Annotated in this window: 99 protein-coding genes and 1 pseudogene (1 of these 100 running past the window's edge); 65 read left to right on the top strand and 35 right to left on the bottom strand. The window is 66.8% G+C overall.

The annotated features are described in order from the left end of the window. The 13 genes from KK141_RS07125 to KK141_RS07065 all read left to right on the top strand — a co-directional run. Positions 1–614, top strand: partial view of an aldo/keto reductase gene (locus tag KK141_RS07125; RefSeq protein ID WP_214569080.1) — the 3' portion only. 355 nt of this gene lie to the left of the window's left edge; only the last 614 of its 969 coding nucleotides appear in the window; its start codon lies off the left edge, out of view; the stop codon is at positions 612–614. 115 nt (positions 615–729) lie between these two features. Then, a complete protein-coding gene (locus KK141_RS07120) occupies positions 730–948 on the top strand; it encodes a hemin uptake protein HemP (RefSeq protein ID WP_243867809.1) in 219 nt (72 codons plus the stop codon). A gap of 107 nt (positions 949–1,055) precedes the next feature. Continuing rightward, complete coding sequence (locus tag KK141_RS07115; protein ID WP_214569079.1) at positions 1,056–1,610, top strand: hypothetical protein; 555 nt, start codon at positions 1,056–1,058, stop codon at positions 1,608–1,610. A 182-nt stretch (positions 1,611–1,792) separates the two neighbouring features. Next, positions 1,793–3,064, top strand: coding sequence for an HlyD family efflux transporter periplasmic adaptor subunit (locus KK141_RS07110; RefSeq protein ID WP_214569078.1), 1,272 nt, complete (start codon positions 1,793–1,795; stop codon positions 3,062–3,064). 41 nt (positions 3,065–3,105) lie between these two features. Continuing rightward, on the top strand, positions 3,106–3,822 hold the full coding sequence (locus tag KK141_RS07105; RefSeq protein ID WP_168648139.1) for an ABC transporter ATP-binding protein: 717 nt from the start codon (positions 3,106–3,108) through the stop codon (positions 3,820–3,822). A 201-nt stretch (positions 3,823–4,023) separates the two neighbouring features. Further along, on the top strand, positions 4,024–5,337 hold the full coding sequence (locus tag KK141_RS07100; RefSeq protein ID WP_214569077.1) for an ABC transporter permease: 1,314 nt from the start codon (positions 4,024–4,026) through the stop codon (positions 5,335–5,337). A gap of 15 nt (positions 5,338–5,352) precedes the next feature. After that, positions 5,353–6,591 carry an FtsX-like permease family protein gene (locus KK141_RS07095; RefSeq protein WP_214569076.1) on the top strand — a complete coding sequence of 413 codons (1,239 nt, stop codon included), beginning with the start codon at positions 5,353–5,355 and terminating at the stop codon, positions 6,589–6,591. A gap of 46 nt (positions 6,592–6,637) precedes the next feature. Further along, positions 6,638–7,951, top strand: a complete 1,314-nt coding sequence (locus KK141_RS07090) for an ABC transporter permease (RefSeq protein WP_214569439.1) — start codon at positions 6,638–6,640, stop codon at positions 7,949–7,951. Positions 7,952–7,968: 17 nt separating this feature from the next. Further along, on the top strand, positions 7,969–9,198 hold the full coding sequence (locus tag KK141_RS07085) for an FtsX-like permease family protein (RefSeq protein ID WP_214569075.1): 1,230 nt from the start codon (positions 7,969–7,971) through the stop codon (positions 9,196–9,198). A 37-nt stretch (positions 9,199–9,235) separates the two neighbouring features. Further along, positions 9,236–10,543: an ABC transporter permease gene (locus KK141_RS07080; protein WP_214569074.1), complete on the top strand. Its 1,308-nt coding sequence runs from the start codon at positions 9,236–9,238 to the stop codon at positions 10,541–10,543. A 9-nt stretch (positions 10,544–10,552) separates the two neighbouring features. Next, positions 10,553–11,776: an FtsX-like permease family protein gene (locus KK141_RS07075; protein WP_214569073.1), complete on the top strand. Its 1,224-nt coding sequence runs from the start codon at positions 10,553–10,555 to the stop codon at positions 11,774–11,776. A gap of 19 nt (positions 11,777–11,795) precedes the next feature. Next, entirely contained in the window at positions 11,796–13,118 is a 1,323-nt protein-coding gene (locus tag KK141_RS07070; RefSeq protein ID WP_214569072.1) for an ABC transporter permease, read from the top strand. A 7-nt stretch (positions 13,119–13,125) separates the two neighbouring features. Further along, entirely contained in the window at positions 13,126–14,340 is a 1,215-nt protein-coding gene (locus KK141_RS07065; RefSeq protein WP_214569071.1) for an FtsX-like permease family protein, read from the top strand. Positions 14,341–14,383: 43 nt separating this feature from the next. Here KK141_RS07065 and KK141_RS07060 read toward each other — a convergent pair whose 3' ends face one another. Then, a complete protein-coding gene (locus tag KK141_RS07060; protein ID WP_214569070.1) occupies positions 14,384–16,249 on the bottom strand; it encodes a DUF3857 domain-containing protein in 1,866 nt (621 codons plus the stop codon). 100 nt (positions 16,250–16,349) lie between these two features. Between KK141_RS07060 and KK141_RS07055 the strand changes: the two genes are divergently transcribed. Beyond that, positions 16,350–16,670 carry a hypothetical protein gene (locus KK141_RS07055; RefSeq protein WP_214569468.1) on the top strand — a complete coding sequence of 107 codons (321 nt, stop codon included), beginning with the start codon at positions 16,350–16,352 and terminating at the stop codon, positions 16,668–16,670. A 45-nt stretch (positions 16,671–16,715) separates the two neighbouring features. Here KK141_RS07055 and KK141_RS07050 read toward each other — a convergent pair whose 3' ends face one another. Further along, on the bottom strand, positions 16,716–18,587 hold the full coding sequence (locus KK141_RS07050; RefSeq protein ID WP_214569069.1) for a DUF3857 domain-containing protein: 1,872 nt from the start codon (positions 18,585–18,587) through the stop codon (positions 16,716–16,718). 284 nt (positions 18,588–18,871) lie between these two features. On the opposite strand from KK141_RS07050, the gene KK141_RS07045 reads away from it, so the two are divergent. The 7 genes from KK141_RS07045 (at position 18,872) to KK141_RS07015 (ending at position 26,937) form a co-directional block, all read left to right on the top strand. Beyond that, positions 18,872–20,683, top strand: coding sequence for a DUF885 domain-containing protein (locus tag KK141_RS07045; RefSeq protein ID WP_214569068.1), 1,812 nt, complete (start codon positions 18,872–18,874; stop codon positions 20,681–20,683). Between the two features lie 74 nt (positions 20,684–20,757). Then, positions 20,758–22,101, top strand: a complete 1,344-nt coding sequence (locus tag KK141_RS07040; RefSeq protein WP_214569067.1) for a sigma-54 dependent transcriptional regulator — start codon at positions 20,758–20,760, stop codon at positions 22,099–22,101. A gap of 267 nt (positions 22,102–22,368) precedes the next feature. Next, entirely contained in the window at positions 22,369–22,677 is a 309-nt protein-coding gene (locus KK141_RS07035) for a hypothetical protein (RefSeq protein ID WP_214569066.1), read from the top strand. Continuing rightward, positions 22,678–24,060: an ATP-binding protein gene (locus KK141_RS07030; RefSeq protein ID WP_214569065.1), complete on the top strand. Its 1,383-nt coding sequence runs from the start codon at positions 22,678–22,680 to the stop codon at positions 24,058–24,060. It begins immediately after the preceding gene. Positions 24,061–24,152: 92 nt separating this feature from the next. After that, entirely contained in the window at positions 24,153–25,103 is a 951-nt protein-coding gene (locus KK141_RS07025; RefSeq protein ID WP_168648146.1) for an SPFH domain-containing protein, read from the top strand. A gap of 28 nt (positions 25,104–25,131) precedes the next feature. Then, complete coding sequence (locus tag KK141_RS07020) at positions 25,132–25,578, top strand: NfeD family protein (protein ID WP_214569064.1); 447 nt, start codon at positions 25,132–25,134, stop codon at positions 25,576–25,578. Between the two features lie 60 nt (positions 25,579–25,638). Further along, complete coding sequence (locus KK141_RS07015; RefSeq protein WP_214569063.1) at positions 25,639–26,937, top strand: threonine/serine exporter family protein; 1,299 nt, start codon at positions 25,639–25,641, stop codon at positions 26,935–26,937. 149 nt (positions 26,938–27,086) lie between these two features. Here KK141_RS07015 and KK141_RS07010 read toward each other — a convergent pair whose 3' ends face one another. From KK141_RS07010 to KK141_RS07000, 3 genes are all read right to left on the bottom strand, one after another. Beyond that, on the bottom strand, positions 27,087–27,416 hold the full coding sequence (locus tag KK141_RS07010) for an H-NS histone family protein (protein WP_214569062.1): 330 nt from the start codon (positions 27,414–27,416) through the stop codon (positions 27,087–27,089). A gap of 310 nt (positions 27,417–27,726) precedes the next feature. Continuing rightward, a complete protein-coding gene (locus KK141_RS07005) occupies positions 27,727–29,424 on the bottom strand; it encodes a proline--tRNA ligase (protein WP_214569061.1) in 1,698 nt (565 codons plus the stop codon). A 228-nt stretch (positions 29,425–29,652) separates the two neighbouring features. After that, positions 29,653–30,108 (bottom strand): DUF4124 domain-containing protein, encoded by a 456-nt coding sequence (locus tag KK141_RS07000; protein WP_214569060.1) that lies wholly within the window; start codon positions 30,106–30,108, stop codon positions 29,653–29,655. A 125-nt stretch (positions 30,109–30,233) separates the two neighbouring features. Between KK141_RS07000 and KK141_RS06995 the strand changes: the two genes are divergently transcribed. Genes KK141_RS06995 through rimI form a run of 3 tightly spaced genes read left to right on the top strand, consistent with a single transcriptional unit; the run spans position 30,234 to position 31,955 of the window. After that, positions 30,234–31,007: a phosphatidylcholine/phosphatidylserine synthase gene (locus KK141_RS06995; RefSeq protein WP_167252322.1), complete on the top strand. Its 774-nt coding sequence runs from the start codon at positions 30,234–30,236 to the stop codon at positions 31,005–31,007. Further along, a complete protein-coding gene (locus KK141_RS06990; protein ID WP_214569059.1) occupies positions 31,004–31,480 on the top strand; it encodes a hypothetical protein in 477 nt (158 codons plus the stop codon). The genes KK141_RS06995 and KK141_RS06990 overlap by 4 nt, the downstream gene beginning before the upstream one ends. 4 nt (positions 31,481–31,484) lie before the next feature. After that, positions 31,485–31,955, top strand: coding sequence for a ribosomal protein S18-alanine N-acetyltransferase (rimI, locus tag KK141_RS06985; RefSeq protein ID WP_214569058.1), 471 nt, complete (start codon positions 31,485–31,487; stop codon positions 31,953–31,955). Positions 31,956–32,053: 98 nt separating this feature from the next. Here the strand turns inward: rimI and KK141_RS06980 are convergent, their stop codons facing one another. From KK141_RS06980 to KK141_RS06960, 5 genes are all read right to left on the bottom strand, one after another. Continuing rightward, on the bottom strand, positions 32,054–34,876 hold the full coding sequence (locus KK141_RS06980; protein ID WP_214569057.1) for a valine--tRNA ligase: 2,823 nt from the start codon (positions 34,874–34,876) through the stop codon (positions 32,054–32,056). A 283-nt stretch (positions 34,877–35,159) separates the two neighbouring features. Next, positions 35,160–36,233 (bottom strand): uroporphyrinogen decarboxylase, encoded by a 1,074-nt coding sequence (gene hemE / locus KK141_RS06975; RefSeq protein WP_214569056.1) that lies wholly within the window; start codon positions 36,231–36,233, stop codon positions 35,160–35,162. Position 36,234: 1 nt separating this feature from the next. After that, entirely contained in the window at positions 36,235–36,495 is a 261-nt protein-coding gene (locus KK141_RS06970) for a WGR domain-containing protein (RefSeq protein WP_167252317.1), read from the bottom strand. Positions 36,496–36,560: 65 nt separating this feature from the next. Beyond that, positions 36,561–37,670 (bottom strand): 3-dehydroquinate synthase, encoded by a 1,110-nt coding sequence (aroB, locus tag KK141_RS06965; RefSeq protein WP_250901609.1) that lies wholly within the window; start codon positions 37,668–37,670, stop codon positions 36,561–36,563. Further along, the gene (locus KK141_RS06960) at positions 37,667–38,206 is read right to left on the bottom strand and encodes a shikimate kinase (protein ID WP_214569055.1); all 540 of its coding nucleotides are present in this window, start codon (positions 38,204–38,206) and stop codon (positions 37,667–37,669) included. The genes aroB and KK141_RS06960 overlap by 4 nt, the downstream gene beginning before the upstream one ends. A gap of 26 nt (positions 38,207–38,232) precedes the next feature. Between KK141_RS06960 and KK141_RS06955 the strand changes: the two genes are divergently transcribed. From KK141_RS06955 to KK141_RS06945, 3 genes are all read left to right on the top strand, one after another. Next, entirely contained in the window at positions 38,233–39,060 is an 828-nt protein-coding gene (locus KK141_RS06955; RefSeq protein WP_214569054.1) for an SDR family oxidoreductase, read from the top strand. Between the two features lie 198 nt (positions 39,061–39,258). Beyond that, positions 39,259–40,512: a M12 family metallo-peptidase gene (locus KK141_RS06950; RefSeq protein ID WP_214569053.1), complete on the top strand. Its 1,254-nt coding sequence runs from the start codon at positions 39,259–39,261 to the stop codon at positions 40,510–40,512. A 282-nt stretch (positions 40,513–40,794) separates the two neighbouring features. Further along, positions 40,795–41,136, top strand: a complete 342-nt coding sequence (locus KK141_RS06945; protein ID WP_214569052.1) for a heavy metal-binding domain-containing protein — start codon at positions 40,795–40,797, stop codon at positions 41,134–41,136. 18 nt (positions 41,137–41,154) lie between these two features. On the opposite strand, the gene KK141_RS06940 is transcribed toward KK141_RS06945, so the two are convergent. Beyond that, positions 41,155–41,985, bottom strand: a complete 831-nt coding sequence (locus KK141_RS06940; RefSeq protein WP_214569051.1) for a kinase — start codon at positions 41,983–41,985, stop codon at positions 41,155–41,157. Between the two features lie 39 nt (positions 41,986–42,024). On the opposite strand from KK141_RS06940, the gene pdxH reads away from it, so the two are divergent. Genes pdxH through KK141_RS06925 form a run of 3 tightly spaced genes read left to right on the top strand, consistent with a single transcriptional unit; the run spans position 42,025 to position 43,894 of the window. Continuing rightward, entirely contained in the window at positions 42,025–42,612 is a 588-nt protein-coding gene (gene pdxH, locus KK141_RS06935; RefSeq protein WP_214569050.1) for a pyridoxamine 5'-phosphate oxidase, read from the top strand. A gap of 12 nt (positions 42,613–42,624) precedes the next feature. Then, positions 42,625–43,065 carry a secondary thiamine-phosphate synthase enzyme YjbQ gene (locus KK141_RS06930; protein ID WP_214569049.1) on the top strand — a complete coding sequence of 147 codons (441 nt, stop codon included), beginning with the start codon at positions 42,625–42,627 and terminating at the stop codon, positions 43,063–43,065. A 28-nt stretch (positions 43,066–43,093) separates the two neighbouring features. Further along, on the top strand, positions 43,094–43,894 hold the full coding sequence (locus KK141_RS06925) for a cobalamin-binding protein (protein WP_214569048.1): 801 nt from the start codon (positions 43,094–43,096) through the stop codon (positions 43,892–43,894). Positions 43,895–43,941: 47 nt separating this feature from the next. On the opposite strand, the gene KK141_RS06920 is transcribed toward KK141_RS06925, so the two are convergent. Both KK141_RS06920 and proC read right to left on the bottom strand, forming a co-directional pair. Further along, the gene (locus tag KK141_RS06920) at positions 43,942–44,517 is read right to left on the bottom strand and encodes a YggT family protein (RefSeq protein WP_167252308.1); all 576 of its coding nucleotides are present in this window, start codon (positions 44,515–44,517) and stop codon (positions 43,942–43,944) included. Next, positions 44,514–45,335 (bottom strand): pyrroline-5-carboxylate reductase, encoded by an 822-nt coding sequence (gene proC, locus KK141_RS06915; protein WP_214569047.1) that lies wholly within the window; start codon positions 45,333–45,335, stop codon positions 44,514–44,516. The genes KK141_RS06920 and proC overlap by 4 nt, the downstream gene beginning before the upstream one ends. Positions 45,336–45,730: 395 nt before the next feature. On the opposite strand from proC, the gene KK141_RS06910 reads away from it, so the two are divergent. Together KK141_RS06910 and KK141_RS06905 are read left to right on the top strand one after the other, a co-directional pair. Then, positions 45,731–46,768, top strand: coding sequence for a type IV pilus twitching motility protein PilT (locus KK141_RS06910; RefSeq protein WP_167252306.1), 1,038 nt, complete (start codon positions 45,731–45,733; stop codon positions 46,766–46,768). Positions 46,769–46,799: 31 nt separating this feature from the next. Then, on the top strand, positions 46,800–47,966 hold the full coding sequence (locus KK141_RS06905; protein WP_214569046.1) for a PilT/PilU family type 4a pilus ATPase: 1,167 nt from the start codon (positions 46,800–46,802) through the stop codon (positions 47,964–47,966). 96 nt (positions 47,967–48,062) lie between these two features. Here the strand turns inward: KK141_RS06905 and KK141_RS06900 are convergent, their stop codons facing one another. Then, positions 48,063–48,431 (bottom strand): BON domain-containing protein, encoded by a 369-nt coding sequence (locus KK141_RS06900; protein WP_214569045.1) that lies wholly within the window; start codon positions 48,429–48,431, stop codon positions 48,063–48,065. A gap of 526 nt (positions 48,432–48,957) precedes the next feature. Between KK141_RS06900 and KK141_RS06895 the strand changes: the two genes are divergently transcribed. Next, a complete protein-coding gene (locus KK141_RS06895) occupies positions 48,958–52,020 on the top strand; it encodes a TonB-dependent receptor (RefSeq protein WP_345777532.1) in 3,063 nt (1,020 codons plus the stop codon). Positions 52,021–52,109: 89 nt separating this feature from the next. On the opposite strand, the gene KK141_RS06890 is transcribed toward KK141_RS06895, so the two are convergent. The 7 genes from KK141_RS06890 to gshB all read right to left on the bottom strand — a co-directional run bounded on the left by KK141_RS06890 (position 52,110) and on the right by gshB (position 64,741). After that, positions 52,110–58,529, bottom strand: a complete 6,420-nt coding sequence (locus tag KK141_RS06890; RefSeq protein WP_214569043.1) for an autotransporter-associated beta strand repeat-containing protein — start codon at positions 58,527–58,529, stop codon at positions 52,110–52,112. 444 nt (positions 58,530–58,973) lie between these two features. Then, positions 58,974–60,746 carry a hypothetical protein gene (locus KK141_RS06885; RefSeq protein WP_214569042.1) on the bottom strand — a complete coding sequence of 591 codons (1,773 nt, stop codon included), beginning with the start codon at positions 60,744–60,746 and terminating at the stop codon, positions 58,974–58,976. A 126-nt stretch (positions 60,747–60,872) separates the two neighbouring features. Further along, entirely contained in the window at positions 60,873–61,802 is a 930-nt protein-coding gene (locus KK141_RS06880; protein ID WP_214569041.1) for an aspartate carbamoyltransferase catalytic subunit, read from the bottom strand. Further along, positions 61,799–62,257, bottom strand: coding sequence for a Holliday junction resolvase RuvX (gene ruvX / locus KK141_RS06875; RefSeq protein ID WP_167252298.1), 459 nt, complete (start codon positions 62,255–62,257; stop codon positions 61,799–61,801). Before ruvX ends, KK141_RS06880 begins: the two co-directional genes overlap by 4 nt. Beyond that, complete coding sequence (locus KK141_RS06870) at positions 62,254–62,823, bottom strand: YqgE/AlgH family protein (protein WP_167252297.1); 570 nt, start codon at positions 62,821–62,823, stop codon at positions 62,254–62,256. The genes ruvX and KK141_RS06870 overlap by 4 nt, the downstream gene beginning before the upstream one ends. A gap of 83 nt (positions 62,824–62,906) precedes the next feature. Further along, entirely contained in the window at positions 62,907–63,767 is an 861-nt protein-coding gene (locus KK141_RS06865; RefSeq protein ID WP_214569040.1) for an energy transducer TonB, read from the bottom strand. Beyond that, the gene (gene gshB / locus KK141_RS06860; protein WP_214569039.1) at positions 63,764–64,741 is read right to left on the bottom strand and encodes a glutathione synthase; all 978 of its coding nucleotides are present in this window, start codon (positions 64,739–64,741) and stop codon (positions 63,764–63,766) included. The genes KK141_RS06865 and gshB overlap by 4 nt, the downstream gene beginning before the upstream one ends. A 330-nt stretch (positions 64,742–65,071) precedes the next feature. Between gshB and KK141_RS06855 the strand changes: the two genes are divergently transcribed. From KK141_RS06855 to KK141_RS06815, 9 genes are all read left to right on the top strand, one after another. Further along, positions 65,072–65,470 (top strand): response regulator, encoded by a 399-nt coding sequence (locus KK141_RS06855; RefSeq protein ID WP_269320406.1) that lies wholly within the window; start codon positions 65,072–65,074, stop codon positions 65,468–65,470. Between the two features lie 34 nt (positions 65,471–65,504). Next, positions 65,505–65,876 (top strand): response regulator, encoded by a 372-nt coding sequence (locus KK141_RS06850; RefSeq protein WP_214569038.1) that lies wholly within the window; start codon positions 65,505–65,507, stop codon positions 65,874–65,876. Between the two features lie 10 nt (positions 65,877–65,886). Next, positions 65,887–66,420, top strand: a complete 534-nt coding sequence (locus KK141_RS06845) for a chemotaxis protein CheW (RefSeq protein WP_214569037.1) — start codon at positions 65,887–65,889, stop codon at positions 66,418–66,420. 114 nt (positions 66,421–66,534) lie between these two features. Next, positions 66,535–68,565 carry a methyl-accepting chemotaxis protein gene (locus KK141_RS06840; protein WP_214569036.1) on the top strand — a complete coding sequence of 677 codons (2,031 nt, stop codon included), beginning with the start codon at positions 66,535–66,537 and terminating at the stop codon, positions 68,563–68,565. 108 nt (positions 68,566–68,673) lie between these two features. Continuing rightward, entirely contained in the window at positions 68,674–74,982 is a 6,309-nt protein-coding gene (locus KK141_RS06835) for an Hpt domain-containing protein (protein WP_214569035.1), read from the top strand. Further along, positions 74,975–76,744 carry a chemotaxis protein CheB gene (locus KK141_RS06830; RefSeq protein WP_214569034.1) on the top strand — a complete coding sequence of 590 codons (1,770 nt, stop codon included), beginning with the start codon at positions 74,975–74,977 and terminating at the stop codon, positions 76,742–76,744. The genes KK141_RS06835 and KK141_RS06830 overlap by 8 nt, the downstream gene beginning before the upstream one ends. Beyond that, positions 76,741–77,217 carry a chemotaxis protein CheW gene (locus tag KK141_RS06825; protein WP_214569033.1) on the top strand — a complete coding sequence of 159 codons (477 nt, stop codon included), beginning with the start codon at positions 76,741–76,743 and terminating at the stop codon, positions 77,215–77,217. The genes KK141_RS06830 and KK141_RS06825 overlap by 4 nt, the downstream gene beginning before the upstream one ends. A gap of 283 nt (positions 77,218–77,500) precedes the next feature. After that, on the top strand, positions 77,501–77,656 hold the full coding sequence (locus KK141_RS06820) for a hypothetical protein (RefSeq protein WP_214569032.1): 156 nt from the start codon (positions 77,501–77,503) through the stop codon (positions 77,654–77,656). A 74-nt stretch (positions 77,657–77,730) separates the two neighbouring features. Next, positions 77,731–82,392 carry a DUF6531 domain-containing protein gene (locus tag KK141_RS06815; protein ID WP_345777542.1) on the top strand — a complete coding sequence of 1,554 codons (4,662 nt, stop codon included), beginning with the start codon at positions 77,731–77,733 and terminating at the stop codon, positions 82,390–82,392. A gap of 390 nt (positions 82,393–82,782) precedes the next feature. Here KK141_RS06815 and KK141_RS06810 read toward each other — a convergent pair whose 3' ends face one another. Beyond that, on the bottom strand, positions 82,783–83,217 hold the full coding sequence (locus tag KK141_RS06810) for a hypothetical protein (protein WP_250901626.1): 435 nt from the start codon (positions 83,215–83,217) through the stop codon (positions 82,783–82,785). A gap of 193 nt (positions 83,218–83,410) precedes the next feature. Between KK141_RS06810 and KK141_RS06805 the strand changes: the two genes are divergently transcribed. The 6 genes from KK141_RS06805 (at position 83,411) to KK141_RS06785 (ending at position 86,241) form a co-directional block, all read left to right on the top strand. Continuing rightward, the gene (locus KK141_RS06805) at positions 83,411–83,662 is read left to right on the top strand and encodes a hypothetical protein (RefSeq protein WP_214569030.1); all 252 of its coding nucleotides are present in this window, start codon (positions 83,411–83,413) and stop codon (positions 83,660–83,662) included. A gap of 75 nt (positions 83,663–83,737) precedes the next feature. Continuing rightward, positions 83,738–84,256, top strand: a complete 519-nt coding sequence (locus KK141_RS06800; RefSeq protein WP_214569027.1) for a hypothetical protein — start codon at positions 83,738–83,740, stop codon at positions 84,254–84,256. 399 nt (positions 84,257–84,655) lie between these two features. After that, positions 84,656–85,063, top strand: coding sequence for a hypothetical protein (locus KK141_RS06795; protein ID WP_214569025.1), 408 nt, complete (start codon positions 84,656–84,658; stop codon positions 85,061–85,063). A gap of 37 nt (positions 85,064–85,100) precedes the next feature. Next, entirely contained in the window at positions 85,101–85,235 is a 135-nt protein-coding gene (locus tag KK141_RS23070) for a hypothetical protein (protein ID WP_284733858.1), read from the top strand. A 107-nt stretch (positions 85,236–85,342) separates the two neighbouring features. Continuing rightward, entirely contained in the window at positions 85,343–85,774 is a 432-nt protein-coding gene (locus KK141_RS06790) for a hypothetical protein (RefSeq protein WP_214569436.1), read from the top strand. A 92-nt stretch (positions 85,775–85,866) separates the two neighbouring features. Next, positions 85,867–86,241 (top strand): tetratricopeptide repeat protein, encoded by a 375-nt coding sequence (locus KK141_RS06785; RefSeq protein ID WP_214569023.1) that lies wholly within the window; start codon positions 85,867–85,869, stop codon positions 86,239–86,241. Positions 86,242–86,247: 6 nt separating this feature from the next. Here KK141_RS06785 and KK141_RS06780 read toward each other — a convergent pair whose 3' ends face one another. Beyond that, positions 86,248–86,985 carry a 16S rRNA (uracil(1498)-N(3))-methyltransferase gene (locus KK141_RS06780; protein ID WP_214569435.1) on the bottom strand — a complete coding sequence of 246 codons (738 nt, stop codon included), beginning with the start codon at positions 86,983–86,985 and terminating at the stop codon, positions 86,248–86,250. A 140-nt stretch (positions 86,986–87,125) separates the two neighbouring features. Between KK141_RS06780 and KK141_RS06775 the strand changes: the two genes are divergently transcribed. After that, positions 87,126–87,467 carry a hypothetical protein gene (locus KK141_RS06775; RefSeq protein WP_250901608.1) on the top strand — a complete coding sequence of 114 codons (342 nt, stop codon included), beginning with the start codon at positions 87,126–87,128 and terminating at the stop codon, positions 87,465–87,467. Here the strand turns inward: KK141_RS06775 and KK141_RS06770 are convergent. Next, positions 87,464–88,834, bottom strand: coding sequence for an adenosylmethionine--8-amino-7-oxononanoate transaminase (locus tag KK141_RS06770; protein ID WP_214569021.1), 1,371 nt, complete (start codon positions 88,832–88,834; stop codon positions 87,464–87,466). The two genes, KK141_RS06775 and KK141_RS06770, sit on opposite strands and share 4 nt — an antisense overlap. 64 nt (positions 88,835–88,898) lie before the next feature. Between KK141_RS06770 and KK141_RS06765 the strand changes: the two genes are divergently transcribed. The 5 genes from KK141_RS06765 to mazG are packed head-to-tail and all read left to right on the top strand — an operon-like array spanning position 88,899 to position 92,688. Beyond that, on the top strand, positions 88,899–89,678 hold the full coding sequence (locus KK141_RS06765; protein WP_214569019.1) for a type II secretion system protein N: 780 nt from the start codon (positions 88,899–88,901) through the stop codon (positions 89,676–89,678). Further along, the gene (locus KK141_RS06760; RefSeq protein ID WP_214569017.1) at positions 89,675–90,475 is read left to right on the top strand and encodes an inositol monophosphatase family protein; all 801 of its coding nucleotides are present in this window, start codon (positions 89,675–89,677) and stop codon (positions 90,473–90,475) included. Before KK141_RS06765 ends, KK141_RS06760 begins: the two co-directional genes overlap by 4 nt. Before the next feature lie 9 nt (positions 90,476–90,484). After that, the gene (gene nudE, locus KK141_RS06755; protein ID WP_167252277.1) at positions 90,485–91,042 is read left to right on the top strand and encodes an ADP compounds hydrolase NudE; all 558 of its coding nucleotides are present in this window, start codon (positions 90,485–90,487) and stop codon (positions 91,040–91,042) included. Between the two features lie 10 nt (positions 91,043–91,052). Then, entirely contained in the window at positions 91,053–91,871 is an 819-nt protein-coding gene (gene cysQ, locus KK141_RS06750) for a 3'(2'),5'-bisphosphate nucleotidase CysQ (RefSeq protein ID WP_214569015.1), read from the top strand. Positions 91,872–91,875: 4 nt separating this feature from the next. Next, the gene (gene mazG, locus KK141_RS06745) at positions 91,876–92,688 is read left to right on the top strand and encodes a nucleoside triphosphate pyrophosphohydrolase (protein WP_214569013.1); all 813 of its coding nucleotides are present in this window, start codon (positions 91,876–91,878) and stop codon (positions 92,686–92,688) included. A gap of 205 nt (positions 92,689–92,893) precedes the next feature. On the opposite strand, the gene KK141_RS06740 is transcribed toward mazG, so the two are convergent. Continuing rightward, positions 92,894–93,400 (bottom strand): hypothetical protein, encoded by a 507-nt coding sequence (locus KK141_RS06740; protein ID WP_214569011.1) that lies wholly within the window; start codon positions 93,398–93,400, stop codon positions 92,894–92,896. 134 nt (positions 93,401–93,534) lie between these two features. On the opposite strand from KK141_RS06740, the gene KK141_RS06735 reads away from it, so the two are divergent. Continuing rightward, complete coding sequence (locus KK141_RS06735) at positions 93,535–94,305, top strand: hypothetical protein (RefSeq protein ID WP_214569009.1); 771 nt, start codon at positions 93,535–93,537, stop codon at positions 94,303–94,305. On the opposite strand, the gene KK141_RS06730 is transcribed toward KK141_RS06735, so the two are convergent. From KK141_RS06730 to KK141_RS06715, 4 genes are all read right to left on the bottom strand, one after another. After that, on the bottom strand, positions 94,306–95,433 hold the full coding sequence (locus KK141_RS06730; protein WP_345777531.1) for an SLC13 family permease: 1,128 nt from the start codon (positions 95,431–95,433) through the stop codon (positions 94,306–94,308). It abuts the gene before it with no gap. Next, on the bottom strand, positions 95,424–96,056 hold the full coding sequence (locus tag KK141_RS06725) for a glutathione S-transferase family protein (protein WP_214569005.1): 633 nt from the start codon (positions 96,054–96,056) through the stop codon (positions 95,424–95,426). The genes KK141_RS06730 and KK141_RS06725 overlap by 10 nt, the downstream gene beginning before the upstream one ends. Positions 96,057–96,209: 153 nt before the next feature. Beyond that, positions 96,210–98,690 (bottom strand): FtsX-like permease family protein, encoded by a 2,481-nt coding sequence (locus KK141_RS06720; RefSeq protein WP_214569003.1) that lies wholly within the window; start codon positions 98,688–98,690, stop codon positions 96,210–96,212. Beyond that, positions 98,687–99,391 carry an ATP-binding cassette domain-containing protein gene (locus KK141_RS06715; RefSeq protein WP_214569001.1) on the bottom strand — a complete coding sequence of 235 codons (705 nt, stop codon included), beginning with the start codon at positions 99,389–99,391 and terminating at the stop codon, positions 98,687–98,689. The genes KK141_RS06720 and KK141_RS06715 overlap by 4 nt, the downstream gene beginning before the upstream one ends. Here KK141_RS06715 and KK141_RS06710 point away from each other — a divergent pair. From KK141_RS06710 to KK141_RS06700, 3 genes and pseudogenes are all read left to right on the top strand, one after another. Continuing rightward, positions 99,390–100,022: an arylesterase gene (locus KK141_RS06710; RefSeq protein ID WP_214568999.1), complete on the top strand. Its 633-nt coding sequence runs from the start codon at positions 99,390–99,392 to the stop codon at positions 100,020–100,022. The two genes, KK141_RS06715 and KK141_RS06710, sit on opposite strands and share 2 nt — an antisense overlap. 109 nt (positions 100,023–100,131) lie before the next feature. Next, positions 100,132–100,830, top strand: a pseudogene (locus KK141_RS06705) (response regulator transcription factor); the annotation flags it as partial. A 166-nt stretch (positions 100,831–100,996) separates the two neighbouring features. Continuing rightward, positions 100,997–101,917, top strand: a complete 921-nt coding sequence (locus KK141_RS06700) for a HAMP domain-containing sensor histidine kinase (RefSeq protein ID WP_250901607.1) — start codon at positions 100,997–100,999, stop codon at positions 101,915–101,917. A gap of 100 nt (positions 101,918–102,017) precedes the next feature. Here KK141_RS06700 and KK141_RS23105 read toward each other — a convergent pair whose 3' ends face one another. Further along, positions 102,018–103,373 (bottom strand): 3-oxoacid CoA-transferase, encoded by a 1,356-nt coding sequence (locus KK141_RS23105; RefSeq protein WP_214568995.1) that lies wholly within the window; start codon positions 103,371–103,373, stop codon positions 102,018–102,020. Positions 103,374–103,522: 149 nt separating this feature from the next. Here KK141_RS23105 and KK141_RS06690 point away from each other — a divergent pair, with 149 nt between their 5' ends. From KK141_RS06690 to KK141_RS06680, 3 genes are all read left to right on the top strand, one after another. Then, positions 103,523–103,894, top strand: a complete 372-nt coding sequence (locus KK141_RS06690; RefSeq protein ID WP_214568993.1) for a BlaI/MecI/CopY family transcriptional regulator — start codon at positions 103,523–103,525, stop codon at positions 103,892–103,894. Further along, positions 103,881–105,158, top strand: a complete 1,278-nt coding sequence (locus tag KK141_RS06685; protein WP_214568991.1) for a M56 family metallopeptidase — start codon at positions 103,881–103,883, stop codon at positions 105,156–105,158. Before KK141_RS06690 ends, KK141_RS06685 begins: the two co-directional genes overlap by 14 nt. Positions 105,159–105,288: 130 nt before the next feature. Further along, entirely contained in the window at positions 105,289–106,278 is a 990-nt protein-coding gene (locus tag KK141_RS06680; protein ID WP_214569433.1) for an isoaspartyl peptidase/L-asparaginase, read from the top strand. Positions 106,279–106,381: 103 nt separating this feature from the next. Here the strand turns inward: KK141_RS06680 and KK141_RS06675 are convergent, their stop codons facing one another. From KK141_RS06675 to KK141_RS06655, 5 genes are all read right to left on the bottom strand, one after another. Then, positions 106,382–106,843, bottom strand: a complete 462-nt coding sequence (locus KK141_RS06675) for a hypothetical protein (RefSeq protein ID WP_345777530.1) — start codon at positions 106,841–106,843, stop codon at positions 106,382–106,384. Beyond that, a complete protein-coding gene (locus tag KK141_RS06670) occupies positions 106,840–108,009 on the bottom strand; it encodes a sialidase family protein (RefSeq protein ID WP_214568989.1) in 1,170 nt (389 codons plus the stop codon). Before KK141_RS06670 ends, KK141_RS06675 begins: the two co-directional genes overlap by 4 nt. 15 nt (positions 108,010–108,024) lie before the next feature. Further along, a complete protein-coding gene (locus tag KK141_RS06665; protein ID WP_214568987.1) occupies positions 108,025–110,265 on the bottom strand; it encodes a TonB-dependent receptor in 2,241 nt (746 codons plus the stop codon). A gap of 111 nt (positions 110,266–110,376) precedes the next feature. Next, positions 110,377–110,940: a response regulator transcription factor gene (locus KK141_RS06660; RefSeq protein WP_214568985.1), complete on the bottom strand. Its 564-nt coding sequence runs from the start codon at positions 110,938–110,940 to the stop codon at positions 110,377–110,379. Positions 110,941–111,022: 82 nt separating this feature from the next. After that, the gene (locus tag KK141_RS06655) at positions 111,023–112,318 is read right to left on the bottom strand and encodes an ATP-binding protein (RefSeq protein ID WP_214568983.1); all 1,296 of its coding nucleotides are present in this window, start codon (positions 112,316–112,318) and stop codon (positions 111,023–111,025) included. A 112-nt stretch (positions 112,319–112,430) separates the two neighbouring features. Here KK141_RS06655 and KK141_RS06650 point away from each other — a divergent pair, with 112 nt between their 5' ends. From KK141_RS06650 to KK141_RS06635, 4 genes are all read left to right on the top strand, one after another. After that, on the top strand, positions 112,431–112,805 hold the full coding sequence (locus KK141_RS06650; RefSeq protein ID WP_214569431.1) for a diacylglycerol kinase: 375 nt from the start codon (positions 112,431–112,433) through the stop codon (positions 112,803–112,805). 70 nt (positions 112,806–112,875) lie between these two features. Continuing rightward, on the top strand, positions 112,876–113,499 hold the full coding sequence (locus KK141_RS06645; RefSeq protein WP_214568981.1) for a LemA family protein: 624 nt from the start codon (positions 112,876–112,878) through the stop codon (positions 113,497–113,499). 7 nt (positions 113,500–113,506) lie between these two features. Next, the gene (locus KK141_RS06640) at positions 113,507–114,409 is read left to right on the top strand and encodes a TPM domain-containing protein (protein ID WP_214568979.1); all 903 of its coding nucleotides are present in this window, start codon (positions 113,507–113,509) and stop codon (positions 114,407–114,409) included. Continuing rightward, positions 114,409–114,912 (top strand): TPM domain-containing protein, encoded by a 504-nt coding sequence (locus tag KK141_RS06635; protein WP_214568977.1) that lies wholly within the window; start codon positions 114,409–114,411, stop codon positions 114,910–114,912. The genes KK141_RS06640 and KK141_RS06635 overlap by 1 nt, the downstream gene beginning before the upstream one ends. The last annotated feature ends 431 nt before the right edge of the window (positions 114,913–115,343 follow it).

Raw genomic sequence — 115,343 nt, 5'->3', positions numbered from 1 at the left:
TGGACCTGTACTTCTGCCATCGCCCCGATCCGGATACGCCGGTGGAGGAAACCGTCGCCGCGATGGACACCCTGGTGCGCCAGGGCAAGGTGCTCTACTGGGGCACCAGCGAATGGCCGGCGGCGCTGATCGCCGAGGCGCACCGCGTGGCGCGCGAGAACCACATGTACGCGCCCAGCATGGAGCAGCCCGAATACAACCTGCTGCACCGCGAGCGGGTGGAGCAGGAATACGCGCCGCTGTACCGCGACTTCGGCATGGGCACCACGATCTGGTCGCCGCTGGCCTCGGGCCTGCTCACCGGCAAATACAACGACGGCGTGCCGAACGACGCGCGCCTGGCCCAGCCCGGCTACGAATGGCTGCGCCAGGCAGTGCTGGAACAGGGCGGCGGGCGCATCGCCAAGGTGCGGCGGCTGGCGCCGATCGCCACCGAGCTCGGCGTGAGCCAGGCGCAGCTGGCGATCGGCTGGTGCCTGGTCAATCCGCATGTGTCCACAGTGATGCTGGGCGCCAGCCGGCTGGAACAGCTGGAGCACAACCTCGACGTGCTGCGCCTGCTGCCGCGGCTGACGCCGGATGTGCTGGCGCGGATCGAGCAGGCGGTGGCCTGAGCGGCGCGGGGCAGGGCGCGGCGTTCTGCCCCGGCCGTGTTCACACTTCGGCCGTTGACAGGTAAATGAGAACGATTATCATCAACTCCGCCTCTGACCAACACGGAGCCTGCTCATGTCCACCACTGCCGTACTGCCCACACCCGCCGACCTGCTGTCGCGCCCGCTCGGCCTGCTGCGCCTGAAGCCCCAGGCGGTGACGCCGGAACCCGGCGCGCGGCGCATCTCCAGCCAGAACCTGCTGGCCGGCGAGCGCGAACTGGTGATCACCCACCAGGGCAGCGAGTACCACCTGCGCCTCACCCGCAACGACAAGCTGATCCTCACCAAGTAAGCCCGCACGTCCGGCGCCCCGCCGGTTTTCCCTTCAGGCCTATCGCCAGCGCCGCGTTGCCCTCCCCGCAGCGCGCCAGCCGGGTCTCCTCTTTCCAGGAGCGCGCCATGTTCGGCTGGCTGGCCCATACCCTTGCCGCAGTCTGTCCGCATTCGCAGGCACCGTCCTGCCAGCCGCGCTGGCTGCACGTGGCGCCCGCCGCGCTGGCCGCGCGCCTGCCGTTGCTCGGCACCGTGCTGTATCTGCCGATGCGCGGCGAAGCTTCGCCCGACCACCCCGCGCGCGGCTGGCTGGCCGAAGGCGAAGACCTCGCCCCGTTGCTGCACACCCAATGGCTGCTCGCTTCCTGCGTGATCGGCGCCGACGGCCCGCGCGAATGGCTGGAATGCGTGGACGCCGCCGGCCGCCTGCGCGCCCGCCTGCACCTGCTGCCGGACACCGACTACCTGGCCTGGGACGTGCTGCTTTCCGCCGCCGTGCCGGCCGGTGCTCCCGCGTTCCGCCGCGTGCAGCGGCCGTTCCGCGCCGCGGGTGCGCGCCTGCTGCATTTCACGCAGCGGCGCCTGGGCAATATGGACGTGCTCGGCGGCAGGGACGCCGCGCAACTCTCCGCGCTCGGCCACGACATCGCCCAGGAAGTGCTGCGCGCCGAGGCGCTGTAGCCCGTCCGCGGCGTCCGGACACTTGTCCGCCTGTCCGTCGATCTGTCCGCGGACAGCCTGCCTTCCGCGGACGCCATCTCCAACCCACTGATAAACAACCTTAATCGATCGCCTGAGCAGTTGGCATAGCGCTTGCTGATACAGGTCCAGGGGCCACTCATGTCCGTGGCCAGGGACCGATCATGATTCGCGATACCTCCGCTCAAGACCGCCTGGTCGAGGTCAAGCCGAGCCGCAAGCGCCGGCTCATCTTCATCGGTGCCGGCGTGGCCGCAGTGGCCGTGCTGGCCCTGGTGCTGCCGCAGGCCAGCCGCCTGTTCTCCGCCGACGCCTCGGTCAGCGGCTCGCGCCTTGCCTTCGGCACGGTCGAGCGCGGGCTGTTCGTGCGCGACATCGCTGCCGAGGGCAAGGTGGTGGCGGCGGTCAGCCCGACGCTGTACGCCACTTCTGGCGGCGCGGTCACCTTGAAGGTGCACGCCGGCGACGTGGTGAAGCAGGGCCAGGTGCTGGCCACCATCGTCAGTCCCGAACTCACCAACAAGCTGGCGCAGGAACAGAGCGCGGCCGACGCGATGGAAGTCGACTTCCTGCGTTCGCAGATCGACGCCAAGAAGAAGCGCGGCGAACTGCAGAAGGCCTTCGACAACGCGCAGATCGACCAGACCAGCGCGCAGCGCGACCTGCAGCGCTACCAGAAAGCCTTCGCCCAGGGCGCCGTGCCCAGCATGAACGTGGACAAGGCCAAGGACGACGTCGAAAAGGCGCGCATCACCGTCGAGCACGCCAAGGCCGACCTCTCCAACGATGGCGCCAGCCTGGACTTCGACATCAAGTCCAAGAAGCTCGCCCACGACCGCCAGGTGCTGCTGGTGAAGGACCTGCAGCGCCAAGTCGACGAACTCAACGTGAAGTCGCCGGTGGACGGCCAGGTGGGCCAGCTGTTCATCGCCGAACGCGCCACCGTGGCCAAGGACGCGCAGCTGCTCAGCGTGATCGACCTGAGCCGGCTGGAAGTGGAAATGAAGGTGCCGGAAAGCTTCGCCCGCGACCTGGGGATCGGCATGGGCGGCGAGATCAGCGGCAACGGCAATACCTGGAAGGGCCTGGTCAGCGCCATTTCGCCCGAAGTGGTGAACGGCGAAGTGGCCGCCCGCCTGCGCTTCGACGGCGACACGCCCAAGCAGCTGCGCCAGAACCAGCGCCTGTCCGTGCGCATCCTGCTGGACCGCCGCGACAACGTGCTGGCTGTGCAGCGCGGCTCCTTCGTCGACGAATCCGGCGGCGCCTACGCCTACATCGTGCGCGACGGCATCGCCGAGAAGCACCCGATCCGCGTCGGCGCCAGCAGCATCGACAAGGTGGAGATCCTGGACGGCCTGAAGGAAGGCGACCGCATCGTGATCTCCGGTACCGACAGCTTCAAGAACGCGGCGCGCGTCGCCATCAGCCGTTGATCTGACCCTCTACTGCTCCATCACCGAAGGACGAAACAACCATGCTCAAGATGACCCACCTGTCCAAGGTCTACCGCACCGAAGTGGTGGAGACCTACGCGCTGCGCGACTTCAACATCGACGTGAAGGAAGGCGAGTTTGTCGCGGTGACCGGCCCGTCCGGCTCCGGCAAGACCACCTTCCTCACCATCGCGGGCCTGCTGGAAACCTTCACCGGCGGCGAATACCACCTGGACGGCGTGGAGGTGAGCAACCTCAATGACAACGCGCGCTCCAAGATCCGCAACGAGAAGATCGGCTTCATCTTCCAGGCCTTCAACCTGATCCCCGACCTCAACGTGTTCGACAACGTCGAAGTGCCGCTGCGCTACCGCGGGATGAAGGCGCCGGAACGCAAGCAGCGCATCATGGACGCGCTGGAGCGCGTGGGCCTGGCCTCGCGCGCCAAGCACTACCCGGCCGAACTGTCCGGCGGCCAGCAGCAGCGCGTGGCGATCGCGCGCGCCCTGGCCGGCTCGCCGCGCCTGCTGCTCGCCGACGAACCGACCGGCAACCTCGATACGCAGATGGCCCGCGGCGTGATGGAGCTGCTGGAAGAAATCCACCGCGAGGGCGCCACCATCGTGATGGTCACCCACGATCCGGAACTGGCCACGCGCGCCCAGCGCAACGTGCACGTGATCGACGGCCAGGTGGTGGATCTGGCGGAAGACCCGCGCTTCCACCAGCACCAGTCGCGCGCCGGCGCGCCGGCGTAAAGCTTTTGAAGCCCCTCTCCCCGCCGGGGAGAGGGGTTGGGGTGAGGGGACGGGCGGAGCGGTGAAGCGGCTACCTGAAGCGTGTCGCGCCCTGTAGTGCCTTTCCCGCAAGCCCCGGCCCCTCATCCGCCTGCCGGCACCTTCTCCCCGGAGGGGAGAAGGATTCGGAATCGGAAACTGAGTCACTCATCGGACGCCTCCATGTTCGCCTATTACTTCCAGCTCGGCCTGCGCAGTCTCCGCAAGAATCCGTTGCTCACCGCCCTGATGGTGATGGCGATCGGTTTCGGCGTGGCGGCGTCGATGACCACCTACTCGGTGTTCCGCGCCACCTCCAACAACCCCATTCCGCAGAAGTCCTCGCAGCTCTATGTGCCGCAGATCGACAACTGGGGTCCGGAAGACGCGCAGCAGAACCAGGGCGAACCGCCGCGCGCGATGAGCTACACCGACGCCATCGGCCTGATGCGCGACCACAAGGCCGCGCGCCAGACCGCGCTGTATCCGGCGGGCCTGTCCATTGTGCCGGCCGACGCCAGCCAGCTGCCGTTCCGCGAGAACACTTACGGCGTGTATGCCGATGCGTTCCCGATGTTCGACATTCCGTTCAAGTACGGCCGCGGCTGGAGCCAGGCCGACGACGACGCGCACGCCCAGGTCGCGGTGATCGGCCAGCAGCTCAACGAGAAGCTGTTCCGCGGCGAAAACAGCGTCGGCCGCGAGATCAACCTCGACGGCCGCAGCTACCGCATCGTCGGCGTGATGGACCACTGGGACCCGCAGCCGCTGTTCTTCGACGCGGTCAACACCGGCGGCTTCGACGACCCGACCCAGCTGTTCGTGCCGTTCACCCGCATGATCGAGCTGAAGGTCAGCACCAACGGCAACAACAACTGCAACAAGGATCCCGGCGTCGGCTGGGACAACTGGCTGCATTCCGAATGCGTGTGGCTGGGTTTCTGGGCCGAGCTGCCAACCAAGGCCGACGCCGACGCTTACCGCAGCTATCTCAACGGCTACTCCGCCGAGCAGCAGCGCGCCGGCCGCTTCAAGTGGGGCCCGAACACGCGCCTGCGCAACGTGGTGGAGTGGCTGGACTTCCAGAAGGTGGTGCCGCCGGAAGCGAAGATCTCGCTGCTGGTCGCGCTGGGCTTCCTGGTGATCTGCCTGGTCAACACCATCGGCCTGCTGCTGGCGAAGTTCCTGCGCCGCTCCTCCGAGATCGGTGTGCGCCGCGCCCTGGGCGCCTCGCGCAAGGAGATCTACGCGCAGTTCCTGATGGAGGCGGGCGCGGTCGGCCTGGCCGGCGGCTTGCTCGGCCTGCTGCTCACCGGCGTCGGCGTGTACGGCATCTCGCTGATCTTCGATCCGCAGGTGGCGCGCCTGGCCAAGCTCGACATCCCGCTGGTGCTGCTGACCTTGCTGGTGGCGATCCTGGCCACGGTGATCGCGGCCTTCTATCCGACCTGGCGCGCCGCTCAGGTGCAGCCGGCCTGGCAGCTCAAGTCCAACTAACACAAGGCGACGACCATGCTGCAGATCAAGCCCATCCTCGCCGCCCTGAAGCGCCACAAGGCCGGCACCATCCTGATCGCGATGCAGATCGCGCTCACCCTGGCCATCGTGTGCAACGCGCTGTTCATCATCCAGCAGCGCGTGGAGCGCGTCTCGCGGCCCACCGGCATGGACGAGAACAGCGTGCTGGCGATCCAGAACCGCTGGGTCTCGGTAGAAGGCAAGGACACCGCGCCGCTGATCAAGGCCGACGTGCTGGCGCTGCGCCAGACCCCGGGCGTGCAGGACGCCATGGCCACCAACTCCTTCCCGCTGCGCGGTGGCGGCTGGTCGACCGGCATCAACCTGGCACCGAAGAACGAAGGCAAGCCGGCTGCGCAGACCACGCTGTACTTCGTCGACGACCATGCGTTGGCGGTGTACGGCGCCCAGCTGATCGCCGGCCGCAACTTCACGCCCGACGAAGTGATCAGCGCCGATCCGAAGGACATCAAGTCCACCGCGCAAGTGATCCTCACCAAGGCGCTGGCCGACAAGTTGTTCCCGAAGGGCGACGCGCTGGGCAAGCAGGTGTATCTCAACGGCAAGGACGTTCCGCCCAGCACCATCATCGGCATCGTGGCGCGCCTGCAGGTGCCGTGGAACGGCACCTGGGCCGACGACTTCAACGACAACGCCACGCTGTTGCCGGTGCAGCTCACCAGCAACTACACCATCTACCTGATCCGCGCCAAGCCGGGCCAGCTGGCCGATGTGGTGAAGAGCGCGCCGGCCACCCTGCTCAAGACCAACCGCATGCGCGTGATCTCCGGCGACCGCGCCGTGCGCACCTTCGAGCAGGTGCGCGGCGATGCCTACAAGAACGACCGCGGCATGGCGATCCTGATGGGCGTGATCTGCGTGATCCTGCTGGCCATCACCGCCGCCGGCATCGTCGGCCTGACCAGCTTCTGGGTCGGCCAGCGCCGCAAGCAGATCGGCGTGCGCCGCGCGCTGGGCGCGACCAAGCGCGACATCCTCAGCTACTTCCTCACCGAGAACCTGATGATCGGCGCGGCCGGCGTGGTGATCGGCATCGGCCTGGCGATCGGCATGAACCTGTGGATGGTCTCGCAGTTCGAGATGGCGCGCTTGTCGATCGCCTACGTGGCGGTGGGCGTGGTGGCGCTGCTGCTGCTCGGCCAGGCCGCGGTGCTGGCGCCGGCCATGCGCGCGGCCAAGGTGCCGCCGGTGGAGGCCACGCGCTCCGTGTGAGCGCGTGGTTCCTGAAGCTTCCCCTGCAGAGAGAACCATGAGCGGAATGTTTGCCCACAACCTGCGGCTCGGTACGCGCAGCCTGCGCAAGAACCCGGTGCTCACCGCACTGATGGTGATGGCGATCGGCTTCGGCGTGGCGGCTTCGATGATCACCTACGCGGTGTTCCGCGCCGTGTCGGGCGATCCGATCCCGCAGAAGTCCTCGCGGCTGTTCGTGCCGCTGATCGACAACCGCGGGCCGCAGTACAACAACGAGGGCGAGCCGCCGAACGCGCTCACCTACACCGACGCGGTGGCGCTGATGAAGGCGCACCGCGCCACGCACCAGACCGTGCTGTACCAGGTCGGCCTGTCGGTGATGGCGCAGCAGGAGAACCACCTGCCGTTCAAGGCGATCGGCTATGCCACGCTGGCGGATTTCTTCCCGATGTTCGACGTGCCGTTCGTATACGGCGGCGCCTGGAGCGCGGCGGACGACGACGCGCGCTCGGCGGTGGTGGTGATCGGCCGCAAGCTCAATCAGAAGCTGTTCGGCGGCGCCAACAGCGTGGGCCGCGAGATCGTGCTGGACGACCAGGCCTACCGCATCGTCGGCGTGGCCGACGACTGGGACCCCAAGCCGCGCTTCTTCGACATGTTCAGCGGCAATGCCTACGCCGATCCCTCGCAGATCTACATCCCGTTCCACTATGCGGTGGAGCACGGTATCGACACCTACGGCAACAACAACTGCGGCAGCGACGGCAAGCGCGGTATCGGCCGCGACGGCTGGCTGCGCGGCGAGTGCGTGTGGATCAGCCCCTGGGTGCAGCTGGACAGCGCGGCCGAGGTGGCGGCGTATCGCCAGTTCCTCACCTCGTATGCCCAAGACATGCGCCGCGCCGGCCGCTTCGACTGGGCGCCGAACGTGCGCCTGCGCGACGTGAACGACTGGCTGGACTACCAGCACGCCGTGCCGCCGGAAAGCCGTATCTCGCTGGTGATCGCGCTCGGTTTCTTCGCCATCTGCCTGGTCAACACCATCGGCCTGCTGCTGGCGAAGTTCATGCGGCGCTCCTCCGAGATCGGCGTGCGCCGCGCGCTCGGCGCCTCGCGCGGCGACATCTACCGGCAGTTCCTGGCCGAGGCCGGCATGGTCGGCCTGACCGGCGGTGCGCTCGGCGTGCTGCTGACCGGCGTGGGCATGCTGGGTGTGGGGCTGGTGTTCCAGCCGCAGATCGCGCGCCTGGCGCACCTGGATCTCTCGCTGGTGGCGCTGTCGCTGCTGGTGGCGGTGTTCGCCACGGTGGTGGCGGCGTTCTATCCGACCTGGCGGGCGGCGCAAGTGCAGCCGGCCTGGCAGCTCAAGTCCAACTGACGGCGCGGAGGAGAGCCATGGAAATCAAGCCTATCCTCACCGCACTGCGCCGCCACAAGGCGGGCACCGTGCTGATCGCGATGCAGATCGCGCTCACCCTGGCGATCGTGTGCAACGCGCTGTTCATCATCCAGCAGCGCGTGTCGCACCTGTCCGAGCCCACCGGCATCGACGAAGCCAATATCTACGTGGTGAACAACGAGTGGGCCGGCAAGGCCGGCACCGAGCAGATCGACGCCAATACCCGCGCCGACCTCGCCGCGCTGCGCCAGATCCCCGGCGTGCAGGACGTCACGCCCAGCAATTCGTATCCGCTGCGCGGCGGCGGCTGGGACGACGGCATTCGCCTGCGCGCCGACCAGCAGGCCGACATCACCGGCTCGACCATCTATTTCGGCGACGAACACTTCATCGACACGCTCGGCCTGCGGCTGATCGCCGGCCGCAATTTCCGCAGCGAAGAAGTCGGCAGCATGGACGTGCGCGACCGCCTCTCCGCTCCGGTAGTGGTGGTGACGCGCGGGCTGGCAGAGAAGCTGTTCGGCGATGGCCAGGCAGTCGGCAAGAGCATCTATATCGCCGGCAACCAGACCACCATCGTCGGCGTGGTCGACCTGCTGCAGGCGCAAAGCGTGGCCCGCTGGGCTTCGAAGTTCGCCTACCGCGCGGTGATCCTGCCCAAGCGCCTGATCAGCATGGCCGGCGGCTTCTACATCGTGCGCACCAGGCCGGGCCAGCTCGACGCGGCGATGCGCGCCACGCCGGAGGCGCTGAACCGGATCAACCCGCGCCGCGTGCTGGACGAGCACGACGGCGTGCTGAGCTTCGCCGAGGTGCGTGCGCGCGCCTACGAAGGCGACCGCGGCATGGCCGTGCTGATGGGTGTGATCTCGCTGGTGCTGCTGGCGATCACCGCCGCCGGCATCGTCGGCCTGACCAGCTTCTGGGTCGGCCAGCGCCGCCGCCAGATCGGCGTGCGCCGCGCGCTCGGCGCCACGCGGCAGGACATCCTGCAGTACTTCATGACCGAGAACCTGCTGATCAGCGTCGGCGGCGTGGGCCTGGGCGTGGTGCTGGCGATCGCCATGAACCTGTGGCTGGTCACCCGCTTCGAGATGCACCGGCTGTCGATGGACTACGTGTTGAGCGGCGTGTTGCTGCTGCTGTTGCTGGGACAAGGGGCGGTACTGGCGCCGGCTATCCGCGCGTCCAAGGTATCGCCGGTAGAGGCCACGCGCTCGGTCTGAGCGCGCGGTTCCTTAAAGGAAGCAAAGGGGAGAGGGCATGTTCACGTATTACCTGGAGCTGGCGCTGCGCAGTCTCCGGCGTAACAAGGTGCTTACCGCGCTGATGGTGGTCGCCATCGCGCTGGGCATCGGCGCCTGCATGACCACGCTGACCGTGCTGCACGTGCTGTCGGGCGACCCGATCCCGTCCAAGAGCGCGCGGCTGTTCTATCCGCAGCTCGACCCGCAGGACATGGACGGCTACCGCGAAGGCGAGGAGCCCCCGGAGCAGCTCACCTGGGTGGACGGCATGAACCTGCTCAAGGCCAAGCGCGCCAAGCGCCAGGCCCTGATGACCGGCGGCGCCGTGCCGGTGCAGCCGGCGCAGGCCGACGTCGAGCCGTTCTTCAGCGACTCGCGCTACACCACGGCGGATTTCTTCGCCATGTTCGACGCGCCCTTCCTGTACGGCCAGGGCTGGAACGAGGCCGACGACGACAGCAAGGCGCGCGTGGCGGTGATCACGCGCAAGCTCAACGAGAAACTGTTCGGCGGCAAGGACAGCCGCGGCCAGGTAGTGCGCCTGAAGGACACGCCGTTCCGCGTGGTCGGCGTGCTCGACGACTGGCGCCTGAACCCGCACTTCTACGACCTCAACATGGGCAACTACACCGAGTCGGAAGAAGTGTTCGTGCCGCTGTCCACCTCGCGCGACCTCACCTTGCCGCGCAACGGCAGCACCGACTGCTGGGGCCGCGGCGGCGGCAACGACGGCGACCATATGGAAAACGCCACCTGCGTGTGGATGCAGTTCTGGGTGGAGCTGGCCAGCGCCTCCGATGCGCCGGCGTACAAGGCCTTCCTGGAGAACTACTCGCGCGAGCAGAAGACCCTGGGCCGTTTCCAGCGTCCGGTGAACGTGCGCCTGCGCAACGTCATGGAATGGCTGGACCAGGAGAAAGTGGTGCCCAGCGACGTGCGCCTGCAGAGCTGGCTGGCGATCGGCTTCCTGGTCGTGTGCCTGGTCAATACGGTGGGCCTGATGCTGGCCAAGTTCCTGCGCCGTGCCGGCGAACTCGGCGTGCGCCGCGCGCTGGGCGCATCCAAGCGCGAGATTTTCAAGCAGTTGCTGATCGAAGCCGGCGTGGTCGGCCTGGCCGGCGGCGTGTGTGGACTGGTGCTGGCCTTCCTCGGCCTGTGGCTGGTGCGCCAGCAGCCGGCCGACTACGCCTCGCTGGCCCGGCTGGACCTGGCCATGCTCGGGGCAACCTTTGCGCTCGCGGTCGGCTCCAGCGTCGCGGCGGGCCTGCTGCCCGCATTGCGCGCCTGCCAGGTCGCGCCCGCCCTGCAACTGAAGAGCCAGTAAGGAGACGCCATGGCCATCCGACCCATTCTGTCGACCCTGCGCCGGCACAAGACCACGGCCCTGCTGGTAGTGCTGGAGATCGCGCTGACCTGCGCCATCGTGTGCAACGCGGTGTTCCTGGTGAGCCAGCGCATCGAGCGCATCCACATGCCCAGCGGCGTGGCCGAGAACGAGCTGATCCAGGTCGCCCTGGCCGAGATCGGCGCCAAGCCCGACGAACACGCGCGCACGCTCACCGACCTGGCCGCGCTGCGCGCGATTCCCGGCGTGACCGAAGTGTCCTCGGTCAACCAGATTCCGTTCGGCCGCTCGTCCAACAACAGCGGCATCAAGCTGGATCCGAAGCAGAACAAGCCCACGCTCAACGCCACCAATTACTTCGGCGAGAACATCGGCCAGACCCTCGGCGTGCAGCTGGTGGCCGGCCGCCTGCTGCAACCGGAGGACTACGTCAGCATCAAGGAGGCCTCCAAGGCCTTCAAGGAAGGCAAGCTCGAAGGCCTGCCGCGCCTGGTGGTGATCACCGAACCGATGGCGCAGCGTCTGTTCCCGGGCCAGTCGGCGCTGGGCAAGACGATCTGGCTGGGTTCGGAAGTGCCGCTGCAGATCGTCGGCGTGGTGAAGAACCTGGTGCGCCCATCGATCTGGAACGACGCCGAGGCGCAGTACAGCATGATGGTGCCGATGCAGGTGGAAGATAACCAATACCTGATCCGCACCGCGCCGGGCGAGCGCGAACGCGTGCTGGCCGCGGCGATCGCAGCGATGAAGAAAAACAACCCGCACCGCATCTTCTGGCAGAAGCGCACTTGGGACGAAGTGCGCCAGCATTTCTTCGACGGCGACCGCTCCATGACCGGCCTGCTGATCGGCGTGTGCATCGCGCTGCTGGTGGTGACCGCGCTGGGCATCGTCGGCCTGGGCAGCTTCTGGGTGGCGCAGCGGCGCCGGCAGATCGGCGTGCGCCGTGCGCTCGGCGCCACGCGCGGGCACATCCTGCGCTACTTCCAGACCGAGAACTTCCTGCTCGCCACCATCGGCATCGCGCTGGGCATGGTGCTGGCCTACGGCATCAACCTGTTCCTGATGGTGCATTACGAATTGCCGCGCTTGCCGGCGGTGTATTTCCCCATCGGCGCGCTGGCGCTGTGGCTGATCGGGCAGGCCGCGGTGCTGGGGCCGGCGATGCGCGCCGCGGCGGTGCCGCCGGTGGTGGCGACACGTTCGGTCTGACGCTTTCCAGGAGAGAAGGATGTTCGCTTACTACCTCGATCTCGCCCTGCGCAGTCTCAAGCGCAACAAGGTGCTGACCGCGCTGATGGTGCTGGCGATCGCCGTCGGCATCGGCGCCAGCATGACCACGCTGACGGTGATGCACCTGCTGTCCGGCGATCCGCTGCCGGGGCGCAGCGACAAGCTGTTCTACGCCCAGGTCGACGACAACCCGCAGCCCGGCAAGCAGACCGAGCCGATGGACGTGATGACGTACCAGTCGGCGATGGACCTGTGGAGCGCCCACCAGGGCGACCGCCAGACCATCATCGTGGACAGCCCGGTGAAGCTGCGCGCGCCCGACAGCACCTTGCCGGCGCTGATGCCGTCGATGCTGTCGACCACCACGGATTTCTTCGCCATGTTCGACGTGCCGTTCCGCTACGGCGGCCCCTGGCGCGCGGAGGACGATGCGGCGCGCTCGCGGGTGGCGATTATTTCGTCCGACCTCAACGACAAGCTGTTCGGCGGCGCCAACAGCGTCGGGCGCACCTTGCGCCTGCGCGACACCGACGTGCGCATCGTCGGCGTGCTGGCGCCGTGGCGGCCGTCGCCGCGCTTCTACAATATCGCCGGCGGGCGCTTCTCCGGCGGCAAGACCGCGGACTACTACGGCAAGCCGCAGGATGTGTTCACCCCGTTCAGCAGCGCGCTGGAGATCAACGACGGCAACTTCTACCAGTACAGCTGCTGGCAGCTGCCGCCGTCGCCGGGGCATCTGCAGAACGCGCCCTGCGTGTGGCTGGCCGTGTGGGTGCAGCTGGACAGCCCCGCCAAGGTCGCCTCGTTCCGCCGCTTCCTCGATGGCTACACGGCGCAGCAGCAGGCGCTGGGGCGCATCGTCCGTCCGCAGAACACGCGGCTGCGCAGCCTGGTCGAATGGCTGGATTTCCAGGGCGTGGTGCCCAGCGATGTGCGCCTGCAGGCCTGGCTGGCCTTCGGTTTCCTGGCGATCTGCCTGTTCAACACCATCGGCCTGCTGCTGGCCAAGTTCCTGCGCCGCGGCGGCGAGATCGGCGTGCGCCGCGCGCTGGGCGCAAGCCGCGGCGCGATCTTCCAGCAGTGCCTGGTCGAGGCCGGGATGATCGGCCTGATCGGCGGCCTGGGCGGCCTGCTGCTCACCTTGCTGGGCCTGAGCCTGGTGCGGCGCCAGCCGGTGGCGTTCGCCGATATGGTGCATCTGGATGCGCGCATGTTCGCGCTGACCTTCGCGCTGGCGATCGCCACCAGCCTGCTGGCCGGCTTCCTGCCGGCGCTGCGGGCGAGCCGGGTGGCGCCCGGCCTCCAACTGAAGACGCGCTGAGGTGCGCATGGAGATCCAACCCATCCTGGCCGCGCTGCGCAAGCACCGTCTCGCCACCCTGCTGATCGCGCTGGAGATCGCACTGGCCTGTGCGGTGCTGTGCAATGCCTGCTTCCTGATCGCCAACCGCATGGACGCGATGCGGGTGAACAGCGGCGTGGAAGAGGCGTCCTTGGCCACGCTGCAGATCAGCGGCTTCGACGAGAAGCAGGCCAGCGACGTCAACGCACGCATGCTTGCCGGCTTGGGCGCCATTCCCGGCGTGCAGTCGGCCACCGTGCTCAATTCGATTCCGTTCGGCGAACACCGCGGCCGCGTCGGCATCACCATCGATCCGGAAGGCAAGCAGTTCGGCGGCGTGATCGAGCTGTATCTCGGCGGCCCCGGCAGCGCGGAGGCGATGGGCCTGAAGCTGGTGGCTGGCCGCGCCCTGCAGGCGGATGACTACCAGCCGTTCACCGGCGTGTTTCCCAGCTCCGCGCCGGTGCTGATGGCGCGCGAACTGGCCGAGCATCTGTGGCCGGGCGCCGATCCGCTGGGCAAGGTGTTCTGGGTGGACAAGTGGTCGTACCGCGTGGTCGGCATCGTCGACCACCTGATCACGCCCGCGCCGGGCTGGGCCGGGCGCAGCGCGCCGGGCTGGTCGGCCTTTGTGCCGGCGCAGCCGGGGCCGAGCCTGGCCGGCAGCTATCTGATCAAGGCGCCGCCGGCGGACATCGACCGCGTGCTGCGCGATGCGCGCGCGCTGGTCGCCAAGGTGGCGCCGGACGCGGTGCTCGACCAGGAAGGCTCGCAGACCATCGGCGACCTGCGCGCGCAGTTCTTCCAGCAGGACCGCATCATGGCCTTCATGCTGGTCGGCGTGATCGTCGCCCTGCTGCTGGTCACCGCGCTGGGCATCGTCGGCCTGGCCAGTTTCTGGGTGCAGCAGCGGCGCAAGCAGATCGGCATCCGCCGCGCGATCGGCGCCACCCGCGGCGACATCCTGCGCTACTTCCAGACCGAGAACTTCCTGATCGTCAGCGGCGGCATCGGCTTGGGCATGGTCATGGCCTTCGGCCTCAACCTCGCGCTGATGAAGTTCTACGAACTGCCGCACCTGCCGCTGTATTACCTGCCGATCGGCGCCGCCGCGCTGTGGGCGCTGGGCCAGCTCGCGGTGCTGGGTCCGGCCATGCGCGCGGCGGCGGTGCCGCCGGTGGTGGCGACGCGGTCGGGCTGAGGGGGGAGCGAAGAGCCTGCGCGAGGCAGGCTCTTCGGGGCGGTTACTTGCCGGATGGCTCGGTGGTGTACGAGAAGGTCAGGCCTTCGTAGCAAGCCTCGGCCTGTTCCAGGAACTTGCCGAATTCATCGCTCATCAGATCGTCATGGGGAATCCAGGCGACTTTATCGAAGGCGCGAAGTTTGTATGCCACGACACCGTTCGCCTCCTGGCGGAACTCGGCGTCATAGTCACCCCAGCGGGAGCGCACATGGCAGGCGTTCGGGGTTCGGCTGAGCTTGATGCCGCTGATCCTCCTCGACACCTCGCGAATCATCGGGCCGCTGACGTTGAGGTCGCCGATGCCGCCTGTTGCGCGATAGCTTTTCAGTTCATTCAAGGCGAACTCGAAATAGTCGCCCAGGCTCATGCTGTACTTTCCTTCATGCTTGCTGTCCGCAGGCTGTTCGGGTGAATGGATCTTCACCTGGTAAGGCGGTGTGACCTTGGCAGGCCGGGTCACGATGCATTTCTTGTTGTCAGTGCAGAAGGCTTGATCGACGGCATTCGCACCCTGGTCGTGTTCCATCGACATCAGCGCCAGAAGCTGCGCGCCATTGAACAGGGTGCTGGTGTCGCTGTCCGACGTCCCGTCCGGATGGAATTGCGTTTCCTCGGTGGTGCTGGCCTCCACCGTGGCCTCCGCAAGGGGAATGGTGTCCAGCCTCGGCTTGCCGTCCTTGCCCAGCACGATGGCCCAGCGATCCTGCAACTGCGTGGGCGTATATCCGGGCAACAGCACGGGCGATGTCGCATCGACCCACCATGCCTTGCCATCGACAGCCACGCGGACTATCACGTGATTGGAGTTATTGGTGCCGGGAATGAGCAGCGTTGGCGCACTGTCGCCCAACCAGACAAGGGCCGGTTCCGCATCGATGCCCAGGCTGCGCAGCATGGCGGTGAGCAGGGTGGTCAGATCCTTGCAGTCGCCGTAGCCGTTCTTTTCAATCGTGGCGAGACTCAACGGTGTATGGCCCCGGTCATCCAGGCGATAATCGGCAAGATAACGATAATGCTTGCCGATAAAGTCGACTGACGATCGGATCTGCTCTTCCCGCGTCATGTTCTTCAGCCGGAGGACTTCCGCCGCCGCCTGAGGTGGCAGTGGCGCGGACAGGATCCGGTTGTAGTTGGCGACCAGCTTGTCGAAATGGTCTTCCAGCTTGTCGCTGGAGGACAGATCGATGCGCGGGTGCTTGCGCACCGTGAAGTTGGTTTCGTTGACGGTACCGAAATAAAACGGCTTGATCAGATCGATCACGATCTTTTTGCCGCCTTCCGAAGCCTTTACCTCAAACGCGGTTGGCCCTTCGCTACGCCAGACGAAGGGTTTTTCCGCTGTGTATTCAGCATGAAGGCTGTCGTAGCGCTGCCGCGAGTCGTCGAGTTCGACCGAGTCAAGGAATTCGGAGATACCTTTCTCTGGCCTGCCGTGCCGCTTGGTGGTGTATTCGATGGCGCTGCCCACGGTGATGCCCTGGAAGAGCAGCGTCGTCGTTGTACTGTTGTCGACGCCTTGATCGGGACCCTGGCCGGATGTGCGCACGATCTGGCCTTTCGGCAGACGTACGCGTGTGCCGTCGCGCTCGATGACATAGGCATCGACGAGGGATTGTGTTGCTCGACTCGATGAGGGAATTTCTACCTTGGACAGTACGTCCCTGGCGGACGCCGTCAGAATGTCGTAGTGCATCGTGGTGAGGCAGTCGGTGCTTGCATCGACATTGACACGGCAGGAAGACTTTATTTTCGTCGCTACCGGCGCGTCGCCCGGAGACTGCAGCGATGCGAGGCAGGGTCCTGCTGCCAGCATCGCCAATACGCAGGCCGCTCGCCGGGTGGCGGGGATCAATGGGGATTTCATCATTGAGGTAAATCCTTGGTTTTCCTGATCGTTATTAGGGCGCACCGGCGGGGGAGTGCGGGGACGATGAAGCACGTGTAAGGGCGCGTTGCCGCGAGGCGGCATGGACCACCGCAGCGTGGTTGCGGACGGTACGAAGTACAGCCAGGACGGAAAACCGGAACTTTCCAGACCTTGCGTTCCCGCCATGGGCGCAGTGCTGGCCAGCGAGAGCTGCCCAGGAGTGCGCAAGCCCGCTGCAGTGCGTGGATCGCTTTGCCAGCCAAACTTCGCGCTGATGAAGTTCTACGAACTGCCGCACCTGCCGTTGCGCTACCTGCCGATCGGTGCCATCGCGCTATGGGCGCTCGGCCGGATCGCGATGCTGGGCCCGGCCCTGCGCGCGGCGGCGGTGCCGCCGGTGGTGGCGACGCGGTCGGGCTGAGGCGGAAAAGCGAAGAGCCTGCGCGAGGCAGGCTCTTCGGGGCGGTTACTTGCCGGATGGCTCGGTGGTGTACGAGAAGGTCAGGCCTTCGTAGCAAGCTTCGGCCTGTTTCAGGAACTTGCCGAATTCATCGCTCATCAGATCGTCATGGGGAATCCAGGCGACTTTCTCGGAGGCGCGGAGTTTGTATGCCACGACACCGTTCGCCTCCTGGCGGAACTCCGCGTCATAGTCACCCCAGCGGGAGCGCACGTGGCAGGCGCTCGGGGCTCGACTGAGCTTGATGCCGCTGATCCTCGTCGACACCTCGCTAATCGTCGGGCCGCCGACGTTGAGATCGCCGATGCCGCCTGTTGCGCGATAGCTTTTCAATTCATTCAAGGCGAACCCGAAATAGTCGCCCGGGCTCATGCTGTACTTTCCTTCATGTTTGCTGCCCGCAGACTGTTCGGGTAAATGGATCTTCACCTGGTAGGGCGGTGTGACCTTATCCATGGCAGGCCGGGTCACGATGCATCCCTCGTTGCCATCGCAGAAGGCTTGATCGACGGCATTCGCACCTTCGTCGTGTTCCTTCGCCATCAGCCTCAGAAGCGGCGCGCCATTGAACAGGGTGTTGGTGTTGATGTCCGACGTCCCGTCCGGACGGAATTGCGTTTCCTGGGTGGTGCTGTTCTCCATCCTGGCCTCCGCAAGGGGAATGGTGTCCAGCCTCGGCTTGCCGTCCTTGCCCAGCACGACGGCCCAGCGATCCTGCAGGTTGTCAGGCGTGTATCCAGGCAGCAGGACCGGAATGGTGGCGTCGATCCACCATGTCTTGCCATCGACAGTCGCGCGCACGATCACGTGATCGGCTGCCTGCAAGCCTGGGATGAGCAGGTTCGGGGCATAGTCGCCCTGCTTTACAAAGGCGGGCTCGGCGTCCATGCCGAGGCTGCGGATCATCGCCGTCAACAGTACGGTGAGATCCTTACAGTCGCCGTAGCCATTCTTTTCGGTCTCGGCAAGATCAAAAGGGATGCGGCCACGGTTATCGAGACGGTAATCGGCCAGGTAGCGATAGTTATCGGCGAGAAATCTGATCAAGGACCGTATCTGTTCTTGCTGCGGCTTGTTCTTGAGCCGCTCGACTTCCATGGCGGCCCCGGGCGGCAAAGGTGCGGACAAGATCTCGTTATAGAGGCCGACTACCTTGCCGTAGTGATCGTCGAGCTTGTCGCTGAAGGCCAGCTCGATGCGTGGAAGCTTGCGCACGATGAAGGCGTCTTCGTTCTCGATGGCGAAGTAACGCGGCTGGGCGAGGTCGATGGTGATCTTCTTTCCATCTTCCGAAGATTTCACCTTGAAGGCATCCAACTCTTCTCCGCGCAAGATGATGGGGCGGTCGGCCACGTATTCGAGATGGAAGCTGTCGTAGCGAACCGCCTCTGGCGCGAACGTGACGTTCCGCTGGAAGGTGGCGATTTCTTTGGTCGCTTTGTTGTGCTCTTTGAAGCTGTATTCGATGGCATCACCCACTTCGATGCCCTCAAACAGGAATATGGTAGTCGTGCTGTTGTCGATGTATTTCTCCGAGCTTGTCCCGGACTTCTTGACGATATGGCTATCCGGCAAGCGCCTGCGCGTGCCGTCACGCTTGATGATATAGGCCTCGATATCGGACAAGGTGTGGCTGGGCGGTGCGGGCACGTCGAGCTGGGAGAACGTATCCCTGCCCGCACTTGTCAGGATGTCCATGTGCATTTTATACGTGCAATCTTCACTCAGGTCGGCATGGACCCGGCAGGTCTCAGTGGTTTTCACCGCCACTGGAGCGTCTTTCGCCGGCTGCAGCGATGCAAAGCAGGGCGATGCCGCCAGCAGCGTCAGCGCGCAGGCGGCTCGCCTGGTTGCGGCGGTCAATGGGTATCTGATCATCGAAGTAAATCCTTGGTCGTCCGGGTCTCGACAGAGGGCATGCCCATGGACCGGGTGCGCGCCTGAGCGATGAAGCGCGAGGGAGGGCGGTCGCCGCCTGCGGCAGGCAGGTGGTATTGGCCACCACGGGGCGACCACGAACGGTATGGAATGCGCCCAGAACGGAGAACCGGAACTTTCCAGATGTCCGGCCGCCTCGTACGCGGTGCCAGCCAACGAGAGCTGCCCAGGAGCCCGCAAGCCCGCTACAGTGCGCGGATCGCTTTGCCAGCCAAGGGGTTCGTATGAAATGGGTGTCCTGGATGATCTGCGCGAGCCTGCTGGGCTCGGTGACCTTGGCCGGGCCGGCGGCCGCCGCGGCGCCCGCCGGTGTTGCCACCCGGGTGGCTGCGCTCAACAAGCTGTTGGCCGAACAGTGGCAGCACTCGCTGCAGAACGCGCCGGAGTTCGCCACCATCCTGGGCGACCTGCGCTACAACGCGCGCTGGAGCGACGTCTCGCTGGCGCACCAGGCGGCCGAGCGCAAGGTCAATGCGGATTTCCTCAAGCGCTTCGAGGCGATCGACACCACCGGCTTCTCCGATGAAGACAAGCTCAATCTGCAGCTGATGGTGCGCCAGCTGCGCGACGCGCTGCAGAGCTACGACCTGAAGCTCAACGAGATGCCGCTGGACCAGATGAACGGCATGCACCTGCAGCTGCCGGGCTTCGTCAGCTCCATTCCGTTCGACAACGCCAAACAGTACGAGGACTACCTCGCGCGCCTGCACGCCGTGCCGCGTGTGCTGGCGCAGGTGACCGAGGTGGCGCGCCAGGGTTTGAAGGACGGCATGATGCCGCCGCGCTATCTGCTGGAAAAAGTGGTCGGGCAGATCGACAGCATCGCCAAGCCGGCCGGTGAGGAAAACTCCTTCGCCGAGCCGCTGAAGCATTTCCCCAAGACGGTGTCCGCCGCCGACCAGAAGCGCCTGCACGACGCCATCGTCGCCGCCATCGACAACGAAGTGCGCCCGGCCTACCGCAAGCTGGGCGAGTTCGTGGCCAAGGACTACGCGCCGCACGGGCGCACCGAGCCGGGCGTGTGGCAGCTGGCCAACGGCGAGGCGATCTATCGCTTCGACGTGGAGCAGATGACCACCACCAAGGAAACCCCGCAGCGTATCCACGAGATCGGCCTGGCCGAGGTGAAGCGCATCGAGGAGGAAATGACGGCGATCGCCAAGGGGCAGGGCTATAAGGACCTGGCCAGCTTCCGCGAGGCGCTGAAGCACGACGCCAAGCTGCATCCGACGTCGCGCGAGGACATCCTCAACCGCTACCGCGGCTTTATCGCGCAGATGCAGCCGGAACTGCCCAAGCTGTTCGGCCTGCTGCCGAAAACCAAGGTGCAGGTGATGGCGGTGGAGCAGTACCGCGAGAAGGAAGCCCCCGGCGCCGAATACCACCAGGGTACGCCGGACGGTTCGCGTCCCGGCCAGGTCTATGTGAACACCGGCGACTTCGCCGACCGCACCACGCTGACCATCGAATCGACCGCCTACCACGAGGCGATTCCCGGCCACCACATGCAGATCTCGATCGCGCAGGCGCTGCCCAAGCTGCCGCCGTTCCGCCAGCAGGCCGGCTACAACGCCTACGTCGAAGGCTGGGCGCTGTACGCCGAGCGGCTGGGCAAGGACATCGGCTTCTACAAGGACCCGCTCTCGGACTACGGCCGCCTGTCCGACGAACTGCTGCGCGCCGACCGCCTGGTGCTGGATACCGGCGTGCACTACAAGCACTGGACGCGCCAGCAGATGGTGGATTTCTTCCATGCCCATTCCAGCCAGGACGAGCCGGACATCCAGGCCGAGACCGACCGCTACATCACCTGGCCGGGCCAGGCGCTGGGCTACAAGATGGGCCAGCTGAAGATCCTGGAGCTGCGCGAGCGGGCGAAAAAGGAACTGGGCGAGCGTTTCGACATCCGCGCCTTCCACGACCAGATCCTGGGTGGCGGCGCGCTGCCGCTGGACGTGCTGGAAGCCCGCACCGACGCCTGGATCACCGCCGTGAAGGCCGGCAAGGCGCCAGTTCACCCCAACGCGGCCCCGTAACGGCTGAATAGGCCAATGGTCATTACAACGTTTTGCCGGCAGGATGCATCTGTTCCGGCATGCCCAAGAGCCACATGCGTACCGTCCTGATCATCGACGACAACCCCGCCGTGGGGGAGGCGCTCTCGCTGGCGCTGTCCCTGCACGAAATCCGCCCGCTGACTGCGCTGACGCCGGAGCAGGGCCTGGAACTGCTCGAGCGCGAACGCATCGACGTGGTCATCCAGGACATGAACTTCACGGCGGACACCACCTCCGGCGAGGAAGGCATCGCGCTGTTCCGCGCCCTGCGCCAGCGCCACACCGACCTGCCGGTGATCCTGCTGACCGCCTGGACCCACCTGGAAACCGCGGTGGAGCTGGTCAAGGCCGGCGCCGCGGATTACCTGGCCAAGCCCTGGGACGACGCCAAGCTGCTGGCCACGGTGGAGAACCTGCTGGAGCTGTCGGAATCCACCCGCGAGGTGAACCGCGCCCGCAACGAGCGCCGCCGCCGCCGCGAGGACCTGGAGCGCCGCTACGACCTCACCGGCCTGGTGTTCTCCTCCGAGGCCATGGCGCGCACGCTGGAACTGGCCTGCCAGGTGGCCCGCTCGGAAGTGCCGGTGCTGATCACCGGCCCCAATGGCGCGGGCAAGGAGCGCATCGCGGCGATCGTGCATGCCAATTCGGCGGTGAAGCGCGGCTCCTTCGTGGCGGTCAACTGCGGCGCCTTGCCGGGCGAGCTGATCGAGGCCGAGCTGTTCGGCGCCGAGGCCGGCGCCTACACCGGCGCCAACAAGGCGCGCGAAGGCCGTTTCGAGCTGGCCGACGGCGGCACCTTGTTCCTGGACGAGATCGGCAACCTGCCGCTGTCCGGCCAGGTGAAGCTGCTGCGCGTGCTGGAAACCGGGCAGTTCGAGCGCTTGGGGTCCGGCCGCACGCGCCAGGTGAAGGTGCGCGTGCTGAGCGCCACCAATGCGGACCTGAAGGCGATGATCCGCGCCGGCACTTTCCGCGAAGATCTGTATTACCGCCTCAACGTGATCGAGGTGAACCTGCCGGCGCTGGCCGATCGTGTCGATGACATCCTGCCGCTGGCCGAGCATTTCCTCGACGGCCGCGCGGAACTCACCGACGCCGCGCGCGAGGCCCTGCTCAGCTACCCGTGGCCAGGCAACGTGCGCGAGCTGAAGAACGCGATCGAGCGCGCCGCGCTGCTGGCGGCCGATGGCCGCATCCAGCCCGAACTGCTCAACCTGCCGCAGGCGGCGCCGGCCGCCAACCGCAACCTGGACGAGCCCAGCCGCGAAGCGGTGGAGGCGGCGCTGGACAAGGCCGACGGCGTGGTCAGCCGCGCGGCGCAGGCGCTGGGGCTGTCGCGGCAGGCCTTGTACCGCCGCATGGAGCGCTACGGTTTGGCCACCCAGGGCACCTGACCACCCACGTAGGTTGGGGTGAGCCGCAGGCGAACCCCAACATGGCGAGGTGCATGAAGCTGCCGGTGTTGGGGTTACTGGCTGCATCAGCAGCCAGCCCTTCGGGCCATCCGCTACGCGGATGTTCGCTACGGCATCCTGCCTTCGCAGTCGCCTGCGGCTCACCCCAACCTACGACCGTTGTGCGCGGCCATGCCTAAAGATGGTTGCCCGTTGCACCCACCGCATATCAAGATGCCGCGATCCTGAGCCTCCTGGGGAACGAGCATGCGTCGATGGATGATGTTGGGCTTCACCGTGGCGGCCTTCGCGGCGCACGCGCAATCCGCGCCGCAGGCGAGCGACAGCTGGCAGCGGCCGGCGGCAGCGTCCAGCGTGGCCTATGGCAGCAGCCCGGCCACCGGTACGCGCGATGGCCAGGGCGCCTTCCGGTTCAAGGACGACAGGCCCGGCGAGTCGCGCTTCAAGGTCGAAGGCTCGTCGCAGCGCAGCGGTCGGGGCCCGCAGACGATCTGCGACTCCTCCAACGCCGCCTGCAAGCAGGAACGGTCGCTGAGCTCCGGCCAGGGCCGCTGAGTGCTGCGACGCCTCGACACCCTGCAGACGCGCCTGGCGCTGCTGCTGTGCCTGGCCTATGTGTCGGGTGCGCTGCTGTACATCGGCATCACCCAGTGGCCATTGCCGCAGCTGCTGCAATGGATGAAGCACGACCTCGGCGTGACCGTGCAGCCGCCTTCGCACCTGGGCGTGTGGGGCGGGCTGGCGGTGAGTGCGGGCGTGGCGATTCCGCTGTCGATCTGGCTGGCGGGGCGGGTGATGCATCCGCTCAACCGCCTGCTGCGCGCGCTGGAAGGTGCGGTGGCCAGCTATCGCGACGGCGATTTCAGTTTCTCCATCGCAGCGCGGCGCCATGACGAACTCGGCGACCTGATCCGCATGCACAACGCGCTGGGCCAGACCCTGCGCGAGCAGCGCCAGAACCTGGCCCAGCGCGAACTGCTGCTGGACACGGTGGTGCAGAACACGCCGGTGGCGCTGGTGCTGACCGACAGCATCGGTCGCGTCACCTACGCCAATATCGCCGCGCGCCATCTGTTCAACGAAGGGCGCACGCTGCACGGCCTGGATTTCATGGAACTGCTGGCCGACGCGCCCGACGCGCTGCGCCGCGCGGTGGAAGGCGGCGAGGATGCGCTGCTGACGGTGGAGATGGATGGCAGCGAAGAGACCTTCCATCTCTCGCAGCGCAGCTTCCGCCTGCAGGGACGTCCGCACCGGCTGCAGCTGTTCCGCCGCATGACGCGCGAGCTGTCGCGGCAGGAAGTGGCGACGTGGAAGCGCGTGATCCGCGTGATCAGCCACGAGTTGAACAACTCGCTGGCGCCGATCTCCTCGCTCGCGCATTCCGGCGCGGAGCTGGCGCGCCGCGGCCAGACCGAACGCCTGCCCGGCGTGTTCGCCACCATCGGCGAACGCGCGCGGCATCTGCATGGCTTTATCGCCGGCTATGCCAATTTCGCCAAGCTGCCGGCGCCGCAGCCGGTGTCGATTCCGTGGCGGCCGTTCCTGGACAGCCTGGCCCTGCACTGCAGGTTCCGCGTGGAAGGCAGCCTGCCCGAGCAGGAAGGCTGGTTCGATGCGGGGCAGATCGAGCAGGTGCTGATCAACCTGGTGAAGAACGCGCACGAATCCGGCAGCGCCGAAGACGGCGTGAGCCTGTCGCTGACGGTGATCGGCCGCGACGTGCGCATCGAAGTGGCCGACCGCGGCCCCGGCATGAGCGAGACCGTGCTGGCGCAGGCGCTGCTGCCGTTCTATTCCACCAAGCGTTCCGGCACCGGCCTGGGACTGGCCCTGGCGCGCGAAATCGCCGAGGCGCATGGCGGGCGCATCACGCTCGCCAATCGCGAGCAGGGCGGCCTGCGCGTTAGTTTGTTGTTGCCGTTGAAGCTGGCCTGACGTCCTTGCGCACAGTGACGTCATAACGTAACCGCCCCCTGCCTGGACCTCCCCTATACTCCGCGCCATCGTCACGGACAGGAGGTTGGGCCATGGGTTCGCTTTTAGCGCTGGTGGTCGTGGTGGTCGCGGTCATCATGATCGCCAAGCTGGTACGCATCGTGCCGCAAGGCTACGAATGGACGGTGGAGCAGTTCGGCAAGTACACGCATACGCTCACGCCGGGCCTGCATTTCCTGATTCCCATCATGTATAGCGTCGGCCGCAAGGTGAACATGATGGAGCAGGTGCTCGACGTGCCCTCGCAGGACGTCATCACCAAGGACAACGCGGTGGTGCGCGTGGACGGCGTGGTGTTCTACCAGGTGCTGGACGCGGCCAAGGCCGCCTATGAAGTGTCCAACCTGGAACAGGCCGCGCTGGCGCTGATCATGACCAATATCCGCACGGTGCTGGGCTCGATGGATCTGGACGAATCGCTGAGCCAGCGCGATGCGATCAACGCGCAGCTGCTGCGCGTGGTCGACGAGGCCACGCATCCGTGGGGCGTCAAGGTCAACCGCATCGAGATCAAGGACATCGCGCCGCCGCGCGACCTGGTCGATTCGATGGCGCGCCAGATGAAGGCCGAGCGCGAGAAGCGCGCGCAGATCCTCGAAGCAGAAGGCCTGCGCCAGTCGGCGATCCTCAAGGCCGAGGGCGAGAAGCAGTCGGCGATCCTTTCCGCGGAAGGCAAGAAGGAAGCCGCGTTCCGCGAAGCCGAGGCGCGCATCCGCCTGGCCGAGGCCGAGGCGCAGGCGACCACGCTGGTTTCCAACGCGATCGCCAACGGCGACGTCAATGCGCTGAACTACTTCGTCGCCAACAAGTACGTGGAGGCGCTGAAGGAGATGGCGCATTCGCCCAACCAGAAGATGCTGCTGCTGCCGGTCGAAGCCACCGGCATCATCGGCTCGCTGGCCGGCATCGCGGAGCTGGCCAAGGAGTCGCTGGGCCAGCAGCAGGAGAAGAACACGGTGCGCCGCACGCCGCCGCCGGTCTGAAGCGCCGCATCGTCGAAGGGGGTTAGCCATGTTTCCCGATATCGCAACGCATTACCTGTGGTGGATCGTCGCCCTGGTGCTGATCGGCGCCGAAGTGCTGCTGCCGGGCTATTTCCTGCTGTGGATCGGCATCGGCGCGGCGGCCACCGGCTTGCTGGTGCTGGTGGCGCCGCTGCCGATGCTGGCGCAGGCGATCGCCTTCGTGGTGCTGGCCTTTCTGTCCTGCGCGATCTACTGGTACCAGGTGCGCCCGCGCATGCGGCGCACCGACCAGAGCGAGTCGCGGCTCAACCGCCGCGGCGAGCAGAACATCGGCCGGCAGTACGTGCTGGCCGAGGCCATCGTCAACGGCCGCGGCAAGGCGCGCGTGGGCGACGGCCTGTGGCTGGTGAACGGGCCGGACCTGCCGGCCGGCGCGACCGTCGAGGTGGTGGCGGTGGAAGGCAATACGCTGCAGGTGAAGCCGGCCGCGTGAGGCCGCCGTTCGGACGGCCAAACGTATTCAAGCCGGCGCCTTCCGGGTGAGAATGCGGGCATGAGCTTCCCGCCTTCCTCGCCCGCCGGCTTCGCCGCGCCCACGCTGAACTTCGCCACCGCGGCGCTGAACACGCGCATCGCCTTCCTGGTGGAGCTGGCGCGGCGCCTGCACCAGTACGGCACCTCGGCGCCGCGCCTGGAAATGGCCATCGCAGGCTCGGCGACGCGGCTGGGGCTGGCAGCGGAAGTGTGGTCCAGCCCGACCGCCATCATCATTTCCTTTTCCGACCAGGCGCAGGGCGACGACGGCGTCGCCCAGGTCACCCAGGTGATGCGCCTGCCGCCGGGCGACGTGAATCTGGCGCGCCTGTGCCAGGCCGACCTGATCGCCGACCAGGTGATCGCCGGCCAGATCGAACTGCGCGAAGGCTTCCGCCTACTGCGCGAACTGGGCCGGCCGGATACGCGCCGCGCCCAGGCCGGCGTGATCGCCAGCTATGGCCTGGCTGCCGCCAGCATCGTCGCGCTGCTGCTGCACAGCTCCTGGGCCGACCTGCTGACCACCGCGGTGATCGGCCTGATGATCGGCACCATCAGCGTGCTGTCGGCCACACGCCCGCGGCTGGCGGTGGCGAGCGAGGCGATCTGCGCGCTGGTCGGCACGGTGTTCGCGATCCTGGTCAGCGCGCTGGTGGTGCCGCTGGCGATCAAGTCGGTGATCCTGGCCGGCCTGATCATGCTGATGCCCGGCATGGCGCTGACCACTGCCGTGCGCGAGATTTCCAGCCAGCATCTGGTGGCCGGCATGGCCAGGATGGGCGGTGCGCTCGCTACCTTGCTCAAGCTGACCTTCGGCACCGTCGCCGGCGCGCAGCTGTGCGCTGCGGTCGGCATCTATCCGCGCGACTTCTCCTTGCCACCGCTGCCCGCCTGGACCGAGCTGCCTGCGCTGCTGGTCGCCGCGATCGCGTTCGCCATGGCGTTCCGCGCGGCGCGGCGCGACTGGCTGGTGGTGATGGGCGCGGTGGTGGTGGGTTATGTGTCCACGCGCTGGGGCGGCCTGGTCGCGGGGCATCTGCCGGCGGCGCCGTTCGGCGTGTTTCTCGGCGGCTTTCTGCTGGGCGCGCTGTCCAATGTTTATGCGCGCTTTGCGCATCGGCCGGGCGCGGTGGTGCGCGAGCCGGGGATTATCCTGCTGGTGCCCGGCAGCGTAAGTTTCCGCAGCGTGTCGTATCTGCTGGAGCGCGATACGGTGCTGGGTTTCGATACCGGCGTATTGCTGGTGACCCTGCTGATTTCGCTGGTGGCCGGCTTGCTGTTCGGCGATCTGCTGGTGGCGCCGCGGCGTTCGCTGTAGCGGCGGCGATTAACCGGACGGGTTAATCGTGCTGCGGCGACGTGCCACGGATGTTCCATGTTGCATAAACGATGCACTTCGAATGATGCGAATGGAAAAGAAAAACGCCGGCGCAAGGCCGGCGTTTTCTTTTACGCGGAGCGCGGCGATCAGATCGCCAGATCCTTTTCCTTCTTGCCCGCCTTCAGCGCGTCGTTGAACCAGCGCGGACGCTTGCCGCGGCCGGACCAGGTCTGCTCCGCATCGAGCGGGTTGCGGTACTTCGGCGGCACGATGCCGCCGCTCTTGCGCGGGCCCTTGGCCGCGCGGCCCTGGCCGAACACGTCGTCGAACGCGAAGCCTTCGGCCTTGATCAGGGCGTGGATCTTTTCACGCAGCTTGACGACCTTGTCCTTGCGCAGTTCGGTCTGGCGCGACTGCGCCTTGGCGATCAGGTCGTTGAGCTGGTTATGGTTGAGATTCTTGATATCGACAGCCATGACTACTCCCGGGTGATGAGCCATTAACGGCATTATGGTTGTTTTAGGTGCAATGTTTCGAATCGGTATTGCGCGGGGGATTCTGGATGATCCGTTCCGGAATTGCAAAATACCGGAGTTATTCCCCGGTAATGCAGTCGCGCCAGCTTTACGGGGCATTATTCATCCGATTCCTAATTCGGAAGCGGATGATTAACCCGTAATAGGGCAGGGCGGCCTGGCCTGGCTGCCGGTTTTCATGCCTTGCGCGCCACAAAATGAGAACGGCCGCACAAGGCGGCCGTTCTGCGCACACTTCACCCGGAAAGAATCAGCCGAGCAGGGAGAACAATTCCTCGGTATTAATCGCCCGGGCTTCCGCCTCATTACGCGCCCGGTATTCCAGGGTGCCGGCGGCGATGCCGCGCTCGCTGACCACCACGCGGTGCGGGATGCCGATCAGCTCCATGTCGGCGAACATCGCGCCGGGGCGCAGGCCGCGGTCGTCCAGCAGCACCTCGATGCCGCGCTGCTGCAACTGCGCGTACAGCGTCTCGGCGGCCTGGGTCACCTCGGGCAGGCCCTTGGGATTGATCATGCACACGGCCACGCGCCAGGGCGCCATGGCCTGCGGCCAGATGATGCCGGCCTCGTCGTGGCACTGCTCGATGGCGGCGGCCACGATGCGGCTGACGCCGATGCCGTAGCAGCCCATCAGCATCACCTGGGCCTTGCCGTTCTCGTCCAGCACGGTGGCCTTGAGCGCTTCGGCGTACTTGCCGCCGAGCTGGAACACGTGGCCCACCTCGATGCCGCGGCCCATGCGCAGGGCACCCTTGCCGTCGGGCGAAGGGTCGCCTTCGACCACCTTGCGGATGTCTTCCACGCGGGTGACGCGGGCATCGCGTTCCCAGTTGGCGCCGGTGTAGTGGGTGCCGTCCTGGTTGCCTCCGCAGACGAAGTCCGCCAGCACGGCGGCGCTGCGGTCGATGATCACGGGGATCTCCGCCGGCAGGCCGGCGGGGCCGATAAAGCCGGGGCGGGTGCCGGTGACGGCGAGAATCTCCGCCTCGGTGGCGAGCACCGATTCGCCCGGCATCTCGGCCAGCTTGCCGGCCTTCACTTCGTTGACTTCGTGGTCGCCGCGCACGCACAGCGCGACCAGGCCCTTGCTGCCCTGGACCAGGATGGTCTTGACGCACTGGCTGGGCTCGACCTTGAGGAAGGCGGCCACTTCGTCGATGGTCTTCTGCGTGGGCGTGTCCACGCGCTTCAGTTCCGCGGAAGCAGCAGGGCGCGCGGCGGTGGGCGCCAGCGCCTCGGCCTTCTCGATATTCGCGGCGTAATCGGAACCATCCGAGAACACCAGGGCATCCTCGCCGGTATCGGCCAGCACCTGGAATTCGTGGCTGGCATTGCCGCCGATGGCGCCGGTGTCGGCCTGCACCGCGCGGAACTTCAGGCCCAGGCGGGTGAAGATGCGCGCGTAGGCGTCGTACATGGCCTGGTAGGTCTGGCCCAGCGATTCCTGCGTGAGATGGAAGGAGTAGGCGTCCTTCATCACGAACTCGCGCGCGCGCATCACGCCGAAGCGCGGGCGGATCTCGTCGCGGAACTTGGTCTGGATCTGATAGAAGTTGACTGGCAGCTGCTTGTAGCTCTTCAGCTCGTTGCGCGCGAAGTCGGTGATCACCTCTTCCGCGGTGGGCGCGTAGCAGAACTCCTGCTCCTTGCGGTCCTTGATCTTCAGCAGCTGGCCGCCGAATTTCTGCCAGCGGCCGGTTTCTTCCCACAGCTCGCGCGGCTGGATGGTCGGCATCAGCAGCTCGACCGCGCCGGCGCGGTCCATTTCCTCGCGCACCACGTTCTCGACCTTGCGCATCACGCGCAGGCCCAGCGGCGCCCAGGTGTACAGGCCGGCGGCGAGCTTGCGGATCATGCCGGTGCGCAGCATCAGCTGATGGCTGGCGATCTCGGCGTCGGCGGGCACTTCCTTGACGGTGGCCAGGTGGTATTGGCTGAGGCGCATGCGGGTGGCGTTCCGGCGGGTAAAGAAGCCGAGTATAGCGATTCCCGATTGGCCTGATTTCCTCGATCTTCCCAAGGCGAACCCTTCTCCCTTCGGGAGAAGGTGGCGGCAGCCGGATGAGGGTTCGGCCGGAGTCGAGCGCATCACTCTTGCGCTCCGCCCGTACCCTCACCCCAACCCCTCTCCCAAGGGGAGAGGGGCTCAACGTCGCGGCAATCGATGTGCGGCTTACTCGTTCGGGCAGTACTGCTTGTACTGCGCCTCGGCGGTGGACTGCTGCTGCTTGCGCTGCGCGTCGTCCAGCACCTTGGCCTGGTTGCCTTCCTGCACCACCACCGGCTTCTTGTCGCGCAGGATGTCCAGGTTGCCCTTGAGCGTGGTGCAGAGCTTCTTGCGGTTGTCCGGCGTGTCGGCCACCGGCGCCTGGGCCGGCGCCTCGGCGGAGCCGCTGGTCTGTTCGCGGCCGCTGCCTTCCTTGGCCGGCTGGGGCGCCTCGGACGGCGAGGACTGCGGAATGCCGGACAGGGTGATCTTCTTGGACGCGCCGCCCTTCGGCGGAGGGGTGTCGGAGTAGTGCACGGAGCCGCTGGCGTCGGTCCATTTGTAGACCTGCTGGGCCGCGGCCGGCAGGGCGAAGGCCAGGGGGGCGAGCAGCAGGGCGGCGGCGATCAGCGGGCGACGCATGGTCTTCTCCGGGGAAACTGGAAGGCGGGACAGGGCGGAAAAACGCTCGGCGCCCTTGTTAGCACCCGCACGGATAGGACTCAAGCGATGGTTTACACTGCGCGCATTCCGTCACGGATTGATCCATGAGCGAGACCACGCCCGTCCGCCCGCCGCGCCACCGGGGCATCTACCTGCTGCCCAACCTGTTCACCACGGGAGCCATGTTCGCCGGCTTCTACGCGATCGTGGCCAGCATCGGCGGCAGCTACAGCGACGCGGCCATCGCGGTGTTCGTGGCCGCCGTGCTGGACGGCATGGACGGCCGCGTGGCGCGCCTCACCGGCACGCAGAGCGAGTTCGGCGTGCAGTACGACTCGCTGTCCGACCTGGTCAGCTTCGGCCTGGCGCCCGCGCTGGTGATGTACACCTGGTCGCTGTCCACGCTCAAAGCCTATGGCCCGCTGTGGGGCAAGCTGGGCTGGGCCGCCGCCTTCATCTATGCCGCCTGCGCGGCGCTGCGCCTGGCCCGCTTCAACACCCAGGTGGGCGTGGCCGACAAGCGCTATTTCCAAGGCCTGGCCAGCCCGGCCGCCGCCGCGGTGTGCATGTCCTTCGTATGGAGCATGGACAAGTTCGGCGTGGGCGGCGACGAGCTCTGCTTCTTCACCCCGTTCATGGCGGTGCTGGTGGGCCTGCTGATGGTCAGCCGCTTCCGCTACTACAGCTTCAAGTCGCTGCCGATGGGCGAGCGCGACCGCGTGCCGTTCCTGTGGATCATCGTGGGCGTGCTGATCCTGATCCCGTTCCTGGTCGATCCGCCGCGCGTGCTGTTCGTGGTGTTCACCCTGTACCTGCTGTCCGGCCCGGCCCTCACCTTGTGGGGCCGCGCCACCCGCCGCCGCCGCGGAGCGGCATGAGCGCGATGGCGCCGTCCGGTTCCCTGCATCGTTCGCGCGTGCTGCGCGCACTGGGCGTCACGCCGTGGGTGCGGCGCGACGCGCCGACGATGCCGTCCGCACCGGCCGATGCGCCCGTGGCGGAAACCGCCGCGGGCCATTGCGTGGTGCTGCTGCCTGCCGGCTGCGAGCCGCGCACGCTGGACCTGCTCGGCCGCGCGCTGACCGCCTTCGGTCCGGCGCTGGCCCGCGCCGCGCGCATCGAAGTGCGGGACGGCCGCCTAGCCGCCGCGCCGCTGGCCAAGGCCTACCTGGTGTTCGGCGAGGCCCAGGCGCATGCGCTGGGCCGCGAATTGCCCGCGGCGATGCTGCAGCAGGCGCATATCGTGCTGGCCGACGAGCCCGGCGCGGTGCACGGCTCCGGCGCCGGCAAGCGGCGCTTGTGGAACGCGCTGCGCAGCCTGCGCCGCGCCCTGGCCGAGACCGCGGGCTGAGGCCATGGTCGCGGTCGCACGGCCCCATGCCGAAGTCCGCGCCATGCGCCGCGAAGACCTGCCCGGCGTCGCCGCGCTGGAACGCGCGTCCTACGATTTCCCCTGGAGCGAAGGCATCTTCGGCGACTGCCTGAAGGCCGGGCATCCGGCCTGGGTGCTGTGGGTGGAGGGCGAAATGGCCGGCTACGGCGTGCTCTCCGTCGCCGCCGGCGAGGCCCACGTGCTCAACTTGTGCATCAGCCAGAACCACCGCGGCCTGGGCCTGGGCCGGCACCTGCTGCGCCGCCTGCTGGACGTGGCGCGCTGGAACGGCGCCGAGCGGGTGTTCCTGGAAGTGCGGCCGTCGAATCCGGTGGCGCAGACCTTGTACCGCTCGATCGGCTTCGAGGAGATCGGCCGGCGCCCGAATTACTACCCGGCGAAGCAGGGCAGGGAAGATGCGATCGTGATGGCGCTGGATTTCGTCGCACCATGACGCCGTAGGTTGGGGTGAGCGTAAGCGAACCCCAACAGTCCCGCACGTTATCGCAGCGTTGGGGTTCGCATGTGCTCACCCCAACCTACGTCAGTCGCTCAGCCAAGCTTGACCAACTGCTCCCGCAACGCATTCAACTGCGTGCCCCAATCCGCAATGCGCTGGCGCTCCTGCGCCACCACGTCCGCCGGCGCATTCGCCACGAAGTTGGCATTGCCCAGCTTGCCCTCGCACTTCTTGATCTCGCCTTCGATGCGGCCGATCTCCTTGCCCAGGCGCGTCTTCTCCGCGCCCACGTCGATCAGCCCGGCCAGCGGAATCAGCACGCGCATCGAACCCACCACCGCGGCCGCGGCGGCCGGCTCGTCCGCGCCGGCGTCGATCCACTGCGGCGCATCCACGCGCGCCAGGAAGGCGATCTGCGCGGCGAACTTCGCGGCGCGCGCGCGATCGGCGGCGTCGCCGTCGGCGAGCAGCAGCGGGATGGTCTTGCCCGGCGCGATATTCATTTCCGAGCGGATGCGGCGGATGCCGCTCAGCACGTTCTTGAACCACTCGACTTCGGCGGTGGCCGCATCGTCGGCCACGATGTCGCCGGCCTTCGGCCACGGCCGGCGCAGCAGGGCTTCCTCGGTGAGGCCCAGCAGCGGTGCGACCGACTGCCAGATCTCCTCGGTGATGAACGGCACGATCGGATGCAGTGCGCGCAGCACCGTCTCCAGCACCACCAGCAAGGTGCGGCGGGTGGAAGCGGCAGCGGCCGCGTCGTCGCCGTTGAGCGCCGGCTTGGACAGTTCCAGGAACCAGTCGCAGTACTCGTTCCAGACGAACTCGTACAGCTCTTGCGCAAGCAGGTCGAAGCGATAGGTAACGAAGTGCTGTTCGACGTCGCTCAGCGTTTGCTTGAGGCGCGTGAGGATCCAGCGCTCCGCTTCCGTCGCCGGCGGCGTGCCGGCCGCGGCGATGGCGCCGTTCTCCACGTTCATCAGCACGAAGCGCGCGGCGTTCCACAGCTTGTTGCAGAACGCCTTGTAGCCTTCGGCGCGCTTGATGTCGAAATTGATGGTGCGGCTATAGCTGGCCAGCGCGGCGAAGGTGAAGCGCAGCGCGTCGGTGCCGATCGCGGGAATGCCGGCCGGGTAATCCTTGCGGATGCGCTTTTCCACTTTCTCGCGCACCTGCGGAATCAGCAGCGACTTGGTGGATTTCTCCACCAGCGGTTCCAGCTCGATGCCGTCGATCAGGTCCAGCGGGTCCAGCGTATTGCCCTTGGACTTGGACATCTTCTGGCCTTCGGCGTCGCGCACGATGGCGTTGATGTACACCTCGCGGAACGGCACCTGGCCGGTGAAATACTTGGTCGCCATCACCATGCGCGCGACCCAGAAGAAGATGATGTCGAAGCCGGTGACCAGCACCGAACTGGGCAGGAAGATCTTGTCCGCCTGCCAGTCCGCCACCACTTCGCCGCGCTCGTTCTTCACCGGGCCGTCCGCCGGCCAGCCGAGCGTGGAGAACGGCCACAGCGCGGAGCTGAACCAGGTATCGAGCACGTCCTCGTCCTGGCGCAGCGCGCCGACCGGCGGCACCGCGGCATGCGCGCGCGCGTCGGCTTCGTTTTCGCCCACGAAGATGTTGCCGGCCTCGTCGTACCACGCCGGAATGCGATGGCCCCACCACAGCTGGCGGCTGATGCACCAGTCCTGGATGTTCTCCAGCCATTGCGTGTAGGTGGTGCTCCAGTTTTCCGGCACGAACTTGATTTCGCCCGAGCGCACGGCGTCCAGCGCCGGCTCGGTGATCGCCTTGCGGCCGGCATCGCTGGTGAGGTCGACGAACCACTGGTCGGTGAGCATCGGCTCGATCACCGCGTCCGAACGCTGGCTCACCGGCACCTGCAGCTTGTGCGGCTTGGTTTCGACCAGCAGGCCTTCGGTTTCCAGGTCGGCCAGCACGCGCTTGCGCGCTTCGAAGCGGTCGAGGCCGCGGTACTGCTCCGGCGCGTTCTCGTTGACCTTCGCGTCCAGCGTGAAGATGTTGATCGGCGCCAGGTTGTGGCGCTGGCCGATGGCGTAGTCGTTGAAGTCGTGCGCCGGCGTGATCTTGACGAAGCCGGTGCCGAATTCGCGGTCGACGTAGTCGTCGGCGATCACCGGGATCTCGCGGTTCGACAGCGGCAGGCGCAGCATCTTGCCAACCAGGTGCGCGTAGCGCTCGTCTTCCGGATGCACCGCCACGGCGACGTCGCCGAGCATGGTTTCCGGACGCGTGGTGGCGACGACGACGCTGTCGCTGTTGTCCACCGTGTAATAGCGGATCGACCACAGGTGGCCGTCGCGCTCCACGTTGTTCACTTCCAGGTCCGACACGGCAGTGCCCAGCGCCGGGTCCCAGTTCACCAGACGGTTGCCGCGATAGATCAGCCCCGCGCGGAACCACTCCACGAACACCTTGCGCACCGCGGACGACAGCCCCTCGTCCATGGTGAAGCGCTCGCGCGACCAGTCGGCGGCGACGCCCAGGCGGCGCATCTGGTTGGTGATGGTGGAGCCGGATTCCTCCTTCCACTGCCACACGCGCTCGACGAAGGCCTCGCGGCCCAGGTCGTGGCGGGTCTGCCCGGCGGCGGCGAGCTGGTTCTCCACGATCTTCTGCGTGGCGATGCCCGCGTGATCGGTGCCCACCTGCCACAGCGTGTTGAGGCCGCGCATGCGCTGGTAGCGGATCAGCATGTCCATCACGGTCTGCTGGAACGCATGGCCCATGTGCAGGGTGCCGGTGACGTTCGGCGGCGGCAGCAGGATGCAGTACGGCTCGCCGTGTCCCGAGGGCTTGGAATTATCGACTTTGAGCAGGCCACTGGCTTCCCAGCGCGCATACCACTTCGACTCGATCTGGCGGGGCTCGAAACTCTTGTCCATCGGGGGCTCGTCATGGCGCGCCGGGGCGGGCGCGTGGGTGGGAACGGGGTAAAGACCCTGGATTGTAAGGGTGGGGGCTGGAGGCTGCCAGAAACAGGCTGGCGCGGACCTGCCCGGATGGGAACCCTTCTCCCCGTCGGGGAGAAGGTGGCGGCAGCCGGATGAGGGGTCGGGGCTCGCGACGGGAGATCGACAGGGCGAGGCTTGCTTTCTGCTCCCGCTTCTACGCTCCGGCCGACCCCTCACCCCAGCCCTCTCCCCGGAGGGGAGAGGGGGTACGTCTTCAGGCCTTGGCGCGTACTACGCGGCCATAGGCATGCACTTCATCCACCAGCACCTTCACATGCTCCGGATCCACTTCCGGCGTAATGCCATGCCCCAGGTTGAACACATGGCCCGGGTGGTTGCCGAAGCTGTCCAGCACGGCGCGCGCCTCGCGGCGGATGGTCTCGGGGTTGGAGCGCAGCACGGCGGGGTCGAGGTTGCCCTGCAGGGCCACGCGGCCACCGACGGCGGCGCGGGCGTCGGCCAGGTCGATGGTCCAGTCCACGCCCAGGGCGGCGCAGCCGGTGTCGGCCATGGCGGACAGGTGGCGGTGGGCGCCCTTGGAGAACAGGATCACCGGCAGCTCGCGCGCATGCGCGTCGGCCTTCAGCGCATCGACCACCTGGGCCATGTAGCGCAGCGAGAATTCACGGTACGGCGCGGGGCCGAGCATGCCGCCCCAGGTGTCGAACACCATCAGCGCTTGCGCGCCGGCCGCGGCCTGCGCGGCGAGGTAGGCGGCCACCGAGCGGGCCAGCGTATCGAGCAACTGGTGCGCGAGCTTCGGCTCGTTCCAGCACATGGCCTTGAGCGTGGCGAAATCGCGCGAGCCTTCGCCTTCGACCATGTAGCAGGCCAGCGTCCACGGGCTGCCGGAGAAGCCGATCAGCGGCACGCGGCCACGCAGCTCGCGGCGGATCGTGCGCACCGCATCCATCACGTAGCGCAGCTCGCCGTCCATGTCGGGCACGCCGAGCTTGTCGATGTCGGCCCGCGTGCGCACCGGATGCGCGAACTGCGGACCTTCGCCCTGCGCGAAGCTGAGCCCCAGGCCCATCGCGTCGGGAATGGTGAGGATGTCGGAGAACAGGATCGCCGCATCCAGGTCGAAGCGCTCCAGCGGCTGCAGGGTCACTTCGCAGGCCAGCTCCGGCGACTGCGCCAGCGCCATGAAGCTGCCGGCGCGGGCGCGCGTAGCGCGGTACTCCGGCAGATAGCGGCCGGCCTGGCGCATCACCCAGATCGGCGTGGTGTCGGTGGGTTCGCGGCGCAGGGCGCGCAGAAAGCGGTCGTTCTTCAAAGCTTCGGTCATATCAACGTCCGTACGGGCCGTCCATGCCCTGGCTGAACATCAGGCGGTAGCCGCGCTTGAGCTGCGCATCGCGCGCCTTCTCGAACGCCGCGATGGCGTCGTCGCGCTCCAGGAACTGCTCGCGCTTGAGGCTGGCCTTGCCGCCCTGCACGCCGGTCTCGCGGTACAGCGTCCAGCCGCCGAGCAGATCCTGCTCCAGCACGATCTGGACGTAGCGGGGCGCTTCGCCGGAGCTGGGCGCGGTTTGCAGGTAGAGGCGCATGGAAGGCTGCATGGTGGATAGGGGGCGGTGGGCCGCGAGTTGGGCATTCTAGCCAGAAGGCGGCCTCAGGCCGAAGTCGCCTCGCGCAGCGTGGCCAAGACCGCGCCTTCGTCCACGCCGCCGACGATCTGGGCCCGCCCGATGCCGCGCCACAGGATCAGCCGCAGCGTGCCGGCGGTGTTCTTCTTGTCCAGGCGCATCAGGGCGAGCAGGGCCTGCGGGTCCATGCCGGCGGGGATCGCGGTGGGCAAGCCCAGCCGTTCCAGCAGGCGCTGCAGGCGCGCGGTGTCGGCGGCGACGCTCATGCCCAGCCGCTCGGACAGGCGTGCGGCCAGCAGCATGCCGACCGCCACGCCTTCGCCATGCAGCAGGGCGGTGTACTTGCCGGCGGTTTCCAGCGCGTGGCCGAAGGTGTGGCCCAGGTTGAGCAGGGCGCGTTCGCCCTGCTCGGTTTCGTCGCGGGCCACTACGCCGGCCTTGTATTGAACCTTGCGTGCGATCGCTTCGACCAGCGGCGCGGTGTCGCGCGCGGCCAGCGCGTCGGCCTGCTGTTCCAGCCATTCGAAGAACGGCAGGTCGCCGATCGCCGCGCCCTTCACCACCTCGGCCAGGCCGGCGCGGTATTCGCGCTGCGGCAGGGTGGCGAGGGTGTCGATATCGGCCACCACCGCGCGCGGCTGGTGGAAGGCGCCGACCAGGTTCTTGCCGGCCGGCAGGTTCACGCCGGTCTTGCCGCCGACCGAGGAATCGACCATGGCCAGCAAGGTGGTCGGCATCTGGATGAAGTCGATGCCGCGCATCCAGCAGGCCGCACTGAAGCCGGCCAGGTCGCCGACCACGCCGCCGCCCAGCGCCACCACGCAGGCGTCGCGGGTGGCGCCCAGCTGGGCCAGCGCGTCCAGTGCGCGGCCCACGTTGTCGAAGGTCTTGTGCGCCTCGCCGTCGTCAAGCAGGAAGGCCGACCACTGCAGGCCTTCCAGCCCTGCGGCCACGCGCTCCAGATACAGCGGCGCCACCGTGGTGTTGCTGACCACCAGCGCGTGGCGGCCACGCAGCATGGCGCGCCAGCGCGCGCGGTCGCCGAGCAGGCCGGGGCCGATCCATACCGGATAGGCGCGCTCGCCGAGGGCGACGTCGATGGTGCGCGGGGAGGAAGTGTGGTGATTCATGCTCATGCGGCCTGCTGGCGCTGCCAGTGCTGGTCGATCAGGGCGATGCTGCGTTCGCTGGCGGCGAGTACGAGTTCGTGCTCGCCGGGGATCACCAGGTCGGCGACATCGGCATACAGCGGCGTGCGGATGCCCGCCATGGATTGAAGTTTCGCGCGGCGGTCCTCGCCGGCCAGCAGCGGGCGGCTGCGGTCGCGGGCCAGGCGTTCGAGCTGCTGCTCCACCGTGGCCTGCAGCCACAGCACGTAGCCGCGCTCGGCCAGCAGCCGGCGGTTGGCCGGGTCCAGCACCGCGCCGGCGCCGGTGGCCAGCAGCACGCCGCTACGCGCGCTGCACGCTTCCAGCAGGGTGCTTTCGCGGCGGCGGAAGCCGGCCTCGCCTTCCATTTCGAACACCGTGCTCACGGTGGCGCCGCAATGGCGCTCGATTTCCTGGTCGAGATCCAGGAACTCCAGCCCATAATGCGCGGCCAGCCGCCGGCCGATCGACGTCTTGCCGGCGCCGGTCGGACCGACCATGAACAGGTTGCACGAGGGATTCATATGCCGACTTTAACAGCAGGCCACGCATGACCGGACGGGTGTTGCTGGCCGGATGCGGCGATCTTGGGATGCGCGTGGCGCAACGCCTGCTGGCGCGCGGCGACGAGGTATGGGCGCTGCGGCGTTCACCTGCGCGTGACGGGGAGCATGGTGTGCGCTGGGTGCGCGGCGATCTGACGCAGGCGGAGAGTTTGCGTGCGTTGCCGGGGGGGATCACTCGCGTGGTGTATTCGCCGACGCCGGGGGTGCGCGAGGAGGCTGCGTATCGCGCGATCTTTGTCGATGGCTTGAAGCATCTGCTTGGGGCGCTGTCTGGCGCGCCGCTGGAGCGCGTGCTGTTTGTTTCGTCGAGTGCCGTGTACGGCGAACATGGCGATGGCTGGGTGGATGAGGCTACGCCGCCGGCGCCGCCGGGTTTCAATGGGCGCGTGTTGCTTGAGGCGGAGCGGTGGCTCGCTGCGCAGGCGGTGCCTTCGGTCAGTCTGCGCCTGGCTGGCATCTACGGGCCAGGCCGCATGCAGTTGCTCGAACGCCTGCGCGCGGGCGAAGCGCGGGTGCCGCGGGATCCGCCGCATTGGTCGAATCGTATTCATGTGGATGATGCGGCGGCGGCGGTCATGCATCTGTTGGAGTTGTCCGCGGCGGAGCGTGTCTATGTCGGGGCGGATGACACGCCATTGCCGATGCATGTGTTGTATGAGCACCTTGCCGGTTTGATCGGTGCGCCGCGTCCGGAGGATGGTGCGGCGCCGCCCGGCATCGGTAGCAAGCGGTTGAGTAATGCGCGTCTGCGGGCGAGCGGATTCGCATTTCGCTGGACGGATGCGCGGGAAGGGTATCGCGCGCTGCTGTGATTGCCTGGGTTGGTCGCCAAGTGGCGGGAATAATGCTGCATTTGTCCATTGCTTCGCGTACATGGGCAAGAGCCGCATTTGATGCCGCGTGTCCGTGCCATGGTGGTGGGGAAGGTCAACCGTTCGCGTGCTTTTGCCAGAGGCCATGGCCTTCATATGACGAGGCCGGGGTGCGCGACTTTTCCCGGGAGAAACTTTATGCAACGCCACGCGTCTTTCTACCTGCTGAGCCTGCCGGTTTTCCTGTGGCTGCCGTCCTATGCCACAGCTTCCGACGAACCGCCGGCCCGGCTCTTTTCCACGACTGGGCAGGGGCATGGTCGCTCCGCCGCGCTGCAGCGCGAGCCTCTTTCTGCAGGCAGCTCGCCAAGCGTTGCGGTACAGGCGCACGCCTCATCGCTGACGACACGGACCGAGCAACTGCTGCTGCCGCTGGCCGTCGATCAAATGGTCCAGCGTGGCCGCTCCTATTCCTTGTCCAGTGGTGCCGTCGTGTGGGAAGGGCGCACCATGGAGTCCGGACGACGCGTCGTATCGGCATCGCCGGTTGAGCAAGAGGGTGGATCGGTGATCCTGGTGCGTCATGGGGCGCACATCCATGGAAAGTTGCATGCGATGGGAAAGCTTTTTCTGATTCAGCCTACGACGCATGAAATGCATGAGCTCATCGAGATCGATCGCAGCCGTATGCCGCCGTTGCACCCGGTGGCCGATGTCCGCCCGGTGCAGCGGGCGGTCGAAGTCGCGTCCGTCGAACCCGTAACGGTTCCACGCAAGGGAACGGCAACGGACCCCATCGTTATCCACTTGATGGTCAATTACACGCAAGCAGTGCTCAAGCGCCGCCCCTCCATCGACGAGTACATCGACCTGCTTGTGGCCGAGACCAATCGAGGGCTTTTCGCTTCCGACATATTCGTAAAGCTTGATGTGGTGGCGAAAACAAGGGTCGAATATACGGAAAGTGGCAGGCTCGTCACGGACCTGGCCAATTACCGGCGCGCCGATGATGGCAGCATGGATGAAGTCCATGCGCAGCGCGATACTGCAGGCGCCGATCTGAATGTGCTGCTGGTGAATAACGGCGATGGCTGCGGACAGGCGGCCTCCGTCGGAGGTGACTCCAGTACGGCATTTGCTGTTGTCAACCGCATTTGCACAACCGGCAGCGGCACATTCGGTCACGAACTCGGTCATTTGTTCGGAGCCCGGCATGATCCAGGTTCTGACAGCAGCAATCGGCCATATGCCTATGGGCATGGCTACCAGTCCGAGGCAGGTGGCTGGCATACGATCATGGCTTATCCATGCAAAAAAACAGCCTGCGAGGAAATCAACCGCTGGTCCACCCCGCATCAGACATACCAGGGGCGGGTACTGGGCGATGCACATGCGAGCGACAATCGCCGCGTACTCAACGAGCGGGCTGCGACGGTAGCGGAGTTTCGCTGAGAAGCAGTCGATGGACCGGTGGCGAAGATCGAATATCAAGGCGCCAAGATAGGGTGCCTTTGGTTAGGAGCGGCCGGAGCGTCAGGTTATGTGCGGTCATCTACGGCGGCTTTGCATCGGCAGATGAATCAGGCCGCTCGGAGAGCTTCTCGTGCCGCGCAGTTCGAAGGGAAAATGCAAGTCCGGCTATGCGGGTGCAGGGGGGATTCGTACCTGCCGGCACATTCCGGACGCCTGCGGTTGTGGGACCATCAGGGCCTTAACACTATCCAGGAGCAACCCATGGCCCACGTCTCCCCCACCATGGTCACCACCGGCAACGAATTGCCGGGTTATCGCGTTGTCCGCCCGATGGGTATCGTGCGTGGGATTACCGTGCGTTCGCGCAGCATCGTCGGCAATCTGGGGGCGGCACTGCAGACGCTGGTTGGCGGCAATATCTCGATCTATACCGAGCTGTGCGAGAAGGCGCGCGAGGAAGCGTTCGAGTTGATGCTGCAGCATGCGGGGCAGCATGGTGCCAATGCGGTGGTGGCGATGCGGTATGACGCCAACGACGTGGCGGAAGGCGTTACCGAAGTGCTGGCGTATGGGACGGCGGTGGTGGTCGAGCCGTTGACTTGAGTAAGGAGCAGGCGCGGCTTAGAAGTGGCTGAGGCCGGTGACGTGCCGCTGCGTGTCGTACTCCACGCAGGTGTCGGCCAGTGCGGGCAGGATGGCCAGGGCGTGGCGGCTCAGGCGTTCGAAGTGGGCGAGGAAGTGTTCCATCGCGCTCGCGTCCATGGCCAGCGGCGCATGGCGGGCGAGCAGTTCCTCTTCCTGCTGGCTGCGCCACTGGCGCACCACTTCCCAGTTCGGCGCCTGCAGCACCACCAGCGCGTCCAGCTTGCGCCATAGCGGCTGGTAGCCGCGCAGCTGCTTGTTGACCCAGTGGCGCCAGGTGCCGTCGGGGTCTTCGTCGCGCTCCATGGCGTTGACCGGTTCGTCCAGCGCGGACTGCAGCTGCGGCTTGATGCCCAGCGCCCAGCCTTCCAGCACGATGAGCTTCGGCGGCCGGCTGATCTTCGGCCAGCGCGACGGCGGCATGCGCGTGTCGCGGCCCTTGTCGAAGCGCGGATAGGTGACCGGCAGCTTTTCCGACGCATGCGGCAGGGCCGCCAGCACCGACATCAGCAATTCGATCTCATGCGTGCCGGGCACGCCGCGGGTCTTCAGCAGCGGGTGGATCTGGTGGGCGAGCGACTCGCGCTCGCTGCGGCTGTAATAGAAGTCGTCCAGCGCCAGCACCTCGGTGGCCAGGCCGCGGGCCTCGGCCTGGGCCTTCACCTCCCGCGCCAGGGTGCTTTTGCCGCTGCCCTGCAGGCCGGAGATACCCAGCAGGTAGGGCCGCCGCGAGCGGGCGATGCGGCCGGCGTACTGATCCAGCAGGAGTCCCGCCAGGGTCGAATTCTGCGTGATAGCATCGTTAACCATCCGCGCATGATGACGCGCGCCGGCCACGATTCAAGACCCATGCTGAAACCCGAAATCCTCGAGACCTTCCAACAGCTGCTGGAGGGTGCCCGGGCCAGCGGCGACCCCGAGCCCACGGCCATGACGCTTTCCACCGCCGACGCCGGCGGACGGGTGAGCTCGCGGGTGGTGCTGCTCAAGGGCGCCGACGAGCGCGGCTTCCGTTTCTTCACCAACTATCAGAGCGACAAGGGCAGCGAGCTCGAAGTGCATCCGCAGGTGGCGCTGTGCTTCCACTGGAAGATGCTGCGCGACGGCGTGCAGGTGCGCATCGAAGGCGCCGCGCGCAAGCTGATGGAGGAAGAGTCGGACGCCTACTTCGCCAGCCGCCCGCGCCTGAGCCAGATCGGCGCCTGGGCTTCGCTGCAGTCGCAGACCCTGCCGGACCGCGACACCTTCGAGCAGCGCGTGGCGCGCTACGAGCAGGAGTTCGACGGCCGCGACGTCACCCGTCCCCCGCACTGGGGCGGCTACGTGGTGGAGCCGGACATGATCGAGTTCTGGTACGGCGCGCAATACCGCCTGCACGAACGCGTCCGCTGGAGCCGCCACGGCCAGACCTGGACGCACCGCATGCTTTATCCGTAGAGGATCGCAGTCATGACCCGAGCCGCGCCCGCCGGACACGTCGCCCAGCAAGGCTTCACCGTGCATACGCGCGGCCGCGGTTTCAGCGAGATCACCGACAAGGTGACCGAGGCGGTCATGGCGGCGGGCGTGCACACCGGCATCGCCCATGTCTTCACCACGCATACCAGCTGCTCGCTGCTGATCAGCGAGAACGCCGACCCCGCGGTGCGCGACGACCTCGAACGCTGGTTCGCCCGCGCCGTGCCCGATGGCGACGCGATCTTCCAGCACGACGCCGAAGGCCCGGACGACATGCCGGCCCACGTGCGCTCCATCCTCACCGGCGTCAGCCTCACCTTGCCGGTGCATGGCGGCAAGCTGCTGCTGGGCACCTGGCAGGGCGTGTACCTGTGGGAGCACCGGCGCGATCCGCACCAGCGCAAGGTCACCGTGACCGTGCTGGGCCACTGAGCCACCCCTGCGCTTTCAAGCCGAGACCATGTCCACCGACGCTTTTCCGCACCGCATCGTCTGCCTCACCGAAGAGCCCACCGAAGTCCTCTACGCGCTGGGCGAGGAGCACCGCATCGTCGGCATCTCCGGCTTCACCGTGCGGCCCGCTCGAGCCAGGAAAGAGAAGCCGAAAGTCTCGGCCTTCACCAGCGCGAAGATCGGCGAGATCCTGAAGCTGGAGCCGGACCTGGTGATCGGTTTCTCCGACATGCAGGCCGACATCGCGCGCGAGCTGATCAAGGCCGGCGTGGAAGTGTGGATCAGCAACCATCGCAGCGTGGACGGCATCCTGGCCTATATCCGCCGGCTCGGGGCGATGGTGGGGGCGGGCGCCAGGGCCGAGGCCTACGCGCAGGAAGCCGAACGCCATATCGCCGGGATCCGCGCGGCCGCCGAAGCGCTGCCGAAGCATCCGCGCGTCTATTTCGAGGAATGGGACGAGCCGCTGATCACCGGCATCCGCTGGGTGGCCGAGCTGGTGCGCATCGCCGGTGGCGAGGACGTGTTTCCGCATCAATCCGGCGAGTCATTGGCCAAGCACCGCATCCTGGCCGATCCCGGCGAGGTGGTGCGCGCGGCGCCGGACGTGATCTTCGGCTCGTGGTGCGGCAAGCGCTTCCGGCCCGAGCACGTCGCGGCAAGGCCGGGCTGGGACGCGATCCCGGCGGTGCGCAGCGGCGACGTGGTGGAGATCAAGTCGCCGATCATCCTGCAGCCGGGACCGGCGGCGCTGTTCGATGGGCTGGCCGAACTGCATCGCCATATTGCCGCCTGGGCGGCGAAATAGCGGCGCAGGTTGGGGTAAGCGCAGCGCACCCCAACGTGGCGATGGCGTCAGCGCCCCAGCGCGAGCTGCACACCCAGCGCCGTCAGCGGCGCCGCCACCAGAATACGCAGCAGCACCAGCACGATCACCGCGATCCACGGCGAGAAATCCAGCCCGCCGGCCACCAGCTTGCCGCGCAGCGGGCGCAGCACCGGCGCCACCAGGTTGCCGACCAGGCGCAGCGCGGGATGGCGCTGGTCCATCGGGAACAGGCTCAGCAGCGACCAGATGAAGATCAGCACCAGGTAGGTGAGCAGCACGAAGTCGAGCAGGTCGGCCAGGCCCAGCACCAGCAGGCCGAGCGGATCGGGTGCCTGGCCGTACAGCGCGAACGTCACCAGCCGCTGCAGCAGCATCAGCACCCACAGCAGCAGTACGCAGGCCAGGTTGATGCGCCGCCAGTTCGGCAGCACGCGGCGCAGCGGCGCCAGCACCGGATTGGTGTAGCGGTAGAGGAACTGGCTCAGCGGATTGTTGAAGTCCGCGCGCGTGGCCTCGGCCAGCAGGCGCAGCAGGAACAGCGTGCAGACCGCGCCGAAGACGAGGTCGACCAGGAAGGAAACGGCATTCAGCAGATAGCTCACGAGGCGTCATCCAGGGCGGCGGCCAGTTCCTCGCCGCGTCGGGTGGCGGCGGCGACGGCGCGCGCCACCATGCGCGGCAGCCCGTCGGCGCTGAAGCTTTCCAGCGCGGCCTGGGTGGTGCCGTTGGGCGAGGTCACCCGGCGGCGCAGCTCGGACGGGTCCTCGCCGCTTTCGGCCAGCATGCGGCCGGCGCCCAGGCAGGTCTGCGCGGCCAGCGCGCGCGCGGTTTCGCGCGGCATGCCCTGGGCCACGGCGGCGTCTTCCAGCGCTTCGACCAGGGCGAAGAAATAGGCCGGGCCGGAACCGGACAGCGCGGTCACCGTATCCATCAGCGCTTCGTCTTCCAGCCAGCGGGTGAGGCCGGCGGCGTCCAGGATGCGCTGCGCGACGGCACGCTGCGGCGGGCTGACCCGGCTGTTGGCGCACAGGCCGGTGGCGCCGGCGCCGATCAGGGCGGGCGTATTGGGCATGCAGCGCACGATCGGCAGGGCGCCGAACCAGCGTTCGAGCTGGTCGATGCGCACGCCGGCGGCGATCGAGATCAGCATCGGGCGATGCTGGCGCAGCACGTCCTGCAGCTCGGCGCGCAGCGCCGGCATCACCTGCGGCTTCACCGCCAGCAGCACCACCTCGGCCTCGGCCGCGGCGGGCCGGGCATCGGCATAGCAGGCCACGCCGAATTCGCGGCCCAGCTCCTGGCGCGCCTCGGCGCGCGGCTCGGCCACGCTGACGGAGGAGGCCGCGATCCCGGTCTTGAGCAGGCCGCCGATCAGGCTGCGCGCCATGTTGCCTCCGCCGATGAAAGCGATGCGGGTCATGCGGGTTCCTTGGGGAAGGGGTGGTGGGTGGGTGAGTACCTTAGCGGAGGGTCCGAATAGCGTCGAATGCTCGCAAGGTGGAATCCTTCTCCCCTCGGGAGAAGGTGGCGGCAGCCGGATGAGGGTTCGGGCGGAGTGCAGCGTTCCACTCCGCCCGAACCCTCTCCCCAACCCCTCTCCCGGAGGGAGAGGGGCTTTACGCCAGGCCCCGCTCCACCTGGTTATCACTTTCAAACATCGGCCACCCGAAAGACTGGCTCCTGTCGCCGCGCCGCGAGTAGTATCGGGCCGCTGCGAGGGGGACCCGCCAGGGTGGCAGCGCTCAGGCCGAGCCAGGCCGCCCGCGACCGTTCCCCGCGCCGTACCGCCCAAAGTGAACGCTCGAAGGGGAACGCATGGATATCGCCGAACTACTGGCCTTCTCGGTGAAGAACAAGGCGTCGGACTTGCACCTGTCCGCCGGCCTGCCGCCGATGATCCGCGTGGACGGCGACGTCAGGCGCATCAACATCCCGGCGCTGGAGCACAAGCAGGTGCACGCGCTGATCTACGACATCATGTCGGACAAGCAGCGCCGCGACTACGAGGAGTTCCTCGAGGTCGACTTCTCCTTCGAGATCCCGGGCCTGGCCCGCTTCCGCGTCAACGCGTTCAACCAGAACCGCGGCGCCGGCAGCGTGTTCCGTACCATTCCGTCCGAAGTGCTGACCCTGGAAGACCTCGGCGCCCCGCGCATCTTCCGCGAGCTGATCGAACAGCCGCAGGGCCTGATCCTGGTCACCGGTCCGACCGGTTCGGGCAAGTCCACCACGCTGGCGGCGATGGTCGACCACATCAACAAGAACGAATACGGCCACATCCTCACCATCGAGGACCCGATCGAATTCGTGCACACCTCGCAGAAGTGCCTGGTCAACCAGCGCGAAGTGCACCGCGACACCCACGGCTTCAACGAGGCGCTGCGCTCGGCGCTGCGCGAAGACCCGGACTTCATCCTGGTGGGCGAGCTGCGCGACCTGGAAACCATCCGCCTGGCGCTCACCGCCGCGGAAACCGGCCACCTGGTGTTCGGCACCCTGCATACCAGCTCGGCGGCCAAGACCATCGACCGCATCATCGACGTGTTCCCCGCCGGCGAGAAGCCGATGGTGCGCTCGATGCTGTCCGAATCGCTGCGCGCGGTGATCTCGCAGTCGCTGCTGAAGAAGGTGGGCGGCGGACGCATGGCGGCGCACGAGATCATGGTCGGCATCCCGGCCATCCGCAACCTGATCCGCGAGGACAAGGTGGCGCAGATGTACTCGTCCATCCAGACCGGCCAGCAGTACGGCATGCAGACCCTCGACCAGAACCTGCAGGACCTGGTCAAGCGCGGCCTGATCACGCGCCAGCAGGCCGCGGCGTACGCCCGGAACAAGGAAGTGTTCAAGTGATCCACACCTACGTCTCCGCAGGAGACCGCTCATGAGCGACTTCGACTTCACCTCCTTCCTCAAGCTGATGGTCCACAAGAAGGCCTCGGACCTGTTCATCACCGCCGGCGTCGCGCCGTCGATGAAGGTGCAGGGCCGCATCGTGCCGATCACGCAGAGCCCGCTGTCGGCGCAGCAGTCGCGCGACATGGTGGTCAACGTGATGACGCCCTCGCAGCGCGAGGAGTTCGAGAAGACCCACGAATGCCAGTTCGCCATCTCGGCGCAGGGCGTGGGCCGCTTCCGCGTGTCGTGCTTCTACCAGCGCAACTGCGTGGGCATGGTGCTGCGCCGGATCGAGTCCAAGATCCCGACCATCGAGGAACTGAGCCTGCCGCCGGTGATCAAGCAGCTGGCCATGACCAAGCGCGGCATCATCATCTTCGTCGGCGGCACCGGCACCGGTAAGTCGACTTCGCTGGCCTCGATGATCGGCTACCGCAACGCCAACTCGACCGGGCACATCATCACCATCGAGGACCCGATCGAATACGTGCACAAGCACGAGGGCTGTATCATCACGCAGCGCGAGCTGGGCATCGACACCGACAGCTGGGACAACGCGCTGAAGAACACCCTGCGCCAGGCGCCGGACGTGATCATGATCGGCGAGGTGCGTACGCGCGAGACGATGGAACACGCCATCAACTTCTCCGAAACCGGCCACCTGTGCCTGTGCACGCTGCATGCAAACAACGCCAACCAGGCGATGGACCGCATCCTGCACTTCTTCCCGGAAGACCGCCGCGCGCAGCTCTTTATGGACCTGTCGCTGAACCTCAAGGGCGTGGTCGCGCAGCAGCTCATTCCGACACCGGACGGCAAGGCGCGCCGCGTGGCGGTGGAGATCCTGCTGGGCACGCCGCTGGTGCAGGACTACATCCGCCAGGGCGAGATCCACAAGCTCAAGGAAGTGATGAAGGAATCGACCAACCTCGGCATGAAGACCTTCGACCAGAGCCTGGTCGAGCTCTATCACGCCGGCGAGATCTCCTACGAGGACGCGCTGCGCCACGCCGACAGCTCCAACGAAGTGCGCCTGCGCATCAAGCTGGCCCAGGGCGGCGACGCGCACACGCTGTCGCAGGGCCTGGAAGGCGTGGAGCTGGAAGAGACACGCGATGCCAACCAGCTGGGCGGCGGCATGCTGTATCGCTGACGCGGCACGTTACCGGTCGCTGCAAAAAGAAAGGAGCCCGCGGGCTCCTTTCTCGTTTCCGCGCGCCCCGCGCTGGCAAGGAGCGGGGCGCGGCGCTTACTTCGCGTTGTCGCTGACGGTGACCCCGCCGGCGTCTACGCTCTTCACGCCTTTCACCTTTTTGGCGATCGCCTCGATCTTGGCCTTCTCGCCGGACGTGGCGGCGGTGCCGGTGATGGTGACCACGCCGTCGGTGGTGTTCACCGACAGATCGCCGCTCTTGATGCCCTTGGTGGTGGCCAGCTCCGATTTCACCTTGGTGGTGATCCAGCCGTCGGCAGCCTTGTCCGGCACGGTCTGGTTGCTGGTCGGTTTCTGCATGGCGCCTGCATCCTGCGCGGCGACCTGGGCCAGCGGCGAGGCGGCGAGCAGCGCGACCAGGGCGGCGGCAGGAAGGGTCTTACGGAACAGGTTCGAAGTCTGCATGGCAACTCTCCTGAGAGTGGGGACGCTGTCCGGGGGAGACAGCCGGACGCGGGTGTTTCGGACGTCCGTCATCGATACCAGCAGGTCGGGTGTGAACAGTGCTTCGAAAGCGCGTGCAGGCGTTCAGGGCGCGATCGCCAACGCGAAGATTTCGTGCGCTTGTGCGTGCTAAATCGTAAGCTTTCACGAAACTTGCATGTCGCGCTGCAGCACACATAAATTCTCATTTTCTACAGCAATTTACGGGGTTTTCCGACTCGTGCATGCGGCGGAATTAGTGACCGGGTGAAAAAAATCGCGTTACAAATTCGTTGAGAATCGTACTTTGTTGCGCTATACAGCCCGCTGCTCTTCGGGGCTGGATGGATACGAGAGGGGGGCTCGTCGAGCCGCATCTGGTTAGCCATCCGGGGGCACGTTTCTTTCCTCGGAGCAGGGCCCTTCCCCGGGCTCGCACGACCCACATCCCCGGTCCGCACCCGCATGCGGATCTTGCGTTGCTAACAAGTTGATGGGAGTACAACCTGTGAGTTACCTCGCTGCTTTCACCAAGCGGCCTAAGGGACGTTCGTCCCTGGCCCTGGCCGTTGCCCTGGCTCTGGCCGGCACCGGCGCCCTGGCTCAGTCCAACATCACCGGCTCGATCTTCGGCCAGGTCGCCCCGCAGTCGGGCAATACCGTCGAGATCAAGAGCGTCGACACCGGCCTGACCCGTTCGGTCACCGTCGACGAGCAGGGCCGCTACCGCTTCAGCTCGCTGCCGACCGGCCGCTACAACGTCACGCTGAAGAACAACGGCGCTGCCGTCAGCACCCGCGACAACGTCGAGCTGAGCATCGCCGGCGGCACGGAAGTGTCCTTCGGCGCCTCCGCCGCGGCCGCGACCGACGCGAAGAACCTCGACGGCGTCTCGGTGGTGGCCTCGGCCCTGCCGGCCATCGACGTGTCCTCGGTCGACACCCGCACCGTGCTGACCTCCGAGCAGCTGGCCAAGCTGCCGATCGACCGCGACATCGCCGCCGCCGCCATGCTGGCGCCGAGCGTGGTCGCCAACTCCAGCTACGGCGTGCCGAGCTTCGGCGGCGCGGCTTCGTCGGAGAACGCGTACTTCATCAACGGCTATGCCGTGACCAACCCGCTGACCTCGATCGGCTTCACCAAGCTGCCGTTCGACGCGATCGACCAGCAGCAGGTGCTGACCGGCGGCTACGGCGCCGAGTTCGGCCGTTCCACCGGCGGCGTGATCAACATCGTCACCAAGCGCGGCTCGAACCAGACCAAGGGTGGCATCTACACCATCTGGGAACCGGGTGCGCTGCGCGCCAGCCCGCGCAACAACTACTTCCCGCAGACCGGCGCGGCCACCAACGCCGCCACCGACGGCACGCTGTACCAGTACCGCAACCGCAACCAGTACTGGAAGTCCACCGTCGGCGCGTACATCAGCGGCGCGCTGATCAAGGACCGCCTGTTCTACTACATCGACGCCGAAGTGAACCGCCAGGAAGGCGCCAGCGTCGGTTCGTTCTCGAACTCCGCGGCCTCGGCCTCGAAGATCGGCTACAGCGACTACCAGTACAAGATGCCGCGCTGGACCGCGAAGATCGACTGGAACATCACCGACAACCACATCCTCGAATTCACGGGTGTGTCGGACAAGACCGAGTACACCTCGGATCGCTATGCGTACGACTACAAGACGCTCAGCCACGGCAACACGCAGACCGGCGGCGTCTACACCAAGGACGGCGGCGACCTCTACATCGCCAAGTACACCGGCTACATCACCGACGACCTGACCGTGTCGGCGCTGTACGGTACGCAGAAGATCAACCACGTCCAGACCAACTACGGCTTCAATCCGGCCTGCCCGTACATCTCGGTCGGCTCGAACGCGCAGGCTCCGGGCGTCACCTACAACAGCTGCCAGACCGCGGTCACCTCGACCCTGCCGCTGGACGGCGCGAACGACAAGACCAAGGGCTGGCGCCTGGACATCGAGTACCGCCTCGGTGACCACGACATCCGCTTCGGCTACGACGCGCAGAACGCGAAGTCGTTCACCGGCAAGGAATACGCCGGCGGCTACGCCTGGGTGTACGGCAAGCAGACCAACCCGGCCACCGCGATCGACCCGGGCCTGGGCGTGATCGGTTCGCCGGCTTCGGCGGGCGGCCTGGGCGCGCAGGGCTACTACGTCTACAAGGCGTACAACACCCAGCGTGCCGGCGTGGAAACCGACCAGGCGGCGCAGTTCATCGAAGACCGCTGGCAGGTCAACGATCGCTGGCTGCTCTCCATCGGCCTGCGCAACGAGCAGTTCACCAACTACAACAAGAACGGCGACGCCTACATCAAGCAGCGCCACCAGCTGGCGCCGCGCCTGGGCGCGTCGTGGGACGTGTTCGGCGATTCCAGCCTGAAGGTGTTCGCCAACGCCGGCCGCTACCACCTGGCCGTGCCGAACAACGCCGCCGTGCGCAGCGTGTCCGGTTCGCTGATCAGCAACCAGTACTTCACCTACACCGGCGTGGACCCGGTCAGCGGCGTGCCGCTCGGCCTGAACCCGATCGCGGTGAACCCGGCCAGCCCGTTCATCTGCGCCAACACCGGCGGCGTGTCGTCCAACAAGGAATGCGGCCAGGCGCCGGATCCGCGCACCGTGGCCGCCAAGGGCCTGCGCGCGCACTTCCAGGACGAGTACATCCTGGGCATGGAGCAGCAGATCACCCCGACCTTCAATTGGGGCGCGAAGCTGACCTATCGCAAGCTGATGAGCGCGATCGACGACACCTGCATCCAGGCGCTCGGCAACAAGTGCCTCACCTTCAACCCGGGCCGCGGCAACAGCTTCATGGTGGCTCAGGCGGACGGCAGCCTGAAGGAAGTGCACCTGAGCCAGAAGGACCTGAACCTGCCGGATCTGAAGCGTAAGTACTACGCGGTGGATCTGTTCGTCGAACATCCGTTCGCCGACAGCTGGTACGGCAAGGTCGAGTACACCTTCTCGCGCAACTACGGCAACACCGAAGGCCAGCTGGCCTCCGACCTGGATACCGGCACGGGCGGCCAGACCGACGTGTCGCGCACCCAGGACTGGGACCTGCCGCAGCTGATGGTCGGTTCCAACGGCACCCTGCCGAACCACCGCGCGCACCAGGTGAAGGCGTTCGGCTATTACCAGCTGAACCAGGAATGGCGCTTCGGCGCGACCCTGGTCGCCGCTTCGGGCCGCCCGAAGAACTGCACCAGCTTCTACCCGACCGCCGACGCCGGCCTGTACAACAGCTCCACGTACTGGTTCTGCGGCCTGCCGGGCCAGGCTGGCTATGCGATCTCGCCGCGCGGCTCGAAGGGCACCACGCCGTGGACCTACCAGCTGAACCTCAATGCGGCCTACACGCCGGGCTGGCTGGACAACAAGCTGACCCTGCAGCTCGACGTGATCAATGTGCTGAACCGCCAGACGGCGACGATGTACAACTATCGCTACGCGCTGAACCGCACCACGGTGAACCCGCTGTACGGTCGTGAGCTGAACTACACCGATCCGCGCTACTTCCGCGTGACCGCCCGCTACGACTTCTAAGCGGGCAGGCCGAGCCGGCGCCGCCAGGCGCCGGTCCGGTCCGGCGAAGTCCCTGAAACCACCGGCCTTGCGCCGGTGGTTTCTTTTTTTCAGAACGCGATATTCACCGTCAGCCGCGCCGACTGATCCCGCGCATCGCTGGCGAACTGGCCGTGATAGCCCAGGTCCACCGTCACCGCGTGGCCGAGCGGGAAGCGCAGCCCAAGATCGAGCACCCCCGCGTTGCTCGCCACCGGCAGTCCATACACGTTGAAGCTGTCCGCACCGGCGACGAAGCGCTGGCGGCGCTCCGGCACCGTGTCGCCCCAGGCGTGCTGGTAGCCCACGCCGGCATAGGCGTGCAGGCCGCCCGGCCCCAGCTGCAGCGAGCCGCGCACGCCGCCGATGGCAGCGGTGAGATTGGACGAGCTGCCGTCGACGCTGAGCGCGGCGATGGTGCCGTGCTCGGTGAACGCATCCGTGCGCACGTGCACCTGGCTCAGGTTGACGTAGGGCTCCAGCGTGCCGCGGCCGAACTGGAACACGTAGCCGCCGTCGACGTAGGCCTGTGCGGTGTTGGCGTCGTAGTTCGCCTGCGCCGTGCCGGAGAACGGACCGAAGGCCATGCGCCGCGTGGTGTCGATCTTCTGCCACGCATAGGCCGCGCCGCCGCGCAGGCGGAAATTGCCCAGGTTCCAGCTGGCGTAGACGCCGGCATAGTTGGCCTTCGCATGCGCGGTCGAACCGAGTTCGCGCACGTTGAGGCTGTTCTGCCCGTGGCCGAGCACGCCGCCCAGGCGCACGTCGCCGACTTCCGTATCCGCGCCGATCAGCACGCCGCTGCCGTTGGCGTTCATGTCGTGCGCATTGCCGTCGCTGTCGTGGTCGCCCCAGTGGCCCCACAGCGAACTCCACACCATGTTGCCGGCGCCCGTCGCGCCTTCGGCACTCTGTCCGCCGTAGTTCGCGCCCAGCAGATGGTTGTTGATGGCATCGCGCACGTAGTGGCTGTCGTCGAACAGCGCGGTGGTGATGCTGCCGTGCATTTCGCCGGAGAGCTGGTCGAAGGCGTGGCGTGCGCTGTCGGGGTCCAGGCCGAGCAGGGCGTCGATCAGCGGCGAGGTCGGGTCCAGGTGATCGAGCGCACCGGCCGTGCTCTTCTGGTTCTTGGTGTCCGCCACGCTTTCGAAGCTGACGTCGTTGCGCTGCAGTGAGAGGTTCACCGCATTGGCGGTGTAGCTGAGCAGCGGAGTGAGGAAGGTCAGGTTGGCGCTGACCGCGCCGAACTGCCCGCTCACGCCCTGCGCGGCGGTGAGGATGGTGTAGTCGGTGCGCGGCGCGTAATTGCCCGGCTGCGCCAGCACCAGCACGCTGCCGCCGAGGATGGACGCCGTGCCGCCGACCACGATGCGGCTGCTCTGGCCCTGCGGCGTGGCGCCCACCTGATAGCTGGAGCCGGGGTGGAACACCGCATTGCCGGTCACCGTCAGCGTGCCGGTGGTGTTGCCGGGAATCACCGTGCCGGACAGGTCCAGCCCGCCGATGGTGCCGATACCACCGAGCGTGGCGCCGCCGTTCACCGTGACCGTGCTGCCCAGCGTGGCGCCGGGATGGCTGTTGTCGCCGACGATCAGCGTGCCGGCGGCGACGGTGGTGGCGCCCGACAACGGATTGACCGTGTCCAGCGTGAGCGTGCCGGCGCCGGATTTCAGCAGCGTGCCGCTGCCGGACAACGTGCCGTTGAACGTGCCGTCCGTGCCCTGGTTGAAGATCAGCGAGGCGTTGTCGGTGATATTGCCCTGCAGGCTGGTGCTGTCGCCCTGCAATGCACCCGCGCTGATGGTGGTGCCGCCGCTGTAGCTGTTCGCGCCGCTCAAGGTGAGCGTGCCGGCGCCGAGCTTGGTCACCGAGCCGGTGCCGCTGATGACGCCGCCGAAGCTGCCGGTGGCGCCCTGGTTGAAGATCAGCGAAGCGTTGTCGGTGATATTGCCTTGCAGGCTGGTGCTGTCGCCCTGCAGTGCGCCCGCGCTGATGGTGGTGCCGCCGCTGTAGCTGTTCGCGCCGCTCAAGGTGAGCGTGCCGGCACCGAGCTTGGTCAGCGCACCGCTGCCGCTGACGATGCCGGCGAACGTGCCGTCCGTACCCTGGTTGAAGATCAGCGAGGCGTTGTCGGTGATATTGCCTTGCAGGCTGGTGGTGTCGCCCTGCAGCGCACCGGCGCTGATGGTGGTGCCGCCGCTGTAGGTATTCGCGCCGCTCAGCGTCACCGTGCCGGCACCGAGCTTGGTCAGCGAGCCGCTGCCGCTGACGATGCCGGCGAACGTGCCATCCGTGCCCTGGTTGAAGATCAGCGAGGCGTTGTCGGTGATGTTGCCCTGCAGGCTGGTGGTGTCGCCCTGCAGCGCGCCGGCGCTGATGGTGGTGCCGCCGCTGTAGCTGTTCGTACCGCTCAGCGTGACCGTGCCGGCGCCGAGCTTGGTCAACGAACCGGTGCCGGCGATGGCGCCGGTGAAAGTGCCGTCCGTGCCCTGGTTGAAGATCAGCGAGGCGTTGTCGGTGATGTTGCCCTGCAGGCTGCTCGTATCGCCCTGCAGCGCACCCGCACTGATGGTGGTGCCGCCGGTGTAGCTGCTGGCGCCGCTGAGCGTCAGCGTTCCCGCACCGAGCTTGGTCACCGTGCCGGTGCCGGAGATGCTGCCGGCGAACGTGCCGTTCGCACCCTGATCGAACACCAGCGCCGCGTTGTCGAGGATGTTGCCCTGCAGGCTGCTTGCATCGCCCTGCAGCGTGCCCGCGCTGACCGTGGTGCCGCCGCTGTAAGTGTTCGCGCCGCTCAGTACCAGCGTGCCCGCACCGAGCTTGGTGAGGCCGCCGGTGCCGCTCAGCGCCTGGCTGACGGTGAACACGTTGGCGGCATCGGCGATATCGAACCCGCCGCCCGGCGCACCGAGCGTGATCGCGCGTGCGGTCGACTGGAACGCGGTGCCGGTCACCTGCAGGATGCCGCCTTCGAAATCCAGGCCCGCACTGGCGGCACCGAGGTTGGCATCGGTGCTGACCGACAAGGTGCCCGCGCTCAGCATGGTGCCCTGCGTGTAGGTGTTGGCGCCGCCGAGCACCAGGGTGCCGGCGCCGGTCTTGCTGAAGCCCAGGCCCGTCAGCGTGTTGTCGACCGTGGCCACCCACGCGGCACTCGCCGCGCTGCCGTCGCCGACGCGGATCTCGCTGAGCGCACCGGGCGTCGGCGCGACCAGGCCGAGCGCGTCGCCGACCAGGTGGAAACCGTCGTTGGCGAATTGCATGCCCAGCGCCGTCACCGCGCCGCCGGTGTTGTCGACCGTGACCGTGCCGGCGTCGCCGCCGAAGATGGCGAAGGCATCGGCCGGTTGGCGCGAAGCCGTCACCGAGCCCGTGGCATCCGTCCAGTTCGCCTGCGGCACCGACCAGGTGCCGCTGCCGCCGCCCATGCGCGTGCTGCTGGCCAGGCCGTTGGCGTTCCAGAAATTCAAGCTCAGGCCGTTGGTGTTGATCAGGTTGATCTGCTTGCTGGCGGTGAGGTTCTGGATGGTGAAGCCCGACGGCGGCGCGATGCCGCCATTGGTTTCGGTCAGCGTGCCGCCGTAGGTAAACAGGTTGTACAGGCCGGGGCCGAAGCCGCCGGCATCGATGGGATTGAGCGTGGCGCCGTTGATGGCGAGGTTGCCGTTCACCACCACGTTGTGGCCGGTGCCCGGCGTGGTGAAGTTCGGGCCGGGTGCGCCGAAGGAGAAATCGAGCACGCTGCCTTGCGCCAGGGTGAGGTTGCTGTTCACCGTCAGCGAACCGGTGGGATTGCCCGGTGCGAGATGGCCGCCGTTCTGCACGGTGACGCTGCCGGCCACGGTGCCGAAGCCGCCGAGCGAAGCGCCGCTCGCCACGCTCACATCGCCGCCGATGGACGCGCCTGCATGCGTGGCATCGCCCACGGTCAGGCTGCCGCCTTGCACCGTGGTCAGGCCGGTGTAGGTGTTCACGCCGTTGAGCACGAGTGCGTTGGCGGTATTGGTCAGTCCGCCGGTGCCCTGGATCACGCCATCGAAACTGCCGCCGCCGCTGCCGCTCACGCTGAGCGTGTTGGCACCGAGATTGACAGTGCCGCCGGCGCCGGCCAGCGCGCCGATGGTCTTGTTGCCGCCGGTGGAGATATCGAAAGTGCCGCCCGCGCCCAGGGTCAGCGCGCTGCCGCCGGCGAGCGCACCGCCCAGGCCCAGCGCCAGCGTGCCGTTGAGGATGCTGGTGCCGCCGGTATAGGTGTTGGCGCCGGTAAGGGTTTCGGTGCCGCTGCCGTTGATCGTCACCGAGCCGGTGCCGCCGATGGTGCCGGCGAAACTGCTGCTGCCGGTGGGCGCGAGGGTCAAGGCATTCGCGCCCAGGAACACCGAGCTGCCGGCGACGCCGGAGAGATTGCCGAGGCTCTGCGCGCCGGCCGCGGAGAGATCGAGCGTGGCGCCCGGTGCCGCCAGGCTCACCGCGCCGCTGGGCGCGAGCGCGCCGCCGGCGCCCAGCGCCAGCGTGCCGGCGCCGACGGTGGTGCCGCCGGTGTAGGTGTTCACGCCGCTCAGGGTCAGGGTGCCGGCGCCTTGCTTGAGGATGCCGCCGGTGCCGCCGATGGTGCCGGCGAAGATGCTGCCGGTTGCATCGCCCAGGGTCAGCGTGTTCGCGCCCAGCGCGACCTGGGTGCCGGCCACGCCGGACAGTGCGCCGATGGTCCGGCTGGAGGTGGCGCCGCTGATGTCGAAGCTGCTGCCGGCGTTGATGAGCACCACCGCGCCGGTGGCGGCGAGCGTGCCGGTCCCGCTGAGCGCCAGCGTGCCCGCATTGATCGCGGTGCCGCCGGTAAAGGTGTTGGCGCCGGTCAGGGTCAGCGTGCCGGCGCCTTGCTTGGCGATGCCGCCGGTGCCGCCGATCGCGCCGGCGAACGTGCTGTTGGCGCTGTCGCCGAGGGTGAGCGTGCGCGCGCCCAGTGCGACCGTGGTGCCGGCATCGCCGCTCAGCATGCCGATGGTGCGGTTGCCGCTGGCGCCGGAGATGTCGAAGCCGGAACCGGCGTTCTGCAGATTGACCGCGCCGCCGGCCACCAGCGCGCCGTTGCCGCTGAGCGCGAGCGTGCCGGCGTTGATGGTGGTGCCGCCGGTGTAGGTCTCGGCGGCGCTCAGGCTCACCGTGCTCGTGCCGCTCTTGGTCAGCGCACCGGTGCCGGACAGCACGCCGGACAAGGTGAAGTTATTGCCGCCGGTGACGGTGAGGCCGCCCGCGTTGAGCAGGACCGCCTTGCTCAGCGTCGAGCCGCCGGTGCTGGCGGCGAGGCCGCCGCCGTTGGAGGTGATGCTGGCGGCGCTGCCGAAGTTGGCGTCGCTGTCGAACTGGGCCACGCCGCCATTGAGCACGGCGTCGCCGCTGACCAGGGCGCCGGACAGGCTCCAGGTGCCGCTGTTGACGATCAGGTGCTGGAAATTGACGTAGGTGCCGGAGGCGGCGGTGCCCGTGCCGGTGGCGCCGGAACCCGGCCCGGCCACCACGTTCTGCAAGGTCAGGGTGTTGTTGCCGCCGGCGCCGCCGTCGATCTGCCCGGTGGGCGCGAAGCTGAGATTGATGCCGAGCACGCCGAGCAGGTTCAGGCCCAGGCTGCCGCCCGCGTTGACGTTGGAGCCGGTCACCGCGGTGAAGGTATTGGTGCTGTTGGTACCCATCGACACGCTGCCGCTGATGGTGCCGGCGTTGATGTACGTGTTGCCCGCAGCGGAGCTTTCGAACGCGCTGCGGCCGGTGATGGTGCCGGTGTTGGTGAAGTTGATCTGCGCGCCGCCGTACGCGGCGACGACGGGCGCATCGGAGCCCAGCAGCGTCACGCCGAGCAGGGCGGAGGAGCCGATGGTGCCGGAGTTGGAGATATTGGTGGTGCCGCCACCGCCGTTGCGTGCGGCCAGCGCCATACCGGTGAGGTCGGCGAGATTCAGGCCGAGCAGCCCGGTGGTGCCTTTCATCGTGCCCTGGTTGCTGACGGTCACGGTGCTGCCTGGAATGGAGGCGCCGAGATTCGGATTGCCGATCACCGTGCCGGAGGACAGCAGGCTGAGCAGGCCGAGCAAGGACGGATCGATGGTGCCGGCGTTGTTGAGCGTGGTGCCGTTGCCGGTCAGCGACATCGCGGTGCCGCCCAGACCGAGCAGCACGCCGGTGGAGCCGCCGCTGACCACGTTGACGGTGAGGTTGTCGGCGCTGCTCGCATACGAGGGCGCCAATGGATTGGCCGCGCCCGAGCAGGTGACGGTGGCGCCGTTGGTGGGATTGATCGGCGAGCAGGCGGCCATGGCCGATGGCGGCGGCACGGCGGCGCAGGCGGCGAGGCAGGACAGCGCGAGCAGGCGGCGCGCGGGCAGGCGGCGCGTTCCTCCCGGCGGAACCGCGGCGCGTGGTGCATCAGCCAGTTTGGAGGCGACTTGGGACGCACACAGCGTACGGTTCCAGACGAGCCGGTAAATGCGATTCATGTTGTACCCCTGTCGAGTGAGCCGGTGCCGGGCGGCTGTACTGCGTGTTGACGGGGCTCTCCTATGAGCCCCGGACGTGCAGCACGCGCATTCGCGGACGGTGCCGGACGGGCCGGCGATCGCTGCGGTGCGCGTGAAAGGGGGTGGCTGGAATCAGCCGGTGAGGTTCAGTGCGGGGTGTGGCGGGGCGGAGCGTCGTTCCACAAAGCGATGACCATATGACACCTCCTGTGCAATGGATCGGGACGAACTGCGCTGGGCTGCCGTGGCGATCGCGCCCCCTCGGATGCGATGCCTTGGCGATTCTATGGGGGCCAAATGTTGAATGGCGGTGAAAATACGCCCGGCCGGGGAAAAATGAAACGGGGTGTCAAGGCGGGCGGAATCCGAAAAAGAAACGGGGCGCCAAGGCGCCCCGTTCAACACTCGCCGATGGACAGCGAATTACTTCAGTTCGGTCTGCGTGGTCATCACCATGCCGCCGGCTTCCACGTGCACCTCGCCGCTGATCGACTTGATGCGTTCGGCCTGCTGGCGCATGGTCTCGAACTGCGCCTTGGCGCGTTCGGCCGCGGCCTGGGCCTTGGCGGTTTCTTCCTTGTTGGCGTCGTCGCCGTCCTCGTGGTTCATGGAATCGGTCAGCTCCTTGAGGCGGTCCGACTTCTCTTCCATGGCCTTGATCCAGGACACGTACATGTCGCCGCTCAGGTGCACGCGGCCCATCTGGCCGGCGTCGCCGGTGGGGGCCTTGAGCATGTCGCCGAGCTTGGCGTCCTGGCCTTCGCCGATGGCCATGGCCAGGGCCTTGTCGCCCATCGCCAGCCACACCGGCTGGCCGAGCGCGGCGGTCATGTCCGGCGGCAGCGCCACCGGCTTGCCGTCGGGCGTGAGCTTGAGCTGGGCCAGGGCCGGCGAGGCCATGCTGCCCATCGCGGCGAGACCGGCCGGATTGGTGGTGGCGACCAGCACGCGGCCGGTGAACTTCGGCGTGGGGCTGCTGGCGTCGAAGCTGTCCAGCGACACGCGCAGGCCCAGCAGGTCGCCGAACGGCGGCATCGCGGCCTGCTGCGCCACCTGGCCCAGCTTGGCGAAGCCTTCGTTGAGGTTGGCCAGCGAGGCGCAGCCGAACGGCTTGGCGGCGACCGCCTCGGCCTGGGCGGCCCAGAACGTGCGCAGCGTGCCGACCGGCAGGGCCAGGCTCATGTCCATCGGCGCGTCGGCGGCCACGCCCAGGCCCGGCAGCTCGACCTTGAGGCCCGTGAAGGCCTTGGTCACGTCGTCGGCCAGGGCCACGTCCCAGCGCAGGTCCTGATGCTTGGGATCGAGCTTGGTGTAGCCGAAGCTCATGGCCGGCACGCGGCCGGCGATGCGCACGGCGTCGGCTTCGCAGGCCGGCGAGATGCCCGGCTGGGTCGCCACCGGCTCGCCGGTCTTGGCCGATTCGGCCTGCTGGTGCGCCTTGTACATGGCGGCGAACAGCGGGTCCTTGCCGCTGGCGGCCAGCGGCAGCAGGCGGGCGAGGTCGACGTGGCCCACGGCCCAGGGCTTGTAGCCCTTGTCCTTGGCCAGCTGTTCCAGGCGGCCGTCGTCCTGCAGGTTCTTGGCCGGGCGGTCCAGGCCCAGCGCCTGGCGCAGCAGCGGCTGCGGCGCGTCGGCCGGCAGCACCGCGGCCACCGCCTGCTTGCCGACCACGGCCAGGATCACCTGGGTGCCGGCCTCGGCGGAGGCATGCTTGCGGTAGGTGACGCCGCCTTCGGTGGCGGTGTCGAGCTTCTTGCCGTAGGCGGTTTCCAGGCGGCCGACGAAGGCGTCGAAGGCCTTGCCGTCGGCCAGCTCGAAGCGCAGCACCGGGGCCAGCCCTAAGCCGTAGATGGCCGAATGCCCCTTCATGTTCACGCCGATGTTCTGCGCGAACGCCCCGATGCTCTTGCCGTCGAGTTCGGCGATGAAGGCCTTGAGCAGGTTGGCCGTGTCGGCGTCCTTCTCCTTCATGTCCTCGGCGGCGGCCTTCAGCTGGGCCAGCTGGCCCGGCAGCTGGGCGTCGGCCTGCGCGATCAGCGCATTGCGGGTGTCCTCGTCCAGCACCTCCAGGTTGGCCGCCACGTACGGCGTATCCGCCGGTACGAAGGCCAGCGGGGCGTCCTTGTCCTTGTGGCCGCAGGCCGCCAGCAGCACGCCGGCGACAGCCAGCGCCAGGTAGCGCTTACTCACTCGCATGTCGATTCCCTGAGATAGATAGAAGAAGGTGTAGCGCCGCGCATTATGCCCGTTTCGCCCGGCACTTGCGGGCGAAACAGTGGGCATTCCCGGGCGTTCGGCGAAGGTTGGCGCCCTACGCGGGGCTTACGGGCGGGCCAGCATCTCGGCCAGCACGGCCATACGCACGAACACGCCGTTGCCGACCTGCTCCAGGATGCGCGACTGCGCCCCGTCGGCCACCTCGGAGCTGATCTCGATGCCGCGGTTGAGCGGGCCGGGGTGCATCACCAGGGCGTTGCGCGCGGCGCGCGCCAGGCGGCGCGCGTCCAGGCCGTAGTGCTTGAAGTAGTCGGCCTCGTCCTGCAGGTCGGTGGCGGCCATGCGCTCCTTCTGCAGGCGCAGCATGATCACTACGTCGGCGCCTTCCACCGCCTGGTCGAAGTCGGTAAAGCGCTGGCAGTGCGGCATCTCGTGCTCGGTGGGCATGAGCGCGGCCGGGGCGCACAGGCGGATGTCGCGCGCGCCCAGCGCCGCCAGCGCGTGCACGTCCGAGCGCGCCACGCGCGAGTGCTTCACGTCGCCGCAGATCACCACGCCCAGGTTCTCGAATTCCGGCCGGTGCTGGCGGATGGTCAGCATGTCCAGCAGGCCCTGGGTGGGGTGGGCGCGGTTGCCGTCGCCGGCATTGACCACCGACACGCCGCTCATGGCGTGGCGCACCAGTTCGTCCGGCGTGCCGGAGATCTTGTGGCGCACGATGATCGCGTCCAGGTGCATGGCTTCGAGCGTGTGCAGGGTGTCGTACAGCTCCTCGCCCTTGCTGGTGGAGGAGAAGCCGATGTCGAAGTTGATGACGTCGGCGCCGAGCCGGCGCGCGGCCAGCTCGAACGAGGTGCGCGTGCGCGTGGACGGCTCGAAGAACAGGTTCAGGATGGTGCGCCCGCCCAGCAGGTCCAGCTTGCGCGTGCCGTGCGCGCAGGCGTCGCGCATGGCGACGGCGCGGTCGAGCAGGCGCTCGATGGTGGCGCGCGGCATGTTTTCGAGCGTGGTGAGGTGGCGCAGGCGAGGTGTCATGGCGGGGGCGGATCGGCAAGGGTGGAAGTGGCGTCGGCTGGCTGGGCCAGCCAGCGCTCCAGGATCACCGCGGCGGCTTCGGCGTCGATGGCGCTGGCGTCGCGGCGTTTCTTCAGGCCCGCGGCGCGGGCGCCGGCGAAGCGGCGGGCCGCTTCCTGCGAGCTGTGGCGTTCGTCGATCAGCGCGACCGGCAGCGCATAGCGCTGGCCCAGCCGCTCGGCCAGGCGGCGCGCGCCGCGGCTGGCTGCTTGTTCCTCGCCTTCGAGCGTGAGCGGCAGGCCGATCACCAGGGTGTCGGGCTGCCATTCGCGGCGCAGGGCGTCGAGCTTGTTCCAGTCCGGTTCGCCGTCGCGCACCGGCACCACGGCCAGGGCGCGGGCCAGGCCGGTGAAACGGTTGCCGACCGCGACGCCGAGCAGCCGGCTGCCGTAGTCGAAACCGAACACACAGCTCATGCGTGACCCACGTAACCCGGCAACTGCAGCGGATTGACCCCGACCAGGCCGGCCGCGGCGCTCCAGCGTTCTTCCAGCGGGGTGTCGAACACGATGCGCTCGCTCGCCTCCACGGTGAGCCAGCTGTTGTCTTTCAGCTCCTGCTCCAGCTGGCCGGCGCTCCAGCCGGCGTAGCCCAGCGCCATCAGCGCCTGGCGCGGGCCGGTGCCTGCGGCGATGGCGATAAGGATGTCGCGCGAGGTGGTCACCGACCAGTGGTCGTTGATGCGGTAGCTGGATTCCCAGTGGCCTTCCTCGCGGTGCAGCACGAAGCCGCGCTCCTGCTGCACGGGGCCGCCGATCAGCACGGGCAGGTCGGAGACTTCCGGGTCGTCGCATTCGAGCTTCATCTGCCGGAGCACGTCGCCCAGGCGGTACTCGGAGAGCTGGTTGACCAGCAGCCCCACCGCGCCGTCTTCGTCGTGCTGGCAGATGAAGGCCACGCCGCGCGAGAACGGCGGCTCGGCCAGGCTGGGCATGGCGATCAGGAAATGACCGGCGAGAGACGAGGGAGGGACGGCGCTCATGCCCCGCATTGTAAGCGCAGGGGGTGCCGGTAGGGTGAGGACGAGGTTGGCGGAACGTGCAGCCGCGGACGGGCGGGGCCGTTTCAGCGCGTATGCAGCACGTTGTCTTCCTGGAACTGCCAGGTGCGCGTGATGTGCAGTTCATCCACGCGCTCGCCGCCCTGCGGCAGCGGCGGGAACGGCGCGGCCAGGCGCACGATGCGCTCGGCGGCCTTGTCCAGCAGGTCCTGGCCGGAGCTGCTGATCACCTCGATGTCCATCACCTTGCCGTCGCGGTCCAGGGTCACCGTGAGCAGTACGTCGCCGTGCAGCTTCTGGCGGCGCGCGGCGTCGGGATAGTTGAGGTTGCCCACCCGCTCGATCCGGTCCACCCAGTTGCGCATGTAGCCGGCGTAGGCGTACTCGCTGGTGTTGGAGGAGATGAATTTCTTCTTGGGGCGCTTGGCGTAGGCCTCCTGGATGCGCCGCTTCTCGGCCGCCAGCTGGGCGGCTTCCATCTGCACGCGGTCGGCGTCGGAGGCCGGCAGCGCGCTGTCGCTGCGCTGCGGCTGGGCGCTGTCGGAGTTCACGCTGAAGCGGCTGTTGCCGGTGGTGGTAAGCAGGCGGTCCTGGGTGGCGTCCTGCGGGCGCGCCGCGGTGGCCTGCTGGGCGCGCTCGGCCACGCCGGGGTCCGGCTTGGGCAGCGGGCCGGAGAACGGCTGCGAGGGGCGCGCCGCCTTGTCCTGCTCGCCGCCGCCGCGGTTGTTGGCCTGGGCCAGGAAGTCGGCCTGCTCGGGCTTCTCGCGGTTGGCCACGTCCACCAGGGTCACGTCCAGCGTCGGCAGGGCCGGCTTGGGCTTCACGTAGCCGAAGGTGATGCCCAGCAGCAGCACGCCGTGCAGCAACAGCGAGAACAGCAGGGTGGCGCCGATCAGGTCGGCGCCCCGGGGTGCGGGTTGACTCACGCGGAACGCTTTCCGTGGATGTGGTGTTCGATGACGTCGAACAGCTGGCCGCAGATATTAAGCCCGAACTGCTTGTCCAGTTCGCGCGCGCAGGTTGGCGATGTGACGTTGATCTCAGTGAGGTAGTCGCCGATCACGTCCAGCCCCACGAACCACAGGCCGCGCTTGCGCAGCTCCGGCGCCACCTGCGAGACGATCCAGCGGTCGCGCTCGGTCAGCGGCACGCCCTCGCCGCGGCCGCCGGCGGCCAGGTTGCCGCGGAATTCGTCGCCCTGGGGAATGCGCGCGAGCGCATAGGGCACCGCCTCGCCGTCCACCACCAGGATGCGCTTGTCGCCGGCGCTGATCTGCGGGATGAACTGCTGCGCCATCACGAACTGCGCCTGGGCGCCGTGCAGGCCGCCGCTGAGCAGGGTTTCCAGCATCGAATTGAGATTGCTGTCGCCGGCGCGCACGCGGAAGATGCCGCGCCCGCCCATGCCGTCCAGCGGCTTGAGCACCACCTCGCCGTGCTCGGCCACGAAGCGGCGCAGGTCGGCCTTGTCACGGGACAGCAGGGTGGGGGCCATGCACTGGCCGAAGTCCAGCGCGTACATCTTCTCGTTGCAGTCGCGCAGCGCCTGCGGGTCGTTCACCACCATCACGCCGGCGCGCTGGGCCAGCGACAGCACCATGGTGTCGTAGATGAACTGGGAGTCGACCGGCGGGTCCTTGCGCATCAGCACCACGTCCACCCCGGCCAGCTCCTGCCAGCGCGCCTCGCCCAGGCTGAACCAGCCGGACGGGTCCTCCTTCACGGTCAGCGGGGCCAGCCGGGCCCAGGCGCGGCCGTCGCGCACGGCCAGGTCGCCCTGTTCCATGTACAGCAGCGCATGGCCGCGGCGCTGGGCTTCCAGCAGCATGGCGAAGGTGGTGTCCTTGGCGATCTTGATGGCGCGGATGGGATCCATCAGCACGGCGACCGAAAGGGCCATCGTCATTCTCCGGTAGTGGGTGCCCCATAGACTGGTGCGTTCTTGCCGGGTCGGCGGCGCACCAGGTCGATCGGGTGGGAAGACGCGCATGTTCGCCGAGCTTCACGATGGGCGGCAAGCTATGTGAAGTCGTGCCGCACGGCTCAACCGCGAGGAATTTGGCTTGACGCCACGACGGGCAGGCGGTAAACAGCACGGACAATCGTCCGCCCACGAGCGGATGAATAGGTGGGCAATCTTGCGGGATTCTTTTCGTCCACATGGAGCCGACGGCCCTGGCGCTGTCGGCTTCGTGTCTACCTGAGCCTGGGGCGGGTCACAGGGGGGTGTGTGAACTTGAACATAAGTGGAAATGGCCTGGCCGGTCTGAAGGTCATGGTGATCGACGACTCGAAAACGATCCGTCGCACGGCGGAAACCTTGCTGAAGAAGGAAGGTTGCGACGTGCTCACGGCCGTCGACGGGTTCGAAGCGCTCGCCAAGATCTCGGACCAGAAGCCCGCCATCATCTTCGTCGACATCATGATGCCGCGCCTTGACGGGTACCAAACCTGCGCGCTCATCAAGAACAATCCGCAATTCCGGTCGACGCCCGTGATCATGCTGAGCTCGAAGGATGGCCTGTTCGACAAGGCCCGCGGCCGCATCGTCGGCGCCGAGCAGTATCTGACCAAGCCGTTCACGCGCGACGAACTGCTTGGAGCCATCCATCGCCATGTCACGGTGTAAGACCACCATCGACTACAGGGGCTGAGGGGGACCTGTGGCCAATATTCTCATCATCGACGACTCGCCGACCGACGTGCGCGTGTTCACCACGCTGCTGGAACGCGCCGGGCATACGGTCGGCTCCGTCAACAACGCCGAGGAGGGCATCGAGCGCGTGCGCTCGGAACTGCCCGCCCTGGTCATCATGGACGTGATCATGCCCGGCATGAACGGGTTCCAGGCCACGCGCACGCTGACGCGCGACCCGGTAACCAAGGACGTGCCGATCGTGATGATCACCACCAAGTCCATGGAGACCGATCGCGTCTGGGGTTTGCGCCAGGGCGCCCGCGCCTTCATCACCAAGCCGGTGAACGAGAAGGAGCTGCTGGCGTGCATCAACGATCTGCTGCCCAACGCGGCCTGAGGTCTACCCGATGAGCCAGACCTTGTCCCCGTTCGAGATCCTCGCGCGCTACGAGCGGCTGTCGCTGACTCATGCTTCGGATACGCCCGAGAAGCTGGAAGCGCCCGGCCTGTGGCGCGGCATCGGCTACCGCGTGGGTTCGCGCCTGTTCGTCAGCGGCATCGACGAGATCAGCGAACTGCTCGCCGTGCCTTCGCTCACCCCCGTGCCCGGCACCCAGGCCTGGCTGATGGGCGTGGCCAACGTGCGCGGCAACCTGGTGCCGGTGGTGGACCTGGGGCGCTTCCTGTTCGGCGAGCGCACCTTGCACACCGAGCGCAGCCGCCTGCTGGTGGTGCGCCAGGGCGTCGGCAGCGTGGCCCTGCTGGTGGACGAGGTGTTCGGCCAGCGCACGGTGGATACCGAAGCGCGCCGGGCGGCCGAGCAGGAAGACGATCCGCGCCTGTCGCGCTTCGTCGAGGAAAGGGTAGGAGAACCCCGGCTGGCGGTTTTCAGCATGGGACGCCTGGTGCGTGCCCCGGACTTCCGCCAGGCCGCGGCCTGAGGCAGTAACCGGTAGTGAGTAGGACCGGTGCCGGGTCGCGGCCGGATTGACGGGCTTTGAAATCCCAACCGATGCCGCAACGACGGCGTGGCGTAGACGGGTGAGGTAACGCACATGAGCACTACAGGGGGCGTCGGCAAGGAGCGGGGCTATACCGGCCTCATCGTCTTGCTGGTGGTCGCGATCGGCTTCGCGGCGCTGGACTTCTTCATGCTTAACGCGAAGAACGGCGAGGACCGCCAGGCCATCGGCCTGACCACGCAGATCCAGGTGTTGTCGCAGCAGACCGCCAAGTACGCGCTGGAGGCGTCGGACGGTAACGTCGACTCCTTCAAGGAGCTGGAAACCAACCGCAACGCGATCGATTCCGCGGTCCAGCGCCTGAACTCCGGCGACACCAAGAGCGGCATGAAGGCCTATGCCGACAACAGCGCCTCCCCGGCCGGCCGCGCGGTGGCCGCGCTGAGCAACGCCTGGAAGCAGCTGGACGCGGACATCGGCAAGATCCTGTCGAACAAGGCCCTGGTGCTGGATTCGGCCCAGCGCGCCGGCACCCTGTCGCGCGAACTGCCCGTGCTGAACTCCAGCATGGAGCAGGTGGTGAACATCCTGCAGCAGCGCGGCGGCAGCGCCGAGCAGACCTACACCTCCGCGCGCCAGATGCTGCTGGCCGACCGCATGATCCGCCGCGTGCAGGAGATCCTGCAGGGCGGCGACGCCTCGCAGCCGGCGGCCGACGGCCTGGCCCGCGACGGCCAGCTCTACGGCGGCGTGCTCAAGGGCCTGCAGGAAGGCAACGCCGAAGTCGGCGTGCGTTCGATGAACGACTCCAACGCCCGCAAGATCCTGGGCGACATGCAGACCAAGTGGGACAGCCTGCAGGACCCGGTGACCAAGCTGGTCGGCGCGGCCGGCAACCTGTCCGAAGTGAAGCGCGCGGGCAACCAGGCTTCGCTGGATTCGCAGAACGTGCTGCTGCGCGCGAACGAACTCTCGGAGCAGATCGGCAAGCTGCCGCTGCGCCGCCTGTTCCCGAACGTGTGGTGGGGCGTGCTGGGCGCCGGCGGCGCCGCCGCCTTCGCCGTGCTGCTGGTGTTTACCCTGGTCCGCGACCAGCGCCGCCGCTTCCAGGAATCGGCTGAGCTGAACCAGCGTAACCAGGAGGCGATCATGCGCCTGCTGGACGAAATGGGCTCGCTCGCGGAAGGCGACCTGACGGTGAAGACCACCGTCACCGAGGACATCACCGGCGCCATCGCCGACTCGGTGAACTACGCCATCGACGAGCTGCGCACCCTGGTGACCACCATCAACGAGACCTCCGAGCAGGTGTCGTCGTCGGCGCAGGAAACCCAGACCACCGCGCGCCATCTGGCCGACGCGGCGCAGAGCCAGGCGGCGCGTATCAGCACCGCCACCTCGGCGATCAACCAGATCGCCAGCCTGATGGACAACGTGTCGAAGGACTCCGCCGAGTCGGCCGACGTGGCCGAACGCTCGGTGCGCATCGCTTCACGCGGCGCCGAAGTGGTGCGCGAGACCATTTCCGGAATGGACTCGATCCGCGACCAGATCCAGGAAACCTCCAAGCGCATCAAGCGCCTGGGCGAGTCTTCCCAGGAAATCGGCTCGATCGTGGAACTGATCAACGACATTGCCGAGCAGACCAACATCCTCGCGCTGAACGCCGCCATCCAGGCGGCCTCGGCGGGCGAGGCGGGCCGCGGCTTCGCGGTGGTGGCGGACGAAGTGCAGCGACTGGCCGAACGCTCGGCCAGCGCGACCAAGCGAATCGAAACGCTGGTGCAGGCGATTCAGTCCGACACCAACGAAGCGGTCAACTCCATGGAGCAGACCACCGCGGAAGTGGTGGCCGGCGCCCGCAAGGCCGAGGACGCGGGCAGCGCGCTGGGCGACATCGAACGCGTGTCGCACGATCTGTCCGCGCTGATTCAGAACATCTCGGCCGCGGCGCGCGAGCAGTCCATCGCGGCGACGGACATCTCGCAGTCGATGAACGCGATCCAGGAAATCACTTCGCAGACCTCGCAGGGCGCGAGCCAGACGGCCGAGTCGATCGGCTACCTGGCCCAGCTGGCGAGCGATCTGCGGCGCTCGGTGGCGCACTTCAAGCTGCCGGGCTGACAACAAGAAACAGGTACGGGTGCGTCCATTCCCATGGGCGCGTCCGAGGACAGGGGGGCAACCTCGACGGTTGCGTGACACGCGTTGCGCGGCCGCTGAGAGGGGCGCATGAGACTTCAAGACCACATCGATTTCACCACCCTGCAGTGGGTCAAGCCCGAGCTTGACGAGACGCTGGCCATCGCTCGCGAGGCGCTGGAGTCCTACGTCGAAAATCCGGGCGACCGCGCCGTCATGCGCTCGTGCGCCGACAGCCTGCACCAGGTGCAGGGCACCCTGCGCATGGTCGAGCTGTATGGCGCCGCGCTGGTGGCCGAGGAAATGGAAAACCTCGCCGTCGCCCTGCTCGAAGGCCACGTCACCCAGCGCGAGGAAGCCTATGCCGCGATGATGCGCGGCCTGATGCAGCTGCCGGACTACCTGGAACGCCTTTCGGGCGGCCATCGCGATGTGCCGGTAGTGCTGCTGCCGCTGCTCAACGAGCTGCGCGCCAGCCGCGGGCAGCAGGCGCTGCACGAGTCGGCGTTGTTCGCGCCCAACCTCGAAGCCGCGCTGCCCGACAGCGCGCCGGCCGCGCTCAACCAGGAAGAGGCCGAGCGCATGCACGGCCGCATCGCCGAGCTGCGCCTGCGTTTCCAGCAGCAGCTGCTGGCATGGTTCCGCGGCCAGGCCGCCGAACAGCAGCTCGGCGCCATGGTGCAGACCCTCGATGCGATCGCCGCGCGCTGCTACAGCGTGCCGGGCCGCCGCCTGTGGTGGATCACCGCCGGCGTGCTGGAAGGCCTGCAGCAGGGCGTGCTGAAGAACCAGGCGGGCGAAGTGCGCCAGCTGATCGGCAAGGTCGATCGCAGCATCCGCCAGCTGATCGAACAGGGCGAAGCGTCCATGCGCGGCGGCGACGCCGACGAACTGGCGCGCAAGCTGCTCTACGTGGTGGCCCAGTCCAAGCAGCGCAGCGCGCGCATGGACCTGCTGGTGCGCACCTACGGCCTGGACCGCCTGCTGCCCGACGAGGGCGAGCTCGAACACGCCCGCGGTTCCATGTCCGGCCACAACCGCGCCCTGCTGGACTCGGTGGCCAAGGCCATCAAGGAAGACCTGCTGCGCGTGAAGGAGGCGCTGGACCTGTTCCTGCGCCAGGCCAACGCCGACCCCGCCCAGCTCAGCGAACAGACCGGCGTGCTCGAACGCGTCGGCGACACCCTCGGCATGCTCGCCCTGGGCGTGCCGCGCCGCGTGGTGACCGAACAGCGCCGCGTGCTGGAAGACATCGCCAACCGCATGCGCGCCCCGGACGAAGAGCTGCTGCTCGACGTGGCCGGCGCGCTGCTCTACGTGGAAGCCTCGCTCGACGACCATATCGAGAGCCTGGGCGCCGACGAGGAACCCTCGGCCGAAGCGCCGGTGAACATGCTTCCGCGCAGCGAGGCGCGGCACATCCTGTCCACCCTGATGCAGGAAGCCACCGCCAACACCGGCAAGGTGAAGGACGCGATCGTCGCCTTCATCGAATCCGGCTGGCGCCATCAGGAACTGACCGACGTGCCGGGCCTGATGGACGAAGTGTCCGGCGCCATGCGCATGCTCACCGCGCCGCGCCCGGCCGAACTGGCCGAAGGCATCGGCCGCTTCGTCGGCAACGAACTGCTCAGCGACCGCCGCGTGCCCACCAGCGCGCAGATGGACCACCTGGCCGACGCCCTGGCCGCGCTGGAGTACTACCTGGAAGCCGCGCGCGAACACCGCGGCGGCCTGGAACACATCCTGGACGTGGCCGAGCACAGCCTCAGCACGCTCGGCTACTGGCCGCCGCCGCCGGTGCGCACCGTGCTGGCCGACGCCGAGCCGGAAGCCGCCGCGCCCGCGCCGGCACCGGCGCCCACCGCATTCACGCCGGACCTGGGCACCGAACACGAACTCACCGAAACCGTCAGCCTCGCCACCGGCAACGACCTCGGCAGCCTGGTGATCGGCGAAGCCGTCACGCCGATGCCGTCGGCGCACGAGCTGGCCGGCCTGCGCCTGGTCGACACCGAGCACGTGTCCACGCCCGCCGCCGCTGGCGCCAACGACGACGACGACTGGGTCGAGATCGAAGAGGAAGTGCTGGAGCAGGTGCCCGCCGCCGACGCCATCAATGCCCACGCCGGCTTCCAGGTCAGCGTGGACGGCATCGACGACGAGATCCGCGAAATCTTCCTGGAAGAAATGCAGGAAGAGATCGACAACCTGCGCGACGCCGAGCAGAAGTGGCTGGCCGATCCGGAGCGCCTCGAAGCGCTCACCCCGATCCGCCGCTCCTTCCACACGCTGAAGGGTTCCGGCCGCCTGGTCGGCGCTACGGCGCTGGGCGAGTACGCCTGGAAGATCGAGAACATGCTCAACCGCGTGCTCGATCAGTCGATTCCCGCCAATGCCAACGTGCAGGCGCTGATCCGCCACGCCATCGAGGCGCTGCCGCAGCTGCGCGCCGCGCTGATGGGCGAGGGCGCGCCGACCGCGCCGCTGGCCGCGATCATGGAAACCGCCGACCGCCTCTCCGGCGGCAGCGAACATGCCAGCATCGAGGACTTCAAGCCCGCCGGCACCGAGACGGTGCGCCGCACCGTGCGCCGCCGCGTGCCGCGTTCGCAGATCGCCGCCGAGGCGATCCCGCCCGCCACGCTCGCGCATATCGAGCCGGCGCCGGAACCGGTGGTGCACACGCCGGTGCACGAGACGATCGCCGCGCCGGTGCTGCCGCCGGTCGACCCGGTGCTGCTGGAAATCCTGCGCAGCGAAGTCGCCCAGTACCTGCAGACCATCCGCCACGCGATCAACCGCGTCGACGCCGAACTGCGCGTGGACGACAGCCTGCTGCGCGCCGTGCATACCCTGCATGGCGCCATCGCGATGGTCGACATCCCGCTGCTGACCCAGCTGCTGTCGCCGCTGGAAAGCCTGCTCAAGCGCCTGCGCGCCGCTGGCCATCCGCTCTCCGCCGAGGGTGTGAACCTGCTGGGCAAGAGCGCCGATGCGGTCGACTACATCATGGGCCAGTTCGACGCCGAGCATCCGCAGCTGCCGGAACTCGACGCGCTGATCCGCCGCCTGTGCGAGCTGCGCGACGCGCAGCCCGAGCCGCAGGTGGCCCACGTGCTGTTCGAGCCGCTGGCCGACGACCTCGCCGCGGAAGGCGAGGCCGACGAAGGCGCGCTCGCCGCCGCGCTGGACGCCGCCATGCCGGTGCAGCCGGGCGAGACGCACGCGCCGCACGAAGCCGCGCCGGCGGCCGAAGCGCCGGTGGACGCATTCACCGCCGAGCTGATGGCCGCGCTGGGCAGCTTCGACGCCGAACTGCCGGTGCACGAAGCCGAGGCGACGCACCACGTCGCCGCGCCGGTGGCGGAAGAAGACGATTTCGCCGCGCTCTACGGCGACCTCACCGCCGAGGAACCGCAGCACGCGGAAGCGGTGGAAGACCCGAACGAAATCGTGGTCGAGAACACGCTGTCCTTCGAAGGGCATGCGATCGAACCGATCGGGCTTGCCGCCGCGCATCCGGGCGCCGCCGAACACATCGAACTGTCGCTCGACGCCGTCGAGCCGGCCGAAGCGCACCTGGTCGACGCGCATGCGCTGGTCGGCGCGGAACAGCCGGTCGAAGCGGTCACGCACGTGACGCTGGAACCGGCGCTGGCCGAAGGCGAGATCGAAGAGATCGAAGTCGGCGACGTGGTCGAGAGCGAACTGGCCGATTTCCTCGGCAGTTCCGAACCGCTGGCGAATCTCGCCGAGCCGGTCGCGGGGCTGGTCGACGAGCCGGTGGCCGAAGCGGTGCACGTCGAAGAGACGTCGCTGGCGGACGCCGAGCCGGTGGTCGAAGCCGTGCATGTCGAAGCCGTGCACGCCGAGCCTGCTGATGTCGAACCCGCTCATGTCGAGCCGGAACACATCGAGCCGGAACACATCGAGGCGGCGCCGTTCAAGGTCGAAGAGGTCGAAGAACCGGCGGCCGAAGCAACCCGCGCCCCGCAGCACGACCTCAGCTCCGAATACGCCGGCAGCTGGACCAACGACCAGATCGATCCGGACCTGCTGGAGATCTTCACCGAGGAAGCGCGCGAGATCCTCGACCACTCCGACAGCGTGCTGTCGCAGTGGCGCGCCGAGCCGGCCGAGCCGGAACACATGGCCAGCCTGCAGCGCGATCTGCATACGCTGAAGGGCGGTGCGCGCATCGCCGGCATGGTGCCGGTGGGCGATCTCACCCACGCCATCGAAACTCTGCTGGAAAGCCCGGTCGGCCACGATCCGGCGCGCCAGGGCGAGCTGATCCGCGCGCTCGAAGCCGGCTTCGACGCCCTGCACGGACTGGTGCAGCGCGTGTCGCAGGGCCGCGGCGTGGAATACCCGCAGGCCATGATCGACCGCTTCCTCGGCCTGGCCGGCGAAGCGAAGCCCTCGGTCGAACACGCCGAACCGGCCGGCCTCGCCGCCGAACCGGCCGATCGCGCCCACCTGCCCGAACTGCTGCCGGAAGAAGGCCAGTTCGACGAGATGCGCGGTCCGCAGGAACAGATCCGCGTCCGTTCCGAACTGCTCGACACCCTGGTCAACCATGCCGGCGAGGTGGCGATCTACCGCTCGCGCCTGGAACAGCAGGTGGCCGGCTACCGCTTCAACCTGGTCGAGCTGGACCAGACCGTGCAGCGTCTGCGCAGCCAGCTGCGCATGCTGGAAATCGAAACCGAAGCGCAGATCATCGCGCGCTTCCAGCGCGAGCATCGCGAAGCGGGCATGAGCGTGTTCGATCCGCTCGAGCTCGACCGCTACTCGCAGCTGCAGCAGTACTCGCGTGCGCTGGCCGAGTCGGTATCCGACCTGGTGTCGATCCAGAGCATGCTGGACGAACTGACCCGCCAGGCCGAAACGCTGCTGATCCAGCAGTCGCGCGTCAGCTCCGAACTGCAGGACGGCCTGCTGCGCACGCGCATGCTGCCGTTCGACACCATGGTGCCGAACCTGCGCCGCACCCTGCGCCAGGCCGCGCAGGAACAGGGCAAGAGCGCGCAGCTGTTCGTGGAAGGCGCGCACGGCGAAATGGACCGCACCCTGCTGGACCGCCTGAAGGCGCCGTTCGAGCACATGCTGCGCAATGCCGTGGCGCACGGCATCGAATCGCCGGAAGAACGCCGCAAGGCGGGCAAGCCGGCCGAAGGCGCGGTGCGCATCCGCGTGGCGCGCGAAGCCACCGAGGTGGTGGTGCGCGTGACCGACGACGGCCGCGGCCTGGACCGCGATGCCGTGCGCAAGCGCGGCATCGAGCGCGGCCTGCTGCGCGCCGACGCCAAGCTCAGCGACGACCAGCTGCTGGCCCTGATCACCCAGCCGGGCTTCTCCACCGCCAGCAGCGTCACCCAGCTGGCCGGACGCGGCGTGGGCATGGACGTGGTGGCCAACGAGATCAAACAGCTCGGCGGCTCCATCGCGGTGGAATCGCAGGCCGGCCAGGGCACCACCTTCGTGCTGCGCCTGCCGTTCACCCTGGCGGTGACGCAGGCGATCCTGGTGCGCATCGGCGAATCCAACTTCGCCATCCCGATGACCTCGGTGCAGGGCGTGGCCCGCATCAGCCCGGCCGACCTCACCGAACGCCTGGCCGAGTACGAGCCGAGCTTCCCGTATTCGGGCGAGCAGTACGGCATCCACGACCTGGCCGAACTGCTGGGCATTCCCGCCGGCCATCCGGGCGACGAACAGCTGCCGCTGCTGCTGACCCGCGCCGGCGATCTGCGCGCGGCGATCCGCATCGACGCCGTGATCGGCTCGCGCGAGATCGTGGTGAAGTCGGTCGGCCCGCAGGTGAGTTCAGTGCCGGGCATTCTCGGCGCCACCATCATGGGCGATGGCTCGGTGCTGATCATTCTCGATCTGCCGCCCCTGGTGCGCCACGGCATCGTGCGCCGCCAGGAGCGCCTGGCCGAAGGCCTCAGCGCCGTCGAAATGCCGGTGGTGGAAGAAGAGCGCGTGCGTCCGCTGGTGATGGTGGTCGACGACTCCATCACCATGCGCAAGGTCACCGGCCGCGTGCTGGAACGCCACGAATACGAAGTGCATACCGCGAAGGACGGCCTCGATGCGCTGGAGAAACTGCACGAGCGCGTGCCCGACCTGATGCTGCTCGACATCGAAATGCCGCGCATGGACGGCTTCGAACTGGCCGAGCAGATGAAGGCCGATCCGCGCCTGCGCAACGTGCCGATCATCATGATCACCTCGCGTACCGGCGATAAGCATCGCCAGCGCGCGTTCGACATCGGCGTGGACCGCTACCTCGGCAAGCCGTACCAGGAAATCGAGCTGCTGGCGCAGATCAGCGAAGTGCTGGAGCAGCGTGCGCTGCAGGATCAGGCCACGGAGTCCGCCCATGGCTGAAGCCCCGGCAGTCGCTCTGCTGTTCGACGACGCGGAACTCGGGGCGCATCTGCGCGAAGCCTTGCGCGAACGCGGTGCACGCATCGTGCACGAGGGCGCGCTGGGCACGCTGAGCCGTGAAGTGATCCACGGCACCGGCGCCCAGGTGGTGGTGGTGAACCTCGACGACGAAGCGGCCGATGACATCGACCGCCTCTACGACGTGATCGACGGCGATCATCCGCGCGTGGTGTTCAACGACGCCCAGGCCAGCCGCGGCCTGGACGGCTGGGATCGCGCGCGCTGGGCGCGCCATCTCGCCGTGAAGGTGCTGGCGGACGGCGATATCGATCCGCCGCGCCCGGCCGATGCCCTGGCGGTCGAAACGCCGGTGATGCATGAGCCGGTGGCGGTGGCCGCGGTGGCTCCGGCCGCTGCCGTGGCGCTGGCCCAAACGTTTGAAGAGCCGGCCGCCGAAGCCGAGCCGGCCACGCTGGCCGAGATCGAGCCGGTGGCCGACATCACGTTGATCGACGAAGCGCCGGAGATCCTGCTGTCGCCGGTGGTCGGCGAAGCCGCCGACGTTTCCGAATCGCTCGCCGCCGAACTCGAAGCGCTGCTCGCCGCCGATACGGACGAGCCTGCCGACGACGACTTCGGCAGCGGCCTGAAGCCCATCGCCGAAGACGCGCCGCCGCTGCACGACGGCATGTTCGGCACCGATTTCGGCGCGGACTTCCTCGCCGACACGCAAGGCCACGCACCGCTGCCGCCCGTGCACGAGGATCTCGTCGCCGCGGTACCGCCGCCGGTGCGCGAAGAACTCACCGCCAGCATTCCCGACGAGCCGCTGGCTTCGCCGCCGAGCGCGCCGCGTCCGTCCTTCCAGCTCGACCATCTCGCGCTGGCGCCGCTGGACGACAGCTTCATGCCGGCCGACACGCCGATCAAGGTGGAGAAGATGTCCACCGCCGAAGCGCTGCATGCGAGCTGGTCGCTGGTCGACGAAGACGCCCCGCTGGCCGAAGCGCCGGCGCCGGAGTTCGGCATCGAGAAAGTGAGCGCCGCCGATTTCCTCGCACCCGATGTGGAGCTGATGGACGAGGCGCCGCTGATCGAACCGGGCATGACGCTGGAGCTGGTCTCCATCGAGGAAGCCATCGCACCGCGCGAGGAGTACTCGCACGAAGTGCACCTGGGCGAACTCGACAGCGCGCTGGGCCGCGTGCTGCTGCTGGGCGCGACGGTGGACAGCACGGATTCCGTTTGCGCGTTCCTCGCCGCCTTGCCGTCCAGCCTGCGCATGGCGGTGCTGTTGACCCAGCATCAGGGCGCTGCGTCGGTCGATATGTTGTCCGAGCGCTTGTCCAAGCATTCCGCACTGCCCGTGCGCATCGCCAGCCACGGCCAGCGCGCCCGCGCCGGCGAAGTGCTGCTGGTGCCGGCCAACCGCCAGGTGCGTCTGCTGCGCGATGGCCGCGTCGAATGCGAAGCGGTGGACGTGGCTTCGTTCCAGAACCCGTCGATCGACAGCGCGTTCACCACCGCCGCCAATGTGTTTGGCCGCGACGCCGTCGCCATCGTCTTCGCCGGCCCCGGCACCGATGCGGTAGCCGGCGCGCAAGCCGTGCACGACCGCGGCGGCCGCGTGTGGGTCGAGCAGGCCTCCGGCGACCACTACGCCGACATGGTGCACGGCGTGGAAGCCGAACGCCTGGCAAGTTTCACCGGAACGCCGTTCGAACTGGCGGCACGTTTGATCGAAGAGGAAGTCCAGCGATGAGCGAGCAGCCGTTGCCGCGCGAGATCCGTTGCGTACTGGTGCCGGTAGGCCATCTGCGCCTGTTGCTGCCCAACGCGACCGTGGCCGAAGTGATTACCTTGCCGACGCCGGAGACGGTGGAAGGCGCGCCGGAATGGTTGCTCGGGCGTATTGCCTGGCGCGGCTGGCGCGTGCCGCTGGTGTCGTTCACCAAGCTGGCCGGTGCGGAAGAGGGCGACCCGTCGCTGGCGATGCGCGTGGCCGTGCTGAAGGCGCTGGGTGGGAATCCGAAGCTGCCATTCGTGGCGGTGGTGACGCAGGGTTTTCCGCGACTGACGACGTTGAATGCGGAGCTGATCATTCCGACCCACGATGGGACGGAGTTGCCGCCGGGTGTTAAGGCGCAGGTGCTGGTGCGCGATGACGTGGCGGTGATTCCGGATCTTGAGGGGATTGAGGAGCAGTTGACGGAGATGTTGGAGTTGGCGAGCTGATAGTTGTTCGAGCGTCTGACCGGGCGCTTGGGTTTGGCTCGTGCCAGTGTGTCCATAGAAGTCGAAGGACGGCTTTGGGACTACTCCTAGGGACCTAGGGAAGGGCAGCCATGGATGAGGGCTACATCACAATCGACAGAGCCGCTGTCGTAGAAGATTGCGAAGAAGACCGAGGTTGCGTCGCAACCTCGGTTTTTTTGTGGGTAGAAATCGCAGTGACTGCGCAGGAACCCAGGCAGGCTTCGCGAGATCGGGATGAATCCTCTTCCAGCAAGGAATGAGCATGGAATTGATTGATTCTGTGATTCGTAGCCTCAAGGGCATATGGCGGCTGAAGGCCGCCTGCTCCACCTCCCTTGGAATCGATGCTGCTGATAACTCCTTAGAAGATCTCGAGGGGCGCTTTACGAATCTGATTCCATCATCGCAGCCCCGTTAGTCCCAGTGGATATGTCTTTGAAGCGGGCATGCGCGCGATTTGGGATCGAGGTGTTTGGACAATGCTTGAAAGAAGTGAAGTGCGGAATGATTGGGTTGAAAAAGTCATCGGTCGCTGTGAGTCTTGATTCCATTACGGGTGCACACTTTATGTTCTTCCTTTCTCCTTGGATTCGACGCACGGTCGGCCTGTCAGCCCTATATTTTTTAATGATGCTGATCTTGGCTTGCCCCAATAGTGCATTTGCCGACTCTGCTGTTTCGCAGTATCGATGTGGCAGTGGCTTATGCGTAAATAACTTTGGACCATATTGTCCCGCAGACCCTAACATTGCTTCGGTGGCTCAATTTCGTCAATGCTCCGAAAAGCAGTATTACGATCACCTAGGGTTCTTTGGAAAATTGACGCTCCAACACGTCGAAATGGATTCGGGCGGAAGTGTGACTATCTGGTGGTCGTCTGAAGGGAATGGCGCCTACACTACAGGTTTGGGGCCGGTATCTACAGGGCAAAATACGCCAAGCGTTGAACGCAATCTGGGTGGCGGTGCGTGCCCCGGATGCGGTGGCACCATGTTTGGAAACCCTATCAATGTTGCGACCGGGAATAAATTTCAATCGGAGCAGGATTATGCCATTAATGGTGTATTTCCTATTGAATTCACGCGTAGCTACAACAGTGGGTCCTCTGTAAATGGAGTGGTTGGGTCTCATTGGAGTTCTAGCTATTCGCGATCTTTAGTGTGGCAGAGTCTGACCCAGGTCAAGATGTATCGCGATGATGGAGCAGTTAAGTACTTCAACAAATGCGGGAATGCCTGGTGTCCCACGGCTGATGATGTGGGTACCCTGACACAAAACAACGATAGCAATGGTTACGCCGTTTCCTGGGACTACCGAGATGCAAATCTCGTTGCCGAGAAATACGATGCGGCAGGACGATTTTTGTCGGAGACGAACCGAGGCGGGCTGACTCACCAAGTTTCGTACGATACAAGCGGGCGGATTTCCGGCGTTACCGATTCGTTCGGCAGGAGCGCAGCTTTTGCTTACGGAGCCGATGGTCGTCTCGCCCAGCTGACCGAGGCTGATGGAAGTGTCATTGGTTATGTCTATGACACCGCCGGCAATTTGTCGTCGGTCACTTATCCCGGCAACAACGTTCGTAAGTATTTCTATGATGAGGCGGGGTTGGTAGCTACTACTGGACTTGGTCTTCTCACAGGTATTGAGGATGAGCAAGGCAATCGCTACGCCACATTTAAGTACGATAGCTCGGCGCGCGCGTTCTATAGCACCCACGGCGAAGGTGAAGGGGCTATCCAAGTCTCCTATGGAACGGATGGCACATCGACCGTCCAGGACGCGCTCTTAAGTTCACGCACTTATACGCTTCAATCAATTCAGAGCGTTTATCACCTTAAGTCGGTGCAAGGCGAGGCCTGTGCGACATGCGCGCGGGACAAAAGTTATACGTTCGATAGTGCGGGGAACTTGGCGGGACGGGTCGATTTCAATGGGAATACGACGACGTCTTCGTACAATGCATCGCATCTGGAAGAGTCGCGTATTGAGGCGGTCGCTCAACCGGAGCAGCGTACAACCAACACCACCTGGGACGTCGCGCTTCGTGTGCCGCTGAGCCGCGCGCTGCTGGATGCCAGTGGCAACCAGGTTGCGAAGTCGGCGTGGATCTATAACAGCAGAGGGCAGGTGCTCGCTAGTTGCGAGACTGATCCGGGAGTGACCGCTGCTGCGTCGTACACTTGTGCAGTGGCTGGGGCAATGCCTGAAGGTGTGCGTCGCTGGAGATATACCTACTGCGATAATGTCGACAGTACACAGTGCCCTGTTGTTGGCCTGCTGTTGAGCATTACGGCGCCGCGCACGGATATCATCAGCACGACGCTCTACAGTTACTACCTCAGCACGGACGAATCCGGCTGTGGTTCGATTGGCGGCGCTTGCCATCGTGCGGGCGATCTCTACCAGGTCACGGATGCTGTGGGGCACGTTCGCACCATGGTGGCCTACGATAAGAATGGCCACTTGGTTCGCGAACGTGATGCCAATGGTGTTTTTACTGATTCGGCCTACAACGCCCGTGGTTGGCTGCTGACCCGTACCATCCGCGCTAATGCCGACGGTACACAGTCGCCCAGCGACGCAGTGACCCAGATCGGCTACACACCCTATGGCTCCGTCGCCTCAGTGAACGACCCGGACGGCATCCAGGTTGCTTACACTTACGACACGGCGCACCGGCTCACCGACGTCACCGACGCCTTGGGCAATCGCATCCACTACACTCTGGACGCCGCTGGCAACAAAGCCAAAGAAGAAACCTTCGATGCCGGTAATGTCCTGCGCCGCTCACTGGCGCGCAGCTACAACACGCTTGGCCGCCTGACTGGTCTCAAGGACGGTCTCAATCGGATGACGCTCGATGCCGGCTTCACCGATAGCTACGACGCCAGCGGCAACCTCGTGCGCAGTGCCGATGCATTGGGTATCCAGCGCAAGCATAGCTACGACGCCCTTGATCGCTTGGTCAGCACGATCGACAACTACAACGGAACCGACACCGCCACGCAAAACACCCAGAGCGTGTTCACCTATGGCCCGCGGGACGAGCTGCAGGGCGTGAGCGACCCGGATAGCCTGAACACGACGTACGACTACGACGGCCTGGGTAACGCCACCGGTCTGCACAGTCCGGACACCGGTACGTCGACCTACGTTTACGACGCCGCGGGAAATCGCATCCAGGCCACGGATGCAAGGGGCGTGGTCAGCCATAGCACCTACGATGCGCTGAATCGCATTACCGCGACCACATATCCGTCCAGCTCGGCCAACGTCAGCTATCACTACGACGAGGCTGACGGCGTCACCGGTTGTGCGGGTTCCCATCCGGCCGGCCGCCTGACCAGCATGGTGGAAACAGCGGTTACTACGGTTTACTGCTATGACATCCGCGGCAATGTGGTGCAGAAGCGCCAGACCCAGGGCACCAATGTCGATACGGTGAGCTATACCTATACCGTGGCGGATCGCCTCGCTAGCACGCGCACGCCGGATGGAACCCTCATCCAGTACGGCCGCGACGGCTTAGGGCGCATCAACCTGGTCACTGCGCAGCTGCCGGGCGCGGGCAGTGCCGGCAACGTGGTAACCAATGTCAGCTACCTGCCGTTCGGTCCTATTGCCGGTTATACGTTGGGTAATGGCCAGACGATCACGCGTAGCTACGATGCTAACTACGCGGTGACGGACGTTGTCAGCCCGGTGCTAAACCTGCACTTTGCTAGGGATGCGATGGGCAACATCACGGCGCTAGGTAATGTAGTGGATGCCAATCCGGCGATCGAGACCTACAGCTATGACCCGCTGTATCGACTGACGGGTTTGAAGGATGCCCAGGGTCAGCCGGTCGAGGCCTACACCTACAACAAGACTGGCGACCGCCTCAGCAAGACGAGCAATGGCCTGGCTACGGGCACTTACGGCTATCAGACCGGCACCCACTGGCTGATGAGCATCGGCAGCAGTGCACGAACGTATGACGCCCACGGCAACACCACGGGCAATGCGACCGGCGGCGACACGTTTGGTTACGGCTACAACGACCGTAATCGTATGGCGGTCGTGCAGCGCAATGGGCAGACCGTCGGGAGCTATACGTACAACGCGATGGGGCAGCGCGTGGCCAAGGCGGCAGCGGCGAATCAGCGCTTTGCTTATGACGAAGGAAGCCAGCTCATTGGTGAGTACGGGACGGCAAGTCGCAGCTACGTTTGGCTGGATAGCTTGCCGGTGGCAGTGATCGATACAAGCGGCGCCACTAGCACAATGAACTATGTGCATGCGGACGGATTAGGCACGCCACGAACAGTGACGGATGGGGCAGGCACCACGATTTGGCAATGGAGTTATCAGGCAAATCCTTTCGGCGAGAAAGCCCCCGCTGCGGCCGGACTGACTCTCAACGTGCGCTTTCCTGGTCAATATTACGACGCTGAATTGGCACTTAGTTACAACGTCAATCGGAACTATGAGGCAGCAACTGGGCGATACATCCAAAGCGACCCTATTGGGTTAGGTGGCGGCGCCAATACGTACACCTATGGCGGAGGGAGCCCGACATCAAACTCAGATGCGTTAGGCCTGTACTGCCGATCGTGGGGCGGCTCCACGTACTGCGCCTACCCTGGCGGCCCATCGTTCATGGTCCCGACTCCGAATGGCTTTGAGGATTTCGGTAGCGGCGATGACTATTATCATGCGTACGATGTCACACGTCCCTTAGGTGATGCGGATCCGGATTGCGTGATGCAACAACTTATAAACAACTCAGTCCCCAACAATCCGAACGGAGGAGTAAGACCTGCGACACCAGAAGGAACCCCAAACATCGCATATATTCCAATCATTGGAACCGACAACCATGTGACTTCCTATTTGGCTAAAAACCTAAGCGGCCCCGGAATGGTTGCTGTGAATATGACCGGAAGCGGAAGCACTTTCTCACCCGGGTATGTTGCACGAACGGTCTCAGACGGAGTCGCTCATACCTATGGCGAAGGCACGAGCCCCATTCAGTCGAGTTTAGGGTTGGATAATTTGAGTGGTAACCCGCTAGGCGCTTTGAACAACATCATCAATGAGCGTGTGTGGGGCAGGCAAATGGAAGAGTTCATTTCCAAAGCAAAAAAAAGATGTGGCTGTGGACACTAGTCAATCAATGATTTTCCGAAATCCTGCAGAAGTGATCGGATGCCTAGTCGCTCCAATCCCTATTGTTGCTCTTGGAGTGGCACAGTCAATTCTTTACACAAGCTTCGACGCACTTACTGTCCTTGTGTTTTCGCTGATTGCGTACTTCATATCCTTCGTGATCACGATGCTACTTGGCTATCCGCTCTATCGCCTACTGGTGCGATTCAATGCCTTTCGCTGGTGGACAAGTATTCTGTCGGGATTTGCTATCGGGGCCATAGCGACAATTCTTATCGCTCATCCCACCGACGTCATGTCAGGAGGCGTTCTAGTGAATTCGCTGGCGGCCGCTACGTCAGGCCTACTTTTCTGGATCATTCAGCAAACAAAAAGCGCTCAGGCATAGCCCTATTCAACAAAGTTATGTTGCAGCATGGCGCAGAAAGAAGAAGACGACCAATGGCCCTTCAGCGGTTCGTAGATGAGGGAATGCATGACGGACCAAGCGAAGCCCGTATGGCCCACGTCGGCTGAGCGGCTGGCGTCGTAGGTCATGTGGCGGCCGCTGGCGGTCATCGTCTTGCGGATCGCCATGAAGGCCGCGGCCAGATCGGTCCAGCCGGCATCGAACTCCAGGCGCCCCTTGTTCATGACGTCCTGAGTCTTCATGACCATCTGGCCCTTGGTCTCGGGCGAGTATTGGATCGCCCGCGCCATCGGGAAGAACTGCTTCACCAGCTGGTACACGCCCGCACCCATGCCCGTGATGTCGATGGCAATGTCCGCCACGCGGTAGCGGTCGCATAGCGCCCTGATGTTGCCGGCTTGGGCGTCGAAGTCCAGCGATAAGGGGACGGATGATGTTAAATGCTCTATGGATAGGCTTGAGCTCGATCCTTTTGGTTTCTAAGGTGACTGCTCGGGGCAAGTTAACTACGCTCATCCCCTTTATCCGTGACGGTGCTGTGGAGAGGTGCTCGTGAGCTCGCTTTCCTCGCACTTTTAAAGGGTGGGGTTGTTAAGCCCGAGGCTCGATATGTTGCGTCGCTACTGGTTCAAGTTGTCTAACAACGGCACCCCTTCAGTGCTGAACATCGGCTGCGGGATAACTGCTTACGATATCGATGACGCCGGAGCCTTTCTGCTCGAGGACGTTTTTCGGGTCTTCGGCGAAAGAGAGGTGCTTGAAGTGATTGTTGATGTTGATGTGAGCACCCTCGATCAGGGGCATGTGATCCCGAACATGGCCGCCCCGTCGAACAGAGGTGTTTGGTTTCCGCGCTTGTAGCTTTCCGCTGAACCAGAGCGGGGCGGGGCAAGTTTCTTGTCGCCTCTGTCGGCCTCTCACCTTCATGTTGAGTCTATGAGAGCAATCCTGCCATCTCTCTTCCTTGGTCTCGTTCTTCTGGCTTGCGGACCCGCGGCGGCTGCTCCATCAAGGGCTGCTGACTGCGCGGATCGCGAGTCACGAGTAAGCATCAAGCCTGTTGCCCGGCAAGAGCTGGACATTGAAGGAGGCAAGTTCTCCTATGGCGTCTTTGTCATATCCAACGGGGCAACTAAGCCTGTCAGTCTGTATGCGGATATCCGGGCGGAGAAGTATTGGATGGTCCATCCCAATTCCATTGTGCTGCAGCGGGATGTGGATGGAGAGTGGAAGGACTACGTTGGATCGCTATCCGAGTACGCCGGGCCCAGCAAGAAGGTCATCCTTCACACCAAGGACGAGTGGCAGTTCATCTATCCACTGGATGAAGTGATCGGCAGCAGTGCGAGTCGAACTCAGTTATTCAGACTAATCCTTGTGGATATTGCCAAGTGCAATATTCCGTCAGAACCGTTCTTCTTAGAGTCGCTAGAAAAGTCCGAAGCCTTGCAGTAGATGCGAGCGCTTGTTGCGCACCCTTGGATTGAACTCTTGAAAGTCTTCTACGCGAAAAAATTCCTGCGCCTTGATCGGTCACCAACTGATCGGTCACTCCCTCCTCTTTAATTTTCAGACTGCGCCTATACGGCGCCGACGACGATTGGGCGCTTCGTCACATCCGATAATCATGTCGTCGTAGAACACTACGAGCACGGCCTGGTTGCTGTTACAACCACGGCTCTGCAGGCATACGCAGTATGCAAAGTCCTGCGCGCGGAACCGGATGGCCGCTGCTACTTCGAGCGACGCGATCTCTCGCGTCGTAGACCTGACATTCGGAAATTTGAGGGCGTTATGAGGGAATTAATCGGTTTCGAGATAAAGCATGACGACGATGGCTCGTGTGAGTTGTGTATGGAACTTCAATCCGGTCTCTATGCGGGGCGCGGCTCCGCGTATTTCGACCCCAGGTTCCTTCTGGAAAAGGCCAAGGAAATGGCGGCTTATCCTCTGCCGGAGCATGGAGTGGAATTTTTCGGTGGGTATCTGGATGCGAATGATCTGACGAAGCTGAGGTGGCGGCACGTCGATCTATCGGTGCGCTCTACGGGATTCTTAGGTGAGATCGGCTTGCGGGCGGCGGTGGCGGAGCCGTCGGATGATGGGAAGACCATTCGCAGCTATACCTTCGTTGAAATAGCTACCGATTACGCGCAGCTGTCCACATTAGCGGAAGGGTTGGTTGCTCTGGTCGAAGGGCGGGACGATTCGTTCGCCATGGAGTTCAATACGGGGCGAGGGCGACAGGGACGGGTGTACTGATCGATTCCTTGGCCTCAAACAGGCGTGAGTGCGAACGATGAAGAAGAAGGGCGAGCGGCCGAACAGGTATCCATGGGAAGCATGGATCATGCTCGCCATTCTTCCCTTCATCATCATCGTTGGAACGATCTTCAGTGCGCTGATCGTGTACGGGCACTTCGTTTGGAAGTAGGGCACAGGCTAGGTGGGCTGATCACCAACTGTTAACACACCCTTGCTACTCTCGCCCGGACCAACAGCCAAGGAGTTAGACGTATGCAAAGGATTTCCGCCGCCGCCCTGCTGGTTCTCTCCGTCGCCGCCATGCCGGCCTTCGCCCAATCGGATCGCGAAGTCGTCGAAGACATGGTCACCCGCTCCGCCAATGTCTGCCCTGGACATAGCGCCGACCGCACCACTCCCACCGTAAAGGCCGTGCCCGTTGGCGCACTGCGCGTGATGCTGGAACGCGGGCTGGTGATGTGTCCCGATCGCCGCCTCGACGCCGATGCGCCCGCCGCGTTCTATGGCCGCGTGGGCGTGTTCACCTGGAACCCCGAGGTGAAAGAAGGCTCGGCCGTGATCGTGAAGCAGATCGACGCGATGACGCGCAAGGACGATTACCCGCAGGACACGCTGGTGTGGGATGCGAAGGGCAATGCGCTGAAGCAGCGCACCGTGCCTGCGTTCGAGGCGAAGCCGGGTGCCGCGGTGCTTTATCACGTAAGGTAGGCGGCATTACCTGTCCAAAGTTTGGGCCGCGGCGCGCCACGATGGCGTGCCGTGGTCTGTATTTCGGATATCTCGTGCGGTGATAGGAACTCATGTCGAAAGCACGCATTGCCACCTCGCGAGAGAGCGATCCGCGGAAGGTCCTGGAAGCAACTTGCGATCTTTATGAAAGCGGAGAGCGGCGCCGTTCCATCAAGTTATTCAAACAGGCGGCCTCCGATGGAGTGGTCGAGGCGCAGATCAATCTCGCCAATATCTACGACGCTGGCGACGGCCTTAAACGAGATTTCGAAGCCGCGCGCTATTGGTATAGGCGCGCCATCAGCCAAGGAAGTCCCGAAGCTGCCTACAACCTCGGCGTAAGCTATTTGAATCGCGATAACTTCAGATGGGCGCGTTACTGGCTGCTCATCGCCGAGAAGTCGGGTGATGAAGACGCAAAGGAACTTCTCGCTGGACTACTTTGAGCCGCTTCAGATGTCGCCGTGCAACGCCTGCAACGCCGCCAACGCCGCCAACCCCGCCGTCTCAGTCCGCAAAATCCGTGGCCCCAACCGCAACCCCTGAAACGCCGCCGTACTTAGCGCCCCCACATCCCGCTCACCCAATCCACCTTCCGGCCCAACCACCAACACCCCACCACTCGCCGGGAAATCCAGCGCCCGCGCCTGCACCGTCCCCTCCGGCAACAACGCCAGACGCAACGCCCCATCGTCCGCTGGCAGATCGCGCAACCACGCTTCCAGCGACAACGCCGGCACAATCTCCGGCACCATCGCGCGCCCGCTCTGCTCGCATGCACTCTCCGCCACCGCACGCCAATGCGCCAGGCGCTTCTCCGCCCGCGCAGCATCGAGCTTCACCTCGGACCGCTCCGTGTGCAGCGGCACAATGCGCGCCACGCCCAGCTCCGTGGCCTTCTGCACGATCAGATCCATCTTCTCGCCACGCGCAATGCCCTGGGCCAGCGTCAGCCGCAACGGCGATTCGTTATCCACGCGCTCGCTGGATGCCACACGCACACTCACCTCGCGCTTGCCCACCGCAACGATGACGGCCGCATAGTCCTGCCCGTCGCCATTGAACAGCACCAGCGCATCGCCAACCGTCATGCGCAGAACGCGCGCAACGTGTTCGCCGGCCTGGGCGGGCAGGGCGAATTCGGTATCGATGGGGAGAGGCTGGTCGACGTGGATACGGATCGTGCGCATGGCGGGAAGCTTTCGGGAAAGCGCCATTTTACCCACGACGATGGAGCTGAACGACGGTGTCGCGTCAGGCTCCAGACGGTTGCCGATGGCGTCCGGCAGGCGCAGCATCGTTGAACCCACGGCTTCCTGAGGGCCGAATCATGTCCAAGTCCCCCCTGCTTATCGCCGCCTTGCTGGCCATGCTGGCGAGTTCAGCCTCGGCGCAGGACGCCAAGGCGCCCACCCAGGATGCCCGCACCCGGCGCATCGAGGGCCTGGAAACCATGCCGTATCCGCCACCGGCGAGCAGCGCCCGGGGCGGCCAGCAGGTGGGTACCGATCACAACTGCCTGCGCCAGACCGGCAGCCATATCCCGCCGAAGAAGGGCCAGTGCATTCCCGCGCCGGGCCGGACTTACAACAAGCAGGATATCGATCGCACGGGCGAACAGAAGCTTGGGCCGGCGCTGCGGAAGCTGGATCCGAGCGTGGGCGGGCACTAAGGCTGGGCGATGGCGTGCTCGATACCGGCGATGGCCACGTCGACCAGGTGGTCCAGCTCCTCCGTGCTCACCACATAAGGCGGCATGAAGTAGACGATGTTGCCCAGCGGCCGCAGCAGCGCGCCATGCTCCAGTCCATGCAGATACACCCGCAGGCCGCGCCGTTCCTCTGACGGATAGGGCGCGCGCGTTGCCTTGTCCCGCACCAGCTCCACCGCCGCAATCATCCCGGTCTGCCGCACATCGGCCACATGCGCATGCTCGCGCAGCGGCGCCAGTCGGCGCGCCAGATGCGCCGCCAGCACCCGGTTGCGCTCCAGCACCGGCTCGTCGCGGAAGATATCCAGCGTCGCCAAGGCGGCGCGGCAGGCCAGCGGATTGCCGGTATAGCTGTGCGAATGCAGGAACGCCTTGCCGGCGTTGTATTCGGCGTAGAACGCCTCGTATACCGGCTCCGTGGTGAGCACCGCCGACAGCGGCAGAAAACCGCCGGTAAGCCCCTTCGACAAGCACATGAAATCCGGCGACACACCGGCCTGCTCGCATGCGAACAAGGTGCCGGTACGCCCGAACCCCACCGCGATTTCATCCGCGATGAAATGCACGCCGAACTCATCGCACAGTGCACGCAACCCGGTGAGATACGACGGGTGATACATCCGCATACCGCCCGCGCATTGCACCAGCGGCTCCACGATTACCGCGCAGGTTTCATGCGCATGCCGTTCCAGCAACGCGCGCAGATCGCCCAGCCGCCGCGCCGCATAAGCTTCCGCGCTTTCCCCGGCTTCCGCTTCGTACGCATCCGGCGAAGGCGCCAGGATCGGCGTCAGCAACAATGGCGCATAGGTCTTCCGATAAAGCGCCACGTCGCTGACCGACAAAGCCCCCAGCGTCTCGCCGTGATAACTCCCGCTCAGCGCAATAAACCGCGTTTTCTGCCCGCGGCCCTGATTCAGCCAGTAATGGAAACTCATCTTCAGCGCGACTTCGATTGCGGCGGAGCCGTTATCGGCCAGAAACACCCGTTCCAATCCGGCGGGTGTGATCGCCGCCAGCCGTTCCGCCAGTTCAATCGCCGGCTCATGCGTGAATCCGGCGAAAATCACGTGCTCCAGCGTATCGAGCTGTTCCTTCAGCGCCGCGCCGATGCGCGGGTTCGCGTGCCCGAACAGGTTGGTCCACCACGAGCTGATGCCATCCAGATAACGCCGCCCGTCCGCATCCACCAGCCACGGCCCTTCGCCGCGGACGATGGGTAGCAGCGGCACGGCGCCGGCGTGGTCGTGCATCTGGGTGCAGGGGTGCCAGAGATGGCGGAGGTCGCGCGCGGCGAGGGTCTGGTTGCGGCTTTCGTTCGGGCTCATCCGGGTATGATCGGGGTTCGGCGCCGGCTGCCTCAAGCCCGCCTGTCCGTTGGAGCTCCTCTTTTTGATCCGGTTGCGCACCGTTCTGCTGTTCCTGTTGCTGCTGTCCGCCCTGGCCTGGCTGGTGGCGTACCTGCCGGCGAGCTGGGTGCGGCCCCAACTGGAGGCGCGCCTGCACGGCCTGCGCCTGGAGGGGCTGAGCGGCACCTTGTGGGACGGCCATGCCGAGCGCGTGCTGGCCGCCAGCGGCGGCGACCTGGGCCAGTTCGACTGGCAGCTGTCGCGCCGCGCTCTGCTCGGCGAGACCCGGCTGGGCGTGGCTTTTCGCGGTCCATGGGGCCATCTCAGCGGTCAGATGCGCCAGCTCGAAGGCAAGCGCGAGGAATGGAGCCAGGTGCAACTGGATGGCGACCTGGCCACGCTGTCCGCCCGTCTGGCGCCGCAGGCCGACCGGCTCGATGGCCGCCTCAGCATCGACAACGCCCGCATCGTGCTGCAAGGCCGCTGGCCGGTGGAGCTGGACGCCGCCGCGCAGTGGACCGGCGCACGCCTGCAGGGCGCGCAGCGCGAGCTCGCTTTCGGCAATCTCCAGCTGCGCGCCAGCGGCACGGCCGGCGTGGTCAACGCCACACTGGAAGACGACGGCAACGGCCCGCTGCAGTTGGCCGGCCATCTGGCGCTGAGCCCGCTGGGCTGGAAATACGACATCAAGGCCAAACCGCGCGAACCGGATCCGGCATTGCGCGACTGGCTTTCCGGTTTCGGCCGCCTGGCGGCCGACGGCAGCATGCATCTGCAACGCAGCGGCGGCCTGGCCGCCATCATGGGCAAGGGGAAACAATGACTGCACCCGATCTGGCGCGGGCTTTGTCCGCGGCGCGCGAAGCGGCGGAAGCGGCGGCGGAAGTGATCCGCCACTACTGGCGGCGCGGCGTGGACGTGGAGATCAAGAGCGACGCCACCCCGGTCACCATCGCCGACCGCGAAGCCGAGCTGGCCATCCGCAAGGTGCTGCAGGCGGCGCTGCCGGAAGCGGCGGTCTACGGCGAGGAATTCGGCCTCGACGACAGCGCACGCGAACTGCTGTGGCTGGTCGACCCGCTGGACGGCACCAAGAGCTTCGTGCGGCGCACGCCGTTCTTCTCCACCCAGATCGCGCTGATGCACCGCGGCGAACTGGTGCTGGGCGTATCCAGCGCGCCGATCTACGGCGAAACGCTGTGGGCCAGCACGGGCCATGGCGCCTGGTTCCAGGGCGAGGGCGGACCTGAGCGCGTGCAGGTGGCCGCCATCGACAGCATGGCGCAGGCCTCGATCTCCACCGGCAACATCAAGACGCTCACCCTGGATGCGCGCTGGGCGGAACTGGGTGCGCTGATCCGCGACAGCAACCGCATCCGCGGCTACGGCGATTTCTGCCACTACCACCTGCTGGCGCGCGGCGGGCTGGATCTGGTGATCGAGTCGGACGTGAACATCCTGGACGTCGCCGCGCTGGCCGCGATCGTGCGCGAGGCCGGCGGCGTGTTCACCGACCTCGAAGGCCAACCGCTCACGCTGGATACGCGCAGCGTGCTGGCCGGCACGCCGGCCCTGCATGCGCAGGCGCTGACGCGGTTCCGTGCAACCTTAGAGCGCTAGAATCGAACGATGCCCAAGCCACCCATCATCCATGCCACCCGCGACGTCCACGACAGCCATTTCCTGCGCGTCGAACAGCTGGACCTCGAATTCTCCAACGGCGAGCGCCGCACCTACGAGCGCCTGAAAGGCAGCGGCCTGGGTGCGGTGATCATCGTGCCGATGCAGGACGACGACACCGTGCTGCTGGTGCGCGAATACGGCGCGGGCGTCGGCCGCTACGAACTGAGCCTGCCCAAGGGCCGCCTGGACCAGGACGAGACGGTGGAGCAGGGCGCCGACCGCGAGCTGAAAGAAGAAATCGGCTTCGGCGCGCGCAAGCTGAAGATCCTGCACAACCTGTCGCTGTCGCCTTCGTACATGACGCATATGGCGCATGTGGTACTGGCGCAGGATCTGTATCCGGAGCGCCTGCAAGGCGACGAGCCGGAAGAGCTCGAAGTGGTGCCGTGGAAGCTGTCGAATCTGCATGAGCTGATCGTGCGCGACGACGTTACGGAAGGCCGCTCTATCGCTGCGTTGTTCATGGCCCGCGAATATCTCGCCGGTCGGTTCAAACCAGCATGAGCAAGCCGGCATGAGCGCGGCACCGGTTTCATCATTGCTGCGACAGGTCGCGGCGATCGCGCGCGACGCTGCGGCGGCCATCCTCACCGTGTACGCGCAGGAGTTCGAAGTCCAGCGCAAGGCCGATCACTCGCCGGTAACGGATGCGGACCTCGCCGCGCAGCGCGTGATCGTGGCCGGACTCGACGCGCTGGACGAAAAGCTGCCGGTGCTGTCCGAGGAATCGCGCATCGCGCCGTGGAGCGAACGCCAGCGCTGGCCGCGCTACTGGCTGGTCGATCCGCTCGACGGCACGCGCGAGTTCGTCAAGCGCAACGGCGAGTTCACCGTCAACATCGCGCTTATCGACGGACACCAGCCGGTGCTCGGCGTAGTGCTGGCACCGGTGACCGGCGATCTTTACGCCGCCGAACAGGGCGGCGGCGCGTGGCGGCAGGAAAGCGCGGACGCCGTATGGACGTCCATCGCCACGCGCGCGATCGCCGAGCCGCCGGTGGTGGCCGGCAGCCGCTCGCACGGCAGCCACGGCGCGGCCTTGCTGCGCGAACTGCTGGGCGAGGACTTCCTCGAAACGCCGATGGGCTCCTCGCTGAAATTCTGCCTGCTCGCGCGCGGCACGGCGGATGTCTATCTGCGCCGCGGCGCCACCAGCGAGTGGGATACCGCCGCCGCGCAATGCGTGCTGGAAGCGGCCGGCGGCGCCGTGCTGGACCTGGCCGGTCAGCCGCTGCGCTACAACCGCAAGGATTCCCTGCTCAATCCCGAGTTCCTCGCCGTGGGCGACACGGCCATCGACTGGACCGCGCGCCTGCGCGCGGCGGACGTCTGACCGCATGAACACCGCCAAGCGCCACAGCCTCGACGACCTGCTCGCCATCATGGCCCGCCTGCGCGATCCGCAGACCGGCTGCATGTGGGACTTGCAGCAGAACTTCGCCACCATCGCGCCGTACACCATCGAAGAGGCCTACGAAGTGGCCGACGCGATCGACCGCAAGGACTGGCACGACCTGCGCGACGAGCTGGGCGACCTGCTGCTGCAGGTGGTGTTCCATGCGCGCATGGCGCAGGAGCAGGGGCTGTTCGATTTCGCCGACGTGGCGCATGCGATCAGCGACAAGATGATCCGCCGCCATCCGCACGTGTTCGGCGACGTCAGCTACGACGACGTCGAGGCACAGAAGGACGCCTGGGAAGCGATCAAGGCCGAGGAGCGCGCGGCGAAGGGCGAATCCCACGACGACAGCGCGCTGGCCGGCGTGTCGCGCGGCCTGCCGGAATGGAAGCGCGCACTGAAGCTGCAGCAGCGCGCGGCCAAGGTCGGCTTCGACTGGCCGGACGAGCAACCGGTGCTGGATAAGCTGGCCGAAGAAATCGAGGAAGTGCGGGTGGAGTTCGCCGCCGGCGCGGACAAGGCGCGTCTGCAGGATGAAATCGGCGACGTGGCCTTCGTGCTGGTGAATCTGGCGCGGCACGCGGACGTCGATTTCTCGCAGGCGCTGCGGCATGCGAATGAGAAGTTCGAGCGCAGGTTCCGCGGCATGGAGACGGTGGCGCGGGAAGAAGGCCTGCCGCTGGCCGAACGTGGCCTGGAGGCGCAGGAGGCGCTGTGGCAGCGCGTGAAGGGCGGCGAAAACCTCGCGTAGGTTGGGGTGAGCCGCAGGCGAACCCCAACGTGGCGAGGCGTATCAAGGTGCCGGTGTTGGGGTTCGCCAGCGGCTCACCCCAACCTACGTCCGTGCTGCCGGGCTCGCAAAAAAATAGAGGCGCGAGGTTCTGGGGTCCTCGCGCCTCAAGTTCCATCTCGCTGGGCAAACAGCGAAGCTTGCGTTGTCGTTGTCGTTATGGGGTTCAGGCCGACGGTGTCGGCGGCGGCGGTGCGGCGGGGCGCAATTCCAGGCGCATGCGCAGCTTCTCGATGTCTTCGCGGCGCTTGGCTTCCTCGGCCAGGTTTTCGTCCAGGCTCTTGCGCAGGGTGGCGATGGCCTGGTCCATGTTCGCCGGCTCCATCTGTGCGCGGGCGAGCTGGTGATACGTGTAAGTGCGCACGCGCGGATCCTGCGACTTGGCGAGCACCGCGTTGTACAGCGCGGGCAGTTCCTTCACGCGGCCGGCCTGGGTGTACAGGCGTTCCAGTTCGCGCAGGTCGGCCAGCACCGGCGGTTCGGCGCTGGCCATGGGCAGGTTGAGCGGAGCGGGGGCGGCCGGCGCGCGTGGGGCGGCATCGCGGCGCGGCGGGCTGACGTTCTTGCTGTCGGCCGGGGCGGACGGTGGGGCGGCATCCTGTGCCAGGGCATAGGTCGCGCCGCCGGCGAGCAGCAGGGACAGGGCGCAGACGAGCAAGCTCTTGCGTTTCATGCGGTCGTTCTCCTTGACGGGCATCGTCGTCGAGAACGCCCCTGCCAACTGGCGGTTGACCCATTGCGCCGGCCTTGCAACCTTTCGGCGCGCGGCTGCATCAGAAGGCCGAACGTCCATCAAGGAGCCACCCCATGCGTCACCTCTTCCTCGCCAGCCTCCTGCTGCTGCCGCTCGCCGCGCAGGCCGACGACTGCAAATTCCAGGCCCCCCGCAATCTCCAGCTCGACCTGGGCGGCGTGCGCTCGGTGCAGATCGACCTGCGCAGCCACGACCTGCACCTGCGCGGCGACAGCGGCGCGCGCGGCGGCGAACTGACCGGCCGCGCCTGTGCGTCGAGCCAGGACCTGCTGGACGACCTGGTGGTCAGCCAGCGCCGCCAGGGCGACGTGCTGATCGTCGAACTGGGCCGCGAGCACACGCATTGGGGTATCGGCCGCAGCTATGCCAACCTCGAGGTCAACCTGAAGTTGCCGCCGGCCATCCCGGTCACCTTGAACGGCGGTTCCGGCGACGCCTGGGTCGAAGGGATGAAGCGGCTCGATGCCCATGTCGGTTCGGGCGACCTGCACGTGAAGGATCTGGACGGCCCGCTCAGCGCGAGCATCGGCTCGGGCGACCTGGATGCCAGCCGCGTCGGCAGCGTCGAGCTGGGCGCCGTGGGTTCGGGCGACTTCAAGGGCGAGGAGATCAAGGGCGACGTGCGCGTCGGCAGCATCGGCTCCGGCGACGTGTCGGTGAACAACGTCGGCGGCAGCGTGCGTGTCGACACGATCGGCTCCGGCGACCTCACTGCGCGCAACGTGGGCGGCGATCTCTCGCTGGGCGCCAAGGGCAGCGGCGACGTGAACTACTCGGGCGTGCGCGGCAAGGTCAACGTGCCGCGCGATCGCGGTGACGACTGATCAGCTGAACCAGCGCGCCGCGAGGTAAACCAGCGGCGCGCACACCAGCAGAAACGGTACCGACACCCGATGGAACAGCCGCAGCCCCTGCCGCTGTTTCGCCAGGCGCAAGGCGATCAGGTTCGCCAGCGAACCGATCGCCACGCCGAAACCGCCCACGTTCGCCGCCACCGCCAGCGCCATCGCATCTGGCGCGCGTTCCAGCAGCAGCACCGTGGCGGGCACGTTGCTGATCAGCTGCGAAGCGAGGATGCCGCTGGCGTAGAGATGCAGCGGCTGGTTCAAGTCCACCGCGCTCATCAGCTGCCCCACCCAGGGCAGCGCGGCGAAATGGCCCAGGCCCAGGAAGATCGCGGCGAAGGTGGCCAGCAGCAGCCAGTCGATGCGCAGCAGCAGGCGCCAGTCCAGCAGCGCGAACGGAATCAGCAGCAACAAGGCGCCGATGGTGGCGTGGCCGTGCTCCATCATCAGCACCATCATCGCCAGCGCCACGATCGACAGCGCCGCCTGCGTGGCGGACACCGCATGGCCATCGACCTGCTCGGCGCGCAGCTCCACCTTTTCGCGCGGCAGCCAGCACCAGGCCAGCAGCGCCACCAGGGCGAACATGGTGGCCGCGGCCGGCAGCATGCTGCCGACGAATTGCAGGAAGGGCAGGCGCAGGTACTGCCATACCAGCAGGTTCTGCGGATTGCCGATCGGGCTGAGCGTGGAACCCGCATTCACCGCCAGCGCTTCCAGGATCACCAGCCGCAGCACCGGCAGGTTGGAGATGCCGCCGGCCGCCACGGTGAGCGGCACGATCAGGAACAGGCTCACGTCGTTGGTCAGCACCATCGACAGCAGCGCGGTGATGCTCACCAGCAGCAGGCCCAGCGCGCGCTGCGAATGCGCGCGCGCCACCAGCAGGCCGGCCAGGTGCTGCACCAGGCCGCTGTCGCGGATGCCCTGAATCGCAATCATCAAACCCAGCAGGCCGGCGATGGTGGGCAGCTGCAGCCAGCGTTCGTATTTGCTCCACGGTTGTGGATCGGCCAGCGCCAGCAGCAGCGCCAGCAGGGCGAAGGCGGCGAGCAGCCATTCGTCCCTGAGGCGCTGGCGCCAGGTTTTGCCGGCGCTTACTGCCACTCGCTGAGGCCTTCCAGCTCGTAGAGTTTTTTCCAGCTCGGACGCGCGCGCACCAGGTCGGCCAGGCGCTTGAGCGCGGGCCATCCGGTGGCCGGCCGCGGCATGTTTCGCGACCAGCGCAGCAGCATGGTCAGCATCAGGTCGGCACCGCTGAACTGCTCGCCGAGCAGATACGGCCCGTGCGCCGCGAGCTGCGCGTCGAGGCGGTCCCACACGCTCTCGATGCGCCGCTGGATCGCCGCGCGGATCGCCGGCGGGTGTTCGTCGTAGCCCAGCTCGCGCGGATAGAACCACAGCCGGTACGCCGACATCAGCGTATTGCTCAGATACACCACCCACTGCTGCCAGGCCTCGCGCTCGGGCGTGCCGGCGGGCGGGATCAGGTTCGCTTCCGGGTGGCGCTCGGCCAGCATCAGCAGCAGCGCACCGGATTCGAAGCGTACGGTGCCGTCGATGCTCAGCGCCGGCACCGTGCCACCGGGATTGAGCTGCAGATATTCGGGCGAGTGCTGCGCGTCGCGCTCGAAATCGACCAGCTCCAGGTGATACGGCGCGCCGATTTCCAGCAGGGCCAGATGCACGACCATGCTGGCGGTGCCGGGGGAGTAGTAGAGCGTGTACATGGGGAAGCCCGGTGGTGTGGACCGGGCGATCTTAGCCGGCAGCGCTCACCGTAGGTTGGGGTGAGCCAAAGGCGAACCCCAACATGGCCACGTCGGGACGCATCGCATGGTTGGGGTTCGCCTGCGGCTCACCCCAACCTACGTCATGCGCGGTCACGACTCCCGCAGCAACTGCATCGGCGAGGTGCGCGTGACTTTGCGCGTGCCGGCCAGCCCCAGCAGCATCACCGCGATGGCCGCGGCCAGCGCGGCCAGCAGCAACGGCCCCAGCGGCGGCACGAAGCCTTCGATGCGGAACACCGCGCGCCCCATCCACCAGCCCGCGCCCGCGGCGCCGAACGCGGCGGTGAGGCCGGCGACCAGGCCGAGCAGGGCGAACTCGCAGGCCGCCGCCGCGCGCAGCTGCCCGCGGCGCGCGCCCAGGGTGCGCAGCAGCGCCGCTTCGTGGCGCCGTTCCGCCGCGCTGGCGGCCAGGGCCGCGGCCAGCACCAGCGCGCCGGCCAGCAGGCTGAAGGCCAGCACCCAGCGCACCGCGTGGCTTACGCGGTCGACGATGTCGCGCACGCGGTCGAGCAGGGCGTCCACGTCGATCAGGCTGAGATTGCCGAAATCGCGCGACAGCCGGGCCATCGCTTCCGTATTGCCGCGCGGCACGTAGAAGCTAGAGATCCAGGTGTGCGGCAGCTCCTTCGCGTGCGCGGGGTCGAGCAGCAGGAAGAAGTTCACGCGGAACGAACTCCAGTCCACCTGCCGCACGCTGGCCACGCGCGCCTGCACCGTGCCTTCGCCGACGTTGAAGCTCATGGTGTCGCCGATCTTCAGGCCGAACATGTCGCGCCACATGGTGTCGACGGAGACTTCGGCCACCGGCGGACTGGGGCCATTCCATGCGCCGGCCACCACGCGGTTCGAAGGCGGCAGTTCGTCGGTCCACGACAGGCGCAGCTGGCGGTCGCTCCAGTCCTTGGCGCGCTCGTCCTGGAACTTCAGCTGGTCGATCGGGCGGCCGTTGATGGCGGTGAGCTTGCCCACCGCCAGCGGCAGCATGTTGAGCTGCTGCGCGCCGAGCTTGCCCAGCGCCTGCTCGAAGCCGGGGCGCTGGTCGTCCTGCAGGTTCAGCACGAACCAGTTCGGCGTGTCGGACGGCAGCTCGCGGCGCCAGCCTTCCAGCAGCGCGGGCGCGACGATCGCCAGCAGCAGCAGCGCGACCAGGCCCAGGCTCAGCGCGGTGGCCTGCAGCAGGCTCATGCCGCGGCGGCGGGCCAGCGCGGCCAGGCCCAGGCGCAGCGCCGGATGCGCGCCGGGCGCGACGCGCCGCGCGAACCACAGCAGCGCCGCCGCCAGCAGCGCGGCCACCGCCGCCACGCCGGCCAGGCTGGCGGCGAGGATGCCGGCCATGCGCGCCGAGCCGCTCTGGCTCCAGATCAGCGCCAGCGCCACCAGCACGGGGATGAAATACAGCGCGTCGAAGCGGCGCACGCGGCGCGCCATGCTCTCGCGGAACACCGCCACCGGCGGCACTTCGGCCAGCCGCGCCAGCGGCGGCAGGGCGAAGCCGGCCAGCACCGCCACGCCCATCGCCGCGGCGGCGAAGGCCGGACCCAGCGGCAGTTCCACCGGCACGCTGGTGAACAGCGTGCTGGCGAACGACCACGCCGCCTGCGCGATGCCCAGCGCCAGCGCCACGCCCAGCAGGGAAGCCGGCACCGCCAGCGCGCCCAGTGTGCCCAGCAGCAGGCCGAGCACGCGCCGGCGCGGCGTGCCCAGGGCGCGCAGCAGGGCTACTTCGTTGGTCTTGCGTCGCGCATAGCGCTGCGCGGCCAGCGCGATCGCCACGCCGGCCAGCAGGGCCGAGAGCAGGGCGGTCAGGCGCAGGAAGGCGCTGGCGCGGTCGAACGCGCTGCGCATGCGTTCCTGGGTCTGCTCCGGGGTGATCAGCTCGGCGCCCTGCGGCAGCTTCTGCGTCTGCGCCCAGCTGCGCCAGCGCGCCACCTGGGAGGGTTCGCCGGCCACCAGCAGGCGATGCCGCGCGCGGCTGCCGGCACCGAGCAGGCCGGCCTGTTCGGCATCGGCCAAGTTCATGATCGCGCGCGGCGCCAGGGCGAACAGCTCGCCGCCGTCCGGCTGGCGCAGCAGTTCGGCGCCGATGCGCAGGTCGCGCCCGCCGACCTGCACGGTGTCGCCGGGCTTCAGGCTGAGCGCGACCAGGGCGCGGTGGTCCAGGTACACCTCGCCCGGCGCCGGCCCGTGGCCGATGTAGTCGCCGCGGGCGGCGCGCAGTTCCAGCTGGCCGCGCAGCGGATAAGCCGCATCGGCGGCCTGCACGTCCAGCAACTGGCTCTGCTCGTGGGCGAAGGCCACGCTGGGGAAGCCGGCGCCCTGGGTGATCGACAGGCCCTCGTCGCGGGCCTGCGCGGCGTAGGTGTCCGGCAGGCGCTGCGGCGAGCCGATGCCCAGGTCGCCGCCGATCAGCTCGGCCGCATTGGCCAGCATGCCGCGCTCGATGCGCGTGGCCAGGGTGGCCACCACGCCCAGCGCCACCACCGCCAGGGTCAGCGAGGCGGCCAGCGTGCGCAGTTCCGGCAGATGCCATTCGCGCACCAGGCTGCGCAGGGCCAGGCGCAGCAGCCTCATACGGTGAGCTCCGCCGGGCCGCGGGCGATCACCCGGCCTTCGTGCAGTTCCACCCGGCGCTGGCATCGTTCGGCCAGCAGCGGGTCGTGGGTGACCAGCACCAGGGTGGTGCGGTGGTCGCGGTTGAGCGCGAACAGCAGGTCGCTGACGTGGTGGCCGGTGCGCTGGTCCAGATTGCCGGTGGGTTCGTCGGCGAACAGCAGGCGCGGGCCGTGCACGAAGGCGCGGGCGATCGCCACGCGCTGCTGCTCGCCGCCGGAGAGCTGCGCCGGGTAGTGCCGGCGGCGCGCCGACAGGCCGACGGCTTCCAGCGCCTCGCGGGCGCGCGGGCGGGCATCGTCGCGGCCTTCCAGCTCCAGCGGCAGCATCACGTTTTCTTCGGCGGTCAGCGCCGGCAGCAGATGGAAGGACTGGAACACGAAGCCGACCAGGCGCCGGCGCAGGTCGGCGCGGGCTTCCTCGTCCAGGCTTTCCAGCGCGTTGCCGTCCAGGCCGACGTGGCCGCTGCTGGGCACGTCCAGGCCGGCCAGCAGGCCCAGCAGGGTGGTCTTGCCGGAGCCGGAGGCGCCGACGATGGCGAAGCTCTCGCCGCCGTGCACCTGCAGGCTGACCCCGCGCAGGATGTCCAGCTGCCCCTCGGGGCCGCGCACCGACTTGCTAACATCGCGGGCTTCGAGAAGCGGACGGGAAATTTCGCTCATGCGTCGGATCCTATGGCTGGTGCTGCTGTGGCTGGGCTGCGCGGGCGCCGCAATGGCGGCAAACAAGCCCGGTACGGTGCTGGTCCTGGGCGATTCGCTCTCGGCCGCGCACAACATTGCGGCGGCCCAGGGCTGGGTGCATCTGCTGGAAGTACGTCTGGGCGACATGGAGCCGGGCTGGACGGCGATCAATGCCAGCATCAGCGGCGAAACCTCGCTCAGCGGCCGCAATCGCCTGCCGGCCCTGCTGGAGAAATACCGCCCGGGCGTGGTGGTGCTGGAACTGGGCGCCAACGACGGCCTGCGCGGCCTGCCGCTGCCGGCGCTGCGCGAGAACCTGGCGGCGATGGTCGACGCGGCGCAGAAGTCCGGCGCCCGGGTGCTGCTGCTGGGCATCGAGCTTCCGGTGAACTACGGGCCGCAGTACCGCGACGGGCTGCGCGCGATCTATGCGGACCTCGCCCGCGACAAACGCACCGCGCTGGTGCCGTTCCTGCTCGAAGGCGTGGCCCTCGATCCGGCGCTGATGCAGGATGATGGCCTGCATCCCACCGCAGCCGGCGAGCCGAAGGTGCTGGACAACGTTTGGAAGGCCTTGCATCCGTTGTTGCAGGGAAGTCCCAAAAAGTGAACCTGTAGCCTTTTTGCGTCATTCGCTGAACGAATACGAAAACGTTTCACACCCTACTCACCGGCCGCGAAGTTAGCTTTCACCAATGTGAAGTGCTAGGAGGTAAAGGATGAGTTCTCGCGACGAACAATCTGGTCTGATCCTGTTGGTAGAGGACAACCGGCAGATCGCCGAAATGGTCGGCGAATTCCTGGAGCGCCGTGGCTACTCGGTCGATTACGCCTCCGACGGCGTCAGCGCCCTGCATCTGGCGGTGACCAACAGCTACGACGTGGTGGTGCTGGATCTGATGTTGCCGGGCATGGATGGCCTGGAGGTGTGCCGCAAGCTGCGCAAGGAGGCGAAGAAGTCGACGCCGGTGCTGATGCTGACCGCGCGCGACACCCTCGAGGACAAGCTGGTCGGCCTGGAATCCGGCGCCGACGATTACCTGGTCAAGCCCTTCGAAGTGCGCGAACTGGAAGCGCGCCTGCGCGCCCTGATCCGCCGCGATCGCCGCCAGGTTTCCACCGAAGTGCTCACCGTTGGCGACATGACGCTCGACACCGCCACGCTGCGCCTGACCCGCTCGGGCAAGGAACTGACCGTCTCGCCGATCGGCCTGAAGCTGCTGGCGATCCTGATGCGCGAATCGCCGCGCGTGGTGAGCCGCCGCGACATCGAGCGCGAGATCTGGGGCGACACGCTGCCCGATTCGGACACGCTGCGCTCGCACCTGTACAACCTGCGCCGGGTGATCGACAAACCCTTCGACCGCGCGCTGCTGCACACCATCCACTCCGCCGGCTATCGCCTGGCCGACCTGGATGCGGAAACCCCGGGCTCGAAGTCCGGCCTGGACCTGCCGCGTTCGCCGCTGGATGCGGAAGGGCATTCGTCCAAGAACCAGGTGGCCTTCCTGAAGTAACCCGATGGCCGCATCGTTTTCACCACCAGCGACGGAAGGCTCCCGCCGCGGCGCCTTCCATCGCCGCATGGCCTGGCTTTTCGGCCTGCAGACGGTGGCGGTGGCCGCACTGTGCGTGCTCGGGGTGACCCAGGTTCTGCCGGCGCTGGCGGTACTGGGATCGATCGTCGCGCTCGGCGCGCTGGCCTGGCTGATCGCGCGGCGCCAGTGGCGCCAGGTGCGGCGGCTGGCCAAGGCGGTCAGTACCTGGGACGAGCGCAAGGCCGATATCGGCGAATGGACGCCGGGCGAGCTCCCCAGCCGCGCGGACGCGGACATAGCGGCGCTGGCCGAAGGCCTGTACGGCTTCGCCCACCGCATCGCCGGCTACAACCAGCGCGAGCGCAACTTCACCCGCGACGCCAGCCACGAGCTGCGCAGCCCGCTCACGGTGATCAAGATGTCGGCCGACATGCTGGCGGACGAACCCACCCTGGGCGAGTTCGGCCAGCGCTCCGTGCAGCGCATCAAGCGCGCCACGCGCGAGATGGAAGCGCTGGTGGAAGCCTTGCTGATCCTGGCGCGCGAATCCGACAAGGGCCTGACCGAAGAAGACTTCGTGGTCAACGACGTGCTGGAGCGCGAACTGCGCGACGTGCGCGAACTGCTGGAAGGTCGCCCGGTGACACTGCGCCTGGACGAACCGGCGCGCTTCGCCCTGCACGGTTCGCCGCGCGTGTTCGCGGTGCTGTGCTGGCAGCTGATCCGCAATGCCTGCCAGCAGGCGGAGGAAGGCACCATCGTGATCACCGTGCATCCCGGCGCGGTGACGGTGACCAACCGCGTCGACATGGGGCCGGACAAGGTCGACCGCCACGGTTTCGAACTGGCCATCGCACAGCGCATCAGCGAGCGCTTCGCCTGGCCGCTGGAACTGCAGACGCGCGACGGCAACCAGCACGTGGCGCGCATCCGTTTTCCGCAGCCGCTGCCGGCGAGCGCCGCGTAGGTTGGGGTGAGCCGCAGGCGAACCCCAACATCGGTATATCGGTGTGTTGCGCATCGTTGGGGTTCGCCTGCGGCTCACCCCAACCTACGCCGGCCGAGCATCAGCCCAAGGTCGACGCCACCGCGAAATCGCAGCCCGTCTTCGCCTTCACCTCTTCCACCGTCACGCCTTCCTGCAGTTCGATCAGGGTCAGGCCCTTGCCTTTCTCCACTTCGAACACGCACAGGTCGGTGATGATCAGGTCCACCACCTGCTTGCCGGTGAGCGGCAGATCGCATTCGTTCTTGATCTTCGGCGTGCCGTCCTTCGCGGTGTGCTCCATCAGCACCACCACGCGCTTGACGCCGCTGACCAGGTCCATGGCGCCGCCCGGGCCCTTGACCATCTTGCCCGGCACCATCCAGTTGGCCAGGTCGCCGGTGCAGGAGACTTCCAGGCCGCCCAGGATCGACAGGTCGATATGGCCGCCGCGGATCATCGCGAACGATTCGGCGCTGGAGAAGAAGCTCGAGCCGGGCAGGGTGGTGATGGTCTGCTTGCCGGCGTTGATCAGGTCCGGGTCGACGTGCGCGTCGTCCGGGAACGGGCCGATGCCGAGCAGGCCGTTCTCCGACTGCAGGGTGACGTCGATGCCTTCCGGAATGAAATTGGCCACCAGGGTGGGAATGCCGATACCCAGGTTCACGTAGAAACCGTCGCGCAGTTCCTTCGCCGCGCGCTGCGCCATGGCGGTGCGCAGCGGGCTTTCCTTGCCGGTGTTGGCGCCGGCGATGGTGCGGAACTCGATGCGCTTCTCGTACGAGGGCCCCTGGATGATGCGGTCGACGTAGATGCCCGGCACGTGGATCTGGTCCGGCTCCAGCGTGCCGACTTCCACCAGTTCTTCCACTTCCGCCACGCAGATCTTGCCGCAGGTGGCGATCATCGGATTGAAGTTGCGCGCGGTCTTGCGGAACACCAGGTTGCCGAGGCGGTCGCCCTTCCATGCCTTGACGATGGAAACGTCGGCGTGGATGGCTTCTTCCAGCACGTATTCCTTGCCGTCGAAGACCTTGGTTTCCTTGCCTTCGGCCAGCTTGGTGCCGAACGCGGTGCGCGTATAGAAGCCGGGGATGCCGGCGCCGCCGGCGCGCAGCTTCTCGGCCAGGGTGCCTTGCGGCACCAGGTGCAGCTCCAGTTCGCCGGCCAGCACCTGGCGCTCGAATTCCTTGTTCTCGCCCACGTACGAGGCATACACGCGCTTGACCTGGCGGGTCTTCAGCAGCGGACCCATGCCGAAATCGTCCACGCCCGCGTTGTTGCCGACGATGGTCAGCCCCTTGGTGCCCTTGGCGAGCAGGGCGGCGATCAGATTCTCGGGAATGCCGCACAGGCCGAAGCCGCCGGCGGCGATGGTCATGTCGTCGAACAGCAGACCGTCCAGGGCCTGCGCCGCGCTTGCATAAACCTTGTCCATTGCGATGCCTTCTAGCAGGGAGAGCCAGCTGCCAAGGATACGACGGATCGGTGTCCGCACATGCTGTACCAAGGTCGCAGCCGGCGCTTGACGAGTTCGTTTACGCGTGTAATCGTAATTGCGATTACGCATGTAAACGGAGATTCGCCATGTCGATCAGCGAGGCCGAGGCCGTAGTGATGGACGTGCTGTGGCGCCGCGCGCCGCGCAGCGCGGAAGAGATCCTGGCCGAGGTCGGGCCGGCGCAGGGCTGGCAGGAAGGCACGGTGAAATCCCTGCTCAACCGCCTGCTGAAGAAGAAAGCGGTGAAGGCCGAGCGCGAAGGGCGGCGTTATCTGTACGCACCCAGGCTCACCCGCGAGCAGTACGTGTCGCAGGAGAGCAAGGGCTTGATCGACCGCCTGTTCGACGGGCGCATCGCGCCGCTGGTGGCGCACTTCTCGGAGCAGCGCAAGCTGAGCCGCAAGGACGTGGCGGAACTGCGCAAGCTGCTGGAGGATCTCGACGATGAGCAGCTCTGAGTGGCTGTCGCGGCTGTGGCTGGCGCAGCTGGCTTTCAGCATGGCCTGCGTGGCTGTGCTCCTGTTGCGCCGGCCGTGCCGGAACTGGTTAGGTGCGGAGCGTGCGTTCCAGCTGTGGATGCTGCCGCCGCTGGCGATGCTGATCAGCCAGCTGCCGCATGCGCCGGCGCCGACCGCCGGCGCGCCGACCCTGGTCTACGTCATTGCCAGCGCGGGCGGCGCGCTGCCGGCGCTGGCGGACCGGTCGCGCGCGGGCATCCACGCAGCGGATCTGCTGCTGGCGCTTTGGGTGCTGGGCGTGGCGGTGGTCGCCACGTGCGGATGGCTGCTGCAGCGCCGTTATCGGCAACGTCTGCGCGGTGCGCATCGCTGCGAGGAGCGCTCCGCGCGCTGGCCGGTGTGGCTGGCGGCGTCCGCGGATGTCGGCCCGGCGCTGCTCGGCGCATGGCGTCCGCGCATCGTGCTGCCGGCGGATTTCGCCACGCGCTACGACGCGCAGGAACAGGCGCTGGTGCTGGCGCACGAACAGGCGCATGCGGATCGGCGCGACGGCCTGTGGTCGCTGTGCGCGCTCATAACGCTGGCATTGTGCTGGCCGCATACCTTGGCGTGGTGGTGCTGGCACCGCTTCCGCCATGACCAGGAACTGGCCTGCGATGCCGCGGTGATGCGCGTGCACCGCGGCCGGCGCAAGCAGTACGCCGAAGCGCTGCTGAAAACCCAGATGGCGGCGATGGCGCTGCCGGTGGGCTGCACCTGGTCTCCCCGTCATCCACTTACGGAGCGCATTGCCATGTTGAAAGCCAAGCCCGATTCGATCCTGCGCCGCCGCCTCGGCAGCATCGCGCTCGCTGCCTGCACCATCGCCATGGCAGGCGTGGTGTATGCGGCCACGCCGGCAGCTGCCGCGCGCACGGCGGGAGCGGCGCACCGCTATGCGCTGCAGATCGATATCGGTTACGACGGCGAAGCGCCGTCCACGCATATGCGGCAATGCCTCAAGCAAGGCGTCCCGGTACAGGTGAGCGGCAGCGCGGATGGCGTTCCGGGTTGGCATGCCAGTTTCGCCGTAGTTCCCGTCGATGGCGGCCTGCTGGAAGTGCGCGGCGATCTCAACGGCGGCAACCTGGACCACCCCGTGCATCCGGCCGTGCGCACCCGGCCCGGCGAGAAGGCGACGATCCAGGTCGGCGAAGTCAACCACAGCGATCCGAAGGCCTCGATCGGCCTGCGCATCGACCTCACGCCGCGCCTCGGTTGCTGAGCCGTCCGGGCGCGACATTCTGCTGAGTACGGGCGGAAAGGCTGGCTATACTCGCCCCGACCATTCGGGGAGAACGACCGTGAAGTTGCCTTGCCTGCTTGCCGCCTTCGTGCTGCTGGGAGCGTCCGCCATGAGCCATGCCACGACCCCGGTGCTGGTCATCCACGGCGGCGCCGGCGTGATCAAGCGCGATATGAATCCCGCCCGCGAGAAGGCCGTGCGCGCCGCGCTGGCCCAGGCGCTGCAGAACGGCTACGCCCAGCTCAAGGCGGGCAAGCCGGCGATGGATGCGGTGACGGCGGCGATCACCGCGCTGGAGAACGACCCCAACTTCAACGCCGGCAAGGGCGCCGTGTTCACCCACGACGGCAAGAACGAACTCGATGCCGCGGTGATGGATGGCTTCACGCTCAAGGCCGGCGCGATCGCTGGCGTGCACCGCGTAAAGAACCCGATCCTGCTGGCGCGCGCGGTGATGGACAAGAGCCCGCACGTGATGCTCGCCGGCGACGGCGCCGAGGCGTTCGCCAAAGAGGTGGGCATCGAGCTGGTCGACCCGTCGTACTTCCGCACCGAGGAGCGCTGGCAGCAGTTGCAGAAGGCGCTGAAGGAAGACGCCGAGCATCGCCAGCACGAGGACGTGGAAACCGCCAAGCATTTCGGCACGGTCGGCGCGGTGGCGCTGGACACGCAAGGCCGCCTCGCCGCCGGCACCTCCACCGGCGGCATGACCAACAAGCGCTGGGGCCGCATCGGCGATTCGCCGCTGATCGGCGCAGGCACGTATGCCAACAACGGCTGCGCGGTGTCGGGCACGGGTTGGGGCGAGTTCTATATCCGCACGGTGGCGGCGCACGAGATCTGCATGCGCGTGACGCAGATGCGCGTGCCGCTGAAGCGCGCCGCGGCCGAGGTGATCAACCAGGAGATTCCCTCGATGGGCGGCAATGGCGGCGCGATCGCGCTGGATGCCCAAGGGAACGTGGCGATGCCGTTCAATACGGACGGGATGTTCCGCGGGTGGATCGGCGAGGATGGGAAGCCGCACGTGGCCATCTACGGCGATGAGGATGACGGTACGCACGATCCGCTGCCGGCATCCGAGAGCAGCGCGGAGTAAAGCGCACCGCCTGGCGTAGGTTGGGGTGAGCCGCAGGCGAACCCCAACAAGACGCGGCGTTTGGTGCTGGCGATGTTGGGGTTCGCCTGCGGCTCACCCCAACCTACGGAATCGTGGCGAACTTATCCGGCGTCAACTGCCCGCTGATGCCCTTGCGCGTACCGTCCGCGCGGATGATCAAGGTGCGCGGCAGCTCGCCGCCCCAGTTCGGATCGATCAGGTAATTGATGCGCTCCGGCGTCGCTTCGGCATAGGCCCGCGAAGGAAGCGTGTCGACACCGGCCGCGTGCAGCCGTTGTTCCAGCGCGGCGCTTTCGTCGACGCTGTCGGTCGCGACGGCGATCAGTTCGATCTCGCGCGGATGCGCGCGCTGCAGCTTCTGCAAAGCCTGCAGATTCGATTCGCAATACGTGCAATCCAGCCCCCACAGCGCCAGCACGCGCACGCCGTGAGCGGGCGGCTTGAGCAGGGCGGGCACGTCGTCCGCCGTCAAGGCGACAGGTGCGCCGGCCTGCGCCGCGAACGGCAAGACCAGGCACAGAGCGAGCAGCGCGCGCCGGATCACAACGCCTCCGTCGGCACCACGCGGAAGCCGCTGGTGGTATTCCAGGCGACGAACGCGCGGTGCTGCCACAGCAGCAGCTGCGGCGCGGCAACGGCGCCCTTCTGATTCGCGACCTCGCGCGCCTCGCCGAAGCTGGCGCCGCCGTCCTGCGATTCGCGCAGCATCAGCGCAAAGCCCTGCGCATTGACCTGATTCCACACCACCCACACTTGCTTGCCGCTCGCCGCCACATCGGCATGGCTGGCGCCGGCGGTGGCGATGGTCTGCAGATGCGCCGGCGCCTTGCCCGGATCGAGCTGGCCGTAATGGATAGCTGGCTTGTCCTTCGCCTCGTACCACACCGCATGGCGTACGCCATCGGCGCCGATCGCCAGCCCCGGGCCGTGATGCGGGCAGCCGGCGATATGCCAGTCGTCGAAGGTCGCGCGCTGCGGTTCGAGCGGACGGCCATCTGCATGCAGCACCGCATACGCGTGGTCGCGGATGTTGTCGCCGAAGATGCTGCGGTAGAACGCGGCGATCTCGCCCTGCGGCGTGCTGGCCAGCGCGATGCGGCAGCACTCGCAGGTTTCGTCGGCGAGCTTGCGTTCGGCGGAGAAGCTGTTGCCACCGTCGCTGGAAACGCTGGTGTAGATCGCGGCGCCCTGGTACGGCTTGCCCTTGGCGGTGGCGGCTTCCAGATCGCGCTTGTCGATCCACGCCATCACGATGCGGCCCTTGCTGTCCACCGCCATCGCATCGAAGCGATGGGTGATCTCGGCGCGGTCGTGATGCACGGTGAGCGGTGCGGAGAAATGCTCGCCGTTGTCGGTGGAACGCGCGAAGCGCACGAAGCCGGTCCACGGCTTGGCGCGCGGCTGCGACCAGCTCACATACAGCTCGCCCTTGGCGCCGAAGGCGATCTTGGGCCGGTTCTCGCCTTCCGCGTAGATCGGCTCGGCCTGCGCATTGACCAGCACCGGTGCGCTCAGCGTGCGGCCGAAATCGTCCGAATGGCGCAGGCGCACATGGCCGTCCGCCGCATCCGCCACCCACAGCCGGCCCTTGCCGTCGAGCGCCGCGCTGGCGCCGAGATCCGGCCCCTTGGGCATCGACATGCCCGCCATGTCATGCGCCGCGGCAGTGGTAGCGGCAAGGCCGAACAACAGGGTGAGGGCTAGGCGCATGGCGCGGCTCCGGTATCAGTAGTCCCAGCGCACTTCGCCGAAGAAGGTGCGGCCGGGATAGGGATGGTAGACCCAGTAATGCTCGTTGGTGAGGTTGTCCACGCCGGCCGAAGCCGTCCACTGCGGCGCGAATTTCCAGCGCAGCTTGGCGTCGGCCACGGTGAAGCGGCTGACCGCGCCGTAGGTATTCACGAAATCGCTGTTGTCGAGCGAACCGTACTGGCGGCCGGAATGGCGTATGGCCAGCGAGGCGTCCCACTCGGGCGTAATGCGGTAATCGGCGACGAAGGTGGCGCGCACCTTCGGGATGCGCGGGAACCACTTGCCGTCAGCCAGCGGGTATTGGCGATCGCTCTGCGTCTTGGCGTTGTTGAACGCGACGCTGGCCTGCAGATCCAATCCGGCGATCCACACGTCCTTCAGCGCCAGCTCGCCCTCGATGCCGCGCACGCGCACCTTGTCCACGTTCTGGATATTGGTGACCGTCGGCGTGACCGTGATGTCGGTCTGCGAATACAGCGAATCGGCGATGCGGTCCTGGAACAGCGATACGCGCCAGTGGCCGTTGGCCAGCGTGCGCAGCAGGGTCAGGTCGGTGGACCAGTCGCGCTCCGGCTGCAGGTTCGGATTGCTGTTGACGATGGCGTTGGCCGAGATGCTGCCCTGGAACAACTCGTTCACCGTGGGGTAGCGCACCGCCTTGCCGCTGGCCAGGCGCAACTGCCAGTCATCCGCGAAGTCCCAGGCCAGCGCGGCCTTGGGCGAGAAGTCGGTGCGCTGGCGTTCGGCGTAGCGCAGCGTGGTGACGGCGTTGGCGCGCAGGCCGTCGTAGGCGCGCCATTGTTCCCAGCGGCCGCCGAGCGTGAACGTCCATGCCGGTGCGAAGCCCCATACGTCCTGCAGATACGCCGCGTAAGTGCGGGTGCGGCCGCCGAAGGCGCTGGTCTGCGCACCGTTGGCGTCACCGCGCCAGTCGCTGGCCTGGCGCACGCGCGAATCGAGCACGTAGCGGTCGCCATGCAGGCCGGCGTACAGCGTGTGGTGTTCGCCCAGCGGGCCGGAACTGCGCAGGTCGGCGGTTTCCCAGCCGGAACCGCCGAGGTCCGCCACCGTGCCCGGGCCGCCGAGCGGGCCGACCGGCGGGGCCAGGCTGGCGGTATGCGTCTGCGAGCGCACGAAGTCGTACTTGCTGCCCACCGCGGTCCAGCGCCAGCCGTTGTCGAAGCGGCCGTTCAACTCCACGCCGTACAGCGCATGCGTCTCGCGCGTGGCGGAAGGCGCCAGGCCGCTGGCGGGCAAGCTCCAGGTGCGGCCGTAGGCGCTGATCACGCCGCTGTAGACCGGCTGGCCGGAGAGATCGCGGATCAGGCTGCGCGTGCGGTCGTCCGCATGGTTGTGCCAGTAGCCGAGGGTGAACAGCGCCGAGATCTTGTCGGTGACATCCACGCCGACCTTCAGCTTCGCCTGCGTCTGCTCGGTGTGCTCGATGGTGTTGGCGCCGTAGACCAGGCGCGGCGAACCGTTGGGGTTGCGATCGAGCGTGGCGCCCTGCACCGGCACCGCGCGCGCCGCATTGCCGCCCGCGGTGGCGGTGGCGTATTGCATCGGCTGGCCGTCGTTATCGAGCTTGTTGAGCGCGAGCATCCAGCTCCAGCGCCCCTGCTTGTTGCCGAGCGTGGCGTTGAAGTTGCGGCCGTTGTAATGGCCGCCCGCACCGTAACTGTCGGTGAAATGCTGGCTCATCACCTGGGCGCTGGCGCTGGCCACGAAGGTCTGCGGCAGGCGCGTGTGGATCAGCACCGTGGTGCCCATCGAATTGCCGGGGTACAGCGCCGAATAAGGCCCGTACAGCACGTCGACCGCGCCGATCTCCTCCGGCGCCACCATGCCCCAGCGCGGCGCGCCGTCATAGCCGTTGGTCATCAGGTTGGACAGCAGCAGGCCATCCGCATAGACCAGGCTGCGCGCGCTCTGCAGGGTGCCGGCATTGCGGCCGCTGATCACCGCGTTTGGGTCGCCGATATAGCGCTTGCGCACCTGCAGGTTCGGCGCGTACTTCAGCGCGTCGGAGCTGTCGGTGACGTTGTGCTTCTGCAGCTGCTCGCGGCTGACGCGCACCTGCACGCCGGGCGTTTCGGTCACCTGGGTGTCGCTGGCGTGCACGTGCACGGCTTCCAGCGTGCTGGCCTGCTGCGCGAAGGCAGGTGCGGCGAACAGGGCCAGGGGGAGGACGCGGAGGCGGAGCGGTCGGTTCAAAGTCGTACCCTGGACCCAGGTCAAGGGTTGCGAGGATAGCCGCGCTCCCGTGAGGAAAAAGGCGGCGCGTTGTCGCAGGCCGTGTTTCCGTTTACCTGCTTGTTGCCCGGCTTATTCCTGGTCCGGGCGCTCCCGCACCGGATGCTTGCTCAGCTTGCGCTGCAGGGTCCGCCGGTGCATGCCCAGCCGGCGCGCCGTTTCCGAGATATTCCCGTCGCATTCCGTCAGCACCCGCTGGATGTGCTCCCACTCCAGCCGGCGCAGGGCCAGCGGGGCTTCCGGGGCGTCCAGCAGGTCGTCGTCGGTGCTGGGGGCGTCGCCTTCCAGCAGGGCGCGCACCACGGCGTCGGCGTCGACCGGCTTGGCCAGGTAGTCGTGGGCGCCGCGCTTGATCGCTTCCACCGCGGTGGCGATCGAGGCGTAGCCGGTGAGCAGCAGCACGCGCATGTCCGGCACCAGGGAACGCAGTTCGGGAATCAGGCGCAGGCCGTTTTCATCGCCCAGCTTCAGGTCCAGCACGCAGTAGCGCGGATGGTGGCGGCGGGTGAGGGCGCGCGCCTCGTCGGCGTTGCCGGCGGTGAGCACCTCGAAGCCGCGCGAGCTCAGCGCCCGGGCCAGCACGCGCGCGAAGGTCGCGTCGTCGTCGATGATGAGCAGGGGCTGCTGGTCGGTCATGAATGCGGTTCCCGGGGGATTGGCCGCACGTATTGTCGCGCAAGCCTGACCGGCGGGGCCGGGGGCGCGGCGAAGTGTCCCGTCAGCCGTCCTTGGCCTCCACCACGGCCAGCGGCAGGCGCAGGCGCATTTCCGCGCCGCCGTCGGGGGTGTTGGTGGCGGTCAGCTCGCCGTGCAGCCGTTCGGCGGTGGCTTCGGCCAGGGCGATGCCGATGCCCAGCCCGGTGGGCTTGTGCGACTGGCCCACCACGGCCGGTGCGCCGGTGGGCGTGAAGCCGGGGCCGTGGTCGCGCACCACGAATTCCAGCCAGCCGCCTTCGCGGTGGGCGATCAGGTCCACCGCCTGCGACTGGTTGAGCGCGGACGCCTCGAAGGCGTTGTTCAGCAGGTTCAGCAGCGCATGGCGCAGACCCGGCGGCGTGCGCAGCACGATCTCGCCGGCGTCGTCGTCCATCTGCAGTTCCAGGTCGGCTTCCGGGCGCAGCAGCTGGAAGCGCTCCAGCGCACCGTGCACGAAGCCGTCCAGCGTGGTGCATTCGGGCACCTGCGAGAGCTGCGCCTTACCGAAAGCGACCATCTCGCGCAGGATCGTGCGGCAGCGCTCCACCTGGCCTTCGAGCAGGGCCAGGTCCTCGCCCAGCACGGTGTCGGCAGCGTGTTCGCGGCGCAGTTCCGGCAGCAGGGTGCGCATGGTCGACAGCGGCGTGTTGAGCTCGTGCGCCGCGCCGGCGGCCTGGGTGGCGATGGCCAGGATACCCTCGTCGCGCAACGCGCGTTCGCGCACGCGCTGCATCTCCACTTGCTGCAGCCGCACCGCGCGCGCCAGCCGGTTGGTGAAGAAGGCCAGCAGCAAGGCGGAAATCACGAAGTTCACGCCCATGCCGGCCACGTGCAGGGTGAAGCCGTTGGGCCCGAACGCGTGCTCCGGCATCGGCAGCGGCACATACCAGCCCAGCAGCACCACGTAGGCCACGCCGGCCAGGATCGCCACCGCGAAGATCGCGCGCACCGACAGCGTCGCCGCGGTGAGCGCGATCGGCACCAGCAGCAGGGTGATGAAGGGATTGCTGGCGCCGCCGGTGAAATACAGCAGATAGCCCAGCACCAGGGTGTCGGCCGCCACGTGCAGGATGGTTTCCCATTCGCGCAGCGGGGTGGGCTGCGACAGCCGCCAGGCGGCGTAGACAGCGAACACCGCCAGCGTGCCGATGCCCACCAGCAGCGGCAGCAGCGGGATATCCAGCTTCATCCACAGCGCGCAGACCAGCACCGCCACGCTCTGCCCGGCGATGGCGCAGATGCGCAGCCAGGCCAGGGTGCGGGTGAGGGCGGTGGGGCCGATGCGCTGCTGGGCGAGGGAACGTCTCATGACCGGCATTCTAGCGGGCGCCTCCGAAGCGCCGGGGCGCTATGGCATCATGCCGCGTTTGTGGCAGGACCCGGCCGGCAGCCCGCCGCCCCGGGATGCCCATGAGCACGGACTTACAGCTATGGCAGCCAGCGGCATCCGCGGACCCAAAGAAATCTGGAACGCCTTCAAGTGGTCGATGAAGGGCTTGCGCGCCGGCTGGCAGCACGAGGCCTCGTTCCGCCTGGAGGCCTGCCTGGCGGTGGTGTTGGTGCCGCTGGGCCTGTGGCTGGGCAACGGCCCGCTGGAAAAGATCGCCCTGGTGCTGCCGGCGGTGCTGGTGCTGTCGGCCGAGTTGCTCAATTCGGCGGTGGAAGCGGTGGTCGACAAGGTCAGCCCGGAATTCCACGAACTGGCCGGCCGCGCCAAGGACATGGGTTCGGCCGCGGTGTTCCTGCTGCTGATGATGACGGTGCTGAGCTGGGTGCTGATCCTGGCGCCGCGCTGGATGGTGTGACACCCGTCAGATTGCGCAGCTCCTTGCGGAATGCTGCAATGTGGCGTCTACCGGATCGGAGTCCACGCCCATGAAATTCCTTCGCGCGATCGCCCTGCTGTTGCTCGTCCTTGGCCTCTCCGGCTGCGGCTATAACGCCATGCAGCGCCAGGACGAAGCGGTCAAGGCCGCCTGGTCCGAAGTGATCAACCAGTACCAGCGCCGCGCCGACCTGGTGCCCAACCTGGTCAATACGGTGAAGGGCTACGCGCAGCACGAGGAAAAAGTGCTGACCGAAGTGACCAATGCGCGCGCCAAGGTCGGCACCATGCAGCTGAGCCCGGACGCGCTGAACGATCCGCAGAAGCTGCAGCAGTTCCAGCAGGCGCAGGGCCAGCTGTCCAGCGCGCTGTCGCGCCTGATGGTGGTGAGCGAGAACTACCCGCAGCTGAAGGCCGACGGCCTGTTCCAGAACCTGCAGGCGCAGCTGGAAGGCACCGAGAACCGCATCACCGTGGCGCGCAACCGCTATGTGCAGTCGGTGCAGGAATACAACTCGATGATCCGCACCTTCCCGAACAACCTCACCGCCAAGATCTTCGGCTACCAGGTCAAGCCGAACTTCACCGTGGAGAACGAGAAGGCGATTTCCACCGCGCCGACCGTCGACTTCGGCACCAGCGCGGCGCCGGCTCCGGCCGCGACGACGCACTGAGGTGACCGTGCGGCGCCTTTCGCGCCTGCCGTTGTTGCTGCTGGCCCTGCTGCTGCTCGCGGCAGGGCTGGCGCCGCTGCATGCGGATGACGCAGCGCCCAAGCTGGCGCGCCACGTCACCGACCTCACCGGCACGCTCACCGCGCAGCAGGTCGACCAGCTCGACGCGCAGCTGGTGGCGCTGGAACAGCGCAAGGGCGCGCAGCTGGTGGTGCTGATGGTGGGCAGCACGCAGCCGCAGGATATCGAGAGCTATTCGCTGGCCGTGGCCGAGGCCAACAAGATCGGCCGCAAGGGCACCGACGACGGCCTGCTGCTGCTGATCGCCAAGAACGACCGGCGCGTGCGCATCGAAGTGGGCTACGGCCTGGAAGGCGCCATTCCCGATGCCGCCACGGCGCGCATCACGCGCGAATACATCGCGCCGAAATTCCGCAGCAACGATTACTTCGGCGGCATCAGCGACGCCGTCGGCGCGCTCACGCAACTGATCGACGGCGAGGCCTTGCCGCCGCCGATCGAGCCGGCGCACCGCGAGCGCCGCAGCGGCCTGGGTTTCCAGGAAATGCTGTTCATCGGCATCTTCGCCGGCCTGTTCCTGCGCGGCATCTTCGGCCGGGCCCGCATCTGGCTCCGCACGCCGCTCGGCGCCGGCCTGATCGGCGGCCTGCTGTGGCTGCTCGCCGCCAGCATGGGCGCCGCGGCACTGGGCGCGATCATCGGCGGCGTACTGATGCTGCTGCCGGCTGGCGCCGGGCGTTCCATCGGCGGCGGCGGATGGGGTGGTTTCGGTGGCTGGGGCGGCGGTGGCGGTTTTGGTGGCGGTGGTTTCGGCGGCGGCGGTGGTGGCGGCGGTTTCAGCGGAGGCGGCGGCAGCTTCGGCGGCGGCGGCTCCTCGGGGAGCTGGTGATGGGACGCGCCCAACGTTTCTTCGCGAATCTGAGCGGTGCGTGGTTTCTGCTGCGCAGGGCGTTCGGGCCTGCCGTGCTGGATGAGATGACCCGCGCTATCGCCGAAGGTGAGCGGCGCCACAAGGGCGAGGTGTGTTTCGCCGTGGAGGCGCGGTTGTCGCCATGGGATGTGCTGGAGGGGCTCGATGCGCGCCGGCGCGCGGAGCAGGTGTTTGCGCAGTTGCGCGTGTGGGATACCGAGCACAATTGCGGTGTGTTGTTTTATGTGTTGCTCGCTGAGCATCGCATTGAGATCGTTGCCGATCGGGGGATTGCGGTTGCTGTGCCGCAGGCGGAGTGGGACGCGATTTGTGCGCGGATGCGCGAGTGTTTCGCGCGGGGGCAGTGGCGCGAGGGGAGTCTCGGGGGGATTGGTGCTGCGCATGAGTTGTTGGCGCGGCATTTTCCGGGGGATGGCTCCGGGAAGCCGGATGAGTTGCCGGATCGGCCTGTGTTGCTTTAGTGGGTTTGGCGTTGCCGCCGAATGCTTCGTCATCCCAGCGGAAGCTGGGGTCCAGTGACTGTCTCGCCTGGTTTTCGCGTTAACGCGACTTGGCCGCTTATGCAGCGGGCATTTCGTGCGCCTGCCGGCGCCCGAGTCACTTTTTCTTTGCTGGCCCAAAGAAAAAGTAACCCAAAAGAAATGGCCTGAGAGCAAAGGCTCGCGACGCGACTAGAAGGAGCGGTGGGCGGCCGCGGCAACGGATTAACCAGAGTCGACACGAAACGACCGTGCGTTTACGTAGCGGGTGCTTCAACGTGCCGTTGCGAAGAGGATGTTCAATGACTGAGGCCAGTTTTTGGGTTTAGCCCTGTTCGTTGCGTAAGCGTACGGCGTAGGTTGGGGTGAGCCGCAGGCGAACCCCAACGTGGCGAGGCGCGTGAAGGTGCGAG

Source organism: Dyella sp. LX-66 (assembly GCF_018599165.1).
GTDB classification, from domain to species: Bacteria; Pseudomonadota; Gammaproteobacteria; order Xanthomonadales; family Rhodanobacteraceae; genus Dyella_D; species Dyella_D marensis.
The sequence above is the reverse complement of the archived record's forward strand: the minus strand, read 5'-3'. Positions and strand labels throughout refer to the sequence as shown.

Excerpts from the sequence above, each read along its gene's own strand:
- KK141_RS07120 (WP_243867809.1), top strand. The coding sequence starts at position 730 with ATGTCCACCACTGCCGTACTGCCCACACCCGCCGACCTGCTGTCGCGC.
- KK141_RS07115 (WP_214569079.1), top strand. The coding sequence starts at position 1,056 with ATGTTCGGCTGGCTGGCCCATACCCTTGCCGCAGTCTGTCCGCATTCG.
- KK141_RS07110 (WP_214569078.1), top strand. The coding sequence starts at position 1,793 with ATGATTCGCGATACCTCCGCTCAAGACCGCCTGGTCGAGGTCAAGCCG.
- KK141_RS07105 (WP_168648139.1), top strand. The coding sequence starts at position 3,106 with ATGCTCAAGATGACCCACCTGTCCAAGGTCTACCGCACCGAAGTGGTG.
- KK141_RS07100 (WP_214569077.1), top strand. The coding sequence starts at position 4,024 with ATGTTCGCCTATTACTTCCAGCTCGGCCTGCGCAGTCTCCGCAAGAAT.
- KK141_RS07095 (WP_214569076.1), top strand. The coding sequence starts at position 5,353 with ATGCTGCAGATCAAGCCCATCCTCGCCGCCCTGAAGCGCCACAAGGCC.
- KK141_RS07090 (WP_214569439.1), top strand. The coding sequence starts at position 6,638 with ATGTTTGCCCACAACCTGCGGCTCGGTACGCGCAGCCTGCGCAAGAAC.
- KK141_RS07085 (WP_214569075.1), top strand. The coding sequence starts at position 7,969 with ATGGAAATCAAGCCTATCCTCACCGCACTGCGCCGCCACAAGGCGGGC.
- KK141_RS07080 (WP_214569074.1), top strand. The coding sequence starts at position 9,236 with ATGTTCACGTATTACCTGGAGCTGGCGCTGCGCAGTCTCCGGCGTAAC.
- KK141_RS07075 (WP_214569073.1), top strand. The coding sequence starts at position 10,553 with ATGGCCATCCGACCCATTCTGTCGACCCTGCGCCGGCACAAGACCACG.
- KK141_RS07070 (WP_214569072.1), top strand. The coding sequence starts at position 11,796 with ATGTTCGCTTACTACCTCGATCTCGCCCTGCGCAGTCTCAAGCGCAAC.
- KK141_RS07065 (WP_214569071.1), top strand. The coding sequence starts at position 13,126 with ATGGAGATCCAACCCATCCTGGCCGCGCTGCGCAAGCACCGTCTCGCC.
- KK141_RS07060 (WP_214569070.1), bottom strand. The coding sequence starts at position 16,249 with ATGATGAAATCCCCATTGATCCCCGCCACCCGGCGAGCGGCCTGCGTA.
- KK141_RS07055 (WP_214569468.1), top strand. The coding sequence starts at position 16,350 with ATGGACCACCGCAGCGTGGTTGCGGACGGTACGAAGTACAGCCAGGAC.
- KK141_RS07050 (WP_214569069.1), bottom strand. The coding sequence starts at position 18,587 with ATGATCAGATACCCATTGACCGCCGCAACCAGGCGAGCCGCCTGCGCG.
- KK141_RS07045 (WP_214569068.1), top strand. The coding sequence starts at position 18,872 with ATGAAATGGGTGTCCTGGATGATCTGCGCGAGCCTGCTGGGCTCGGTG.
- KK141_RS07040 (WP_214569067.1), top strand. The coding sequence starts at position 20,758 with ATGCGTACCGTCCTGATCATCGACGACAACCCCGCCGTGGGGGAGGCG.
- KK141_RS07035 (WP_214569066.1), top strand. The coding sequence starts at position 22,369 with ATGCGTCGATGGATGATGTTGGGCTTCACCGTGGCGGCCTTCGCGGCG.
- KK141_RS07025 (WP_168648146.1), top strand. The coding sequence starts at position 24,153 with ATGGGTTCGCTTTTAGCGCTGGTGGTCGTGGTGGTCGCGGTCATCATG.
- KK141_RS07020 (WP_214569064.1), top strand. The coding sequence starts at position 25,132 with ATGTTTCCCGATATCGCAACGCATTACCTGTGGTGGATCGTCGCCCTG.
- KK141_RS07015 (WP_214569063.1), top strand. The coding sequence starts at position 25,639 with ATGAGCTTCCCGCCTTCCTCGCCCGCCGGCTTCGCCGCGCCCACGCTG.
- KK141_RS07010 (WP_214569062.1), bottom strand. The coding sequence starts at position 27,416 with ATGGCTGTCGATATCAAGAATCTCAACCATAACCAGCTCAACGACCTG.
- KK141_RS07005 (WP_214569061.1), bottom strand. The coding sequence starts at position 29,424 with ATGCGCCTCAGCCAATACCACCTGGCCACCGTCAAGGAAGTGCCCGCC.
- KK141_RS07000 (WP_214569060.1), bottom strand. The coding sequence starts at position 30,108 with ATGCGTCGCCCGCTGATCGCCGCCGCCCTGCTGCTCGCCCCCCTGGCC.
- KK141_RS06995 (WP_167252322.1), top strand. The coding sequence starts at position 30,234 with ATGAGCGAGACCACGCCCGTCCGCCCGCCGCGCCACCGGGGCATCTAC.
- KK141_RS06990 (WP_214569059.1), top strand. The coding sequence starts at position 31,004 with ATGAGCGCGATGGCGCCGTCCGGTTCCCTGCATCGTTCGCGCGTGCTG.
- rimI (WP_214569058.1), top strand. The coding sequence starts at position 31,485 with ATGGTCGCGGTCGCACGGCCCCATGCCGAAGTCCGCGCCATGCGCCGC.
- KK141_RS06980 (WP_214569057.1), bottom strand. The coding sequence starts at position 34,876 with ATGGACAAGAGTTTCGAGCCCCGCCAGATCGAGTCGAAGTGGTATGCG.
- hemE (WP_214569056.1), bottom strand. The coding sequence starts at position 36,233 with ATGACCGAAGCTTTGAAGAACGACCGCTTTCTGCGCGCCCTGCGCCGC.
- KK141_RS06970 (WP_167252317.1), bottom strand. The coding sequence starts at position 36,495 with ATGCGCCTCTACCTGCAAACCGCGCCCAGCTCCGGCGAAGCGCCCCGC.
- aroB (WP_250901609.1), bottom strand. The coding sequence starts at position 37,670 with ATGAGCATGAATCACCACACTTCCTCCCCGCGCACCATCGACGTCGCC.
- KK141_RS06960 (WP_214569055.1), bottom strand. The coding sequence starts at position 38,206 with ATGAATCCCTCGTGCAACCTGTTCATGGTCGGTCCGACCGGCGCCGGC.
- KK141_RS06955 (WP_214569054.1), top strand. The coding sequence starts at position 38,233 with ATGACCGGACGGGTGTTGCTGGCCGGATGCGGCGATCTTGGGATGCGC.
- KK141_RS06950 (WP_214569053.1), top strand. The coding sequence starts at position 39,259 with ATGCAACGCCACGCGTCTTTCTACCTGCTGAGCCTGCCGGTTTTCCTG.
- KK141_RS06945 (WP_214569052.1), top strand. The coding sequence starts at position 40,795 with ATGGCCCACGTCTCCCCCACCATGGTCACCACCGGCAACGAATTGCCG.
- KK141_RS06940 (WP_214569051.1), bottom strand. The coding sequence starts at position 41,985 with ATGGTTAACGATGCTATCACGCAGAATTCGACCCTGGCGGGACTCCTG.
- pdxH (WP_214569050.1), top strand. The coding sequence starts at position 42,025 with ATGCTGAAACCCGAAATCCTCGAGACCTTCCAACAGCTGCTGGAGGGT.
- KK141_RS06930 (WP_214569049.1), top strand. The coding sequence starts at position 42,625 with ATGACCCGAGCCGCGCCCGCCGGACACGTCGCCCAGCAAGGCTTCACC.
- KK141_RS06925 (WP_214569048.1), top strand. The coding sequence starts at position 43,094 with ATGTCCACCGACGCTTTTCCGCACCGCATCGTCTGCCTCACCGAAGAG.
- proC (WP_214569047.1), bottom strand. The coding sequence starts at position 45,335 with ATGACCCGCATCGCTTTCATCGGCGGAGGCAACATGGCGCGCAGCCTG.
- KK141_RS06910 (WP_167252306.1), top strand. The coding sequence starts at position 45,731 with ATGGATATCGCCGAACTACTGGCCTTCTCGGTGAAGAACAAGGCGTCG.
- KK141_RS06905 (WP_214569046.1), top strand. The coding sequence starts at position 46,800 with ATGAGCGACTTCGACTTCACCTCCTTCCTCAAGCTGATGGTCCACAAG.
- KK141_RS06900 (WP_214569045.1), bottom strand. The coding sequence starts at position 48,431 with ATGCAGACTTCGAACCTGTTCCGTAAGACCCTTCCTGCCGCCGCCCTG.
- KK141_RS06890 (WP_214569043.1), bottom strand. The coding sequence starts at position 58,529 with ATGAATCGCATTTACCGGCTCGTCTGGAACCGTACGCTGTGTGCGTCC.
- KK141_RS06885 (WP_214569042.1), bottom strand. The coding sequence starts at position 60,746 with ATGCGAGTGAGTAAGCGCTACCTGGCGCTGGCTGTCGCCGGCGTGCTG.
- KK141_RS06880 (WP_214569041.1), bottom strand. The coding sequence starts at position 61,802 with ATGACACCTCGCCTGCGCCACCTCACCACGCTCGAAAACATGCCGCGC.
- ruvX (WP_167252298.1), bottom strand. The coding sequence starts at position 62,257 with ATGAGCTGTGTGTTCGGTTTCGACTACGGCAGCCGGCTGCTCGGCGTC.
- KK141_RS06870 (WP_167252297.1), bottom strand. The coding sequence starts at position 62,823 with ATGAGCGCCGTCCCTCCCTCGTCTCTCGCCGGTCATTTCCTGATCGCC.
- gshB (WP_214569039.1), bottom strand. The coding sequence starts at position 64,741 with ATGGCCCTTTCGGTCGCCGTGCTGATGGATCCCATCCGCGCCATCAAG.
- KK141_RS06845 (WP_214569037.1), top strand. The coding sequence starts at position 65,887 with ATGAGCCAGACCTTGTCCCCGTTCGAGATCCTCGCGCGCTACGAGCGG.
- KK141_RS06840 (WP_214569036.1), top strand. The coding sequence starts at position 66,535 with ATGAGCACTACAGGGGGCGTCGGCAAGGAGCGGGGCTATACCGGCCTC.
- KK141_RS06835 (WP_214569035.1), top strand. The coding sequence starts at position 68,674 with ATGAGACTTCAAGACCACATCGATTTCACCACCCTGCAGTGGGTCAAG.
- KK141_RS06830 (WP_214569034.1), top strand. The coding sequence starts at position 74,975 with ATGGCTGAAGCCCCGGCAGTCGCTCTGCTGTTCGACGACGCGGAACTC.
- KK141_RS06825 (WP_214569033.1), top strand. The coding sequence starts at position 76,741 with ATGAGCGAGCAGCCGTTGCCGCGCGAGATCCGTTGCGTACTGGTGCCG.
- KK141_RS06820 (WP_214569032.1), top strand. The coding sequence starts at position 77,501 with ATGGAATTGATTGATTCTGTGATTCGTAGCCTCAAGGGCATATGGCGG.
- KK141_RS06805 (WP_214569030.1), top strand. The coding sequence starts at position 83,411 with ATGTTGCGTCGCTACTGGTTCAAGTTGTCTAACAACGGCACCCCTTCA.
- KK141_RS06800 (WP_214569027.1), top strand. The coding sequence starts at position 83,738 with ATGAGAGCAATCCTGCCATCTCTCTTCCTTGGTCTCGTTCTTCTGGCT.
- KK141_RS06795 (WP_214569025.1), top strand. The coding sequence starts at position 84,656 with ATGGAACTTCAATCCGGTCTCTATGCGGGGCGCGGCTCCGCGTATTTC.
- KK141_RS23070 (WP_284733858.1), top strand. The coding sequence starts at position 85,101 with ATGAAGAAGAAGGGCGAGCGGCCGAACAGGTATCCATGGGAAGCATGG.
- KK141_RS06785 (WP_214569023.1), top strand. The coding sequence starts at position 85,867 with ATGTCGAAAGCACGCATTGCCACCTCGCGAGAGAGCGATCCGCGGAAG.
- KK141_RS06780 (WP_214569435.1), bottom strand. The coding sequence starts at position 86,985 with ATGCGCACGATCCGTATCCACGTCGACCAGCCTCTCCCCATCGATACC.
- KK141_RS06775 (WP_250901608.1), top strand. The coding sequence starts at position 87,126 with ATGTCCAAGTCCCCCCTGCTTATCGCCGCCTTGCTGGCCATGCTGGCG.
- KK141_RS06770 (WP_214569021.1), bottom strand. The coding sequence starts at position 88,834 with ATGAGCCCGAACGAAAGCCGCAACCAGACCCTCGCCGCGCGCGACCTC.
- KK141_RS06760 (WP_214569017.1), top strand. The coding sequence starts at position 89,675 with ATGACTGCACCCGATCTGGCGCGGGCTTTGTCCGCGGCGCGCGAAGCG.
- nudE (WP_167252277.1), top strand. The coding sequence starts at position 90,485 with ATGCCCAAGCCACCCATCATCCATGCCACCCGCGACGTCCACGACAGC.
- cysQ (WP_214569015.1), top strand. The coding sequence starts at position 91,053 with ATGAGCGCGGCACCGGTTTCATCATTGCTGCGACAGGTCGCGGCGATC.
- mazG (WP_214569013.1), top strand. The coding sequence starts at position 91,876 with ATGAACACCGCCAAGCGCCACAGCCTCGACGACCTGCTCGCCATCATG.
- KK141_RS06740 (WP_214569011.1), bottom strand. The coding sequence starts at position 93,400 with ATGAAACGCAAGAGCTTGCTCGTCTGCGCCCTGTCCCTGCTGCTCGCC.
- KK141_RS06735 (WP_214569009.1), top strand. The coding sequence starts at position 93,535 with ATGCGTCACCTCTTCCTCGCCAGCCTCCTGCTGCTGCCGCTCGCCGCG.
- KK141_RS06725 (WP_214569005.1), bottom strand. The coding sequence starts at position 96,056 with ATGTACACGCTCTACTACTCCCCCGGCACCGCCAGCATGGTCGTGCAT.
- KK141_RS06720 (WP_214569003.1), bottom strand. The coding sequence starts at position 98,690 with ATGAGGCTGCTGCGCCTGGCCCTGCGCAGCCTGGTGCGCGAATGGCAT.
- KK141_RS06710 (WP_214568999.1), top strand. The coding sequence starts at position 99,390 with ATGCGTCGGATCCTATGGCTGGTGCTGCTGTGGCTGGGCTGCGCGGGC.
- KK141_RS06715 (WP_214569001.1), bottom strand. The coding sequence starts at position 99,391 with ATGAGCGAAATTTCCCGTCCGCTTCTCGAAGCCCGCGATGTTAGCAAG.
- KK141_RS06700 (WP_250901607.1), top strand. The coding sequence starts at position 100,997 with ATGGCCTGGCTTTTCGGCCTGCAGACGGTGGCGGTGGCCGCACTGTGC.
- KK141_RS23105 (WP_214568995.1), bottom strand. The coding sequence starts at position 103,373 with ATGGACAAGGTTTATGCAAGCGCGGCGCAGGCCCTGGACGGTCTGCTG.
- KK141_RS06690 (WP_214568993.1), top strand. The coding sequence starts at position 103,523 with ATGTCGATCAGCGAGGCCGAGGCCGTAGTGATGGACGTGCTGTGGCGC.
- KK141_RS06685 (WP_214568991.1), top strand. The coding sequence starts at position 103,881 with ATGAGCAGCTCTGAGTGGCTGTCGCGGCTGTGGCTGGCGCAGCTGGCT.
- KK141_RS06680 (WP_214569433.1), top strand. The coding sequence starts at position 105,289 with ATGAGCCATGCCACGACCCCGGTGCTGGTCATCCACGGCGGCGCCGGC.
- KK141_RS06670 (WP_214568989.1), bottom strand. The coding sequence starts at position 108,009 with ATGCGCCTAGCCCTCACCCTGTTGTTCGGCCTTGCCGCTACCACTGCC.
- KK141_RS06660 (WP_214568985.1), bottom strand. The coding sequence starts at position 110,940 with ATGACCGACCAGCAGCCCCTGCTCATCATCGACGACGACGCGACCTTC.
- KK141_RS06655 (WP_214568983.1), bottom strand. The coding sequence starts at position 112,318 with ATGCCGGTCATGAGACGTTCCCTCGCCCAGCAGCGCATCGGCCCCACC.
- KK141_RS06650 (WP_214569431.1), top strand. The coding sequence starts at position 112,431 with ATGGCAGCCAGCGGCATCCGCGGACCCAAAGAAATCTGGAACGCCTTC.
- KK141_RS06645 (WP_214568981.1), top strand. The coding sequence starts at position 112,876 with ATGAAATTCCTTCGCGCGATCGCCCTGCTGTTGCTCGTCCTTGGCCTC.
- KK141_RS06635 (WP_214568977.1), top strand. The coding sequence starts at position 114,409 with ATGGGACGCGCCCAACGTTTCTTCGCGAATCTGAGCGGTGCGTGGTTT.